The sequence below is a fragment of the Klebsiella sp. C239 genome (genome assembly GCF_048822715.1).
GTDB lineage: Bacteria > Pseudomonadota > Gammaproteobacteria > Enterobacterales > Enterobacteriaceae > Klebsiella > Klebsiella quasipneumoniae.
Genome location: NZ_JBMEZK010000001.1, coordinates 55696 through 169573, shown reverse-complemented (window position 1 = coordinate 169573; position 113878 = coordinate 55696). Strand labels below are relative to the sequence as shown.

The window sequence follows — 113878 nt, the reverse complement described above, 5'->3', positions numbered from 1 at the left end:
TGAAGCCCTACCAGGAGTCGCGCATCATCAATATGCTGCAGAAGCTGACCGCCGCCTGGCAGCAGCAGAATAACGCCGCTTCCGGGTTAACCAGCGTGGCGCCTCGGGAAAACGACACCATCAATCTGATAAAAGATGAGCGGATCATCGTCACCAGCATTCATGATATCTATTATGCCGAGGCGCACGAGAAGATGACCTTCGTCTACACTCGCCGGGAGTCATTCGTCATGCCGATGAACATTACCGAATTCTGCAGCAAACTGCCCACCGCACATTTCTTTCGCTGTCACCGCTCGTACTGTGTGAATCTCAGCAAAATTCGGGAAATTGAGCCGTGGTTTAACAATACCTATGTGCTACGCCTGCGCGACCTGGAGTTTCAGGTTCCGGTCAGTCGCAGTAAAGTGAAAGAGTTTCGCCAGCTGATGAATCTGTAGACGGCGGGGCTCCCCGCCTGGCCGGGCTACGACAGTAGCCCGGGAGGAATGCGCTTACAGCACTTGACCCAGCGTCTGACGCAGATGCGCGCCGGAGCCCAGCAGGCCTGGGTTGTCATGCACGATCAGGTAAACCGGGATATCCTGGACATAGGCTTTAAAACGACCTTTGTCCTCAAAACCGCCGCGGAAGCCGGAGGCTTTAAAGAACTCCAGGAAGCGCGGCACGATGCCGCCAGCGATATAGACGCCGCCAAACGTCCCCAGGGTCAGCGCCAGGTTTCCACCGAAGCGCCCCATAATGACGCAGAACAGCGACAGCGCCCGGCGACAGTCGGTGCAGCTATCCGCCAGCGCCCGCTCGGTGACCTCACGCGGCTGCAGGTTCTCCGGCAGTCGACCATCCGATTTGACTATCGCGCGATAAAGATTGACCAGACCAGGACCGGAGAGGACGCGTTCTGCGGAGACATGCCCCAGCTCAGCGCGCAGCTCTTCCAGAATAATCCCCTCTTCTTCGCTGTTCGGCGCAAAATCGACATGGCCGCCTTCGCCCGGCAGGCTGACCCAGCGCTTATCAACGTGTACCAGATGGGCTACGCCCAGCCCGGTTCCGGCGCCATAAACGGCGATCGGTTTGCCGGCTACCGGCGCGCTGCCGCCGAACTGAATCAGGTGCTCGGCTTTCAGCATCGGGATGGCCATTGAAACGGCGGTGAAATCGTTGATAATCTCCAGGTGCGCAAAGCCAAGGTTGCGCTTCATCTCGGCGATGGAGAAGGCCCAGGTATGGTTGGTCATCGCCACCCAGTCGCCGGTGATCGGGCAGGCGATAGCGATACAGCCTTCGCTGACCGTCACCTGATGCTCCTCGAGATAGACGCGCACCACCGCCTCCAGACTGGGGTAATCGAGCCCGGAATAGGTCTTTGCACGAGAGATCTCTCCGCTCGCCAGATCACACAGCGCCAGGCGGGCGTTGGTCCCCCCGACATCTCCTACTAAAGCAAATTTTGTCATTCCGTTACGGCTCCGCTAAAGTCAAAATAAATCTTTTGGCACACTGTAAATTCATGGCGGCTTAACAACAACGTCCAACTCGCGGACGCCCCTTGTTTAGCGACACAGGTCACATTTAGTTTGTAATCAATGCAAAGTAGCCTATTAACGAGGCCACGGGTATCAGACGCCGCCTTAACTTTATCGTTTCAGCACCATTTGCATCGACGGTCCCCGCCGACAAAGGCAAAGTAGTGCTCCTGAACTTTAACAAGGACATTGTCATGCTCCATCCTCGCGCCAGAACAATGCTGATCCTGTCGGTGCCGGCTATCCTGATTGGCATCGCCTCCAGTCTGATCCTGATCGGCGCGATGAAGATTGCCGCGTTGCTGCAGCGCATCCTGTGGAGCAATCTGCCTGTGCAGTTTGGAGTAAGCGCCGAGAACCCGCTGTGGATCATCGCCATTCTCACGGCGACGGGGATCGCGGTGGGCCTGGTCGTCCGTTACAGCCCGGGGCATGCCGGGCCGGACCCGGCGACCGAGTCGTTAATCGGCGCGCCCATTGCCACCGGCGCGCTGCCCGGGCTGCTGGCGGCGCTGATCCTTGGCCTCGCCGGCGGCGTCAGCCTCGGCCCGGAGCATCCGATTATGGTGGTGAATATTGCGCTGGCCGTCGCCGTCGGCTCCCGACTGTTCCCGCGGGTCAGCTCTCTTGACTGGACCATTCTCGCGGCCTCAGGCACCATCGGCGCCCTCTTCGGCACCCCGGTGGCCGCCGCGCTGATTTTTTCGCAAACCCTCAACAGCAGCAACGAGTCGCCGCTATGGGATCGTCTGTTTGCCCCGATGCTTGCCGCCGCCGCGGGCGCGCTGACGACCGGGCTGTTTTTCCACCCCCACTTCACGCTGCCGCTCCCACACTATAGCCAGATGCACTTCGTCGATATTGTCAGCGGGATGATCGTCGCCCTGATCGCTATCGCCGTCGGTATGGTCGCCGTCTGGTGTCTGCCGCGCCTGCACACGCTGATGCACCGCCTGAAAAACCCGATCCTGACGCTGGGCCTCGGCGGCTTGCTGTTAGGGATCCTCGGGACCATTGGCGGACATTTAACGTTGTTTAAGGGGCTGGATGAGATGCAGCAGCTGGCCTTCAGCCAGACGCTGACCGCCTCGGATTATCTGCTCATCGCGCTGGTTAAACTGGCTGCGCTGGTTCTCGCCTCGGCCTGCGGCTTTCGCGGCGGGCGGATTTTCCCCGCGGTCTTCGTCGGCGTGGCGCTGGGGCTGATGCTGCATGCCCACGTGGACGCCGTGCCGGCGGCGATCACCGTCTCCTGCGCGATCCTCGGCATGGTGCTGGTCGTCACCCGCGACGGCTGGCTGAGCCTGTTTATGGCCGCCGTGGTGGTGCCGGACACCACGCTGCTGCCGCTGCTGTGCATTGTGATGCTCCCGGCCTGGCTGCTGCTGGCCGGGAGGCCCTTGATGATTGCCAGACACCATACCGACTAAACGCGGCTGTTTCGTTCCTCCAGCGCCTGCGTCACCGCGCGCAGGAAATCGGGGATATCCATTTTCGGCAGCATCACTTCCACCAGGGTGAGCGTATCGGAGGTGATGCTCTCCGCCATCGCCTCCCGTAGCTCATCGGTGTGCGTAACCCGCCAGCAGCGCGAGGCAACGTCCGGGGCGAAGGCTTCCGGCAGGCGTCGCCAGTCCCACAGGGCAATGTCATTGTAGCGCTGCTCCGGGCCGTGAATCGCCCGTTCCACGGTATACCCTTCGTTATTCAGCAGCAGAATAAGCGGCTTTTGCTTATCGCGCAGCATAGAGCCCATCTCCTGAATCGTCAGCTGGGCGGCGCCATCGCCGACGATCAGCACCACCCGCCGCTCTGCCGCCGCGGTTTGCGCGCCATAGGCGGCCGGGAGGGTAAAACCAATCGAGCCCCACAGCGGCTGGACGATCAGCGACGCCTCTGACGGCAGCTTCAGCGCGGCAATGCCGAAGGCGGCCGTCCCCTGGTCGGCGAGAATAATATCGCCGGGACGCAGCGCCCCCTGCACCGTCGCCCAGAAATTTTTCTGCGTGAGTTCGCCGTCGGCCCCCTCCTCCACTTCCGGCGCCACGACCTGAGGCGCAGCCCACTCCGCCGCCAGCGGTGCGGAAAGGGTCATCAGCGCAGCCAGTGCCTGATCCATCGGCACGCCGCTGAACCAGTGATCGCCCACCCTGACCGCGAAGGGCTGGATCTCTATCGTCTTATCCCGCGCCAGATGCTGGGTGAATCCCGCGGTGATGGTGTCGGTGAAGCGCGTGCCGATGCAGATGATGGTGTCGGCGTTTTCGATGGCCTCCCGGGTCTGCGGCGCGCTGGCGATACCGCTGTAGGTGCCGACAAAACCTCTCTGCTGCTCATCGAACAGCCCCTTGCCCATTAGCATGGTGGCGTGGGCGACGGGGGTTTTCGCCACCCACTCCCGGAGCGTGTTTTGCAGGCCATAGCGTTGCGCGAGGAAGTCCGCCAGCAGGGAGATGCGTCGACTGCCCCGCAGCAGGCGGCTGGCATGCTCGCAGAATCCGGCGAGCTGGTTTTCATCCGCCGGAGCGGCCTCCACCAGCAAGCGCTGCGCTGGGGCAATCGCTGCCGCTCTGGCGACATCGGCCGGCAGCATCAGATAGCCAGGCCGATGATGCGTCAGCATATCGCGCAGAACACGGTCGATCTCATGGCAGGCGTTGCCGGCGGTCAGCAGCGCCTGGCTACAGGTGATCTGCTCGCTCATCCGCGCAAAATGGCGGAAATCGCCGTCGCCCAGGGTGTGATGCAGCAGTTCGCCGCGCTGCTGAGCGCCAGTGGAGGGCGCGCCGACGATATGTAAAACCGGAATATGCTCCGCATAGCTGCCCGCCACGCCGTTCAGGGCGCTCAGTTCGCCGACGCCGTAGGTTGTTAGTAACGCACCGGCTCCCTTAATGCGTGCATAACCGTCAGCAGCATAGGCCGCATTGAGCTCGTTGGCGCAGCCGACCCACCCCAACGCATTGTGCGCAATGACCCGGTCGAGAAACTGTAAGTTGTAATCTCCCGGCACGCCGAACAAGCGGTCAATACCGCAGTCGACGAGGCGATCCAGCAGATAATCCCCAATAGTGTAAGTCGGTTGCATATCCATTTTCCTCATTTTGGCGCAGGTGTAATTTGAGTATTGAATAAGCGATCCGCCTGTCCAGAAAGGGGGCGATAAAGGCGGTGTAAAGCAATAATTACGCCGAAAAAGCGATGTACTCCACGCAGAACATTGATTAGTGTAAACGTATACACACCCTGTTTTATCTGCGGAGGAAGAATGGTTTACCAGGCAAGTACCACGCGATATCAAACGATGGCCTATCGTCGCTGCGGCCGCAGCGGCCTTCAGCTGCCGGCAATTTCTCTCGGTCTGTGGCATAACTTTGGCGATGAAACGCGGGTGGAAACCAGCCGGCAGATGCTCCAGCACGCATTTGACCTCGGCATTACCCATTTCGACCTGGCCAACAACTATGGGCCGCCGCCGGGCTCGGCGGAGAGCAATTTTGGCCGCATCCTCAAAGAGGCGCTCCTGCCCTATCGCGATGAGTTGATCATCTCCACCAAGGCGGGCTACACCATGTGGGACGGCCCTTACGGCGACTGGGGTTCACGCAAATATCTGGTGGCCAGCCTTAACCAGAGCCTGCAGCGCATGGGGCTGGAATATGTCGATATTTTTTATCATCACCGCCCGGACCCGGAAACACCGCTGACGGAAACGATGCGCGCGCTTGATCACCTTGTCCGTCAGGGTAAAGCGCTGTACGTCGGCATCTCCAACTATCCGCTGGCCCAGGCGCGGGAGGCGGTGAAGATCCTTAACGATCTCGGCACCCCCTGCGTCATTCACCAGCCCCGCTACTCCATGTTTGAACGCGGCGTGGAAGAGGGGCTGCTGGATTTTTTGCAGACGGAAGGGGTGGGAAGTATAGCGTTTTCACCGCTGGCCGGCGGACAGCTCACCGACCGCTATCTCAACGGCATTCCGGCAGACTCACGTGCCGCCAGCAGCAGTCGTTTTCTGCAGCCGGAGCAGCTGACCAGCGCCAGATTAGAAAAAATTCGTCAGCTGAATACGCTGGCGGAAGCACGCGGGCAGAAGCTGTCGCAGATGGCGCTGGCCTGGGTGCTGCGTGAGGAGAAAGTCACCTCCGTGCTGATCGGCGCCAGCAAAACCGCCCAGCTGGATGACGCTGTCGGAATGCTGAAACATCGTCATTTCAGCGCCGAAGAGTGCGCCGCGATTGATGCCATCCTGGCGCTGTAAAGCAAATGTTACTTTAGCAAAAAGTGCTCTTTTCTATGCTTTCGGAGTTCGTCCGATGCGATAGGTCTTTACCGGCCCGTAATATCACGTTAACAGGCCGCTTAGGGCCCCGATCGTGAAGGAGAAGAGTATGTTCAGGTCACTGATTCTGGCAGCAGTACTGCTGGCCGCAGCGCCATTAGTCGCTAACGCTGGTGAAATCACCCTGTTGCCATCGATAAAATTACAAATTGGCGATCGTGACAATTACGGTAACTACTGGGACGGTGGCAGCTGGCGCGACCGTGATTACTGGCGTCGTCACTATGAATGGCGTGATAACCGTTGGCATCGTCATGACAACGGCTGGCACAAAGGCTGGTACAAAGGCAGAGATAAAGCCTGGGAGCGCGGCTATCGCGCGGGCTGGAGCGACCGCGACGATCGCCGCGGCGGCTGGGGACGTGGTCCCGGCGGGCGTGGTCACGGTCATGGACATGGCCATCACTAACAGACGAAAAGGGGAGCCCATCGGCTCCCCTTCGCTTTATTCCGCATCAGGAGGCCATTAATCCACCCCGAGCAGCGATCCCACAATTAACCAGCCGTTCAGGCTCACCACAATCGCGACTATCGCCCAGCCGATGCCTCTCACCCAGCGGGTATTCACCAGGTCTCCCATTAGCTTTGCATTGCTGGTAAATATCAGCAGCGGTACCAGGGCAAGCGCAATACCAAAGCTCAGCAACACCTGACTCATCACCAGGATGCGCGTTGGATCCAGCCCCAGCAGAATGACGACAAACGACGGCAGCATAGTGACCGCCCGGCGAAACCACAGCGGAATATGAAAGCGAATGAAGCCCTGCATGACCACCTGACCTGCGAGAGTCCCCACCACCGTCGATGATAAACCTGCAGCGACCAGGCTGAGGCCAAAGATGGTCGCCGCCGCATGGCTCAGCAGCGGCTCCAGCGTTCTGTAAGCCTGATCAAGATCGGCGACGCCGGTATGGCCATTGAAATGGAATGCCGCCGCGGCGGTCGCCATCATCGCCAGGTTGACGAACCCGGCAATGGTCATGGCGATCGCCACATCCCAGCGGGTCGCGTTATAGCGCTCTTTTCGCGTCCCGCCATGCAGGTGCTGGGTAAGCGAGGAGTGTAAGTAGATCACGTGCGGCATAATGGTGGCCCCCAGCACCCCGGCGGCTAAGAATACCGCCTCGCCGTTGGGCAGCGTAGGGATCGCCAGCCCTTTGGTCAGGGGAGCCAGCGCGGGCTGGGAAAAGATCAACTCAACGACATAGGCGACGGCAACAAACAGCAGCAAGCCGCCAATCACCTTCTCCAGCGGTTTTTGTCCGCGCCGCTGCAGCATCAGGATCAGGAAGGTCGCCACCCCGGTCAGCACCGCCCCTTGCAGAAGCGATACGCCCAGCACCAGCTTAAAGCCAATCGCAGCGCCGATAAATTCGGCCAGGTCGGTGGCCATGGCGATGATTTCCGCCTGCACCCAGTAAAACCACACTACCGGGCGCGGGTAATGGTCGCGGATCTGCTCGGCCAGGTTTTTACCGGTGGCAATGCCGAGTTTGGCAGAGAGCACCTGGATCAGCATTGCCATCAGGTTGGCCCATACCACCACCCACAGCAGCTGATAGCCAAAGCTGGCGCCAGCCTGAATATTCGTGGCGAAATTACCCGGATCGATATAGCCAATGGCAGCGACGAAAGCTGGCCCCATTAAGGCGAGCTTCACCTTGCGCGCGGCGCGACTACTGCTATTCTCAACGCGACTGCTAGTCATCTTCTGCCTCTGGAAATATAGCCTTTGCTATGTTTCATGCTATCAAAATGCGAATGATTATCAAGTTCATTTAGAATGGAGATAATGATTGCTGTGATAGGAGGGAACAATTGCTGGCCGGAAATGAAAAACGGGCGTCAGTAAACCCGATCGCGCCCGCTATTAAGAGTAGTACAAGAATGCAACTTTTAAAACCTTTACGTAACATAACAAAAGTGGATGTTTGATCACTATTTTTGCCATTGGTCACAGTTCCTTGCAATAGTGTGCAATTGATCTCGTTTTCTTTAAAGCCGTTGCATAGAATGTGCACGGAAATTTAACCTGCCTCATATTTGGAGCAACTATGGACCGCGTCTTGCATTTTGTCCTCGCGATCGTTGTGGTGGCTATACTGGCCCTGTTGGTCAGTCATGACCGTAAAAAGATCCGTATTCGTTATGTTGTTCAACTGCTTGTCATTGAAGTCCTGCTGGCCTGGTTCTTCCTGAACTCCGATATTGGTCTGGGTTTTGTGAAAGGCTTTTCCGAGATGTTTGAAAAACTTCTCGGCTTTGCCAACGAAGGGACAAACTTCGTGTTCGGCAGCATGAACGACAAAGGTCTGGCCTTCTTCTTCCTTAAGGTTCTGTGCCCTATCGTCTTCATTTCCGCGTTGATCGGTATTTTGCAGCATATTCGCATCCTGCCGATTGTTATTCGCGCCATCGGTACCGTGCTGTCGAAAATCAACGGCATGGGCAAGCTGGAGTCCTTCAACGCCGTCAGCTCGCTGATCCTCGGCCAGTCGGAAAACTTTATTGCCTATAAAGATATTCTCGGCAAAATGTCGCGCAACCGTATGTACACCATGGCGGCGACCGCGATGTCCACCGTATCGATGTCCATCGTCGGCGCATACATGACCATGCTGCAGCCGAAGTACGTCGTCGCGGCGCTGGTGCTCAACATGTTCAGCACCTTTATCGTTCTGTCGTTGATTAACCCGTACCGTGTGGAAGAGAGTGAAGAAAATCTGCAGATGTCGAATCTGCACGAAGGTCAAAGCTTCTTCGAGATGCTGGGCGAGTACATTCTGGCGGGCTTTAAAGTCGCGATTATCGTGGCGGCGATGCTGATCGGCTTCATCGCGCTGATCTCCGCGCTGAACGCCCTGTTCGCCACTGTGACCGGCTGGTTCGGCTACAGCATCTCCTTCCAGGGGATCCTTGGCTATATCTTCTACCCGGTCGCCTGGGTGATGGGCGTGCCGGCAAGCGAAGCGCTGCAGGTGGGCAGTATTATGGCTACCAAGCTGGTCTCCAATGAATTCGTCGCCATGATGGATCTGCAGAAAATCGCCTCGACGCTCTCCCCGCGCGCGGAAGGCATTATCTCCATCTTCCTGGTCTCCTTCGCCAACTTCTCGTCTATCGGCATCATCGCCGGGGCGATCAAAGGTCTGAACGAAGAACAGGGCAACGTGGTTTCTCGCTTCGGTCTGAAGCTGGTTTACGGCTCCACGCTGGTCAGCGTCCTGTCTGCTTCTATTGCGGCTCTGGTTCTGTAACAGGCGCCAGTCATCTGAGCCGGGCGATGCCCGGCTTTTTTTTACCCGTCATTCGCCCAGCGGCTGAGGCTTGCCCACCAGGTAGCCCTGCAGATAATTCACCCCCAGCTCCAGCAAGCGCGCTTTTTGCGGTTCGCTTTCGACATATTCCGCCACCACGCTCATCCGTTTCGCCCGCGCCATCTCGACAATCGATTTCACCATAATGGCGTCCAGCGGGTCAGTGAGGATGTCGCGGACGAAGCAGCCGTCAATCCTGATGATATCGGCCTGGAGATGCTTCAGTCGTTCATAGTTCGCATATCCGGTGCCAAAGTCATCAATGGCGATGGCGCAGCCAAACGCGCGCAGCGCTTCAAGATTTTGCCGGCTGATGTCGGCATTGGAAAAGGCCTGCTCTTCAGTGACTTCAATAGTGATAAGGTCTGGTGAGACCGCATAGCGTTGAAACAGCGCGATAATCTGCGCAGCGCTATCCTTTTGCATCAGGGTCGCAGGCAGCAGATTGACCGAGAATCGCTGGCCAGCGTGCTGATGAAGCACGCTGAACAAGGTCTCCAGCACCAGCATGTCGAAACGTTGGCTGAGGTTAAACTGCACAATCAACGGGATAAACTGATCGGGCATAATGACGCTATCGCCACAGCGCATCCGGGTGAGGATCTCATGATATCCCTCCCCTTCCCTGTTCTGAATCGGTTGCGCATAGAGCATGAGCGCCCGCTCTTTGAGCACCTGCTTGACGCGCATGAGGAGGCGCACCTGCTCGGTGGTTTGATCCACCACCAGCTCCTGCTCCTCATCCAGCGCCAGCACCCGACGTTCGCTGCCCGCCTGTTCGGAAAGCCAGCTTAGCTGACCCAGCATCTGGTGAAGTCCCTCGCGCTGACCGTCGTCGCGGCCCCAGGCCGCGCCAAACTCCAGATCCAGCGGCTGATTATGCCAGCTGAATTTTTTGTGGTTGAGAACCGCGACCATATGGTGCAAACGGGATGAGGGTTCCGGTCCGCCAAGCACGAGGATCAGTTCGCTGCCCGGCACCTGAAAAACTTTATCCGCCGCCCCCAGCAGCGGTTGCAGCGCCCGAATAATCTGCCGTTTACAGTCCACCCCCATCATCAGGCCATAATGCCTGCTGAGAAAGTCGAGATTATGAATACGCAGGCTGCAGATAACCTGCTGCGGACAGCTTTGTAAATGGCTCTCCAGCGCGCGCAGGTTAGGCAAGCCAGTCAGCGGATCTTCTTCCGCCTGACTACGCCAGCGGCGTTTATTGCGATCGCTGCGGGCATAGGTGTCTGCCATATAAAACAAACAGATAGTAAAGGAGATCAACACTGAGAGCACAAAGGATAATGAATACTCGCTTTGGACGCCCTGGAGAAAGTTTTTGTTATACACCACCAGTAAAAAAGCCGAGACCGACCATGAAATACGCAGCAGCGCATGACCAATCCGGCTAATCCCGATAAAGTAGACGATAAAAATCACCGGAACTAAATAACCGGCAATAAATTCAGACTGATACGGCGCACACAATAGCGTTAATATCACCGCCAGCGCAATAAACCAATATAGCGTAAAGGAACGATATTTTGCTGCCAGCCACGGTAAACATTCCTGCCGCCAGAATCGTCGAGCGTAGCGTGGATTGATAATCATCCGCATTGGATAATATAAAAAGGTGGTAAAAATTAATGCTGCGCTGATTAAACTTTGAATATCTATTACGGTGTAAATCAACGGCATACTACCAAAATAGCTAGTAATAGATAGGGGAAACGCAAAATATTGTCCGGCGAGGTACATGGTGATTTTCAGCAGCACCGGCGCGAAGAACCCGCCCCAGAAGATCCGCGCCCCCATATGTTTCGCCGTTGGACCACAGCGCCAGCGCTTACCCACCATCAGTCTTAGAATAGCGCAGGAGACGAACACCGCAAACAGCTGACAAAAGAGTAAGATAAACGCCTGCGGTAGCGTTAATTTAATTATCAGGCTATTGGTAATGGCAAATGCGAGAATTAATGGCGCAATCGCATAGCGACCAAAGATAAAAATAACAGAAAACATTACGCTGATTGGCAGCCAGGCAATATAAATAAGATTGCCATCAATAACCGTTTGCGGTGAAATAAAACGAGCCAGCGGAATAGCGACTAAACAGACGATAAAGGCCAACAGAGTTTTTTTGATATTAATGTTAATTTTATCAACCATTATTGTTAATTAAAACTCCGGCAACCTCATTACGTTTAATGGGGGAAATGTTATGTTGCTTATTTAGGGCAAGCAAGGTGAATTATCAGGAAAAAGTCTGAAATTACTTTCGATTTTAATAGCTGGAGATTAACTGACGTAACCAGAAAGTGCTTTACATGAAAATAGATAAAAAAAACCCCCGCCGAAGCGAGGGTTCTGAATTTTGGTGGAGCTAAGCGGGATCGAACCGCTGACCTCTTGCATGCCATGCAAGCGCTCTCCCAGCTGAGCTATAGCCCCACAGGACCTCTTTACGAACCAAATCCGCTGGGTGCAGAATTTGGTGGAGCTAAGCGGGATCGAACCGCTGACCTCTTGCATGCCATGCAAGCGCTCTCCCAGCTGAGCTATAGCCCCGTAACGTAAAGCGTGTCGTGTTGACGGGCGGCATAATATGAATTCCTCGCTCAGGTGTCAACGGCAAAATTATCCTTCTCGATTCAATCGCTGAAAAAGCAGGCAACCTGCTGAGATTGCGAGCCTTATCGCAGCCAGAAGTTAAACAGGTCACCTTTTCCAGTAAAAGGATGCTATAACATGGACAGCTAATTCCCATACATTTACTCAGGAAATAGTATGCTCAAGGAACGAATGACACCTGAAGAAATTGCCCATCTGACCGGCTACAGCCGGCAAACTATCAATAAGTGGGTGCGGAAAGAAGGCTGGCAGACCTCTCCGCGGCCTGGCGTCCAGGGCGGTAAGGCGCGCCTGGTCCATGTCAATGAGCAAGTCAGGGAGTTTATCCGCAGCGCCCAGCGCGTGGCGGAGACGCCCGGCACCTATTCTCCCCACGACAGCGATCTGGAATCGCTGCTGCTGACCCTCTGTAAAGAACTCACTCCCAGCGAGCAGAAGCAGCTTATGTCGCTGCTGTTACGCGAGGGGATCACCGGGTTACTGCTTCGGTTAGGGATCCGCGATCGGTAAACCATGATGAAACTAAAAGATAAAATGACGCCCGCAGAGCTTGCCGACTGCCTGGGGCTGGCGAGACAAACGATCAATCGCTGGGTTCGTGAGAAGAAATGGCGCACGGAAACGATACCCGGCGTCAAAGGAGGCCGAGCGCGGCTGGTGGTCATCGACCAACCGGTGCGCGAGTTTCTGACGAACATTCCCGCCAGACGCCATCTGTTTAGCGACAATCATCTCGCGGAATCGCCAGGCGCTTACCTGGTCAATGAAGCGGACGCGATCTGGCGGCAAATCACAGAAACCCTGCAACTGATGACTCCGGCAGAACAGCTGCAGCTCCGCGACCTGCTGGCCCGGGAAGGGATTAGCGGTTTTCTTGCCCGCCTCGGCATCGCCAGCCCGGCGTAACAGACAAAAAAAACGGCAGGGGTATCCTGCCGTTATATCATCTACGTCCCCGTCAGGACGCCTGGCCTTCGCGCTCAGCGATAAAAGCCAGCGCTTTATTGATACGCTCTACGCTACGGGACTTGCCGATTGCATGGACGGTAACGTCAAGCGCAGGAGACTGCCCTGCACCGGTAACGGCCACGCGCAGCGGCATACCGACTTTACCCATGCCCACTTCCAGCTCATCAGCGGTCGCCTGAATCGCGTGGTGGACGTTTTCCGCCGTCCAGTCGCTAATCGCCGCCAGCTTGTCGCGGACGACTTCCAGCGGCTGACGCGCTACCGGACGCAGATGTTTCTTCGCCGCGTCGGCGTCGAATTCAGCGAACTCTTCATAGAAGTAGCGGCAGCTCTGGGCAATCTCTTTCAGCGTTTTGCAACGCTCGCCCAGCAGCTTCACCAACTCGGCCAGCTGCGGACCGTTGCGGGTATCGATATTTTCCTGCTCAATATGCCACTGCAGATGCGTCGCCACATACTCCGCCGGCAGCGTATTGATGTAATGATGGTTCAGCCACAGCAGCTTGTCGGTGTTGAACGCACTCGCGGATTTGCTGACCGCCCCCAGAGAGAAGAACTCGATCATCTCTTCGCGGGTGAAGATCTCCTGATCGCCATGGGACCAGCCCAGACGCACCAGATAGTTCAGCAGCGCTTCCGGCAGGTAGCCATCGTCGCGATACTGCATCACGCTGACCGCCCCGTGGCGTTTGGAGAGTTTCTTGCCATCATCGCCGTTGATCATCGATACGTGCGCGTATACCGGCACCGGCGCATTCAGCGCTTTAAGGATGTTGATCTGGCGCGGCGTGTTGTTGATATGATCTTCACCACGGATCACGTGGGTGATCGCCATGTCCCAGTCATCCACTACGACGCAGAAATTGTAGGTCGGGGAACCATCGGTACGGCGAATGATCAGATCGTCCAGCTCCTGGTTGCTGAACTCGATAGGTCCGCGGATCTGATCGTCAAAAATAACCGACCCTTCCTGCGGGTTGGCGAAACGCACCACGCACGGCTCATCGTCGGCATGATGCTCGTGGCTATGGCGGCAGCGTCCATCGTAACGCGGCTTCTCACCGTTCGCCATTTGCTCTTCGCGCAACGCTTCCAGACGCTCTTTTGAGCAATAGCATTTATAAGCGGTACCGGCTTCCAGCATCTCATCGATCACGTTGTTATAACGATCGAAACGTTTAGTCTGGTAATAGGGACCTTCGTCCCATTGCAGATTCAGCCAGTTCATGCCATCCATGATGGCTTCAATTGCTTCCGGGGTGGAGCGTTCGAGATCGGTGTCTTCAATACGCAGTACAAACTCACCGCCGTGGTTACGGGCAAAAAGCCAGGAATAGAGAGCAGTACGCGCACCGCCAACGTGCAGATAGCCGGTTGGGCTTGGCGCGAAGCGAGTTTTGATTTTCATGAATTGGCCTTACGTTTAATAAAGATGCCGATAGCCGGCAATGTCCGGTGGAAATTATGGGTCAATATTCTAACACCGTGGGCTGATTCCTCAATGTTGTTCCCGTCGGAACGTCACGGTTTGCCGTTTTTGTTTATAAATCATGCTATGACGCCGCTTTTGCGATCGCTTTGTTTAATTTTACGACGAACGAACGAATTCTTTAGAAAAGGCGTTGACTCATTTTCAACTCTCCCTATAATGCGACTCCACACAGCGGGGGTGATTAGCTCAGCTGGGAGAGCACCTCCCTTACAAGGAGGGGGTCGGCGGTTCGATCCCGTCATCACCCACCACTACTTAACGTAGTCTCCGCCGTGTAGAACAGAAAATTGAGAAGTGGGTGATTAGCTCAGCTGGGAGAGCACCTCCCTTACAAGGAGGGGGTCGGCGGTTCGATCCCGTCATCACCCACCACTTTCTCGCCAGCTGGATTTTCTGTCAAAATATGAAGTACCGAAGTGGGTGATTAGCTCAGCTGGGAGAGCACCTCCCTTACAAGGAGGGGGTCGGCGGTTCGATCCCGTCATCACCCACCACTTCGGGTCGTTAGCTCAGTTGGTAGAGCAGTTGACTTTTAATCAATTGGTCGCAGGTTCGAATCCTGCACGACCCACCAATGTAAAAAGGCGCCCTAAAGGCGCCTTTTTGCTATCCGCGGAACTCAACGATTCGACAAAATTGTCGGGAACAATTTTGAACAACGCGGCGGCGTTGGCCCGCAGGGCGAGTCTCAGGATGAGACGAGTGTCTCTGCAGCAGGTTCGGGTCGAACGCAGTGAGACAACGGAGCCGCTTGCGGCGACGGCCCGAAGGGCGAGGCGAAGCCGAGTCATCCTGCACGACCCACCAATGTAAAAAGGCGCCCTAAAGGCGCCTTTTTGCTATGCGCGGAACGCACGCTCTGGCCACGAGCCTCCCCGTGGCGATAAACCGCTATCAACGCTGATACAGCGGATCTTCAACCCTGGCGGCGGTGAGATTCTCCCCTTCTTTTCGCACGATTTCCCATAACGCCTGGGCGGCGGTCGACAGCGAGCGATTTTTCCGGCATGCCAGCATCAGCTGCCGCTCCATTATCGGAGTGAGTCGCTTCACCGCCAGATGGCTTCCCTGCGGTAACGGCAGCGCCAGCGCCGGCAGTACGCTGATGCCAATTCCCGACTCCACCATCGGAAACAGCGTTGCCGGATGGCCAATCTCCTGCACAATGTTCGCCCGGACAGCCAGCCTGCTGAGAGCCGCATCAATCAGCGGACGGCTGCCGGAGGCATAGTCCTGCAGGATCAGTCTCTCATCCTGTAGCGCCTGCCATGGCACTTCAGTCAGGCTGGCAAAAGAATGATCCTCCCGGCAGAGCAGCAAAAAAGGTTCCGCCAGGACCACTTCACATTGCAGGTCCGCCGCCGGGCCAGGGTCAATCACAATGCCGAAATCCACTTCCCCCTGGCGAATACTCTCCAGCACCCACTGCTGGGGCCGGTCGTGCAGCACGAAATCGATATCAGGATAGCGACGATTGCTGTGGGCAATACACTGGGGAATAAGGTGGGCGGAAATCGTCTGACTGGCGGCAACCTTGACGGTGCCGCTCAGCTGCTGGCCTACCCGACCGGCATCGCGCAGCGTCACCGCCAGCTCATCGAGCAAACGCTCCAGCCTGCCTGCCAGCTGCTGACCCGCCTCGGTGAGGACCACCTCCCGGGTGGTACGGTCGAGGAGACGGACCCCGGTCTGATGCTCCAGCTCCTTGACGCTGTGGCTGACGGCCGACTGGCTTAAGCCAATCATCTCCCCCGCCCGGCTAAAGCTCCTGGCGCGGGCGACGGTAACAAATACTTTTAACTGACGCAGAGAGTAATTCATCTTTTTTATTCATGAATAGATGCAATAAATCAATTTTATTTCTCAAATCAAAAAAAGCACAATAACGCATCTCTTTTCAGGAGCGTTTATGAAACTTTTCCGCATTCTCGATCCGTTTACGGCAACCCTGGTCACCGTTGTCCTGTTGGCCTCATTCTTCCCGGCCCGGGGCGCTTTCGTCCCCTTCTTTGAACATCTGACCACCGCCGCCATCGCCCTGCTGTTCTTTATGCACGGCGCCAAACTCTCCCGGGAGGCAATTATCGCCGGCGGCAGCCACTGGCGTTTGCATCTGTGGGTGATGTGCAGCACCTTTATTCTCTTCCCGGTGCTGGGGGTTCTGTTTGCCTGGTGGGCGCCGGTGAAGGTCGATCCGATGCTCTACAGCGGCTTTATTTATTTGTGCATTCTGCCGGCCACCGTGCAATCCGCCATCGCCTTCACCTCGCTGGCCGGAGGCAACGTCGCGGCGGCGGTCTGCTCAGCCTCGGCCTCCAGCCTGTTGGGCATCTTTGTTTCACCGCTGCTGGTGGGTGCTCTGATGAACCTTCATGGCGCAGGCGGTAGCCTTGAGCAGGTCGGAAAGATCATGCTGCAGCTGCTGTTGCCTTTCGTGCTCGGCCATTTATCGCGGCCGTGGATCGGCAACTGGGTGGCGAAGCATAAGAAGTGGATTGGTAAGACCGACCAGACCTCGATTCTGCTAGTGGTTTACTCCGCCTTTAGCGAGGCGGTGGTGAACGGCATCTGGCATAAAGTAGGTCTGGGATCGCTGCTGTTTATCGTGGTGGTCAGCCTGGTGCTGCTGGCCATCGTCATCGCGGTCAATGTGTTCGTCGCCCGCCGCTGCGGCTTTAACAAAGCCGATGAAATTACCATCGTCTTCTGCGGTTCGAAAAAGAGCCTGGCCAACGGCATCCCGATGGCCAATATTCTCTTTCCGACCTCCATCCTCGGCATCATGGTGCTGCCGCTGATGATCTTCCATCAAATCCAGCTGATGGTCTGCGCGGTGCTGGCGCGGCGCTATAAACAGCAAACCGATGCGCATCTCGCTCAGGAAAAGGCCAACGCCGCCAAAGCTTAACGCGCTTTCTTCAGGGGCTGGACCAGATCGCTCAGCCCCTCGCTTTTAATCAGCAGGGTCAGCGCCATCAGCTCGCCGAGATGGCCGGCAGGGAATTGATCCTTGCGCGCAAACCACAATAAATACTCCTCCGGGACATCGATTAAACGACGCCCCTTGTATTTACCGAACGGCATCTCAGTATTGGCGATCTCGACCAGCTGCGCTTTATCCACGTTATTCTCCCAGCAGACGCATCATTTCGGCTTCGTCAATCACCTCGATGCCGAGCTCCTGCGCTTTCGCCAGCTTAGAACCCGCCGCTTCGCCAGCAATCACTAGATCGGTCTTCTTCGATACGCTGCCCGCCACCTTCGCCCCCAGCGCCACCAGACGCGCTTTGGCGTCATCCCGCGACAGCTGACTGAGGCTGCCGGTCAGGACGACGGTTTTGCCTGCAAACGGGCTGTCAATCTCTTCCGCCTTCACCACCACCGGCGCCGGCCAGTGGACCCCTTCCGCCAGCAGCTGCGCGATGACATCGCGGTTGCTCTCTTCGGCAAAGAAGTTGAAGGTATGGGTGGCGACCACAATGCCGACATCAGGGACCTTCTGCAGCTCCTCAATGGAAGCCTGCTCCAGGGCCTCGAGAGTGCCGAAATGCGCCGCCAGGCCCGCCGCCGTCGCTTCTCCTACCTCGCGAATGCCTAAGGCGTAGAGGAAACGCGCAAAGGTTGTCTCTTTGGCTTTCTCGAGAGCGTTGACCACGTTTTGCGCGGACTTCGGCCCCATCCGATCCAGCCCGGTCAGTTTCCCTGCGGTCAGTTGGAACAGATCCGCCGGGGTATGGACGTACTCTTTCTCCACCAGCTGGTCGATGATCTTGTCGCCCATGCCGTCAACGTCCAGCGCGCGACGGGAGACAAAGTGCTTGAGCGACTCTTTACGCTGCGCGCCGCAGATAAGGCCGCCGGTACAGCGGGCTACCGCCTCGCCTTCCACTCGCTCAACGTCGGACTGACAGACCGGGCAGTGGGTCGGGAATTCAACATCCCGGGCATCTGCCGGGCGTTCGGAAAGCACCACGTTGACCACCTGAGGGATCACGTCGCCTGCCCGGCGAATCACCACCTTGTCGCCGATTTTCAAGCCTAAGCGTTCGATCTCATCGGCATTATGCAACGTGGCATTACTCACCAGCACGCCGGCGACATGGACCGGCTCCAGGCGCGCCACCGGCGTAATCGCCCCGGTGCGGCCCACCTGGAACTCCACGTCCCGGACGAAAGTCATCTGCTCCTGGGCGGGGAACTTAAAGGCCACGGCCCAGCGCGGCGCGCGGGCCACGAAACCTAACTGCTCCTGCAGCGCCAGCGAATCGACTTTGATCACCACGCCATCAATGTCAAAGCCCAGATGGGGACGATCTTCCTCGACTTTACGATAGTAAGTGAGCACTTCCTCGGGGGTATGACATAGGGTGACGCGATCGCTCACCGGTAATCCCCATGCTTTAAACTGCTGTAAACGGGCCGAGTGGCTGGCCGGCAGCTCACCGCCCTCCAACACCCCAACGCCGTAGCAGAAGAAAGTAAGCGGTCGCTTCGCGGTGATGCGCGGGTCCAGCTGGCGCAACGAGCCCGCCGCCGCATTGCGCGGGTTAGCAAACACTTTTCCGCCGGTGCGTCGAGCTTCTTCATTGATTTTTTCGAACCCGGCCTGCGGGAGGAACACTTCCCCGCGCACTTCCAGACGTGCGGGAATATTATCGCCATGCAGCCTGAGCGGGATGGTGCGAATGGTTCGCACGTTAGAGGTAATATCCTCGCCGGTGGTGCCGTCGCCGCGGGTCGCCGCCTGCACCAGCACGCCGTTTTCGTAGAGAATGCTCACCGCGAGGCCGTCGAGCTTCAGCTCGCAGCAGTAGATGAGAGGGTCAGTGCTTTTCAGGCGATCCTGCACCCGCTTGTTGAAGGCCAGAAAGCTCTCTTCGTCAAACACGTTGTCCAGCGACAGCATCGGCACTTCATGGCGGATCTGGCTGAAGGCGGTCAGCGGCGCCGCCCCCACGCGCTGAGTCGGTGAATCCGGGGTAATCAGCTCCGGATGCTGGCTCTCCAGCTCGCGCAGCTCGCGCATCAGCCGGTCATACTCCGCATCGGGCACTTCCGGTGCGTCCATAACGTGGTACAGGTATTCATGATGGCGAAGCGTGGTTCGCAGTTCAGTCAGTTGTTGTTCGATCGGTTCCATATCACACCATCAATGATAAAAAACCCCCGACAGGCGGGGGTTGAGAAGGAGTTGAGATAACGCGGGACGTCAGGCGTTCGCGTCTTTCACTTCGCGAATACGATCCTGGTATTCACGCAGTTTTTGCGGCGTCATCATGCGACGCTGATCGTCAAGCACCACGCCGCCCACTTCATCGGCGATATACTGCGCAGACTGCAGCATCAGCTTGAAGTTCTGCAGTTCATCACCGTAGGAAGGGACCTGCATAAAGATAGTCACCCCAGGGGTCATCATATCCGCCATGCTGTCCGGATTGAAGGTCCCCGGCTTCACCATGTTGGCCAGACTGAACAGTACCGGGCCGCTGCCGTCCGGGCTCAGATGGCGGTGGAAAATATTCATTTCACCAAACTTGAACCCGGCCTGCTGGATGCTATTGATAAGCACCTCGCCGTTAAGCTGCGCGCCATGGTGCGCGGCAACGTTCATCACGATGACCGTCTCTTTACGCTCTTTCGGCTGGGGCGCTGCAGGCTGCTGCGGCTCTGTCGGCTGCGGTTCAGCAACCGCGGGCTGCGGCGCGGCAACAGGCTGGGGCGCAGGCTGCTGCGGAGCGGCCGGTTGCGGCTGGGCGACGGTCGGGGTCACCGGCTGCGGCGCGACAGGCTGTTGCACAGCAGGTTGCGGCTGGTGTTGCGGCTGCGCGGGCGGCTGCGCGGGTTGCGGCTGTTGCCAGCCAGGCTGCGGAGCTGCATGCGGCGCAGACGGTTGTCCCTGCGGTTGTGCCGGGGCCTGGCGCGGCGGCGCCTGACGAACCGGTTCCTCAGGACGCACAGGCTGCTGCATCTGGCGCTCGTAAGGCGGCTGGTACTGGTGCTGCGGCGCCTGACGAGGGGCTTCATGCTCCCCATGCGCGCCGTGCGGAGCGTGAGTCACCGGATGAACGCGGACTTCACCTACGCCTTCAACATTATCATCAAAGTCGTCGTTTTCCGACTCATCGTCGCGCGACTTCATACGTTTCAGTGGGCGATCGCGAAACATCGAAGAACGTTCTTTACGGCTGGTCCAGAAACCATGTACCAGTAAAGCGATTATGGCGATCGCGCCAACAATGATTAATATCAGACGCAAATCCTGCATCATTATATTCTCTGTTGTTCTAACACCTTGCCACCACGGCAAACATTTACTCACTAAGAGTATTTGCCGATTACCTCAAGTGCAAGTGCGTCGGTCGCTTTCACCACATAAAGATGAACTAAATCGTGCTTTTTGCTGTTTTTTCGAACATTTCCTAACTGGTTATTGTCTGACGACCCGATAAAATAAGCGAGCATTCACACTGGATGTTCAAAAAGGAGCAATGCCTGGCTATGGTTTCATCATCCGCACCGACCCCGCGTAGCGGCGTATACTACTTTTCGCAGGGCTGGAAACTCATCAGGTTGCCGGGCATACGTCGTTATGTCTTCCTGCCTTTACTGGTTAACGTGCTGTTGATGGGCGGTGCTTTCTGGTGGCTGTTTACCCGTCTCGACAGCTGGATCCCTTCGCTGATGAGCCATGTGCCTGACTGGCTGCAGTGGCTAAACTACCTGCTGTGGCCGGTGGTGGTGCTGTCGATCCTGCTGGTGTTTGGCTATTTCTTTTCTACTATTGCCAACTGGATTGCCGCCCCGTTCAGCGGCCTGCTGGCGGAACAGCTGGAAGCGCGTCTGACTGGCGCCACCCCGCCGGACGTCGGCATTTTTGGCATCATGAAGGATATTCCGCGCATCATGAAGCGTGAGTGGCAGAAGCTGGCCTGGTACCTGCCCCGCGCCATCGTGCTGTTGCTGCTCTACTTTATACCCGGCGTTGGCCAGACGGTGGCCCCGGTACTCTGGTTCCTGTTCAGCGCATGGATGCTGGCGATTCAATACTGCGATTACCCCTTCGATAACCACAAGGTCCCCTTCAGGACCATGCGCGAAGCGCTGCGCAGCCGCAAGGTGATGAATATGCAGTTTGGCGCGCTCACCAGCCTGTTCACCATGATCCCGGTGTTAAACCTGGTGATCCTCCCGGTGGCTATCTGCGGCGCCACCGCCATGTGGGTCGATTGCTATCGCGACAGACACGCCAGCTGGAAGTAACAGCAGCACCTCCCCTGGAGCGGCGAGAGCCGCTCCTTATATCTCACTTATTCCTTCTTGATCATCATTATTTCCCTTCCGCATATAGATATGCTAAATCCTTACTTCCGCATATTCTTTAAGCGGGTATGCTGATGCCGTACCCCCAAATTTCATACAGTTAAGGACGGGCCATGAGTAAGATTTTTGAAGACAACTCCCTGACTATCGGTCATACGCCGCTGGTACGACTGAACCGCATTGGTAACGGCCGTATCCTGGCAAAGGTAGAATCTCGTAACCCGAGCTTTAGCGTAAAATGCCGTATCGGCGCCAATATGATCTGGGATGCTGAAAAGCGCGGCGTGCTGAAACCGGGCGTGGAACTGGTCGAACCGACCAGCGGCAACACCGGTATCGCCCTCGCCTACGTGGCGGCGGCTCGCGGCTACAAGCTAACGCTAACCATGCCGGAAACCATGAGCATCGAGCGTCGTAAGCTTCTGAAAGCGCTGGGCGCCAACCTGGTGCTGACCGAAGGCGCCAAAGGCATGAAAGGCGCCATTCAGAAAGCGGAAGAGATTGTCGCCAGCAACCCGGAAAAATTCCTGTTGCTGCAGCAGTTCAGCAACCCGGCTAACCCGGAAATCCACGAAAAGACCACCGGCCCGGAAATCTGGGAAGACACCGACGGTCAGGTGGATGTCTTCATCTCCGGCGTAGGTACCGGCGGTACGCTGACCGGCGTCAGCCGCTACATTAAAAACACCAAGGGCAAAAAAGATCTGTTCACTGTCGCGGTTGAACCGACCGATTCGCCGGTTATCTCCCAGGCGCTGGCGGGTGAAGAGCTCAAGCCGGGCCCGCACAAAATTCAGGGCATCGGCGCCGGCTTCATTCCTGGTAACCTGGATCTGAAGCTGGTGGACAAAGTGATCGGCATTACCAATGATGAAGCGATCTCCACAGCACGCCGCCTGATGGAAGAAGAAGGCATCCTCGCGGGTATCTCTTCCGGGGCCGCCGTTGCCGCGGCGCTGAAGCTGCAGGAAGATGAAGCCTTTACCAATAAGAATATTGTGGTTATCCTGCCTTCCTCGGGTGAGCGTTATTTAAGCACCGCACTGTTTGCCGATCTCTTCACCGAGAAAGAACTGCAACAGTAGTGCCAGCTTGTAAATAATGTGTAAAAAAGCACCTTTTCAGGTGCTTTTTTGTGGCATACGTCAAAGTTTTACCCCTCCTGGCATTGATTCACCTCGTAGGGTCTGGTATTTAACCAGCACATTTATTTTGATGCGCGAAATTATTCAGAAGAGGATTTCCGCCAGCTGAATCGATTTTATGATTTGGTTCAAGTCTTCCTTTCGCGGCATAATGTTTAATGACGTGCTAGACGTCAATGGCCCGCAGGTCTTCGCAGCGCCAGGCGCTGCCGACGCCAAGGCCGGAAACGTAACGCCGGCGCTAACAATACAGGCTAAAGTCGAGTCGTTAGACTAGACTTTAGGTCCACAACACTAAACCTATAAGTTGGGGAAATATAATGTTCCAGCAAGAAGTTACCATTACCGCTCCGAACGGTCTGCACACCCGCCCTGCTGCTCAGTTTGTTAAAGAAGCTAAAGGCTTCACTTCTGAGATCACTGTAACCTCCAACGGCAAAAGCGCCAGCGCCAAAAGCCTGTTCAAACTGCAGACTCTGGGCCTGACCCAGGGCACCGTAGTAACCCTCTCCGCGGAAGGCGAAGATGAACAGAAAGCGGTTGAGCATCTGGTTAAACTGATGGCTGAACTCGAGTAAGTTCACGGGTTCTTTTTCATATCAGTCACAAGTAAGGTAGGGTTATGATTTCAGGCATTTTAGCATCCCCGGGTATCGCCTTCGGCAAAGCACTGCTGCTGAAGGAAGATGAAATTGTCATCGACCGGAAGAAAATTTCTGCCGATAAGGTTGATCAGGAAGTCGAACGTTTCCTGAGCGGCCGCGCCAAGGCCTCCGCCCAGCTGGAGGTCATCAAAACCAAAGCTGGTGAAACTTTCGGTGAAGAAAAAGAAGCCATCTTCGAAGGGCATATTATGCTGCTGGAAGATGAGGAGCTTGAGCAGGAAATCATAGCCCTGATTAAAGATAAGCATATGACTGCCGACGCGGCAGCCAATGAAGTTATCGACGGTCAGGCCACTGCCCTGGAAGAGCTGGACGATGAATACCTGAAAGAACGTGCGGCTGACGTACGTGATATCGGTAAGCGCCTGCTGCGCAACATCCTTGGTCTGGCCATCATCGATCTGAGCGCGATTCAGGATGAAGTCATTCTCGTCGCCGCCGATCTGACCCCGTCAGAAACCGCACAGCTGAACCTGAAAAAAGTGCTGGGTTTCATCACCGACGCGGGCGGCCGTACCTCCCACACCTCCATCATGGCGCGTTCCCTCGAACTGCCGGCCATCGTGGGCACCGGCAGCATCACGGCGCAGGTGAAAAACGGCGACTATCTGATTCTCGACGCGGTGAACAACCAGGTTCTGATCAACCCGTCTAACGAGCAAATTGAAGCACTGCGTAATCTGCAGGCTCAGGTTGCGGAAGAAAAAGCCGAACTGGCGAAACTGAAAGATCTGCCGGCGATTACTCTCGACGGCCATCAGGTTGAAGTGTGCGCCAACATCGGTACCGTTCGCGACGTCGAAGGTGCTGAGCGCAACGGCGCCGAAGGCGTAGGCCTGTATCGTACTGAATTCCTGTTCATGGATCGCGACGCGCTGCCAACCGAAGAAGAGCAGTTTGCGGCTTATAAAGCGGTGGCTGAAGCCTGTGGCTCTCAGGCCGTTATCGTGCGTACCATGGACATCGGCGGCGACAAAGAGCTGCCGTACATGAACTTCCCGAAAGAAGAGAACCCGTTCCTCGGCTGGCGTGCTGTGCGTATCGCGATGGATCGTAAAGAGATCCTCCGCGATCAGGTTCGCGCCATCCTGCGTGCCTCCGCTTTCGGTAAGCTGCGCATTATGTTCCCGATGATCATCTCTGTTGAAGAAGTGCGTGCGCTGAAGAAAGAGATCGAAATCTACAAACAGGAACTGCGTGACGAAGGTAAAGCATTTGACGAATCCATTGAGATCGGCGTGATGGTGGAAACACCGGCTGCGGCGACCATTGCTCGTCATCTGGCCAAAGAAGTTGATTTCTTTAGTATCGGCACCAATGATTTAACGCAATATACTCTGGCAGTTGACCGTGGTAATGATATGATTTCACATCTTTACCAGCCGATGTCACCGTCTGTACTGAATCTGATTAAGCAAGTTATTGATGCTTCTCACGCTGAAGGTAAATGGACTGGCATGTGCGGTGAGCTTGCGGGCGATGAACGTGCTACACTTCTGTTGCTGGGTATGGGGCTGGACGAATTCTCTATGAGCGCCATTTCCATCCCGCGCATCAAGAAGATTATTCGTAACACGAACTTCGAAGATGCGAAAGTATTAGCAGAGCAGGCTCTTGCTCAACCGACAACGGACGAGTTAATGACGCTGGTTAACAAGTTCATTGAAGAAAAAACAATCTGCTAATCCACGAGATGCGCGGCCCAAATTACTGCTTAGGAGAAGATCATGGGTTTGTTTGATAAATTGAAATCTCTGGTTTCTGATGACAAGAAAGACACCGGAACTATTGAGATTGTTGCTCCCCTCTCCGGTGAGATCGTCAACATTGAAGACGTGCCGGATGTGGTTTTTGCGGAAAAAATTGTGGGCGATGGAATTGCCATCAAACCGACCGGCAACAAAATGGTCGCGCCGGTAGACGGTACCATTGGTAAAATTTTCGAAACCAACCATGCGTTCTCTATTGAATCTGATAGCGGCATCGAGCTGTTCGTTCACTTCGGTATTGATACCGTTGAACTGAAAGGCGAAGGCTTCAAGCGTATCGCTGAAGAAGGCCAGCGCGTGAAAGTCGGCGACCCGGTTATCGAATTCGATCTGCCGCTGCTGGAAGAGAAAGCCAAGTCGACCCTGACTCCGGTGGTTATCTCCAATATGGACGAGATCAAAGAGCTGATCAAACTGTCCGGTAGCGTGACCGTGGGTGAAACCCCGGTAATCCGCATCAAGAAGTAATATCTGCTGCATAAAAATGGCGCCGAAAGGCGCCATTTTTTTATATCGCGTGGGTCACCGGCTGATAGCATTTTTCGCGGGATAAGATACGCAATCCTTCCGGAGTGCTCTCCAGAATTCGCCGCTCGCTGTCAGAGACCAGCAGTTCACACTGATATCCACCGGCCAGGCCGAACAGCGACCGCGCCACGCAGGCATCCTCCAGCGCCGCCTCCCCTGAAGTATCAAAATGACCAACAATGCGTCCCTGCTGACGGATTACTAATCGATAGCTTTTCATCTCTGTTTCTCCAGCGGAGGCAGGATCAGTTCGTCACATCCCTGCGCGGCAGTCCAGTTCATCACCTCCAGCACGCGCTGGGCGGCTGCCTCCGTCGCAGCACCCAGCGCCAGGCCGGAAAGCAACCCGCTCACCAGCTCGGCGCAGAACAGATCGCCGGTACCCTTTAAATCCGTCTCCACCCGCGGGTGAACCACCACCTCCACCGCATCGGCCGTCACCACCAGCACATTGATCGTCGAATCAGCCTCTCCCGGCGCGCTGGTGATCACCACCCATTTGAGGCTGTCCGACAGCAGGCTACGCGCCGCGGCGACCGCCTCCGGCTGATTGCGACAGCGCTGGCCGCTCAGCGTCTCCAGCTCAAACAGATTAGGGGTGATCCCTTGCGCTAGCGGCAGCAGGTGCTGACGATAGGCGTCCGGGATCTCGGCCTTGACGTAGATACCGCTGTCGACATCGCCAATCACCGGATCCACCAGAATACAGAGATCGGGATGGCGGTCGCGGACCCGCGTCAGCCACTGCGCCAGACGTTCAATTTGCACGGCGTTGCCCATATAACCGGTGGTCACCGCACGCAGTTCGCGCAACGCGTCGCGCTCCTCCAGCGCCTGCAGGTACCCGACAAACCACTCCTCCGGGATAATGCCGCCATAGAACGTCTCATAATGGGGCGTATTGCTGAACAGCACCGTCGGCACCGCCAGCACGCGCAGACCGTGCTGTTTAATCGCCGGTACCGCGATGCTGTTGCCGACGCTGCCGTAGACTACCTGCGACTGCACGGCGACGATATCGACTTCCGACGCCCGGCTTTTGTCGTGAAAGAGCACTGATTGTATGTCATCTTGCTGTCCCATCTTTTCTCCCCCCGCTGGACAGCGGGTCACGCTCTGATTATGATTCGTCCTATGCTAAATTTCATTTTGTCATAGGTCAATAATGTTTGCCGGAAAAACCGCCAGCGATATCTTCGATCATATCCGCCATCTGGTGCAGAGCGGTGGCTTGCAGCCCGGAGAGGTTCTGCCGCCGGTCCGCGAGCTCGCCAGCCAGCTTGCGGTGAATCGCAATACCGTCGCCGCCGCCTATAAACGGCTGGTCACCTCCGGGCTGGCCGTCAGCCAGGGACGGAACGGCACAGCTATCAAAGCACGGGATCCGCTGCCGGCGCTGGAAGGCGGTGACCCCACGACGCCGCTGAACGATCTTTCCAGCGGCAATCCGGACCCCGCCAGGCTGCCTGATTTACCACGCTATCTGGGCCAAATTGCCCGCACGCCCCGCCTGTATGGCGATGCCCCCATCGAGCCGCGGCTAGGAGAATGGGCTGAGGCATGGTTTGCCAGGGAGATAACCGTTCCCTTTGCCCTGAATCTCGCCAGCGGGGCGATTGACGCGCTGGAGCGTCTGCTGTGCGCCTTGCTGCTCCCCGGCGACGGCGTGGTGGTTGAAGATCCCTGTTTTCTCAGCAGCATCAATATGGTGCGTTACGCTGGCTTTACCCCCTGCCCGGTGGCGGTGGATGCCGAGGGGATGGCTCCAGACGGGCTGGAGGAGGCGTTACGCAACGGCGCGCGGGCGGTGATCTTGACCCCGCGCGCGCACAATCCTACCGGCTGTAGCCTGACGGAAACCCGGGCGCATGCCCTGCGGGAGGTGCTGGCCCGCTATCCGCAGGTGCTGGCGATCGTCGATGACCACTTTGCCCTGCTGTCGGCCACGCCCTGGTTTTCTCCTTTGCCAGCGAGCACCCAACGCTGGGCGGTGGTGCGTTCGATGTCAAAAACCCTCGGGCCAGACCTGCGGCTGGCTTTTATCGCCAGCGATGTCGACACCTCCTCCGCGCTGCGTCTGCGGCTTAACGCCGGCAGCCAGTGGGTCAGCCATCTGCTGCAGGATCTGACGCTGGCCTGTCTCACCGATAAGGCGTTTATCGCCTCGATGACGGAGACCCGCCGTCACTATCGGCAACAGAATGAGAAACTGGCGGCAGCGCTGGCCCGGCACGGCGACAGTCATGCTGCGCCTGGCGATGGCCTCAATTTCTGGCTGCCGCTGCCAACGGCGAGCCAACCCTACGCCTTACGCCTGGCCCGGGCCGGCTGGCTGGTCCGCGAGGGGGAGGTGTTTGGCATCCGTACGCCCTCCCACGGGCTTCGCCTGTCGCTGGGCCGCCTGAGCGACGCTGAGATTGCCCGCCTGGCGGCCGATATAGCCCAGGTGTTAAACGCCCCCTGACGCAGGCAGTGCGCCGAACGCATCGGGGAGGGATGGCAGCTGTCGACAAGTTACTGAAAAATTAAACGAAAACTGGCGTAGTCTTACCTGCATGACCGGAACGTCGAGACGGATACAACGCTCTCGGTGGCTGATAAATCGCTCACAATAAGGAGCACCAGAGATGCATCACATTGACCTGACGCTAAAAACAGTCATTGAGGCCTGCGACCGCGCTATCTCGCAGGAAGATTACGATACCCTGATGGGCTATTACGCGGAAGACGCCGCGCTGGTCGTCAAACCGGGCATGGTGGTCAGAGGGAAAGAGAATATCCGCAAAGCGTTTATCGCCATTGCCGACTATTTCCAGCACCGGCTGATCGTGACTCAGGGGAAAATGGAGGTCATCGAGGGCGGCGGCAATGCGCTGGTGATTATGGAGACCCGGCTGGATATCCCGACGGCACAGGGGATAACACAGGTTACGCGACGCGCAACCTATGTCTTTCAGAAGCAGGGCGAGCGCTGGCTGTGCACCGTCGATAACTCCTACGGCACCGACCTGCTCGATGATTAAATACCCGCCCCCTGGCTAAAGTGTTCCTCGCCGAACACGCCGGTGGAGAGGTAGCGATCGCCGCGATCGCAGACGATCGCCACCACCACCGCGCCTGGGTTTTCGCGAGCGATACGTAACGCCCCGGCTACCGCGCCGCCAGAGCTGACGCCGCAGAAAATGCCTTCCTGTACCGCCAGCTGACGCATGGTGTTCTCGGCATCCTGCTGATGAATATCCAGCACCGCATCCACCAGCGAAGCGTTAAAGATCCCCGGCATATACTCTGCCGGCCAGCGGCGTATCCCGGGAATACTGCTGCCCTCCTCCGGCTGCAGGCCGACAATGGTCACCGGTTTACTCTGTTCGCGCAGAAAACGTGACACGCCGGTAATGGTGCCGGTGGTCCCCATACTGGAGACAAAGTGGGTGATACGCCCCGCGGTCTGCTGCCAGATTTCCGGCCCGGTGGTAGTGTAGTGGGCGTAGGGGTTGTCCGGGTTGTTGAACTGATCGAGCAGTTTGCCCTCCCCGCGCTGAGCCATCTCCAGGGCCAGGTCGCGGGCCCCCTCCATCCCTTGCTCTTTGGTGACCAGGATCAGCTCGGCGCCATAGGCGCGCATCGCGGCCCGGCGCTCCTGGCTCATGTTGTCGGGCATCAGCAGCTTCATCCGGTAGCCTTTCAGCGCGGCGATCATCGCCAGCGCGATACCGGTGTTGCCGCTGGTCGCTTCAATTAGCACGTCGCCGGGCTGAATTTCGCCCCGCTTTTCCGCTTCAACGATCATCGACAGCGCAGCGCGATCTTTCACCGAACCGGCTGGATTATTGCCTTCAAGTTTGACCCAGATTTCGCTGCCATTGTCCGGCCCCAGACGCTGAAGCCTGACCAGAGGGGTATTGCCGATGGTGTGTTCGAGTGTATTCACGATTTTTACTCAATAAAAAAGCCGGGCGGCGCTTCGCTTACCCGGCCTACCAGACGCATGATAATTCCAGACCGGGTAAGCACAGCGTCACCCGGCAAAAGCACATGGATTTAAGCTATCAGGCCGACTGCGCCAGAGCAAGCTCGCCGCGCGGCTCGATACGCTCGGAACCGTTGTACAGGCGCGCGTTTTGCAGCCCGACGAACAGCCGTTCTCCGCGGGACGGCGCCTCATCGCCCGTTAACACTACGCTCAGCGGTTCGTCATACCACCCCAGAGGCTGGACGACTAATTGGGTGTAGTGGCCTTTCGGGCTGGCCTCCAGGACCTGCACCGGCAGCGGCGAATCCAGGCTGGTTCGGCGGCTGATGTCCACTTCCCACGGACGCAGGAACAGATCCACCGGCCCCTGGTAAGCCGGGGTATAGCCTAACGGCCAGCGGTGAGCGCCAACGTGGAACTGTCCGCCGCGGATAACCCCCTGCAGGCGATTCACTTCCCCCATGAACTCCAGCACGAAGCGGGTCGACGGCTCACGCCACACGCGTTCAGGCGCATCGGCCTGTTCGATGTTGCCCTGGCTCATCACCACCACCCGGTCGGCAACTTCCATCGCCTCTTCCTGATCGTGGGTGACGAACACGCTGGTAAATTTCAGCTCTTCATGCAGCTGACGCAGCCAGCGGCGCAGCTCTTTACGCACCTGCGCATCCAGCGCGCCGAAAGGTTCATCCAGCAGCAGAATTTGCGGCTCTACCGCCAGGGCGCGCGCCAGCGCCACGCGCTGTTTCTGACCACCGGACAGCTGCGCCGGATAGCGATCCGCCAGGTGAGCCAGTTGCACCATCTCCAGCAGTTTGGTCACTTTGGCTTTAATCGCCGCGGCGTTGGGTCGTTCGCGGCGCGGCAGCACGGTCAGGCCAAAGGCGATGTTATCGAACACCGTCATATGGCGGAACAGCGCATAGTGCTGGAAGACGAAGCCCACTTTACGGTCGCGGGCGTGCATCCGGCTGACGTCGGTACCGTGGAAGCGGATATGACCGCTGGTCTGATGCTCCAGCCCGGCGATAATCCGCAGCAGGGTCGTTTTCCCGGAGCCGGAAGGCCCCAGCAGCGCAACCATTTGTCCGGAAGGGATATCCAGCGAGATATCATTCAGCACCTGGGTGCGACCAAACGATTTCTTAATATTGGCAATCTCAATGCTCATGATTTCCCTCCTGTTGCGCGCGTTTTTCCTGATTGGCCAGACGCCATTGCAACATACTCTTTAAAAACAGGGTCAGAATAGCCATTAACGTCAGCAGGGCCGCGGCGGTAAACGAGCCGACGGTGTTGTAATCCTGCTCCAGTAATTCAATTTGCAGCGGCAGCGACAGGGTTTCTCCGCGGATCGAACCGGAGACCACCGACACCGCGCCGAATTCGCCGATGGCGCGGGCGTTGGTCAACACCACGCCGTACAGCAGCGCCCAGCGAATATTGGGCAGCGTCACCCGGCGGAACATCTGCCAGCCGGAAGCGCCCAGCAAGACCGCCGCCTCATCTTCATGACTGCCCTGACTCATCATCACCGGCACCAGCTCACGCACCACAAACGGACAGGTGACAAAGATCGTCGCCAGCACCATGCCCGGCCAGGCGAACATGATTTGCAGGTTATGCGCATCAAGCCAGCCGCCCAGCGGACCGTTAGAGCCGTAGAACAGCAGATAAACCAGACCGGCTACCACCGGCGAGACAGCGAACGGGATATCCAGCATCGTCAATAGCAGCTGGCGTCCCGGGAACGTAAAGCGCGTGACCAGCCAGGCCAGCAAGGTCCCGAACACCAGGTTCACCGGCACGGTAATCAAGGCAATCATCACCGTCAGCCAGATGGCGTGGAGCATGTCCGGATTGGCCAGGTTTTCCAGCACCGGCATTAACCCTTTGCTGAAGGCCTGGATAAAGATGTAAAGCATCGGCACCACGAGGATGAAGGCGGAGACCAGCATCCCGACGCCAATCAGAAACCATTTTCCCCAGTTGATGCGGGGCGCGTCGTAGCGTTTCAATTGAGTAACTTCCGCCATTAGTGACCTACCACGCGTCGACCAAAGCGACTCTGCAGGGTATTGATGGAAAACAGCAGCAGCAGTGAGGCGGCCAGGATCACCGAGGCGATGGCGCTCGCCGCCGGATAGTCAAACTCCTGCAGTCGAATAAAGATCATCAGCGACGTCACTTCCGTCTTCCACGCGATGTTGCCGGCGATAAAAATCACCGCGCCAAATTCGCCGAGGCTGCGGGTAAACGACAGGGCAATGCCCGCCAGCAGCGCTGGCGACAGCTCCGGCAGCACCACCTTGCGGAAGCTCTGCCAGCGCGTAGCGCCCAGCGTTTCCGCTGCTTCTTCATATTCCGGTCCCAGCTCTTCCAGCACCGGCTGCACGGTACGTACCACGAAGGGGATGCTGGTGAACGCCATCGCCACGGCGATACCGAGCCAGGTATAGGTCACTTTAATATCGAACTTCGCCAGCCATTCCCCGTAAATGCCGTTAACCGAAAACAGCGAAGCCAGGGTCAGGCCGGCCACCGCCGTCGGCAGCGCAAACGGCAGATCCATTAAGGCATCCAGCAGCGTGCGGCCCGGAAAACGATAGCGGGTAAGGATCCACGCCATCAGCAGGCCGAAGACGCCGTTAAAAATCGAGGCCACGAACGCCGACAGCAGGGTCACCTTATAGGCCGCCACCACCTGCGGGTTGGTGATCACATCCCAGTACTGCGCCCAGCTCATCTGCGCCAGCTGCATCACCAGCGCGCTGAGCGGTAATAACAGAATCAGACAGACAAACAGCAGGCTGGTGCCGAGGCTCAGGGTAAAGCCCGGCAGCACGCGCTTGGACGACACAGCAAACATTACTTACGCCCCGCCGCCAGCAGTTTGTCCAGTTCGCCGCCGCTGGCGAAGTGGGTTTTCATCACCTCAGGCCAGGAGCCAAACTTGTCCTCCACGCGGAACAGTTCGGTCTGCGGGAATTTATCCTTCAGCAAATCCATCACTTTCGGGTTGTTTACCCGATAGTAGTAGTCGGTAATGATGGTCTGCGCCTGCGGACTGTAGAGCCAGTTCAGGTAGGCCTTCGCCGCCTTTTCCGTGCCGTTGGCTTTGACGTTTTTATCCACCCAGGCCACCGGGAACTCCGCCAGAATGTTGGTTTTCGGGATCACCACTTCAAATCCCTGCGCCTCATACTGCTTGCGAATATTGTTCACTTCCGACTCGAAGCTGATCAGCACATCGCCCAGGCCGCGCTCGGCGAATGTGGTGGTCGCCCCGCGTCCGCCGGTGTCGAAGACTTCGACGTTCTTCAGGAACTGGGTCATAAACTGTTCGGTTTTGGCTTTATCGCCGCCGTCGGCTTTATCCGCCGCGCCCCAGGCCGCCAGGTAGGTATACCGCGCGTTGCCCGAGGTTTTCGGGTTCGGGAAGATCAGCTTAACGTCAGAGCGGACCAGGTCGTTCCAGTCATGAATGTTTTTCGGGTTGCCTTTGCGCACCAGGAAGCCCATCGTCGAATAGAACGGCGAGCTGTTGTTCGGCAGGCGGCTTTGCCAGTCGGCCGGGATCAGGTTGCCTTTGTCATGCAGGATCTGCACGTCCGTCACCTGGTTGTAGGTCACCACGTCCGCCTTCAGGCCCTGCAGGATCGCCAGCGCCTGCTTGGACGAGCCGGCGTGCGACTGCTTGATGGTCAGCTTGTCCCCGCCATTGTCCTTCGCCCACTGCTGCTCAAAAGGCGGGTTAAGGGCGGCAAACAGCTCGCGGGAGACATCATAGGAGCTGTTCAGCAGCTCCGTCGCCTGCGCCTGCGCCACCAGCAGCATGGAAGCCGCCAGCGCCAGATATCCTTTTTTCAGTGATTTAACGGCCATTGCGCACCCTTATCAAAAATGATCATTTACTGATGATCATCATATTTATAACGGGTACGAAAGGAGTAACGGTTTTATATACCGTTTGGCGATTTGGAAGTCGAAAAGGGAATAAGCACCTGGCAAAGCTTAGCTGAAAGCGGCTGGCAAATAAGGTGATGAAATCGGACGAGGAGCGAACAGCGTGGCACACTTTGTTAATGGAAAACAGCACAAATGACGCCCGGCAGTTGCGCCGCCACCTGACGCCGCAGGAGCGCCGCCTGTGGCACCAGCTGCGCGATCGCCGTTTTGCCAGCTACAAGTTTCACCGCCAGCATCCCGCTGGACCCTATATTCAAGATTTCGCCTGGTGATTGAGTTCGCCGACGGCCAGCATGACAGCCGGACTGAATACGATGCCCGGCGCACAACATGGCTTAAGCAGCAGGGCTGGACCGTTTTACGCTTCTGGAATAACAAGTATGACCGGAACGAAACCGGCGTGCTGCAGGTGATCCTGCGCACGCTCGAGGAACTCTCCCCCTCACCCCGGCCCTCTCCCTCACGGAGAGGGTTAGGGTGAGGGGAAAGCATTACAGCGCCTGAATACGCTCCAGGGACGGCGCGAAGTAATAGCCGCCGGTCACCGGTTTGGTGAAGCGCAGCATCGCGTCGCGTTTGCCGTCGGTATCGCCGAACATGCTCAGCAGCTGCTGCTCGATGTTGTACAGACGCGCGCAGTAGGCGCAAAAATAGAGGCCATGGGTACCGCTGGCGGTGCCATACGGCAGGCTCTGGCGGACGATTTTCAGCCCTTTGCCATCTTCTTTTAAGTCAACGCGGCTCAGGTGAGACGTGACCGGACGTGCGTCGCCATCGATCTCTTCGTTGGCATCCTTGGTGCGGCCAATCATCATCTCCTGATCCGGCACGCTCATGCGGTTCAGCTGTTTGAGATTATGCTCCCAGCGCTGGACGAATACGTAGCTGCCGCCCGCGTCCACGCCGTCTTTGATCACCGCCACTTCACGACGGGTTTCTTCCCCCGCCGGGTTTTCGGTGCCGTCGACGAAGCCGCTGAGGTCACGCTCTTCCACCCAGCGGAAGCCGTGGATCTCTTCTTTCACCTCGATAGCGTCGCCAAAGGCGGCCAGCGCGGCCTGCGCCACCGAGAAGTTCACTTCATGGCGGGCGGATAAAATATGAATCAGCAGGTCATACTGGGTGGATGGCGCCAGCCCTTTGCCGTAGACCGGAAAATCTTTTAACTCCTCCGCCCCTTCGCCGCCGCTCAGCTGACGCCAGACGGTATTGCCGAACGCCACCACCGCACCGAGTTTAGCGTCGGGGAATTTAGCCTGGAAGGTGGCCACGTTATCGACAAAATTTTTGCTCGCTTCGCGCAGGGCGTTAACGTCCCCTTTGATATTGGCTTCAATCCAAATCGCCGCGCGGCAATGTTCCGGCAAAATGCCGCTCTGAACCTGAGACATCGCTCCTCCTGAAATGATGCAACTACAACGCTGTCGCGTTGCTAACGCGCCATTGTAACCGTTTTTCAGGGCCGTCGTGTCTCTTCAGATCAATTTAGCGACGCCAGATAATTTTGCTGACCTTCCAGTTTTTCAGCGTATCGTCGGAGGGCATCAGCTCGTCCGGGCCGCTCCAGTGACCGGTGAAGGCGTAACTGATATGCTGGCTCCCCTCGGCCTGACACTCGACGACCGCGCCATTGTCATTGCTGCCTTTCTGGCAGTTGCCGAAGGCTTTGCTGTACAGGTCGCTGAACGGTGTGCCGATTTTCACGCCGCTGGCGGTTTTGATTTCGGCATCGCGCACGTCAATCCGGCTGATGGCGCCGTTGTCGCCATTGATGGTCAGCGCCACGCTGTTGTCTTTCAGCGCTTCAAAGTAGTGGACGATATTCCCCTTATCGGTCTTCATTCCGCTGCGCAAACGGTAGTCGCTCCCCAGCGCATCGCTAATGGCCTGTTCGTTGAGCGGCGTGGACGCCGTCAGTTTCCCCACCCCCTGCTCGGTCACCTCGGTGGAAGAACCAAACCAGTTCCACGGATAGGCCGCCGACCAGTTGACCGCGCTCATCGTTGAGCAGCCGGTCAGCGCCAGCGGAAGCGCGCAGAGCATTACACGTAGCGATTTCATATCACAATCCTTTCTGAGTCATTCAACGCATGTTGGAGTTCACGATCGGCAAAAAGTGCCATTAAAAGGTGGTCTGGCGAAAACAGGCGCCGAGGCGACGGCTGGTCGCCAGCCACCACAGGGCATAACCATCCGCCGCCAGCAGTCCGATGGTCAGCGAGGAGGGAGATTCGCCGCTCAGCCATAGCATCGGCTGCCACAGCAACAGCAGCACTTGCGATAACACCAGCAGCCAGCGCATCGCCCGCCACAGGCGCGGCAGGCGCTGACGATAGCCGCTAAGCAGAAAGGCCAGCACCGCCGGCACGCCGGGGAGTAGACCGAGCCAGAAGCGGTCGTGATCGGGATAGAACAGATTTAGAATCGCGTCGCCCTGCTGACGCGACGCGCCGGCCATCAAGAACAGCACCCAGGTGCGGGCCTGTAACAACAGCACGCACCAGAAAAGGAAAGGCAGACGCAGACGGCCATGGGCATCAAAATCGGCGGGGATAAACTCAGTATTCTTCATCTTCAATCAGGCGTTTGCCCAGGGTCAGGACATCGGCGTACTCATAGCCCAGCCGCTCGTACATCCCCTGCACCACGTCGTTGTCCTCGCGGACCATAATATTGATTTTCGGGCAGCCGCGAGCAATCAGCTTTTTCTCCAGACGGTTGAGCAGCGCGTTCGCGATCCCCCGACCGCGATATTCAGGATGGACGCCCAGATAGTAGGCCGACCCGCGATGGCCGTCATATCCGCCCATCACCGTACCGACGACTTCGCCGTTCACTTCCGCCACCAGAAACAGGCTGACATCGTGATTCAGCTTGCGCTCAATATCCATCTCCGGATCGTTCCAGGGACGCAGCAGATCGCAACGCTCCCACAGCGTCACAACCTCTTCGAAATCCTGCTGGCGAAAAACGCGAATCTCCATGGTATTCCCCACCATTGACGGTTAAAAACAGTGATTATGGCGCGAATATGACTGATAGCCAATATCAGGCGAAATCAGCGACAAAAAATGGCATAATATGACTTTGTCATGTATTGAAATGAAAAGTAAAACAATTCTTATTTTGAATGGTCGTAACGGCAAACGCGATACGATATAACATTGGACATCACTTGTTTACAATTCAGGCCGAATGAGCACTTTTAAACCCTTAAAAATACTTGCTTCGCGCCGTCAGGTGCTGAAAGCCGGGCTGGCTGCCATGACGCTGAGCGGCGTCACTGCACAGGTCAGCGCAAAAGAGCAGCCACTGAAAACATCAAATGGACACAGCAAACCCGCCGCCAAAAAGGCCGGCGCTCGCCGCATTGTGATGCTCGACCCGGGCCACGGCGGCATCGACACCGGGGCTATCGGCCATAATGGCTCGAAAGAGAAGCATGTGGTGCTGGCGATCGCTAAGAACGTGCGCAGCATCTTGCGCAGCAACGGCATTGACGCCCGCCTGACCCGCACCGGCGATACCTTTATCCCGCTGTATGACCGCGTGGAGATTGCCCATCAGCACGGCGCCGATCTGTTTATGTCGATCCACGCCGATGGCTTCACCAACCCGAGCGCTGCCGGCGCCTCGGTGTTCGCTCTGTCAAACCGCGGCGCCAGTAGCGCCATGGCGAAATACCTCTCCGATCGCGAAAACCGCGCCGACGAGGTCGCCGGTAAGAAAGCGACGGATAAAGACCATCTGCTGCAGCAGGTGCTGTTCGATCTGGTACAGACCGACACCATTAAAAACAGCCTGACGCTGGGCTCGCATATCCTGAAAAAGATCAAGCCGGTGCATAAGCTGCACAGCCGCAATACCGAACAGGCGGCGTTCGTGGTGCTGAAGTCGCCGTCTATACCGTCCGTGCTGGTGGAAACCTCGTTCATTACGAACCCGAACGAGGAAAAACTGCTCGGCACCACCGCCTTCCGGCAGAAAATCGCCACCGCGATTGCCAACGGCATTATCAGCTATTTCCACTGGTTCGATAACCAGAAAGCCCATTCGAAGAGACGTTAATGAAACCCGATGCCGCGCAGGTTAAAACTTTTCTGCTCCAGCTGCAGGACAGCCTCTGTCAGCAGCTAAGCGCCGTGGATGGCGCGCCGTTTATTGAAGACGCCTGGCAGCGGGAAGGCGGCGGCGGCGGACGCAGCCGGGTGCTGCGCGACGGCAATGTGTTCGAGCAGGCGGGGGTCAACTTTTCCCATGTCCATGGCGACGCCATGCCAGCCTCCGCCACCGCCCACCGCCCGGAGCTGGCCGGACGCAGCTTTGAAGCCATGGGCGTCTCGCTGGTGGTCCATCCGCTGAACCCCTATGTGCCCACCAGCCACGCCAACGTGCGGTTCTTTATTGCCGAAAAGCCTGGCGCCGAGCCGGTGTGGTGGTTCGGCGGCGGCTTTGATTTAACCCCTTACTACGGCTTTGAAGAGGATGCCGTCCACTGGCATCGTACCGCCAGCGATCTGTGTCTGCCGTTCGGCGAAGCCGTCTATCCGCGCTATAAAAAATGGTGCGATGAGTATTTCTATCTGAAGCACCGCCAGGAACAGCGCGGGATTGGCGGTCTGTTCTTTGACGACCTGAACACCCCGGATTTTGACCACTGCTTCGCCTTTATGCAGGCAGTGGGTAACGGTTACGCTGACGCCTATTTACCCATCGTCGAACGCCGAAAAGCCACGCCGTACGGCGAGCGTGAGCGCCATTTTCAGCTCTATCGCCGCGGCCGCTACGTCGAATTCAATCTGGTCTGGGACCGTGGCACCCTGTTCGGTCTGCAGACCGGCGGTAGGACGGAATCTATTCTGATGTCGATGCCGCCGCTGGTGCGCTGGGAATATGATTACCAGCCGGAGGCCGGCAGCCCTGAGGCGGCGCTGAACGAGTTTATTAAAGTGAAAGCCTGGATCTGAGCGACGCCAAATCAGACCAAAAAGCCCCGGAGTACCGGGGCTTTTTTATGACGTTTACAGCGGTTCGGTTTGCGCTTCGACAACCGCCAGCGCCACCATATTCACGATGCGACGCACAGAGGCGATCGGCGTCAGGATATGCACCGGCTTCGCTACCCCCATCAGCACCGGCCCGACGGTGACCCCTTCCGAACTGGAGACGCGCAGCAGGTTATAGCTGATCCGGGCGGCTTCCATATTCGGCATCACCAGAATATTGGCCGACCCCTTCAGCGGGCTGTCCGGCATGCGATCGTTGCGAATGCTTTCCACCAGCGCGGCGTCGCCATGCATTTCGCCATCGATCATCAGCTCCGGCGCGCGCGCCTTCACCAGCTCAAGGGTTCTGCGCATCTTGCTGGCGGACGGGCAGTCGGCAGAGCCAAAGTTGGAATGCGACAGCAACGCCACCCGCGGTTCGATACCAAAGCGACGCACGCTTTCCGCCGCCATCAGGGTGATCTCCGCCAGCTCTTCCGGCGATGGATCGTGATTGACATAGGTGTCGGCGATAAAGGTGTTGCCGCTCGGCAGCAGCAGCGCGTTCATCGCCCCGGCGGTGCTGACGCCGTCGCGATAGCCGAACAGCGGCTGCACCACGCGGTAGTGGTCGTGGTACTCGCCAATGGTGCCGCAGATCATCGCATCCGCTTCGCCACGGTGAACCATGATGGCGCCAATCACCGTGGTGTTGCTAATCACCGCCCGCTGCGCCTGCTCCTGGGTAATGCCGCGGCGTTTCATCAGCTGGTAGTACTCGCTCCAGTACTCTTTAAACCGCGGGTCGGATTCATTATTGACGATCTCGAAGTCAACGCCGGCCTTGATCTGCAGGCCCAGCTTCTGGATGCGCATTTCAATCACGCTCGGGCGCCCCACCAGAATCGGTTTGGCCAGCCCCAGCGACACCAGCTCCTGGGTGGCGTGCAGCACCCGGGTCTCCTCCCCTTCCGCCAGCACCACGCGCTTCGGCTCTTTGCGCGCTTGAGAGAAGATAGGCTTCATAAACAGGTTGGTCTTATAGACGAACTCGCTCAGCTTCTCGATATAGGCGTCAAAATCAGCGATCGGGCGCGTCGCCACGCCGGAGTCCATCGCCGCCTTCGCCACCGCGGGGGCGATCTTGACGATCAGCCGCGGATCGAACGGTTTCGGAATAATGTAGTCCGGGCCAAAGCTTAAATCCTGATCGCCGTAGGCGGAGGCCACCACTTCGCTCTGCTCGGCGTGGGCCAGCTCGGCAATGGCATGCACCGCCGCCAGCTTCATCTCTTCGTTGATCGCCGTCGCGCCGACGTCCAGCGCGCCGCGGAAGATGAACGGGAAGCAGAGGACGTTGTTGACCTGGTTAGGGTAGTCGGAGCGGCCGGTGCAGATGATGGCGTCATCGCGGACCTGCTTCGCCAGCGGCGGCAGAATTTCCGGCTCCGGGTTGGCCAGGGCGAGGATCAGCGGCGCGCGCGCCATCTTCTTCACCATCTCCGGGGTCAGCACTTTCGGACCAGAGCAGCCGAGGAAAATGTCCGCGCCGTCGATCACGTCATCGAGGGTGCGTTTGCCGTCGTCTTCCACCGCGTAGGCCGCTTTGGTTTCCGCCATGTTCGGCTCACGACCCTTGTAGATAACGCCTTTCGAATCGCAGACCACGATGTTGTGCTTTTGCATCCCCAGCGCCACCAGCAGGTTCATGCAGGCGATAGCCGCCGCCCCCGCGCCGGAGACCACCATCCGCACGTCGGACAGATTCTTCTCAACGACGCGCAGGCCGTTGAGGATCGCCGCGGTGCTGATGATCGCCGTGCCGTGCTGATCGTCATGGAACACCGGAATATTCATCCGCTCGCGTAGCTGCTGCTCGATGTAGAAACACTCCGGCGCTTTAATATCTTCGAGGTTGATGCCGCCGAAGGTCGGCTCGAGGGCGGCAACGACGTTAATGAATTTGTCCGGGTCCAGCTCATCGACTTCGATATCAAACACATCGATGCCGGCAAATTTCTTAAACAGGACGCCTTTGCCCTCCATTACCGGTTTGCCGGCCAGGGCGCCGATGTTGCCAAGCCCCAGCACCGCGGTGCCGTTGGAGACGACCGCCACCAGGTTGCCGCGGGCGGTATATTTGTAGGCCGCCAGCGGATCTTTTTCGATTTCCAGACAGGGGGCCGCGACGCCCGGCGAGTAGGCCAGCGCCAGATCGCGCTGGGTGGCGAGAGGTTTGGTCGGCGAGACCTGGATTTTTCCGGGAACCGGAAATTCGTGGAAGTCGAGGGCGCTCTGTTTTAACTGCTCATCCATTTTATATTCCTTTCTTTCACGTATCGTTCGTAGGGAAAAAGCGTGATGACCATCCTGTCGTTCACCTTTCAGTGGCAGACAGTATCCCTCCTGGCGGGGCGATAAACTTTGAACACCGCCAAACTCTGGCCATCGCTATGATCTGGTTGTTATCAATTTATAGCGGTTATGTTACCCGGATTCGCCGCCAATAATAGCCCCGTCTGCTATGCTTTTTGGTTATGTACCTCATCAATATTTATACCGCATACCGGCAAGCACTCATGTAACACCTTGTTCCAGGAGGACTTATCCATGAATCAGCTAGACAGTATTAAACAGTTCACCACCGTGGTCGCCGACAGCGGCGACATCGAATCCATCCGCCACTACCATCCGGAAGATGCCACCACCAACCCCTCCCTGCTGCTGAAGGCCGCCGGGCTGGCGTCCTATAGCGGACTCATCGACGACGCGATCGCCTGGGCCAAAAAGCAAGGAGGCAGCCGCGAAGCGCAGGTAACTCATGCCTGCGATAAGCTGGCGGTCAATTTTGGCGCGGAGATCCTCAAAAGCATTCCTGGCCGTGTCTCCACCGAGGTGGACGCCCGGCTCTCCTTCAACCGGGAGAAGAGTATCGAGAAGGCGCGCCATCTGGTGGCGCTGTATCAGGAGATGGGCATTGATAAGTCACGGATCCTGATCAAGCTGGCCTCCACCTGGGAGGGGATCCGCGCCGCCGAAACGCTGGAAAAAGAGGGGATCCACTGCAACCTGACGCTGCTGTTTTCCTTCGCCCAGGCCCGGGCCTGCGCCGAAGCCGGGGTCTATCTGATCTCCCCTTTCGTCGGGCGTATTTATGACTGGTATCAGGCGCGCAAACCGCTGGATCCTTACGTGGTTGAGGAAGATCCAGGGGTGAAATCCGTGCGCAATATCTATGACTACTTCAAACAGCATAAATACAACACCATCGTGATGGGCGCCAGCTTCCGCCGCACCGAGCAGATCCTCGCCCTGGTCGGCTGCGACCGCCTGACCATCGCCCCGCCTTTATTAAAAGAGCTGCAGGCCAGCGACGCCCCGGTGGTGCGCAAACTGATCCCTGCCAGCCAGATCCTGCCGCGCCCGGTGCCGCTCAGCGAGGCGGAGTTCCGCTGGGAACATAATCAGGATCCTATGGCGGTCGAAAAGCTGGCGGAGGGTATCCGCCTGTTCGCCGTCGATCAACGCAAACTGGAAGATCTGCTTGCCGCCAAACTGTCACTTTAGTCTCACGGAGAAAACTATGTCCCGAAGAGAGCTTGCCAACGCCATCCGCGCCCTGAGTATGGACGCGGTGCAGAAAGCCAATTCCGGCCACCCCGGTGCGCCAATGGGGATGGCAGATATTGCCGAAGTGCTGTGGAACGATTTTCTTAAGCACAATCCGCAGAACCCTGGCTGGGTGGACCGCGACCGCTTTATTCTGTCCAACGGCCACGCGTCGATGCTGCTCTACAGTCTGCTGCACCTGACCGGCTACGATCTGCCGCTGTCAGAGCTGAAGCAGTTCCGCCAGCTGCACTCCAAAACGCCGGGTCACCCGGAGCATGGCTATACCCCCGGGGTGGAGACCACCACCGGCCCGCTGGGCCAGGGGCTGGCGAACGCCGTCGGTATGGCCATTGCCGAACGCACCCTGGCGGCGCAGTTTAACCGCCCCGGTCATGAGATTATCGACCATCACACCTGGGTTTTCATGGGCGATGGCTGTCTGATGGAGGGGATCTCCCATGAGGCCTGTTCGCTGGCAGGCACGCTCGGACTGGGCAAGCTGATCGGTTTTTACGATCACAACGGCATCTCCATCGACGGCAAAACCGAAGGCTGGTTTTCCGACGATACAGCGGAACGCTTCCGCGCCTACCACTGGCATGTGATCGGCGATATCGACGGCCACGATCCGCAGGCCATCAAACAGGCCATTACGGAAGCGCAGGCGGTGAAAGATAAGCCGTCGCTGATCATCTGTCGGACCATCATCGGCTTCGGTTCGCCCAACAAAGCCGGCTCAGAGGAGTCGCACGGCGCGGCGCTGGGTGAAAAAGAGGTGGCCCTGGCCCGCCAGCAGCTGGGCTGGAAATATCTGCCCTTTGAGATCCCGAAAGAGATTTATCAGGGTTGGGATGCGCGGCCACGCGGCGAAAAAGCCGAGCACGCCTGGAACGAGAAATTCGCCGCCTACCAGCAGCAGTTCCCGGAACTGGCCGCTGAGCTGACCCGTCGCATGGCAGGCGCCCTGCCGGAGGATTTTGCCGCGACGGCGCGTGACTACGTGGCGAAGCTGCAGGCCGAGCCGGCGAAGATCGCCAGCCGTAAAGCCTCGCAGAATGCGCTGAACGCGTACGGCCCGCACCTCCCGGAGCTGCTGGGCGGTTCGGCGGATCTCGCGCCGAGTAACCTGACCATCTGGTCTGGCTCGACATCGATTAAAGAGGATGCCGCCGGCAACTATATCCACTACGGCGTGCGCGAATTCGGCATGACCGCGGTGGCCAACGGCATCGCCCTGCACGGGGGCTTCATTCCCTATACCTCGACCTTTCTGATGTTTGTGGAATACGCCCGCAACGCCGCGCGCATGGCGGCCCTGATGAAGGCCCGGCAGATCATGGTCTATACCCATGACTCCATTGGTCTTGGGGAAGACGGTCCGACCCACCAGGCGGTGGAACAGCTGGCCAGTCTGCGGCTGACGCCCAACTTCAGCACCTGGCGCCCTTGCGACCAGGTGGAGACCGCCGTCGCCTGGCAGGCGGCCATCGCGCGTCAGGGCGGACCGACGGCACTGATCTTGTCGCGACAAAACCTGGCGCAGATGCCGCGTACCCCGCAACAGGTTCAGGATATCGCCCGGGGCGGCTACGTGCTGAAGGATGCCGGCGGCAAACCCGACCTGATCCTCATCGCCACCGGCTCGGAAGTGGAAATCACCGTCCTGGCGGCGGAAAAACTGTTGGCCAACGGAGTGAATGTGCGGGTGGTTTCGCTCCCCTCCACCGACGTGTTTGACGCTCAGGACGAGTCCTGGCGCGAGTCGGTGCTGCCGTCGGACGTCAGCGCCCGGGTGGCCGTCGAGGCCGGGATAGCGGACTACTGGTATAAATATGTCGGCTTAAAAGGCAAGATCGTCGGCATGACCGGCTACGGTGAATCCGCCCCGGCGGAGCAGCTGTTCCCGTTCTTTGGCTTTACGGTCGACCATATCGTCGCCACCGCCGAACAGGTGCTTAACGGGTGATCCACAGCGTGGGCCAGGCATCTGGCCCCTGCCAGTTGTCGCACGTCGGCTGCTGTGCGTAACGGGAGAGGCTGAACCGCTGGCCGTCAAAACGCCAGCGGGTCTGGATCCCGCAATCGCCAGACGCGCGCCCCTTGTCCAGGGTCACCAGCTCATGACGACGGTCATCATAGCTGGCGTTAATCAGCTCAATCTCCCGCGGCGCCTCGCCGGGCGGCTGAAATGGCAGCGTCAGCCGCACCTGACGGGCGACATACGGGCGCTGGCGGGAGACCAGCCAGGCCAGCCAGACGGTGTTGTACGCCCCGGATTCACAGCTGGTCATCAGCAGCACTTTGTCATCCGTCAGCGCAGTGACGCGAATTTCGCGGCGGAACGGATCGAGGGAGCAGTTGCTGTTGCTCATCCGCTCATTGCCGTAATCCATCAGATCGTTGAGTTCATCACGTCCCAGCGGCGACTGCGCCGTGACCGCGCTCGCCACCGCGCGCAGCGCCGGCGCCGGCGGTACGCTGAGCGGCGGCTCCTCCCCTTTGCCGACCCAGGCCGTTTCGCTGCCCACCCGCTTTTGCCGGGCATCGATAAATAACAGGGCCGCTTTTAGCCCCTGCAGGGAGATGGTCTGCAGGCCGTTGGCCAGCGAGAGGGTTTTTCCCTCCTGGACCCGCTGAAGGAAGGCATCGATCGTCACGCTGTCGTCGGTTTTAATGAGTTTATCTTCAATGCGCCAGCGCTTGTCGGTCAGGGACAGCGGTTTACCATCCAGCAGCAGGCGCGGCGCTATCGGCGCGAGCGTCGCCACCGGATTGCCGGTGCCGCCCAGTTCGATACGCAGGCTGGCGTCAGTAGCGGCCCCGGCGCTGCGGCTGAGGGTCATCACCAGACCATAATGCAGCCCCACGTTGCGGGTGACGCAGAAATTTTGGTTATTACAGGTGACCTGCCAGTCGTTGAAGCGCTGCTGCGCCGGTGCCGACCATGCCTGTGAGCAAGGCAGCACCGCCAGAAAGAGGAAAAAAATGATGCGAAAAAGCATGAACCGCCCGACCCCAGATAAACCCGACCACGGCGCCTATCCTGGACAACGGCAGCCGCTGACTCAATCGGATTTGTCAGAGTTCCCCGACATCAGGCCGGAGGTTTGCAGATACTGCAGCAGAATGACCGCTTTCCCGTCGCGGATCTCCCCATCAGCGACCATCTGTAGCGCCTGGCTAAAGGGCAGCTCCAGCACCTCGATGGCTTCGTCATCCACCCCGCCGCCGCTGGTGGTTCGCTGGGCGTCGCTGTACTCGGCGATAAAGAAATGCACCACTTCGGTGACGCCGCCTGGCGACATAAACAGCTCAAACAGCTTTCGCACCTCGCCCACTTCATAGCCGGTCTCTTCCACCGCCTCTTTCCGAATGCAGGCCTCCGGCTCGTCGTTGTCCAGCAGCCCGGCGCAGGTTTCAATCAGCATGCCGTCATGATTACCATTGACCCAAGTGGCGACCCGGAACTGACGCACCAGGACCACCGTCTGCTTATGGCGGTTATACAGCAGCACGGTGGCGCCATTGCCGCGATCGTAGACCTCGCGTTTGTGGCGCACGACGCTGCCGTCCGCCCGCGTCAGCTCATAGGTCATGTTGCGTAGTACGAACCAGTTCTCAGAGAGGATTTTATCTTTAATGACGTGAATATTGAGTGACATACCGACCCCACAGCGTAAAAGGACGCCCTCATACTACGCTGCGGAGCCGGGTTTGTCGTCAGTGAAGCGGCGTCGTTTTCAGCCCCAGATAGTCAAGGATCCCCTGCGCCGCATGACGGCCTTCCGCCATCGCCGTTACCACCAGGTCGGCGCCGCGCACGGCATCGCCGCCGGCGAAGATCTTCTCCTGACTGGTCTGATAACGGTAACGGCTCTCCACTCCGGCTTTAATCCGCCCCTGGCTGTCCAGCGCCACCCCGGCCGCTTCCAGCCAGGGCATGCGGTGCGGGTGGAAGCCAAAGGCCATGATCACCGCCTCTGCCGGCTTAACAAACTCGCTGCCGGGGATCGGCGTCGGGCGGCGTCTTCCGCCGGCGTCCGGAGCGCCAAGCTCGGTGCGCAAAAAGCGAACCCCGTTCACCCGTCCGTTCTCGTCCAGCTCAAGCGTCACCGGCTGGACATTAAACTCAAAGAGCGCCCCCTCTTCGCGGGCGTTTTTGACCTCTTTTTTCGAGCCCGGCATGTTGGCTTCATCCCGCCGATAGGCGCAAGTCACCTGGCGGGCGCCATGGCGCAGCGCGGTGCGCACGCAGTCCATCGCCGTATCGCCGCCCCCCAGCACCACCACGTTCAGCCCGGCGGTGTTGACATAAGGCTCCTGCGCCGATTCCGCCAGCCCCATCACCTGTTTGGTGTTGGCGATAAGAAACGGCAGCGCATCGTAGACCCCGGGCGCCTCTTCATTCGGCAGGCCGGCCTTCATGGAGCGATAGGTTCCGGCGCCGACGAACACCGCGTCATACTCAGCCAGCAGCGTCGCCAGGGGGATATCTTTCCCCACCTCGCAGTTGAGCTCAAAGTGGACGCCCATCTCGCAGAAAATCGCCCGCCGCCGGGCCAACAGTGACTTATCCAGCTTGAACGCCGGAATGCCGAAGGTCAGCAGGCCGCCGATCTCCGGATGACGGTCAAAGACCACCGGCTGTACGCCGTGGCGCACCAGCACATCGGCGCAGGCCAGCCCGGCCGGTCCGGCGCCGATAATCGCCACCCGTTTGCCGCTCGGCTTAACCTGCGAGAGGTCCGGACGCCAGCCGCTGGCCAGCGCCTGGTCGGATATAAATCGCTCAATATTGCCGATGGTGACCGCGCCGCTTTCATCGCGCAGGGTGCAGGCGCCCTCACACAGCCGGTCCTGAGGGCAGACGCGGCCGGTGATCTCCGGCAGACAGTTGGTCTGATGGGACAGGGCGACCGCGGCGGCGATATCCCCTGCCTTCACCAGCTCGACCCACTGCGGAATGTGGTTATGCAGTGGACAGGTCCATTCACAGATGCTGTGTTCTCCACATTTCAGGCAGCGGGCGGCCTGCTGCCGGGCCTGCGTCGGGGTGAACGGCTGATAGATCTCCTCAAAGTGGCTCTTACGCGCCTCCGCCGCCAGCTTATCCGGCTCTCCGCGCGGCGGCGTCATCGCCATTTGCATGGCCTTCTCGCCAGCGTCGGGCTGCCTGGCGGGGGCCGCGCCGCGCTGCCACGGCTGCGCCTCCTGGCAGGCCGACCGCAGACGCCGCTGCCTGGCCAGCGTGGTCAATGTCTCATCGTCGGCGAGGCTCAGCGCCTGCGCCGGACAGTTTTCCACACAGGCCGGTCCCGCCTCGCGGCCCGCGCACAGATCGCATTTTTGCGCGCTGGCTTTCACCTGGCCTGCGGCCTGCGGCGTGACCACGACCTGCATCACCCCGAACGGGCAGGCCACCATGCAGGATTTACAGCCAATGCATTTCTCCTGACAGACCTGAACGCTGTCGCCAGTCTGGGCGATGGCGCCGTTGGGGCAGCTGCGGAGGCAGGGGGCGTCTTCGCAGTGGCGGCAGGTGATGGCGTTACGCTGCCCTTCTGCTTTAATCACGGTGATACGGGGCAAAAAGCGCTGCGGGGTCAGCGCATGTTGCTCCTCGTTATGCGCCATTACGCAGGCCACTTCGCAGGCCTGGCAACCGATACATTTTCGGCTATCGCTCAATATAAAGTGGTTCATGGCTTCCTTTTGTCTTATTGGTGAATAACCCCTTAATGCGCATGCCTATTTATTACCCGACAAGACGAGGCCGGAACAATGTTCATTTGCCCAGGATACCCTTTTTCTGGAAAGAATCCGTTTTGGATCAATTTTTTTGACTTAAATGAAATCAGGTTTCACACCGGCAAGGAATAATGCGTCCCCAGGTGCTGCGGGCGAAGCGGAGTGGCCGACCCGGCGGCAGGAAAGTTCGATGTTTCTTTACGATACGGCAAAAGCAACATGATAAATTACACTATCTCCTTAATTTCTCCACGATTGCCGGAGGCGCTGGGGCTAAAGTGGCACAGGCTGTGCAATAACAAGAACATGTGCATATGAGGTTTTTATTCTGATGGCGAATTTCTTTATCGATCGCCCCATTTTTGCGTGGGTGCTGGCAATCCTGTTATGCCTGACGGGCACCCTTGCCATTTTGTCGCTACCGGTTGAACAGTATCCCGATCTGGCCCCGCCGAATGTGCGGGTCACGGCCAACTATCCCGGCGCTTCCGCGCAAACCCTGGAGAATACCGTCACCCAGGTTATCGAACAGAATATGACCGGCCTCGATAACCTGATGTATATGTCATCCCAGAGCAGCGCCACCGGCCAGGCGACCATCACCCTCAGTTTTACCGCCGGTACCGACCCGGACGAAGCCGTGCAGCAGGTGCAAAACCAGCTGCAGTCGGCGATGCGTAAACTGCCGCAGGCGGTGCAAAACCAGGGGGTAACGGTGCGCAAGACTGGCGATACCAATATCCTGACCCTCGCCTTCGTCTCCACCGACGGCAGTATGGATAAACAGGATATCGCCGACTACGTCGCCAGTAACATTCAGGACCCGCTCAGCCGCGTCAACGGCGTAGGGGATATCGACGCCTACGGCTCGCAATACTCAATGCGCATCTGGCTCGATCCGGCAAAGCTCAATAGCTTCCAGCTGACCACCAAGGATGTTACCGACGCCATCAGTTCGCAGAACGCCCAGATTGCCGTCGGCCAGCTCGGCGGCACGCCTTCCGTCGATAAGCAGGCGCTGAACGCCACCATCAACTCGCAATCTCTGCTGCAAACCCCGGAGCAGTTTCGCAATATCACCCTGCGCGTCAATCAGGATGGTTCAGAGGTGACCCTCGGCGATGTCGCTACCGTGGAGATGGGGGCGGAGAAGTACGACTATCTTAGCCGCTATAACCGCCAGGCCGCCTCTGGCCTGGGAATTAAGCTCGCCTCCGGCGCCAACGAAATGGCCACCGCGGAGCGCGTGATCGCTCGCCTCAATGAGCTGTCGCAGTATTTCCCGCACGGGCTGGAATATAAAGTCGCCTACGAGACCACCTCCTTCGTGAAGGCTTCCATTACCGACGTGGTGAAAACCCTGCTGGAGGCGATCCTGCTGGTTTTCCTCGTGATGTATCTGTTCCTGCAGAACTTCCGCGCCACCCTGATCCCGACCATCGCCGTGCCGGTGGTGCTGATGGGCACCTTCGCGGTGCTTTATGCCTGTGGCTACAGCATCAACACCCTGACGATGTTCGCGATGGTGCTGGCTATCGGCCTGCTGGTGGATGACGCCATCGTGGTGGTGGAAAACGTTGAGCGCATCATGAGCGAGGAAGGCCTGTCGCCGCGGGAAGCCACCCGCAAATCGATGGGACAAATTCAGGGCGCGCTGGTGGGGATCGCGATGGTGCTGTCGGCGGTGTTTGTGCCGATGGCCTTCTTCGGCGGCACCACCGGCGCTATCTATCGCCAGTTCTCAATTACTATCGTCGCGGCGATGGTCCTCTCGGTGCTGGTGGCCATGATCCTCACCCCGGCCCTTTGCGCCACCCTGCTCAAACCGGTTAAGCCAGGTGAATCTCATGAGAGAAAAGGCTTCTTCGGCTGGTTCAACCGCACCTTTAACCGCAGCGCCAGCCGCTATGAAACCTTCGTCGGCAAAATTCTTCATCGCTCGCTGCGCTGGATGCTGATCTACGTCGTTCTGCTCGGCGGGATGGTGTTCCTGTTCCTGCATCTGCCCACCTCATTCCTGCCGCTGGAGGATCGGGGAATGTTCACCACCTCGGTACAGTTGCCGAGCGGCAGCACCCAACAGCAGACGCTGAAAGTGGTGCAGAAAGCGGAAGATTACTTCCTCAATAACGAGAGGCAAAATGTGGAGTCGGTGTTCGCTACCGTTGGCTCCGGCCCCGGCGGCAACGGGCAGAACGTAGCCCGTATGTTCGTGCGCCTCAAAGACTGGGACCAGCGCGATCCGCAAACCGGCTCCTCCTTTGCCATTATTGAACGCGCCACCAAAGCGTTTAATCAGATCAACGAAGCCCGGGTCATCGCCAGCAGCCCGCCGGCGATCAGCGGCCTCGGCAGTTCGGCAGGCTTCGATATGGAGCTGGAAGATCACGCCGGTAAGGGGCACGATGCGCTGATGGCGGCGCGCGATACGCTGCTTGAGCTGGCGGGTAAAAACCCGCTGTTGACCCGGGTCCGGCATAACGGGCTCGACGACAGCCCGCAGCTGCAGGTCGATATCGATCAGCGTAAAGCTCAGGCGCTGGGCGTCTCCATTGACGACATCAACGATACGCTGCAAACCGCGTGGGGGTCGAGCTACGTCAACGACTTTATGGATCGCGGGAGGGTGAAGAAAGTCTACGTCCAGGCGGCGGCGAAATATCGGATGCTGCCTGACGATATCAATCTCTGGTACGTCCGCAACAGCAGCGGCACGATGGTGCCGTTCTCGGCCTTCGCCACCTCACGCTGGGAGACCGGCTCCCCGCGTCTGGAGCGCTACAATGGCTATTCGGCGGTGGAGATCGTCGGTGAGGCGGCGCCGGGCATCAGTACCGGTACCGCGATGGACATGATGGAGAAACTGGCCGCGCAGCTGCCAACCGGCTTTGGCCTCGAATGGACCGCCATGTCCTATCAGGAACGCCTCTCCGGCGCTCAGGCGCCGGCCCTGTACGCGATTTCTCTGCTGGTGGTGTTCCTGTGCCTGGCGGCGCTGTACGAGAGCTGGTCGGTGCCGTTCTCGGTGATGCTGGTGGTCCCGCTCGGGGTGATTGGCGCCCTGCTGGCGACCTGGATGCGCGGCCTGGAGAATGACGTTTACTTCCAGGTGGGCCTGTTGACGGTGATCGGCCTGTCGGCGAAAAACGCCATTCTGATCGTCGAGTTCGCCAATGAGCTCAACGAGAAAGGCCAGGATCTGCTCAGCGCCACGCTGTCGGCCTGCCGTCAGCGCCTGCGCCCCATTCTGATGACCTCGCTGGCGTTTATCTTCGGCGTCCTGCCGATGGCCACCAGCACCGGAGCCGGCTCCGGCAGCCAGCATGCGGTCGGTACCGGGGTGATGGGCGGGATGATCTCCGCCACCGTGCTGGCCATCTTTTTCGTACCGCTGTTCTTTGTGCTGGTGCGCCGCCGCTTTCCGCTGAAGGAGCGTCCGCAATAAACCGTCGGGCGTCGGCGGCGAGCCGGAATAACAGAAAAGGCGACCTGATGGTCGCCTTCTTTATGTGTTCAGAACCATGACGCGCTTATTTACGTCGCGTTATTCCCCTGCTCACATTGCGGAAATTTATTTACGAAGCATGCCTTCAATAAAATCTTTCCAGTTCCCCAGTTCATGTTCAATCATAATAGCCTCTCTTATTATTATGGTCGATTCTATATAACTTCATTGCTGATGGGAAGTTGAGCTCCCCTATTGCTCTGATTGTCTTGTGGACCGCTGACAGAGATAAAACCTCTGGTTGCCGCCACTATGCCGTCTCGTTTGTAAAAATTATGTGACGCAGAGCACCATCAGGCAACATTTTCGTAATATTGTTAGTGCCCTCACATCATGCCCGCGACTGGGCGAATTTTAATCACCCGAAAACATGGCATAAGATACCCGGTAAAAAGTTATATTTATTCATCTGAATCACGTATTATTTCAATAAGGCTTATATATTCGGAAATATCTGAGTTAACCGCTTAATTGAATGTTAAAGGTTTATCTATGCTCACCATGTACGGAATTAAAAACTGCGATACCATTAAAAAAGCCCGCCGCTGGCTGGAAGCGCATCAGATTGACTATCGCTTCCATGACTACCGCGCCGATGGCCTCGACCGCGCGCAACTGGATACCTTTATTGCCGAACTGGGCTGGCAGGCGCTGCTGAACACCCGCGGCACCACCTGGCGCAAGCTGGACGAATCGCTGCGCAACAGCATCGATAATGCCGATGCCGCCGCCGCGTTGATGCTGGAAATGCCAGCGATTATCAAACGGCCATTGCTCTGCGCGCCCGGTCGTCCTATGCTGCTGGGTTTTAGTGAAGCAAGTTATCAGCAGTTTAACGAGGTATAGTCTATGTCTTGCCCGGTCATTGAGCTGGCTCAGCAGCTTATTCGCCGCCCTTCCCTTAGCCCCGATGATGCGGGATGCCAGGCGTTAATGATTGAACGCCTGCGTGCGATCGGCTTTACCGTTGAACCGATGGATTTCGGCGATACGCAGAACTTCTGGGCCTGGCGCGGCCACGGCGAGACGCTGGCCTTCGCCGGCCACACCGACGTGGTCCCGGCAGGCGACGCCGACCGCTGGATCAATCCGCCGTTCGAACCCACCATCCGCGACGGGATGCTGTTTGGCCGCGGGGCGGCGGATATGAAAGGCTCGCTGGCGGCGATGGTGGTTGCCGCTGAGCGTTTTGTCGCGCAGTACCCGAACCACCGGGGCCGGCTGGCGTTTTTGATTACCTCTGATGAAGAGGCCAGCGCCAAAAACGGCACCGTCAAAGTGGTGGAGACGCTGATGGCGCGTAACGAGCGTCTGGACTACTGTCTGGTCGGCGAACCCTCCAGTACCGAAGTGGTCGGCGATGTGGTGAAAAACGGCCGTCGCGGCTCGCTGACCTGCAATCTGACCATTCACGGCGTACAGGGCCATGTCGCCTATCCGCACCTTGCCGATAACCCCGTCCATCGCGCGGCGCCGATGCTGGCGGAGCTGGTCAATATCGAGTGGGATAAAGGCAATGAATACTTCCCGCCGACCAGCATGCAGATTGCCAACGTGCAGTCCGGCACCGGCAGCAACAACGTGATCCCTGGCGATATGTTCGTCCAGTTCAACTTCCGCTTCAGTACGGAACTGACGGATGAGATGATCAAAGCCCGGGTGGTCGCCCTGCTGGAAAAATACCAGCTGCGTTACAGCGTGGAGTGGTGGCTCTCCGGCCAGCCGTTCCTCACCGGACGGGGCAAGCTGGTGGATGCGGTCGTCAACGCGATTGAGCACTATAATGAGATCAAACCGCAGCTGTTAACCAACGGCGGCACCTCAGACGGACGGTTTATCGCGCGCATGGGGGCGCAGGTGGTAGAGCTGGGCCCGGTGAACGCCACGATTCACAAAATTAATGAATGTGTGAACGCCGCCGACCTGCAGCTGCTGGCGCGGATGTATCAACGCGTAATGGAACAGCTGGTCGCCTGACGTACTGACGTAAAGAGGAAGCGCGCATGGAATGGCTTATTAAACACTGGTGGATTCTGGTGCTGGTCTTTTTGGTGGGGGTAATTATCAACGTGATTAAAGATCTGAACCGCGTTGACCACAAAAAATTCCTCAACAACAAACCCGATCTGCCGCCGCACCGTGATTTTAACGATAAATGGGATGACGACGACGACTGGCCGAAGCACGACCAGTCGAAGAAACCGTAAGTTTGCCTTTATCGCGGTACCGCCCGCCTGTAACCCCGCCCGCCGGGGTTACAGCATTTCGATGATATCGTCCCCTTTCGGCGTACTGCCGCTCAGCGCCTCATCAAAATAGTGCTTCGGCACGGTATAGCGCAGTCGCTCAATCGCAAACTGCATGCTGCGATCGTCGATGGCATGCCCCAGATCGTCAACAATATCTAAAGTCACGTCGCCCCCCGCCTGCAACAACGCCTCCTGAGCCGACACCGCCCACGCCAGATCGATAACCCGATCGTCACCACCGTGGATCAGGTGAATAGTGGTGGCCGTCGTTGCAGTGACCGGCAGCGTCGCGTAGCGGCCATTAAAGGCGATCACCCGCGAAGCCAGATCCGGCGCTGCTTTGATGCTCTCCAGCGACATGATCGCCCCCTGAGAGAAGCCGATCAGCGCGGTGGCCAGCGGGCTGACGCCGCTCTTTTCCTGCCAGTAGCGCACAATGTCAATAAAGGTCGGCATAATGGCGTCGATACGCTGCTGACGATTCTCTTCCGTCACTCCCTGCACCGAAAACCACTGCCGGCCGTTGGGACCGCAAGGCTCCACCCCGCCAATGCTAACGATCAGCGCATCAGGAAACTGCGGCGCGAACCAGCTGCCAATTTGCCCCATGGAGACCGGGTTATCCCCCACGCCATGAAACAGCAGCAACAGCTGTTGCGCAGGCGTTGCAGGGCTTTGAACAATAAAATGATCGTGTTTCATGGCTGTCTCCTTTGTGTATGCGGGCAGTGTACGCCGCTCGCCAGATATGACCATGCCATTTAACTGAATGAGTTAGTTAAAAAAATTGCAGGTGCGCTACCTGCAGACGCAGCGCCTCAGCGCGCGCTGCATCGAGGAAGCGCAAAGCGTCAGCGGCCTCCTGACGCCATCTCGCCAGCAGCGCTTTACGCCCTGTTAGCTGCAGCGCGGCGCAGAGTTCGGCCTCTTCTTCCCCCTGCAGGCGCCCGCGCAGCGCCGGCAACGGCATGTCGACCTGCATCAGCAGACGATTGAGGCAACCCAGCGCCGCGGCCAGCGGGCGATGGGCGAAGGCAAAGCTGGCCGCTTCCAGCCAGTCCTCATCACTAAGCATAGCCCCTGAAACGGCCGGCAGCGGCGCGGGCGCGTCCCGCCACGGGCGCAGCCAGTATTCATCGCGTTGTAGCCGCTGCGCCTCCCGCTGCGCGAGCTGATGCCCCGCTGCACTCAGCGGGAACAGAGCCATCGCGGTATAGCATCCGCTGCTGGCCTCGCGATGAGTGCCCAGCCGCACGAGGATAAACCCGCAGCGTTGCCAGAAGCGCCACAGCTCAGGGGTATAGCCAAAGCTGACGGAGAGATAGTCATAACCTGCGGCATCGGCGGCGATATCCGCGATCATCTGCTGCCCCAGCCCTTCGCGCTGGCGGGCGGGGTGGACGGCGATCCGACTGACCCGCAGCCCGCGCAGCGTCGCCGCGAGGGGACTGCCGCCATGCGCCGCCAGCGACTGGGCGACCAGGTTCCCTCGCGGCCGGCGAAAACCCGCCCACACCGCCCGGCTGAGTTCAGGAGAAAGTCCCCCCTCGGCCACCAGCCACAGCGCGCCCGCCACCGCGCCGCCGGCGCGTGCGCAGCGGAAAGCCTGGCCCGGCGCGTCCATCATGCGCCGCAGATCGAGAGGAGAAGTGCGGTAATGCGCCCCGGACAACAGCTGGTACATCGCCTCCGGCAGCGCCGGCCGCGTTTGCCAGCTGGACTGATCGACCTCTTCCACGGCAACCTCCCCCGTCGGCGCATCGCGAAATGCCTCATCGCTGAAGATCAGCAGCTGACTGATGGCTGACTCCAGCGGGCAGCCCACTGCCCAGCGGATCGGCGCGCTCAGGCTGAACGACTGCAGATGGGGCAGGCTGGCGCAAAATTTCAGCAGGAACCCGCGCCCGGTGCCCTCATAACCCTGCACCGTCGTGGTGAGTAGCGTGCGGGGAAAACGGCTTACCAGCTGCCGGAGAAGCGGAGCCGGAATGGCCGCGGCCTCATCGACAATCAGCCAGGACGCCGTTTCTTTCGACGACAGCAGCGCATCAGGCGCCATAAAGCGAAACGCCTCGCCGGCAAAGCTCGCCAGCACATCGACGGCGCTGCGGGTCGGGGCGGTAACGATGGCCTCGCCCGCGAGCTGGCGCAGCAACATGCCCGCGAGGGCGGATTTGCCTCGCCCTCGTTCAGCCGTCACCGCCGCGATACCGGGCGGTAGACGCAACAATTGCGCAAGGATCACCGCCTGTTCGGCCAGCGGGTGACCCTCGGCGGGATGCCAGTCAGGGCGCGGGACGGCCAGCGGGAGCCGCGGTGAGTCCGACTGCCGCCAGAGCAGCACATCGGGGTCGGCGATAAACTGCCGACAGCAGCGGAGAACAAAGTGGGGAGTAGAGATCGGGTCGGGCGTATCGCTCCAGCGCAGGGAGTCCTCATCCACCCGGGACGGCCAGTCGGCGAAGGGGGGCGTCAGCAGCACCAGCCAGCTTCCCGCCCGCAGGGTACCGCTCAGGGCCGCCAGGGCGGCTACATCAAATCCGCGCCGGGCATCGAAAAAGGCGTGCATGACTTCCCGCCCCAGCAGCGTCTTCAGGGCGCCAGGCGCCACCCCGGGCGCGAAAACCGGCTCGGGGCCCACCCACAGGCCATCGCCAGCGAGCCTCTCCCGCAGCGCCTGCGCCTGCTGCAGCGTCCAGGCCTCGTCGCCGCTGAGTACCAGCAGGCGGCGAATACCCTCCCGCTCCATCTGCGCGGTGAGGTCAAGCAGCGCGTCCATCATCGGTGGCGATTACAGGGCGCTGCCGAAGGTGTTGCACTGCGCCGGGTCGCCGCTGTCGAAACCGCGTTTGAACCAGGTGTAGCGCTGTTTTGACGTGCCGTGGGTAAAGCTGTCCGGTACCACCCGACCCTGGCTCTGCTGCTGCAGACGGTCGTCGCCGATGGCCTCGGCGGCGTTCAGCGCCTCCTGCAGATCGCCGGTTTCCAGAATATCCTGCTGCTGCATATTATGGCCCCAGACGCCGGCGAAGCAGTCTGCCTGCAGCTCCATCTTAACCGACAGCCGGTTGGCTTCGGCCTCGGTGGCATGCTGCTGTTGCTGGCGGACCTTCGGCTCAATGCCCAGCAGTTTTTGTACGTGATGACCCACTTCATGGGCAATGACGTACCCCTGGGCAAAGTCGCCGTCGGCGCCCAGTTTATTTTTCATCTCATCGTAGAATGACAGGTCGATATAGACCGTGCTGTCGGCAGGACAGTAGAACGGCCCCATCACCGACTGGCCGGTACCGCAGCCGGTACGGGTCGCGCCGCGGTAGAGCACCAGCTTTGGCTGGGGGTACTGGCGGCCCATCTTTTCAAAGATCGGTCCCCAGGTATCTTCGGTGGTGGCTAGGATCACCGAAGTAAACTTCGCCGCTTCATCGTCTTTTGGACTGATTGAGCGCTGCGTGGAGGTCTGCTGCTGCGGCATCGGTTCGCCGGTCAGCATGCCGGTCAAATCCACGCCGTAATAGCCTGCCACCAGCACAATAATCAGCAGCACAATGCCGCCCTTCCCGCTCGGCAGCCGGAAGCCGCCGCCCCCGCCGCCAAACGGCGAGCCCGATTGACCGCGTCGATCTTCAACATTGTCGCTTTCGCGACGCCCTTGCCAGCGCATAAGCACCTCATTCCCTGTTATGTATCAATAGCAGAGATCGTAGGCGGTTCAGCGCAGGATTACCACAGGAAACAGCAAGAGACGCCAGAAGATGAGACCATCTTCTGGCGGCGGGCGAGTTAGTCGAGCTTAACGCCCAGGCGGTGAGCCACTTCTTCGTAGGCTTCGATCAGGCCGCCAAGGCTCTGGCGGAAGCGGTCTTTGTCCATTTTATCAAGGGTGTTTTTGTCCCACAGGCGGCTGCCGTCCGGCGAAAACTCATCGCCCAGCACCACTTCGCCTTTGAACAGACCAAACTCCAGCTTAAAGTCCACCAGAATCAGACCGGCGTCATCGAACAATTTTTTCAGCACGTCGTTGGCTTTGTAGGTCAGCTCGCGCATACGCGCCAGATTCTCTTTGCTCACCCAGCCGAAGGTTTCGCAGTAGGAGTCGTTGACCATCGGATCGTGCATGGCATCGTTTTTCAGGAACAGATCGAACAGCGGCGGATTCAGCTCGATACCTTCTTCAATGCCTAAACGTTTTACCAGCGAGCCTGCCGCACGGTTACGCACCACGCACTCCACCGGCACCATATCCAGTTTTTTCACCAGGCATTCGGTATCGGAGAGCAGCGCTTCCATCTGGGTAGGGATGCCCGCTTCTGCCAGTTTGCTCATAATGAAGTGGTTGAACTTGTTATTCACCATGCCTTTACGATCGAACTGCTCGATGCGCGCGCCATCACCTGCTGACGTATCGTTACGGAATTCCAGTACCAGCAGGTCCGGATTATCGGTGCTGTATACTGTCTTCGCCTTACCACGATACAACTCAGCTTGCTTTTTCATCTTTCACTACTCCAGTGATATTGAGCCTAAAAATACGTTTCCACCTATACACAAAATCATTCAAAGTGCATCGAGGCGGCAACTGAGCGAATCCCCAGGAGCTTACAAAAGTAAGTGACTGGGTTGAACGAAGGCGGCCAACAAAGAGGCAATTTGAAGGATGATGTGTATACGCACACGTTTGCGTCACTATATATTAAAAGGGCCGGATTGCTCCAGCCCTTTTGATTACTTGTTAAATGCGGCCTGGAATACGGCTACCAGAGCGTCATTTTGCGACTGCGTCAGGGTGTGGCCTTTCGGGTCGATGAACTGCAGGCTACTGCGGTTATCGAGGTCGCCGACCTGAAGTTTGTAGTCACCGGAGACCAGCTGCGGGTCGCGTGCGCCCAGCTCCTGCCAACTGCTGTCAGACAGCGGCTTGTAGGTCAGCGCCATGCTGCCCTGAGAGCGCGTGCTGTCGGTCACTTTCATCCCCACTTTCTCGAGGGCGCCCGGCAGACGCTGCCACACCATGTTAAACGGCGCGCGAACGACGAGCATTGGCAGGCCAGTATCGTCGGCAGCGCTCTGCACGTCGAAGGTGGCGCCCGCGCTGCGCTGAGCGGCGTTCTGGGCGCTGGTGGCGTTCATGTCCAGGCCTTCCGAAATGACGTTCAGCATGGCGGTGCTGTAGCGCTGCAGTGACGCCGGATCGGCAACCGGTTTACCCGCCTGCTCCAGATTCACCAGCTTGACCACAACCGCTTGCTGATAGCCCTGCGGTTTGACGGAGATTTGATAACGACCGCGATACTGCTGATCTTCATCAAGACGGTTCCACTCAACCCAGTCGGTGTTCAGCGTCTGGCTCGCATCATCGCGCTTGGCGATAACGTAGTTCTTCGACTGAAGAATGCTGGTAACCTGCGCCCACAGCGAACCGCTGCGGCCGTTTTCGACCATCAGCGTCGCGGTATCGCCGTTGAACTGGGTGCGGGCGCCGCTAACCAATGCCAGCGGCTGCGCCGGCGGGCGAATGTCCAGCGCCTTGCCGACCGCGCCGGTGCTGTTGGCCACCGGAATGTTGTAATCACCCACCTGAATCGGCAGGATCATCCCCGCCGGCGCGTGAAGTTCGCTCAACGGTGACGCCTGTAAATAGGCCTCATCACCGCTCACCTGACGCTTATAGCGCGAGTCGGAACTACAGGCCGCGAGGAGTAGAACCAGCGAAACACCCGCAACCTTCGCCAGGCGCGACTTCTGTACTGAGTAAGCCATCAAATCTCCCTAAACTTTACAGCAAACCGGCATGCTTCAGCGCGGCGGTAACGGCTTCACGACCCTGGTCGGTGATAGGCGTCATCGGCAAGCGCAGCGTATCGGTCGCCACAAGACCCAACGCCTTGCATCCCCATTTCACCGGGATAGGATTGGGTTCGACAAATAATTTTGTATGCAATGGCATCAGACGCTGGTTAATCGCCCGGGCTTCGGCAAATTGACCCGCCAGCGCCAGACGGCACATGTCGGCCATTTCGCGCGCCGCCACGTTGGCGGTAACGGAAATCACGCCCACGCCGCCGAGCTGCATAAAGTCCATACCGGTCGCATCGTCACCGCTCAGCAGAATAAAGTCGTCTGAAACCAGCTCTTTGATCTGGTGAACACGACTTAAGTTCCCTGTTGCTTCCTTAATACCGACAATATTTTTAATTTGCGCCAGACGGCCAACGGTTTCCGGCAGCATATCGCAACCGGTACGGGACGGCACATTATACAGAATTTGCGGCAGGTCAGTATGTTCGGCGATAGCTTTAAAGTGCTGGAACAGGCCTTCCTGGGTCGGACGGTTATAATAAGGAGTGACCGTCAGGCAGCCGACTACGCCGCTATCGTTAAAACGTTTGGTCAGGCTAATCGCCTCTGCGGTTGCATTGGCTCCCGTTCCCGCGATAACCGGGATACGCCCGTCAGCCAGTTCCAGCGTCATCATCACCACGTCGCCATGCTCTTCATGGCTCAGCGTTGCGGATTCACCGGTAGTCCCTACCGAAACGATCGCCGAGGTTCCGTTGGCGACATGGTAATCAATCAGTTTTTTCAGGCTTGTCCGGCAGACATTACCGTTTTCATCCATCGGCGTGACAAGCGCTACAATACTTCCCGTGAACATGGGCCATCCTCAGAGCAGAAGTGCGACAAGATTCTCAATGTTACGTTTGGAGCTGCAATAAAAGCAAGAGACCCGACGCCATCAGGGATGTTGTATGGCGGTTTTTTTTATGCTTTCCTAATGTTACCTCACCTTTTTAAAGGAAGAACAGGTTTGACAGCCTCATTACAACACTATCTGGTTATTACCGCCCTGGGGGCTGACCGTCCCGGCATCGTGAATACGATCACTCGCCACGTCAGCAGCTGCGGTTGTAATATCGAAGACAGCCGGCTGGCCATGCTCGGTGATGAGTTTACGTTTATCATGCTGCTTTCCGGTTCGTGGAATGCGATTAACCTGATCGAATCAACCCTGCCGCTGAAAGGCGCGGAGCTGGAGCTGTTGATCGTGATGAAACGCACCACCGCGCGCCCGCCGCAGGCCATGCCAAACACCGTCTGGGTCCAGGTTGAGGTGCCGGACTCACCGCATATCATCGAGCGCTTCACTGCCCTGTGCGATACATGGAATATGAATATCGCGGAACTGGTGTCCCGCACGCAGCCGGGAGACGGCGATTCCGCGCAGCTTTTTATCCAGATAACGGCTCACAGCCCTGCGACGCAAAATGCAGCAAATATCGAACAAGCGTTCAAAGCCCTATGTACAGAACTCAACGCACAAGGCAGTATTAACATCGTTAATTATTCACAGCATGATGAACAGGATGGAGTTTAACCCATGACCCCACTGAAAGCCGGTGATCTTGCACCGAAATTTAGCTTACCGGACCAGGACGGCGAGGAAGTAAATTTAACCGACTTCCAGGGACAGCGTGTCCTGGTTTATTTTTACCCGAAAGCCATGACCCCGGGCTGCACCGTCCAGGCGTGCGGCTTGCGCGATAATATGGACGACCTGAAAAAAGCCGGTGTGGAAGTGCTGGGCATCAGCACCGATAAACCGGAAAAGCTCTCCCGTTTCGCCGAAAAAGAGCTGCTGAACTTTACGCTGCTGTCTGATGAAAACCATCAGGTTTGCGAGCAGTTTGGCGTCTGGGGCGAAAAATCCTTTATGGGGAAAACCTACGACGGGATCCACCGTATCAGCTTCCTCGTTGATGCCGATGGCAAAATCGAACACGTCTTTGATGACTTCAAAACCAGCAATCACCACGACGTGGTGTTGAACTGGCTGAAAGAAAACGCCTGATGCAAAGCAAGACGCCGGGGGAGAAAACCTCGCCCGGCGTCTTTTTTTATCCTCAATGCCTTAGTCGTCGTCGACGACCAGACCATCCGGCCAGGCATGCACCACCGCTTTAATTAACGTGGCCAGCGGAATGGCGAAGAAGACGCCCCAGAATCCCCACAAACCGCCAAAGATCACCACCGACAGGATAATCACCAGCGGGTGCAGATTCACCGCTTCCGAGAACAGCACCGGTACCAGCAGGTTACCGTCCAGTCCCTGAATAATCAGATAGACCGCGAACAGACTCCAGAACTCGGTGCCAGCGCCAAACTGAAACAGCGCCACCCCTACCACCGGAATGGTCACCACAAACGCGCCGATATAGGGGATCAGCACCGAGAAGCCCACCAGCACCGCCAACAGCAGCGAGTAGTTGAGGCCGAAAAGGATAAAGCCTATCCAGGTGGCGACGCTGACGACAATCATCTCCAGCACCTTACCGCGAATGTAGTTGGTGATTTGCTGGTTCATCTCCTTCCATACCTGCCCGGCCAGACCGCGGTTTCGCGGCAGCACGCGGCGTACCGCGTTGAGCATCTGCTCTTTATCCTTCAGCAGGAAGAAGACCATCAGCGGCACCAGCACCAGATAGACCGCCAGCGTGAGCAGCCCCACCAGCGAGGCGAGAGAATACTTGACCACCGAGTCGCCCACCGTCAGCATCCGGGTGCGCATATTTTCCGCCATCGCATCGATGATGCCGGCATCCATCAACGCCGGATAGCGCCGCGGCAGCGTGGCGGCGAAATCAGAGAGCTTGTTAAGCATGCCCGGCATATCGCGGATAAGGTAGATCCCCTGCTGCCAGGCCACCGGCAGCACCACAAAGGCCAGCAAGAGCAGAATACCCACAAAGAGGATTAGCACCAGCGAGGTCGCCCAGGTGCGCGACAGGCCGATGCGCTCCAGGCGAACGGTCGGCCACTCCAGCAGATAGGCCAGCACGATAGCCACCAGTAACGGGGCCAGCAGGCCGCTGAAAAAGAACATGATGCCGAAACCGGCAAGCAAAATAACCAGCAGCGCTATCGCCTCAGGGTCGCTGAATCGACGGCGGTACCACTGCATTAACATCTCGAGCATAAAACCTTCCCTGAAGCGCAACGCGGCGACAAACGGGGGAATTGTATCGAAATGTCACAAAAAAGACTTCGCTTTTTGATGCGCAGCAGACAAACCCGTCTCCGCCGTGAAGAACCTATTTTCAATGCGTCTAACGCCAGCTAAACTCGCTGGGATGCGGCCAGGGAACATTGCGTCGCACAATCGGTCAAACTGGCACACCCACATTACAGGACAGAGGTTATGTTCAGGCAGTTGAAGAAAACGCTGGTGGCGACCGTGATCGCGTCGCTGACGCTGGGTTCGTTAGGCCCTGCTTTTGCTGACTCCGCAGATACCCTGCCGGACATGGGGACCTCCGCAGGAAGCACGTTGTCGATTGGTCAGGAAATGCAGATGGGGGATTACTACGTCCGCCAGCTGCGCGGCAGCGCGCCGCTGATCAACGACCCTCTGCTGGTGCAATATATCAACGGGCTGGGCATGCGTCTGGTCTCGCATGCGAATTCGGTGCGCACCCCGTTCCACTTCTATTTGATTAATAACGACCAAATTAACGCCTTCGCCTTCTTCGGCGGCAATGTGGTCCTCCACTCCGCCCTGTTCCGCTACTCCGATAACGAGAGCGAACTGGCCTCTGTCATGGCGCACGAAATTTCCCACGTTACGCAGCGGCATCTCGCCCGCGCAATGGAAGATCAGAAACGCAATGCGCCGCTGACCTGGGTCGGCGCGCTGGGTTCAATTCTGCTGGCGATGGCCAGCCCGCAGGCCGGGATGGCGGCGCTGACCGGGACGCTGGCTGGCACCCAACAGGGCATGATCAGCTTCACCCGTCAGAACGAAGAAGAGGCCGACCGGATCGGTATTCAGGTTCTGCAACGCTCGGGATTCGACCCGCAGGCCATGCCGATGTTTATGGGTAAACTGCTTGATGAGTCGCGCTACTCAACGCGGCCGCCGGAAATGCTGCTCACCCACCCCCTGCCGGAAAGCCGGCTTGCCGATGCCCGTAACCGCGCCAACCAGATGCGCCCGGTTGTCGTGCAGTCCTCAGCGGACTTCTATCTGGCGAAGGCGCGTACCCTCGGAATGTACACCAACGGCGACAATAAGCTAGGCACCGATCTGCTCAACGCCTGGGATAAAGGCAATATCCGCCAGCAGCATGCCGCGCAGTATGGCCGCGCCCTGCTGGCGATGGAAAGCAACAACTTTGACCAGGCGCGCAAAACGCTGCAGCCGCTGCTCAGCGCCGATCCGCAAAATCCCTGGTATCTCGATCTGGCCACCGATATCGACCTCGGACAGAAGAAAACCGGCGACGCCATCAACCGCCTTAAAAACGCTCGTGAACTGCGCACCAATCCGGTGCTGCAGTTGAACCTGGCCAACGCCCTCCTGCAGGGCGGACAGCCCGGGGAAGCGGCGACCATCCTGAATCGTTATACCTTTACCTATAAAGAGGATGGCAACGGCTGGGACCTGCTGGCGCAGGCGGAAGGCGCCCTGGGTAATCGCGACCAGGAGCTGGCGGCGCGGGCAGAAAGCATGGCGCTGGTCGGCCAGCTGGAACAGGCGATTTCCCTGCTCAGCAGCGCCAGCTCGCAAGTGAAACTCGGTAGTCTGCAGCAGGCCCGCTACGATGCCCGCATCGACCAGCTACGTGAGCTACAGGCCCGCTTCCGCCCCTACCAAAAAATGTAAGGAGACCCCATGACCGACGCGGTAAAAATTTACCATAACCCACGCTGCTCGAAGAGTCGCGAAACGCTGAGCCTGTTGAAGAGCCACGGCATCGATCCTGAGGTGGTGCTTTATCTTGAGACGCCACCGGATGCCGGGACGCTGCGTCAACTGCTGCAGCTGCTGGGTATGGAGAGCCCCCGCGAGCTCATGCGCCAGAAAGAGGATCTGTATAAATCGCTCAATCTTGCCGACCCGGCGCTCAGCGACGCCGCGCTGATACAGGCGATGGTCGACAACCCTAAGCTCATCGAACGCCCAATTGTCGTCAGCCGCGGCCAGGCGCGTATTGGCCGACCGCCGGAGCAGGTCCTTGAGATCGTGAGCTAAGCCACCCGCGCCGCGCTTACGCGGCGCTTTTTTTACGTAGCTGATTCCAGATCTTCCACGCCAATCCCTCCCGCCCGTTTTGCAGTGCTACTGTTCATCTAACGCTCAATCCACTGGACGGATGAACATGAAAAAACCAACCTCAACGCCTCACGATGCCGTATTTAAGACCTATCTCTCCCACCCTGATACCGCCCGCGATTTTCTGCGGCTGTACCTGCCCGAGACGCTGCTTAAAGTGTGCGATCTGCGTACGCTGCATCTCGAGTCCGGGCATTTTGTCGAAGACGATCTGCGTCTCTTTTACGCCGACATTCTGTATTCCCTGAAAACCACGGCGGGAGACGGCTATATTTATGCGCTTATCGAACACCAGAGCACGCCCGACCGGCATATGGCCTTTCGTCTGATGCGCTACGCCATCGCCGCCATGCAGCGCCACCTTGATGCCGGCCACGATCGGCTGCCGCTGGTGATCCCTGTTCTCTTCTACCACGGTCTGGTAAGCCCCTACCCGTTCTCACTGCGCTGGCTCGATGAATTCGTCGCTCCGGAGCTGGCCGGCCACCTTTATCACAGGGCGTTTCCGCTGGCGGACATTACCGTCATTCCGGATGACGACATTGCCACCCACCAGCGCATGGCGACGCTGGAGTTACTGCAAAAACATATTCGACAACGCGATCTGGCGCAGCTCCTCGACAAACTGAGCGAATTATTATTGACTGGTCTGGCGACGGAATCGCAGGTACAAGCCCTGATGCACTATCTGGTGCAGGCAGGCAACGCGCGAGAGCCGATCAAGTTCATTCGCGAGCTGGCGTTACGTACGCCGCAGCACAAGGAGACGTTGATGACAATTGCGGAATATCTGGAACAGCAGGGTCTGGAGCGGGGCCTGGCGCAGGGACTGGCGCAGGGCCGTCAGGAAGGCCGGAAAGAAGAGGCGCAGCGTATCGCCGCCGCTATGCTACACAGTGGCCTGGCGCGCGACCTGGTCGCCCGGTTGACCGGGCTGACGGAGGAGGAACTGACTCCGCAGGCGGACTAGAGTTTAAGGATCTCTTTCACGAAGGGGATCGTCAGCTTGCGCTGAGCGGTAATCGAGGCATGATCCAGCTGATCGAGGGTCATAAATAGCGAGCGCATCTCGCGATCCAGCCGCTTCAGCAGGAAGCGGCACACGTCCTCCGGCATCTCAAAGCCGCGCAGTCTGGCGCGCAGCTGCAGGGCCTGCAGTTTGTCTTCATCCGACAGCGGCTGCAGCTTATAGATCTGCCCCCAGTCAAGCCGCGAGGCAAGATCCGGCAGACCAAGATTCAGTTGCCGCGGCGGCCGGTCGCCGGTGATCAGCAGCCGGGTTTTACCTGATTCCAGGATCCGGTTGTAGAGATTAAAGATGGCCATTTCCCAGGGCTCATCCCCGGCGACGCACTCGATGTTATCGATGCAGACCAGGGCCAGCTGTTCCATCCCCTCCAGCACCTCCGGCACAAACCAGGTGCGTTTATCCAGCGGCACGTAGCCCACGGCATCCCCGCGCTGGGAAAGCTCGGCGCAGGCGGCGTGTAACAGGTGGCTGCGACCCGCCCCTTCACGTGACCAGATATAAATATACCCGCTGTGTTCCTGGCGCAGTACGTTCTGGAGGGCAGCAAGTAGGGAAGGATTATCACCCGGCCAGAAACTCGCGAAGGTTTCGTCGTCAGGAAGATACAGTGGCAAAGAGAGCTGTGCCGGTGCGTTCAGATGGACCTCAACATAGGCTTACAGAAAAACGCGAAGAGTTTATCACAGATTTAGGTCCGGAGAGAACCGGGCGGGATCGCCGCCCGGTCAGACGATCGTTATTTAACCTCTTCGCTATCCGCGGCGTCGAGAACCACCTCTTCCGGACGCAGGACGCTGATAAGCTTGAAAATCAGGCTGAGTGCGATACCGACGATGGTGGCCAGCGCCATCCCTTTCAGCTCAGCGGCACCGATGTGCACTTTGGCACCGCTGACGCCGATGATCAGGATCACGGAGGTGAGGATCAGATTCTGCGCTTTGCTGTAATCCACCTTCGATTCAATCAGTACGCGGATCCCCGAGGCGCCGATCACCCCGTACAGCAGCAGCGACACGCCGCCCATCACCGGCACCGGGATGATCTGGATCGCCGCCGCCAGTTTGCCGACGCAGGAGAGCAGAATCGCAATGATCGCCGCGCCGCCGATAACCCAGGTGCTGTAGACGCGGGTAATCGCCATCACGCCGATATTTTCCCCGTAGGTGGTGTTAGGCGTCGAGCCGAAAAAGCCGGAAATGATCGTCGACAGGCCATTGGCAAACATCGAACGATGCAGGCCCGGGTCGCGGATCAGATCGCGTTTGACGATATTGGCCGTCACCACCAGGTGACCGACGTGCTCGGCAATCACCACCAGCGCAGCGGGCAGAATGGTGAAGATGGCGAACCATTCAAAACGCGGCGTGTAGAAGGTTGGCAGCGCGAACCAGTGCGCTTCGGCGATCGGGGTGGTATCAACCACTCCCATCACAAACGACAGCGCATAGCCCACCAGAACGCCAATCAGGATCGGGATAATCGCCAGGAAGCCGCGGAACAGGACCGAACCAAACACCGTCACCGCCAGGGTTACCATCGAGATAATAATGGTTTTGCTGTCCGGTGACTGGCCGTCGGCTGGCAGCAGCCCGGCCATATTGGCCGCCACGCCTGCCAGCTCCAGACCGATAACCGCCACGATGGCCCCCATCGCCGCCGGGGGGAACATCACATCCAGCCAGCCGGTACCGGCTTTTTTGACAATAAAGGAGACGAGGCAGAACAGCACGCCGCACATAATGAAACCGCCCAGCGCCACTTCATAGCCCAGCGGCAGCAGGAGCAGCACCGGAGAGATAAAGGCGAAACTCGATCCCAGATACGCCGGGATTTTGCCTTTACAGATAAAGAGGTACAGCAGCGTACCAATACCGTTGAACAGCAGCACGGTGGCCGGGTTGATGTGGAACAGGATTGGCACCAGCACCGTTGCGCCGAACATGGCAAACAGGTGCTGCAAACTAAGCGGGATAGTCTGTAAAAGCGGCGGTCTTTCACTCACCCCGATAGCACGGCGCGTCATAGTGTTTTCCTCTGAGATGGTTAGTTATGTGTGTTTTATTCAAAAAAAAGCCGACTCTCAAAGTCGGCTTATTTATCATTATTCGATTATTTCGTACCAAAGATCTTGTCGCCGGCATCGCCGAGACCGGGAATGATGTACCCGTGCTCGTTCAGTCCCTTATCGACAGAGGCGGTATACAGCTCAACGTCCGGGTGCGCTTTCTCCAGCGCGGCAATCCCTTCCGGCGCCGCCACCAGCACCAGCACCTTGATGCTGGTGCAGCCGGCGTTTTTCAGCAGATCGATAGTGGCGATCATCGACCCACCGGTGGCCAGCATCGGGTCAACCACCAGCGCCATCCGCTCATCGATGTTGGACACCAGCTTCTGGAAGTAAGGTACCGGCTCAAGGGTTTCTTCATTGCGATAAATACCCACCACGCTGATACGCGCGCTTGGCACGTGCTCAAGCACCCCTTCCATCATGCCGAGGCCTGCACGCAGGATAGGCACGACGGTAATTTTCTTGCCCTTGATCTGCTCAACTTCCACCGGGCCGTTCCAGCCTTCGATGGTCACTTTCTCGGTTGCCAGATCGGCGGTGGCTTCATAAGTCAGTAAGCTGCCCACTTCTGAGGCGAGTTCACGGAAGCGTTTGGTGCTGATGTCGTGCTCGCGCATCAGGCCCAGCTTGTGTTTGACGAGTGGGTGTTTGACTTCCACAATCTTCATTCTCTTTCTCCTCTGAGGGGCAGCCACAAAAAAAATCGCGGGATTATACCGCTTTTTTCGGATTAGGCCATACCCATCTTGCTTGACGTATATCAAGCAAAGTGATTTAGAGACAAAAAAACCGGAGACGAGGCTCCGGTTTTAGCGCGGGGTTCTGCCGGGCGGCGCTAACGCTTACCCGGACTGGAAACCACGCAGGCCCGATAAGCGCAGCGCCATCGGGAAATTATAGCTGCTCCCCGTTGCTGGCAATCACCTTCTTATACCAGTCGAACGACTTCTTCTTACTGCGGTCCAGCGTGCCGTTGCCTTCATTATCTTTATCCACGTAGATAAAGCCGTAGCGTTTTTTCATCTCCCCCGTGCCGGCGGAAACCAGATCGATACAGCCCCACGGGGTATAGCCCATCAGGTCAACACCATCTTCGACCACCGCCTTTTTCATCTCCGCGATATGGGCGGAGAGATAATCGATACGGTACTGGTCATCCACGCTGCCGTCCGCTTCACGAACATCGATCGCGCCAAAACCGTTTTCGACAATAAACAGCGGTAGCTGATAGTGATCCCAGAACCAGTTCAGCGAATAGCGCATGCCGACCGGATCTATCTGCCAGCCCCAGTCCGACTTTTTCACGTACGGGTTGGAGACCAGGCTGGTGGTTTCATCATAATCGAGCAATGGGTTGTCTTCGGTGGCTTTGGTGGCGAAGGACATATAGTAGCTAAAGCCGATGTAGTCGACACAGCCTTCGGTTAACGCCTGACGATCGGCTTCGGTCATGTCCAGGCTAAAGCCGCGGCGGGCAAAATAGTTGAGCAGATGCTGCGGATAGCGGCCGCGCACGTGGACGTCGGTGAACCAGTACCGGCGGTGCATGGCGTTCATCGCCATCATCATATCGTCCGGCGCGCAGGTCAGCGGATAGATGGGACACATGGCGATCATGCAGCCTATCTGCAGAGCAGGGTTGATCTCGCGCGCCGCTTTCACCGCCAGGGCGCTGGCCACCAGCTCATAATGTGCGGCCTGGTACATCACCGGTTCCCGATCTTCACCCGGCACATACTTCAGACCGGAGTTGGTGAAGGGGGCAAAGTCCTCATGGTAGTTGGCCTGGTTGTTGATCTCGTTGAAGGTCATCCAGTACTTCACTTTATGCTGGTAGCGGGTGAAGACGACCCTGGCGAAGCGCACGAAAAAGTCGATCAGCTTGCGGTTACGCCAGCCGCCGTACTCGGTGACCAGGTGATAGGGCATTTCAAAATGCGACAGCGTAATGACCGGTTCAATACCGTGTTTCAGACATTCGTCGAACAGATCGTCATAAAACTGCAGGCCAGCCTCGTTCGGCTCCTGTTCATCGCCCTGCGGGAAAATACGCGTCCAGGCAATCGAGGTGCGGAAACATTTAAAGCCCATTTCGGCAAACAGCGCCAGGTCCTGCGGGTAGCGATGATAAAAATCGATCGCCTCATGGTTCGGGTAGTTTTTCCCCGCTACCACGCCATCGGTGATTTCCCGCGGCACCCCGTGGGCGCCGGCGGTCATGACATCCGCCACGCTGACCCCCTTGCCCCCCTCCTGCCAGCCGCCCTCTAACTGATGCGCCGCCACCGCGCCGCCCCACAGAAAACCTTCTTTAAATCCGGACATAATCTCTCCCTAAGGTCGATCGTCGCCAGGCGAACGATAGTGCTGATTGAAATGGTAAACCGCGCCAATCAGGCCGGCATCATTGCCGTGACTGACGGTATCGAGATAGTCGGCAATGCCGAACCAGGCCAGATGCTGGCGCAGCAGCGTCAGAAATCCTGGGCGTTCCACAATGCCGCCGCCGATAAAAATAGTCTGCGGATCGAAGATATTGACGAGGTTATAAAGGCCATGGCCCAGGCCATTGAAGAACTCGGCGACCAGACGCTGGCAAACCGGGTCGCCGGCGTCGTAGCGGTCAAAAATCATTTCGCCAGTGACGCTATCCAGCGGCGCGCCAATATGTTCCGCATAGCGATGGCGAAGCACCCGCAGGGTGCAGTTTTCATTCATCGAGTAGCGACGGGGATCGCGTCCGCCAGGACGATCGGTAAGCATATAGCCGAACTCACCGGCGCGAAAACGCGCCCCGTGGATCAACTGATGTTGGCAAAAAATCGCTCCACCGATGCCAGTGCCGATAGTGAGCACCAGAAAATTGGCCATTTCCGCCGCTTTGCCCTGCCAGCGCTCAGCCAGCAGCACACAGTTGGCGTCGTTTTCCACCGAGACCGGCAGCCCGGTTCGCGTCTCGAGCCACGATTTCATGGCGAAGTTGTCAAATCGACGGATAGCGCCGCCCATGGTGATAAAGCCGCTGTGCGGATCGACATAGCCCGGCGCGCTGATGGCTATACCTTCGCACGACGGGTGGGCCGCCAGCCACGACAGGATGGTCTGTAAGATATGATCGCCATCGCTGTCATTGATTGACTGCTTCGCGGTTTCCAGCAGCCTGCCGTCGCGGGTCATGACGCCCATCTTTAGCGCAGTGCCGCCGATATCAAATGCCGCAATCTTCATTCATCCCTCCCCTGTCGAGCATAATGCACCGGTGATCCACACGGCGGCCAACCACAGAAACCGGTTTCATTCGTATGATGAGGATTCCCTGGCACTGAGGCAAGCACAAGGCTGTACCCGGTTTCATTTTCGTGAGCAGTATCAAATTTGACCATCCGCCAACGGTTTTACGCCGACTGTAAAGCAGGCTCGCAAACGTTTGCTTTCCCTGTTAGAATTGCGCCGATTTTTCTTGCTTACCGCAAACGCGTGGAGACTTCGCAGTGACCGACAAAACCTCTCTCAGCTATAAAGATGCCGGCGTGGATATTGATGCAGGCAACGCTCTCGTCGACCGTATTAAGGGCGTGGTGAAGAAAACCCGTCGCCCGGAAGTGATGGGTGGACTGGGCGGATTCGGCGCGCTGTGCGCACTGCCGCAGAAATACCGCGAGCCGGTACTGGTCTCCGGCACCGACGGCGTCGGTACCAAGCTGCGTCTGGCAATGGATCTGAAGCGTCACGACACCATCGGCATCGACCTTGTCGCCATGTGCGTGAACGACCTGGTGGTTCAGGGCGCTGAGCCGCTGTTTTTCCTTGATTATTACGCCACCGGTAAACTGGACGTCGATACCGCAGCCAGCGTCATCAACGGCATCGCCGAAGGCTGCCTGCAGTCCGGTTGCGCGCTGGTGGGCGGTGAGACCGCAGAGATGCCGGGGATGTACCACGGCGAAGATTACGACGTGGCGGGTTTTTGCGTCGGGGTGGTGGAAAAATCAGAAATCATCGACGGCAGCAAAGTCGCTGACGGCGACGTGCTGGTGGCGCTGGCCTCCAGTGGCCCGCACTCTAACGGCTATTCGCTGGTGCGTAAGATTATTGAAGTTAGCGGCGTTGACCCGCAGACCACCGACCTTGACGGCAAACCGCTGGCCGACCATCTGCTGGCGCCGACCCGCATCTATGTGAAATCGGTTCTCGACCTGATTGCCAGCGTTGACGTCCACGCCATCGCCCATCTGACCGGCGGCGGCTTCTGGGAAAATATTCCGCGCGTGCTGCCGGACAACACCCAGGCGGTGATTGATGAGTCTTCCTGGCAGTGGCCGTCCGTCTTCAACTGGCTGCAAACCGCCGGTAACGTCAGCCAGCATGAGATGTACCGTACCTTTAACTGCGGCGTGGGGATGGTTATCGCCCTGCCGGCTGCAGAAGCAGACAAGGCCATTGCCCTGCTGAACGAGAAAGGTGAAAACGCGTGGAAAATCGGGTATATCAAAGCCTCCGATTCCGAACAGCGTGTGGTCATTGCATGAAAAACATTGTGGTGCTGATTTCCGGTAGCGGCAGTAATTTGCAGGCGATCATCGACGCCTGCGGCCGGAAACAGATCAACGGCACCCTGCGTGCGGTATTCAGTAACAAGGCCGATGCGTTCGGCCTTGAGCGCGCGCGCGCGGCCGGGATCCCGGCCCACGCGCTGGCGCAAAGTCAGTTTGCCGACCGGGAAGCGTTCGATCGTCAGCTGATGCATGAAATTGACGCCTACGCCCCGGATCTGGTGGTGCTGGCGGGCTATATGCGTATCCTTAGCCCCGCCTTCGTCAGCCACTATCAGGGACGTCTGCTGAACATCCACCCTTCGTTACTGCCGAAGTATCCTGGCCTGCATACCCATCGCCAGGTGCTGGAAAACGGTGACGAGGAGCATGGGACCTCGGTGCACTTCGTCACCGACGAGCTGGACGGCGGTCCGGTTATCCTGCAGGCCAAAGTGCCGGTCTTTGCTGGCGACAGCGAGGAAGAGGTCACGGCGCGGGTTCAGACCCAGGAACATGCCATTTATCCGCTGGTGATAAGCTGGTTCGTTGAGGGACGTCTGCGCATGGAGGGCAACCACGCCTGGCTGGATGAACGACAGCTTCCCCCCCAGGGCTATGCCGCTGAAGAATGAACAACAGCCCCGCCTTTCGCCATCGCGGGGCTTTTTTTTAATTAAAATTGTTTATTAATCAAACATCTCACAGAAATAATTCTTCTTACTGTCATATAGTTGTGACACAGTAAATCGCTATGCAGAAAAATTCGTCATAATAGTCTACGTCCTGTGAGTAAAACGGAGTGTGAGCGGTAATGGGCCAGGAAAAGCTATACATCGAAAAAGAACTCAGCTGGTTGTCTTTTAACGAGCGCGTGCTGCAGGAAGCGGCGGACAAGAGTAACCCGCTGATTGAGCGCATGCGCTTCTTAGGGATCTACTCCAACAACCTTGATGAGTTTTACAAAGTGCGCTTCGCTGAGCTTAAGCGCCGGATTATTATCAGTGAAGAACAAGGCAGTACCGCCCATTCTCGCCACCTGTTAGGCAAAATCCAGGCCCGCGTGCTGAAGGCCGATCAGGAATTCGATAGTCTGTATAACGAACTGCTGCTGGAGATGGCGCGCAACCAGATCTTCCTGATCAATGAGCGCCAGCTGTCCGTCAATCAGCAGGCCTGGCTGCGCAACTACTTTAAACAGTATTTGCGCCAGCATATCTCGCCGATCCTGATTAACCGCGAAACGGACCTCGTGCAGTTTCTGAAAGATGATTACACCTATCTGGCGGTGGAGATTATCCGCGGGGAAAACATCAACTATGCCCTGCTGGAAATTCCGTCGGATAAGGTCCCGCGCTTCGTAAACCTGCCGCCGGAAGCGCCTCGTCGCCGTAAGCCAATGATCCTGCTGGATAACATTCTGCGATATTGCCTGGACGACATCTTTAAAGGCTTCTTTGATTACGATGCGCTGAACGCCTACTCGATGAAAATGACCCGTGACGCCGAGTACGATCTGGTGCATGAGATGGAGTCGAGCCTGATGGAGCTGATGTCCTCCAGCCTGAAACAGCGCCTGACCGCCGAGCCGGTTCGCTTCGTCTACCAGCGCGATATGCCGGACGCGATGGTCGAAATGCTGCGCGATAAGCTCTCCATCTCCAACTATGACTCAATGCTGCCGGGCGGCCGCTATCACAACTTTAAAGACTTTATCGGCTTCCCGAACGTGGGTAAGGCCAATCTGGTCAATAAACCTATGCCGCGCCTGCGTCATCTGTGGTTTGATAAATTCCGCAACGGCTTCGACGCCATTCGCGAACGCGATGTGCTGCTCTACTACCCCTATCATACTTTTGAGCATGTGCTGGAGCTGCTTCGCCAGGCCTCGTTCGACCCCAGCGTACTGGCGATCAAAATCAACATCTACCGCGTGGCCAAGGATTCGCGCATCATCGACGCGATGATCCACGCCGCCCACAACGGTAAAAAAGTCACCGTGGTGGTGGAGCTGCAGGCGCGTTTTGACGAAGAGGCCAACATTCACTGGGCGAAGCGCCTGACGGAAGCGGGCGTTCACGTGATCTTCTCCGCGCCGGGCCTGAAGATCCACGCCAAGCTGTTCCTTATCTCGCGTAAAGAAGGCGATGAGGTGGTGCGCTACGCCCACATCGGCACCGGTAACTTCAACGAGAAGACCGCGCGGATCTATACCGACTATTCGCTGTTAACCGCCGATGCGCGCATTACCAATGAAGTCCGCCGGGTGTTTAACTTTATTGAAAACCCCTACCGCCCGGTCAGCTTCGATTACCTGCTGGTGTCGCCGCAGAACTCGCGTCGTCTGCTGTATGAGATGATCGACCGCGAGATCGCTAATGCGCAGAACGGGCAGCCGTCCGGTATTACCCTGAAGCTGAACAACCTGGTAGACAAAGGGCTGGTGGACAGACTGTATGCCGCCTCCAGCTCCGGCGTGCCGGTCAACCTGTTGATCCGCGGCATGTGCTCGCTGATCCCCGGTCTGGAAGGCATCAGCGAAAATATTCGCGTCATCAGCATTGTGGACCGTTTCCTCGAGCACGACCGGGTCTACTGTTTTGAAAACGGTGGCGATAAGCAGGTCTGGCTCTCCTCTGCCGACTGGATGACGCGTAATATCGATTATCGTATCGAAGTTGCCGCCCCGCTGCTCGACCCGCGCCTGAAACAGCGGGTGCTGGATATTTTTGATATCCTGTTCAACGATACGGTAAAAGCGCGCTATCTTGATAAAGAACTGAGTAATCGCTATGTGCCGCGCGGCAATCGCCGTAAAGTGCGCGCTCAGATGGCGATTTACGATTATCTCAAATCACTCGAACAACCCGACTAACCTATGCCAATAAACGAAAAAACCCCTCGACCGCAGGAATTCGCTGCGGTTGACCTTGGTTCGAACAGTTTTCATATGGTGATCGCCCGTGTCGTCGACGGCGCCATGCAGATCATCGGACGCCTGAAACAGCGCGTACATCTGGCCGATGGCCTCGATGAAAACTCGGTGTTGAGCGAAGAAGCCATGACCCGCGGGCTGAACTGCCTGTCGCTGTTTGCCGAACGCCTGCAGGGATTTTCTCCCTCCAGCGTCTGCATCGTCGGGACGCATACGCTGCGTCAGGCGACCAATGCGGCGGAGTTTCTTAAACGCGCGGAAAAAGTGATCCCCTACCCGATCGAGATCATCTCTGGTAATGAAGAAGCGCGCCTGATATTTATGGGCGTGGAGCACACGCAGCCGGAGCGCGGCCGTAAGCTGGTGATTGATATCGGCGGCGGTTCGACCGAGCTGGTCATCGGTGAAGATTTTGAGCCCCGCCTGGTGGAAAGCCGTCGCATGGGGTGCGTGAGTTTCTCCCAGGCCTACTTCCCGGGCGGGACGATCAATAAGGAAAATTTCCAGCGCGCTCGCCTGGCGGCGGTGCAAAAGCTGGAAACCCTGGCCTGGCAGTTCCGTATTCAGGGCTGGACCGTGGCGCTGGGCGCCTCCGGCACCATTAAAGCCGCCCAGGAAGTGCTGGTGGCTATGGGCGAGAAGGACGGGTTTATTACGCCGGAACGCCTCGAAATGCTGGTCAGTGAGCTGCTGAAACATAAAAACTTCGACGCGCTCAGCCTGCCCGGCCTCTCGGAAGACCGTAAAGCGGTCTTTGCCCCGGGGCTGGCGATCCTGTGCGGCGTGTTTGACGCGTTAGCCATTAAAGAGCTTCGTCTGTCTGATGGCGCGCTGCGTGAAGGCGTGCTGTACGAAATGGAAGGCCGTTTCCGCCACCAGGATATTCGTAGCCGCACGGCGCAGAGTCTGGCGAATCAGTACAACATCGATCGCGAACAGGCGCGCCGGGTGCTGGAAACCACCACCCTTATGCTGGAGCAGTGGCAGGAGCAGAATCCGAAGCTGGCCAATCCACACCTCGCGGCGCTGTTGAAGTGGGCGGTGATGCTCCATGAGGTGGGCCTGAATATTAACCACAGCGGTATGCACCGCCACTCGGCCTACATTCTGCAGAACAGCGACCTGCCGGGCTTCAACCAGGAGCAGCAGATGCTGATGGCCACGCTGGTGCGCTATCATCGCAAAGCGATAAAACTCGACGACCTGCCGCGCTTTACGCTATTCAGGAAAAAGCAGTTTCTGCCGCTGATCCAGCTGCTGCGCCTCGGCGTGCTGCTGAATAACCAGCGTCAGGCCACCACCACGCCGCCGACGCTACGGCTGCAGACGGAAGCTCACCACTGGACGCTGACCTTCCCGCACAACTGGTTTAGCCAGAATGCGCTGGTGCTGCTGGATCTGGAAAAAGAGCAGCAGTACTGGGAAGGTGTGCCGGAGTGGCTGCTGAAGATTGCGGAAGAAGAGCCAGACGCCTGATCGCCTCTGTGGATAGCATACGAGCCGGGCCATCGCGCCCGGCTTTTTACCGCTTCAGGCGCTCATCCCCTCCGCCAGCTGCGCCAGAGGTACCGGAACGCCAATATCATAGCCCTGCATATAATCTATCCCCAGCGCGATGACCGCCTGGCGTATCTCCGGCGACTCGACATATTCGGCCACCACTTGCATGTTCTTCATCCGCGCCAGACGACAGATAGAGTCCACCACCTGGTAATCAAGACTGCTGGCGAGCAGATTGCGAATAAAGCTGCCGTCGATTTTAAGAATATCGACGTTCATCGTTTTTAACCGCGCATAGCTGGCGTAGCCGGTACCAAAATCATCGATCGCCACCCGGCAGCCCAGCGCCCGCAGACGCTCTAATGTCTGGCAAACCAGCTCGGGGTTGCTGAGCGCATAGTTTTCGGTCAGCTCGAAGATAATCTGCCATGGCTCAATGTTATAGGCCTGCAGCAGGTTTTCCACCTTCTCGGGAAACTGACTGCGGCTCAGCGAGACCGGAGAGAGGTTGATCGCCAGCCGCAGACCGGGCAGCGCCCGCCGGTTGGCATCCATAAAGGCCAGGGTGTGCTCAATGACCCACTGATCCACGCGCGTGGACAACCCAAACTCGTGCGCCACCGGCAGGAACTCGTTTGGCCCCGTCAGTTCCCCCGACTCCCCTTTCATCCTCAACAACACTTCATGGTAGTTGTCGCCGCGAATGCCCTGGATAGGTTGCGCCATCAGGACAAAATGGTCTTGCTCCAGCGCCTTGAGGATGCGGTTCATCATCACCACTTTGTCTTTCAGATCCTGCTGGACATGCCCGGCGCCGCGGCGCTGCAAATTCTCCGGATGGCCGCTGGCCAGCGACATGTCGGCAATCGTGTTCAGCTCGCCAAGCAGTAAATACAGATGCTTCACCGGCGAGCGGACGTTGCAATAGCTCATGCCGATCCGCGGCTGCAGGGGGACCCCGTCCCAGTGAAAACGGAACTGTCGCAGGGAGCGCTCAATTAAGTGAATGCGCGCCTGGTGCCCTTCGCTGTTGAGACGAAACACTAAATCGTGACCGGCAAGATGATATACCGCTTCGTTCGGCTGCAGCAGCGCACGCAGGTGATTCGCCAGCATTTGCTTATATTGAATGCGCAACAGCACCCCATAGTGGCGGCCCAGCAGCTCAAGCTCAGGAATACGCAAAAAACAGAGCGTCGACCAGCTCGCGCCGTTCAGCGCCCGGCTCAGCGCCCGCAGATTCGGCATATGTACCACCGGGTCGAGGAAGGCCATCTGTCGGACGCGGGCGTAGATCAGCCGCTGCTGTGTCGCCAGCATCGCCGTATAGGCGACAATAAACGAGAACACCAGATAGCTTGACGAGGTGATCGCCAGCTGAGTGTTATAACTTGGATAAATGGGTAAATAACGGTAATGAAAATGGATCACGGCGATCAGTACCGGCGTCCAGATCAGCGAGATAAAGCGATAGCCAAAACGCATCGCCCCCCACAGCATCACCGGCATCAGTAAGGATAATGTATAATTTGTACTAAATATAGTGCTGCTATCATTAAGCGGCATCAATAATAGCCCCAGCAGCAGGATTAATATCGCCACCCAGCTGATGATTTCAATTTTTTTTATTTTTGGATCAATTTGTAAGCGAACCTGAGAAATAAATCCGCGCAAATAAAAAGGGTTACGAATTACCCGCAGCAGTAAATAACATAAGGGCACGCCGGTCAGGCACCCTACCATCAGCGCCTGAAAGGTGATTAACGACCGTAAACTAAACGGCGAGATGCCGGTCATCTCCGTTGTGCGCGGATGCAGCCCCAGAAACTCGGCGATCTGCGACAGAATCAGAAAAATGACCGAAGGGAGCAGCATTTGCCAGAACAAACGATGCGGCATCAGTCTGACGTTACCATGCGATACCTGCTGCCGTTGGGGAACAAAGATGCGGTATCCGCCCCAGCAGAGTACGCAGGGGATCAGAAAATGGAACAGTACGCCAAAGGCCTGTTCCGGCGTCATGCCCCGGGCCAGCGTAAGCAGCAGGCCAACGATAATACCGGGGATCGCCGCCCAGCCGAAAAACATCATCAGGCTGAGCACCAGCGCCAGGGGAAGATAATAAAGATAAACCATGTGACCATTCAGCACGGTATATGTATTCATCCCTCTGGCAAGGGGTAATAACAGCACAGGCAGGAGAAGCGGTAAGGCCCACCATTTGTCGCGATATTGTTGATAGTATTTTAATAAATTCATAGGTGCTCTACAGAGAGCCTCTGCTCCTGCGAGGCATATTCAGGCAGGCATCCAACCACCCCATGCTGACCGCATAAGTAATTACGATACGGTAACGTCCGCTGATTTTAGTGGCCAAGAGAATGAGGCTGTTGATATAAATCAACAAATGCTGACACCAACATTAATAAAACTTATTTTTTCACCTTTCCCTGGCTAATAAAGTGAGCATGTAAATACGCCGATTATCTTATATAACATTAATTAATGTTTTCACTGCCGCACTTTTACATCTGCATCAATTGACCCCACCTCGTTCCTGTGCCTTAATACCCCCATCGCCCATCTTCGGGTATACTTCAAGGAACCTTTTGTGAGTCAGGCACCCAGTATGCGTAAACGACATCGATTTAACCGTCGCATGACCCGTATCGTACTGCTTATCAGCTTTCTCTTCTTCTTTGGACGCTTTGTCTACTCCTCCATTGGCGCCTGGTACCATCACCAGGATAAAAAAGCGTCGCAGGAGTCAACGCTCACCGTCGAGCCTACCGCCCGCGAGTAACCCGTTGAGCCCGATGCCGGGTACGCCCCCAACCGCTGTCAGAGACGCCCGTTTTCGAGACTCTATCCCTGACGAGGCATATGTTGCCGCTGGCGATTTATAAGCGCACGGCCTGTAGCAGACGCAGCATTTCCGCCATTCCTTTGGTAATCACTTTATCCTGACGCATGACAACCGCCAGCTGACGGTACAGCGACGGGGCCAGAGAATGTACCGTTAAGCCACAGCGATCCTCCGCCTGCTCCACCGCCATGCGGGGCACAATACTGTAGCCCAGCCCGGCCCGCACCATGCGTTTGATCGCCTCGATGCTTCCCAGCTGCATCACCGGCGTGACCGCCAGGCCCGCCGAACGGAACCAGCGGTCAATCAGATCCCGCGTGCCGCTGCCCGCCTCGAAGGCAATGAGCGGCAGCGCCTGCAGCGCTTCAGGGGTGCACACCGCCGGGATCCCCGCCTCGTGGCTGGGATGAATGACCACGAACTCCTCGTCAACCACTGCGGTCACTGCCAGACTGCGCCCCTGCACGGGCAGGGTAACCAGTCCAAGATCGAGCCGGTTTTCCTCCACCGCCCGGACGATATCCAGCGTGTTGCCGGTGGTCACCCCCACCGTCAGCAGCGGGTGCTGCTGACGAAGATGCTGCAGCAGCGGCGGAAGAAGATGAATGCAGGCCGTCGCGCCGGTCCCCAGCGTCAACGAGCCATTAACTTCCTGGCTAAATGCGCTGACCGACTGCACCGCGCTATTCACCGCCCGATCGATCTGCTCGCTGTGGGCCAGCAGCGCCATACCCGCCGCCGTCGCCTTGATCCCACGCCCGGTGCGCTCCAGCAGCCGAGTCTGTAAAAATTGCTCCAGCTGACGCACCTGCAGGCTGACGGCAGGCTGGGAGATCCCCAGCGCGTCGGCGGCGGCGGAGAAGCTGCCGCGCTGTACGACCAGCCGGAAGGTCGCCAGGTTTCCCAGGTTCAGTGTTGTCATGCAAAGTTTCTCTTATACCGCGCATAAGGTGGCCGCTCTGCCAGAACAATAGCCTGCCGGGTATGCTCAGGACAACTGTCTTAACGGAATGAAAAACCATGGAAACACCGGCTATTCCCCGACGCCTCGCCTTCACGGCGGGCGCTCAGCAACTGATCAACTGGGGTATCTCTTTTTATATGCCCGGCACCTTTGCCGGGGCGATGTCGGCAGATACCGGCTGGTCATCCCCACAAATCTACTCAGGCCTGACGCTCGCCATGCTGGTGATGGCCACCCTCTCGCCGTTTGTCGCCCGGCTGCTGTCGCGTGCTGGCGGGCAACGCGTGGTGATGGCAGGCTCCCTGCTGCTCGCCGTCGGTTGTCTGCTTATGGCTGACGCACACTCGCTTGTCGCCTGGTACAGCGCCTGGCTGTTGACCGGCATCGGCATGCGTTTGTCGCTGTATGACGCGCTGTTTGCCGCGCTGGTTAATCTCTACGGCAAGCAGGCGCGACGGACGATCTCCCGCATAACCCTGACGGGTGGGCTGGCCTCGGTGGTGTTCTGGCCGCTGGGGGAGGCTCTGCTCGCGGCCATGAGCTGGCGGGAAGCACTGCTGATCTATGCCCTGTTCGGCTTGCTAAGCGCCGCGTTAACCCTGTCGCTACCCAATAAAACAGGCTTTATCGTCAATAAACCCGCCGCCCCTGCCGCGGTACGGGATCGGCGAAACGGCTGGCTGTACGCCGCGTTTATCGCGCTGATCACCTTTGTCTCTAATGGCACTTCCACCCATCTGCCGGAATTTATCATAAGCGTCGGTCTGCCGGTTGCCGTCGGCATGTTATGGGGCGTTGGACAGACTGGTGCACGGTTTCTGGAGGTGGTGGCCGGGGCGGGGCTCACCCCGCTTCGCCTGACGCTGCTTACCGCGCTGGCTATGCCGGTGTGCTTTATGCTCGGCCTGAGTAGCTCGCTTTTTCTCTGGTCAGCCGCCGGTTTTGTGCTGGGCTACGGGGCGATTAACGGGCTGGTGACCATCGTCAAAGCCACGCTGCCGCTGCAGTTGTTTGCCCCTGAAGCGTACGCCAGACGCACCGGGGTGCTGCTGATCCCGGCCCAGCTGATGGCGGCGGCCTCCCCGCTGGCCTATGCGTGGCTGAACCGGGCTTTAGGGACGATCGGGGCGATGTGGCTGTCGTGGGGGTTAACGCTGCTGATTGCCGTACTGGCGGTGGCTATCGTCAAGGGGCAGGCATCGCACCAGGCTGAGGGTATCCCTGCCCTTAGCGACTAGAGCACAAAGCCGCCGTCGATGGTCAGGCTTGTACCCGTCATGTAGCCGGACGATTCACCGGCAAGCCAGGCCGCCAGCGAGGCGATTTCGTCCGGTTCGCCCATACGCTGCAAGGGAATGCGCCCGACGATCTGCTCCGCCATTCCGGCAGTCATATCGGTGGCGATGGGCCCCGGCTGGATGTTGTTAATCGTGATGCGCCGTGGCGCCAGATCCAGCGCAAGGTTCTGCACCATTGAGGCGACAGCCGCTTTACTCATGGCATACACGCTACTGCCCACATGGCCGGTACGCACCGCGGTATTACTGCCGATGGAGATCACACGCCCCCCTTCCGCCATCGGCTTAACCGCCGCCTGAATGGCAAGGAAGACACCACGCACGTTGACGGCCAGGGTGGTATCCAGATCGTCCAGCGAATAGGCCTCAAGGGTACCGAGACGCAGCACGCCCGCATTTACCACCGCGACATCCAGCCTGCCGTAGTGCCGTAATGTCTTATCCACCGCGGCCTGGATAGCACTGGGGTCTGCGCTGTCGGCTTCAATGGCTATCGCCTGACCGCCCCGTTGCTCAATCGTTGAGACCAGAGCCTGCGCCCGATCCGGGCGTGATACCCAGGTGATGGCAACCCGATAGCCCTCGTGCGCCAGTCGCGCCGCAATGGCCGCCCCGATACCGCGCGCGCCGCCGAAAATCAACGCTACCTTTTCGTGATTCATGATGGTCATTCTCCTGTTTGCTGTAGCACCCACCCGGGTGCCTCTGCAGACACCATGCCAGCAGATACAGCCCTTCGCATGCGCAGAATGTATCGCACTGTATCCACGCCGCCCTGCTTACGCAGCCATACAAAAAAGCCGCCCACAGCAAACAGACCCGATACATAAAAATGGTTTTATGAGGCTGTCGCCATTGATGACCCGATGAGGAGATACCCCGATGATACGTCCACATTTACTCTTCACGCTGTTCGCGCTGACATCAGGCTGCGCCTGGGCTGCACCGCTTAGCGGACTCAGCGCCGCGGATGTTAACGGCCCCGCCGCCGTTGCACCGCCCGAACAGCCCCAGCCACCGGCAACACTGATTGTGGATCCGCCGCTGGCGGGCCCGCTGAGTAAAGGTGCGGTCTTTATTCAATACCGCGCCGAGAACATGCGTATTGAACCGGTGTTCGGGCCCGAGGCGCTGAAAGTGGCGCCGCGCATCGGCCATATCCACGTCATCGTGGATGACAACCCCTGGCACTGGGCCGACGCCAGCGGCGAGCCGGTTATTCTGGTGGGCCTGCCTGCCGGTCATCACAAGGTGACCCTTATTCTCGCCGATCCAACCCATAAACCTGTTGATCGCAAGACCGTCGAATTCATCGTACCGCCGCATGCTGCGGTTATGCACTGAACGCCACCAGTCACTTATTTTTGAGGATCTTAACCATGAAAGCATTACTGATTGCTGTTCTGACCTTCTCCGCCGCAATGGCGTCTTCCGCTTTCGCTGCCCGGGAAATTAACCAGCCTCAGGGGCTGCAAAAAATTGGCACCGTTTCCGACAGCAGCGGCGCAACGTCGCTGGCGGATCTGGAGGCGAAACTGCAGGCCAAAGCCGTTAAAGCGGGCGCCGGTGCGTTTCGCATTACCTCCGCCGGGGGGAACAACACCCTGTCGGGCACCGCAGATATTTACCGTTGAGGCGTCACCATGAAAAAACAGTCTCTTCATACCTTCGCGGTGGGCCTGCTGCTGGCCGCCGCCAGCGGTACCGCACTGGCGAGTAGCAATAAAACCGTGGTGCTGGTGCACGGCGCTTTTGCCGACGGCAGCAGCTGGAACCAGGTGATCGACAGACTGCAACGCCAGCATACCGAGGTCATTGCCGTTCAGCTGCCGCTCAACTCGCTGAAAGAGGATGTCGCCGCAACCCAGCGCGCCATCGCCCGGGCCCACGGGGATGTGGTGCTGGTAGGCCACTCCTGGGGCGGGACGGTGATCAGCGAGGCGGGTAACGCTGCGCGGGTCAAATCGCTGGTTTACGTGGCGGCGTTTGCCCCGGACTCGGGCCAGTCGACTGCGGATCTGGCGGGGAGCTACCCTGCCCCACCGGGCAGCGCAGGTATTGCTAAAACCGCAGAGGGTTTTCTCTGGTTACCTGAAAAATCGGTACGCCAGGACTTTGCGCCAGATATTAAGGCTGCTGAGCAAAACAGGCTGATCGCCACCCAGGGCCCGATCCGCGCGGAGGCCTTTACCGAAAAGGTCACGCATGCGGCCTGGCATGATAAGCCGAGCTGGTATGTGGTCAGCAAGAATGACCGGATGATCAATCCGGATCTGGAGCGTTCGATGGCGAAGGCGATTGATGCGAAAACCACTGAGGTGGCGGCAAGCCATGTGTCGATGGTGAGCCAACCGGAGGAGATTGCCCGGGTGATTGAGCAAGCGGTGAAATGAGACAGGCAATAAAAAGCCCGCAGGATGCGGGCTTAAATCAAAAACGATTAACGGGCGGGCGTTATTCCCACTCGATCGTTGCTGGCGGCTTACCGCTGATGTCATACACCACGCGGGAGATACCGTTCACTTCATTGATAATGCGGTTAGAGACGCGGCCGAGGAAATCATACGGCAGGTGCGCCCAGTGCGCGGTCATGAAGTCGATGGTTTCCACCGCACGCAGGGAAACCACCCAGTCGTATTTACGGCCATCGCCCATCACGCCGACGGAGCGAACCGGCAGGAACACGGTGAACGCCTGGCTCACTTTGTTGTACAGGTCAGCTTTGTGCAGCTCTTCGATGAAGATAGCGTCGGCGCGACGCAGCAGGTCACAGTACTCTTTCTTCACTTCGCCCAGCACGCGCACGCCGAGGCCCGGCCCCGGGAACGGATGACGGTAGAGCATATCGTACGGCAGACCCAGCTCCAGACCGATCTTACGCACTTCGTCTTTGAACAGCTCGCGCAGCGGCTCAACCAGCCCCATCTTCATCTCTTTCGGCAGGCCGCCCACGTTGTGGTGAGATTTGATGACGTGCGCTTTACCGGTAGCGGAAGCGGCAGATTCGATAACGTCAGGGTAGATGGTGCCCTGCGCCAGCCATTTGACGTCGTCCAGCTTCAGCGCTTCTTCGTCGAACACTTCCACGAAGACGCGGCCGATAATCTTACGTTTCGCTTCCGGATCGTTCTCGCCTTTCAGCGCGTCGAGGAAGCGCTGCTCGCCTTCAACGTGAACAATGTTCAGGCCAAAGTGGTCGCCGAACATGTCCATCACCTGCTGGGCTTCGTTCAGACGCAGGAGACCGTTATCCACGAATACGCAGGTCAGGTTTTTGCCGATGGCGCGGTGCAGCAGCATCGCGGTCACCGAAGAGTCCACGCCGCCGGAGAGGCCGAGGATCACTTTGTCATCGCCAACCTGCTGGCGGATACGCTCAACGGCGTCGTCGATGATTTTCGCCGGGGTCCACAGGGCTTCGCACTGGCAGATGTCGCGCACAAAGCGCTCCAGCATACGCATCCCCTGACGGGTATGGGTCACTTCCGGGTGGAACTGCACGCCGTAGAAGCGTTTTTCTTCGTTGGCCATAATGGCGAACGGGCAGTTGTCGGTGCTGGCGACGGTGACGAAGTCAGACGGGATGGCGGTGACTTTGTCGCCGTGGCTCATCCACACGTCCAGCAACGGTTTGCCGTCCGCGGTCAGAGAGTCTTCGATACCGCGCACCAGCGCGCTGTCGTTAACCACTTCAACCTGCGCGTAGCCAAACTCACGCTCGTTAGAGCCTTCTACATGGCCGCCCAACTGCATCGCCATGGTCTGCATACCGTAGCAGACGCCAAATACCGGCACGCCAGCTTCGAACACATACTGCGGCGCGCGCGGGCTGTTCTCTTCGGTGGTGCTTTCCGGGCCGCCGGAAAGAATGATGCCGCTTGGATTAAATTCGCGGATCTGTGCTTCCGTGACATCCCATGCCCACAGCTCACAGTAGACGCCCAGCTCACGCACGCGACGCGCCACCAGCTGAGTATACTGTGACCCGAAGTCGAGAATGAGAATGCGATGTTTATGAATGTTTTCCGTCATTGACGCTAATTCCGAGGCAAGTGAAACAGAGTAAATAAATCGCCCGACGCAAGGTCGGGCGAAGAAATCAGGAGCCCAGACGGTAGTTCGGGGACTCTTTGGTGATGGTCACGTCGTGAACGTGGCTTTCCTGAATGCCCGCACCGCTGATGCGTACGAATTCAGCTTTGGTACGCAGCAGGTCAATGGTACCACAGCCGGTCAGACCCATACAGGAGCGCAGGCCGCCCATCTGCTGGTGAATGATCTCTTTCAGGCGGCCTTTATAGGCCACGCGGCCTTCGATACCTTCCGGCACCAGTTTGTCAGCGGCGTTATCGCTCTGGAAGTAGCGGTCAGAGGAGCCTTTCGACATCGCGCCGAGGGAGCCCATCCCGCGATAGGATTTGTAAGAGCGGCCCTGGTAGAGTTCGATTTCGCCCGGGGATTCTTCGGTACCGGCCAGCATGGAACCGACCATCACTGCCGCCGCACCGGCCGCGATCGCTTTAGCGATGTCGCCGGAGAAACGGATACCGCCGTCGGCGATAACCGGAATACCGGTGCCTTCCAGCGCTTCCACCGCGTCGGAAACGGCGGTGATCTGCGGCACGCCTACGCCGGTCACGATACGGGTAGTACAGATGGAGCCCGGGCCGATGCCCACTTTCACCGCGCTGCAGCCGGCTTCCGCCAGCGCACGCGCGCCTGCGCCAGTGGCGACGTTGCCGCCGATGATCTGCAGGTCCGGGTATTTCGCGCGCGTTTCACGAATACGTTGCAGAACGCCTTCGGAGTGGCCATGAGAGGAGTCGATCAGCAGGACGTCAACGCCCGCAGCCACCAGCGCATCAACACGCTCTTCGTTGCCCGCGCCGGCGCCGACCGCAGCGCCTACGCGCAGACGGCCCTGCTCATCTTTACAGGCATTCGGTTTACGTTCCGCTTTCTGGAAGTCTTTTACGGTGATCATCCCGCGCAGGTGGAAGCTCTCATCCACAACCAGCGCCTTCTCAACGCGTTTTTCGTGCATCTTCGCAAAGACCACTTCACGGCTTTCGCCTTCACGAACGGTAACCAGACGCTCTTTCGGGGTCATGTAGACGCTGACCGGCTGGTTCAGATCGGTGACGAAACGCACGTCGCGGCCAGTGATGATGCCGACCAGCTCGTTCTCTTCGGTAACCACCGGGTAGCCGGCGAAGCCGTTACGCTCGGTCAGCTCTTTCACTTCACGCAGGGTGGTGGTCGGCAGAACGGTCTGCGGGTCGGTGACCACGCCGGACTCATGTTTCTTCACGCGGCGAACTTCTTCCGCCTGGCGCTCGATGGACATGTTTTTGTGAATAAAGCCGATGCCGCCTTCCTGTGCCAGGGCAATAGCCAGACGCGCTTCCGTTACGGTATCCATGGCTGCGGAGAGCATAGGAATATTCAGACGAATGGTTTTCGTCAGCTGAGTGCTGAGATCGGCTGTATTCGGCAGAACGGTAGAATGAGCGGGAACGAGGAGGACGTCGTCAAACGTCAGGGCTTCTTTAGCGATACGTAGCATGGGCAATATCTCGACCAGGGTGGATAAATATTGCCGTGGCATTATACAGAGCGTAACCGATTGCATCTACCCTTTTTTGCAAATAATACTTGCCATCCCCTCTGAGCGCGTTACTATCGACTGAATAACCTGCTGATTTAAAGTTTGATCTTGCTCACATGTTACCCTCTCAATCCCCCGCAATTTTTACCGTTAGCCGCCTCAATCAGACGGTGCGTCTGCTGCTTGAGCGCGAAATGGGCCAGGTCTGGATCAGCGGCGAGATCTCTAACTTCAGCCAGCCTTCTTCCGGCCACTGGTACTTCACCTTAAAAGACGATAACGCCCAGGTGCGCTGCGCGATGTTCCGCAACAGCAACCGCCGGGTCACGTTTCGCCCACAGCATGGGCAGCAGGTGCTGGTTCGCGCCAACATCACCCTGTATGAGCCGCGCGGCGACTACCAGATTATCGTCGAAAGCATGCAGCCCGCCGGCGAAGGGTTGCTGCAGCAGAAGTATGAGCAGCTGAAAGCGCAGTTAACCGCGGAAGGGCTGTTCGATCAAAAACATAAGCAGGCGCTCCCCTCCCCCGCCCGCTGCGTCGGGGTCATCACCTCGAAAACCGGCGCCGCGCTGCACGATATTCTTCATGTCCTCAGACGCCGCGACCCCGGGCTGCCGGTGATCGTCTACCCGACCGCGGTCCAGGGTGACGATGCCCCCGGGCAGATTGTGCGCGCCATCGCGCTGGCGAACGCGCGTCAGGAGTGTGACGTGCTGATTGTCGGACGCGGCGGTGGTTCGCTGGAGGATCTGTGGAGTTTTAACGATGAGCGGGTGGCGCGCGCTATCTTCGCCAGCCAGATCCCTATCGTCAGCGCCGTCGGCCATGAAACCGACGTCACTATCGCTGATTTTGTTGCCGACCTGCGAGCGCCGACCCCTTCTGCCGCCGCGGAGATCGTCAGCCGTAATCAGCAGGAGCTGCTGCGCCAGCTACAGGCCGGGCAGCAGCGGCTGGAGATGGCGATGGACTATTTCCTCGCCAGTCGCCAGCGCCGTTTTACCCAGTTGTTCCATCGTCTGCAGCAGCAGCACCCGCAGCTGCGGCTGGCCCGCCAGCAGACCGCACTGGAACGCCTGCGCCAGCGGATGCGCATCGCCGTGGAATCGCAGCTTAAACGCGCCGAGCAGCGGCAAAAGCGCACTGTTCAGCGCCTGAATCACTATAACCCGCAGCCGCGTATCCACCGGGCGCAATCGCGCGTCCAGCAGCTGGAATACCGGCTGGCGGAAACGATGCGTAGCCGCCTCAGCGAGCGGCGTGAACGGTTTGGGCACGCGGTGACCCATCTGGAGGCGGTGAGTCCCTTAGCCACCCTGGCGCGCGGCTATAGCGTCACTTCGGTGAGCGACGGCACGGTGTTGAAGCAGACAAAACAGGTCAAAACCGGCGATCTGCTCACCACCCGCCTGAAAGACGGCTGGGTCGAAAGTGAAGTGAGGCAGATTGCGCCGGTGAAAAAAACGCGGGCCAGAAAGCCATCGCCGCCTAAACCAGCGGAATAAACTCCACCCGTTTTTTCGAGATCAGGCCGTGCCCGTGCTGGCAAAAGTAATCCACCGCGCCGCACGCCTTCAGCACCTCCAGCGGCTGGTGGCATTCCGGGCAGCGCGCCTCAAGGGCAAATACCCTTTCGCACTGAGCGCAATGCGCGCTGCTGCCTTTGACATCTAACGGCGCGTGGCACAGAGGGCAATCAAGTTCCATAACCATTCCTTTCAACGTTTATCTGCACCTATTTTATCATGTTCCGGGTTTAATGAGGGCCGCGTAATTGCTGCTGCAACCTGAGCAGCCATTCCACTTCCTCAAGCCGACGCCGCGTCAGCCCGGCCACGCTTTCGGGCGCCCGGGTAAACACATTCTCCGCGCCAAGGATCTGCTCATCGAGACAGTGCGCATAGATCGCTCCGGGCCGGGTCCAGCGCTGGATCCGCTCGCCGTCCTGTAGCGTCGCCACCTCGCCATCAGGGGCGCGATCGAGGGCAAGCAGTCGCCCGTCCCGCAGCCCTATCCGCATTCCCTTTTGCCCGCCCGCGGGACCGGCATATTTGTTAAGCCAGATATTCAGCGGAATATCGCCCAGGCGTCCCTGCAGATGCGCCTCTCCCTCGGCAGTGACCGTATCCCCATGAGCAATATCTCGGCCGAGACGGTCTTTCGCCGCTCGAACGGCGAGGTCCAGCGTCACATCGCCACCGCAGCCGAGCAGCGTTTCCCGCAGCATCGCCAGGACATGGGTACCGATATCGAGGATCACGCCGTCAGGATGACGCAGCCGCCGGGTATCCAGCTCGCCGGTGGCAAAGTTAAGCGCGACCGGTTCTCCGGCAGCGTTAAAGCCGCTTGGCTCCTGCAAATAGCCTTCTATCCAGGCGATATCCTGCGCTGAAAGGTGCGGCGGCGGCAGGCCGCTGCCCTCCTCTTCCGCCTGCCACGGCGGAGCAAGAGCGTTCAGGGCTAACCCACGCGCCATCCAGTGGTCGAGGGCCAGCACCCGACCGGCCTCCCCCGCCGGCTCCAGCAGCGCCCGCAGCCGCGCGGCCTGCTCAAGGTTGGCCACTATCGGTTTCTCCACCACGATGCGGGGAATGGCGCTGGCTAACGCCCTCTCCAGCACGGGCAGGTGCTGGAGGGATGACGTGGTGATGAAGAGCGTATCCAGGGGTTTGGCCAGCAACGCCGACAGCGAACTGCAGCGCTGGATCCCCGGCAGCGCTCTGCTGCTGTCCAGGTCATAGCCCTGGCAGCTGTCAATACGGTATCCGAGGCGACGCAGCGCGGGTAAATAGGCGGTTTCCACCACCGCGCCGAGGCCGATAAATCCAATTTGCATGTTTAGTCCACCCCTGAGCCGATCTGTTCCCGGCGAAGTATCGCGGGATTATGGCGGATGGTTTTGACATTTACCGGCATGGCGGCCACAAAAAAACCCGCCGAAGCGGGTTTAATGATTATTTGCTTTTCTTGATGTGCTTGATCAGGCGCTTACGTTTCCGCATCTGGTTCGGCGTCAGGGTGTTGCGCTTGTTGGCGAACGGGTTTTCTCCTTCCTTGAACTGGATACGGATTGGCGTACCCATCACGTCCAGGGATTTACGGAAATAGTTCATCAGATAGCGCTTGTAGGAATCCGGCAGATCCTTCACCTGGTTACCGTGGATCACCACGATAGGCGGGTTGTAGCCCCCGGCGTGGGCATATTTCAGCTTCACGCGACGGCCGCGAACCAGCGGTGGCTGATGATCTTCCGCCGCCATGTTCATGATCCGGGTGAGCATCGCGGTGCTTACGCGGCGGGTTGCGCTATCGTAGGCTTCACGTACCGATTCAAACAGGTTGCCGACGCCGCTGCCGTGCAGGGCGGAGATGAAGTGCACCCGGGCAAAGTCGATAAAGCCCAGACGATAGTCGAGGGTCTCTTTCACCTGCTCCTTCACTTCCTGGCTCAGGCCGTCCCATTTGTTGACGACGATCACCAGGGAGCGGCCGCTGTTGAGGATAAAGCCCAGCAGCGACAGATCCTGATCGGAGATGCCTTCGCGGGCATCAATCACCAGCAGCACGACGTTGGCGTCTTCAATCGCCTGCAGCGTCTTGATGACCGAGAATTTCTCCACCACGTCAGTAATTTTGCCGCGCTTGCGCACCCCGGCGGTATCGATGAGCACGTATTCGCGCTCGTCACGCTGCATCGGGATGTAAATGCTGTCGCGGGTGGTGCCCGGCATATCGTAGACCACCACACGATCTTCGCCGAGGATGCGGTTGGTGAGCGTCGATTTACCGACGTTAGGACGTCCGACAATCGCCAGCTTGATCGGCAGATCCTGCGGATTGAAATCGTCTTCCGGCTCTTCTTCCGCTTCACCATTCTGCTCAGCTTCGAATTTTGCCCAGTATTCGGCGTCTTCATCCACTTCTTCCTGAGGATTAACCTCATCGACCCATGGCAGCAGGGCCTGCTCAAGCAGGCTGGTCACGCCGCGGCCGTGCGAAGCGGCAATAGGATAGATATCGCCCAGGCCGAGCGACCAGAAGTCCGCCATCGCCTGGTCGACGTCGATGCCGTCGGTTTTGTTAGCCACCAGGAAGGTGGGCTTTTCACGAGAGCGCAGGTGTTTAGCGATCGCGATGTCCGCCGGCATCAGGCCCGCGCGCGCATCGACCATAAACAGCACCACATCGGCCTCTTCGATTGCCAGCAGCGACTGCTCCGCCATCCGGGTTTCCACGCCCTCTTCCGTACCATCAATACCACCGGTATCGATACAGATGAATTCGCGGCCTTCGACTTCGGCCCGACCGTACTTACGGTCACGAGTCAGCCCCGGGAAATCCGCAACCAGCGCATCACGAGTGCGCGTCAGGCGGTTAAAGAGCGTGGATTTTCCAACGTTAGGGCGCCCGACAAGCGCGACCACAGGTATCATGTTAAATGCCTCATACAATCACTAAGCAACATCGTCATAACGACGTTTTTAAAAAAGTCAAAACGGCCCCTGTCTGCCAGGGGCCGTTTCTTAATCACTCACGACAGCGGTAATTAACGCGTAATCGCGTACAGCGTACCGTCTTTCGCCTGGATCAGCAGTCGACCATCGGCCACAACCGGGTCGGTCAGGAAACCGGAGCTGTCCACTTTCTGCTGCGCCACAAAATGGCCATCTTCCGGGTTCACCCAGTGCATATAGCCTTCGCTATCGCCGACCACCAGATTGCCATTATACAACACCGGCGCGGTCAGCAAACGGTGCAGCAGATCGCTTTGTGTCCACAGGGTCACGCCGCCATCAGTAGTCAGCGCCAGCAGGCGGTCATTCTGGTCAACCAGATAGATACGGTTGCCATCGACGATGAAATCATTCACCGAACCCAGCTCGCGCTTCCACATAATCTGGCCGCTGCGCAGATCCAGCGCGGTCAGGTTACCGTTGTAAGCCAGCGCATAGACAACGCCGTTGACGATAATCGGCGTGGTGTCGACATCGCTCAGACGGTCGATTTCCGTCGGCCCGGTGGCCGTGGAAATACGCTGCTGCCAAATCATCTGCCCCTGCTGCATCAATACCGCGCTGACGCGGCCATTGTCGCCGCCCACGATCGCCGCGCCGTAGGCGGTGGCCGGAGCGGATTCGCCGCGCAGGGAGAGCGCAGGCATATCCAGGTTAACCGTCCACTTCACGGCGCCATCGGTCTCATTCAGCGCCTGCAGCTGGCCGTTACTGGTGTGGACCAGCACCATGCCATCGCTCACCACCGGGCGCGACAGCGCTTCGCCGGCGACGCGGGTTTGCCAGGCAACGGTACCATCGCTGGTATTCAGCGCATACAGCTGCGCTTTCTCACTGCCGATATAAACATGGCCGCCCGAGACGGTCACACCGCCGGAAAGCAGCGCCGGGGTACGCGAGAACCAGCCATCTTTCTCCGCCAGATTCACCGACCACACCTCTTTGCCGTCGTCAGCGCTCAGCGCTTTGACTGTGCCTTTACGGTCAGCGGCATAAACCACGCCGTCGGCGAAGGCCGGATGAAGGTTAGAGTAAAATTCGCCGATACCATCGCCAACCGAGGTGCTCCAGGACGTGGACGGCGTAAACTGGTTTTCTACCGTCGGCAGCGGTGACATTTTCACCACATCTTCTTCGCTATTAAACAGCGAACACCCGCTCAGCAAGGTAACGGAAAGCAGCCCTGGCAAAAGTAATTTACGCAATTGCATCGAGTCCCTCTCAGATGGACAAATTATTCATTTTCATACGCATCATTTCGCTGAGCGCAGGAGAAGCATCGCTTTTCACGCCAGCTTCCCACGCCGCACGGGCCCCTTGCTTATCGCCTTTGCTCAACAGAATTTCGCCGCGCAAATCAGCCACAATCGCGGTCCAACCTTCGCCTTTAATGCTGTCGAGGGTTTTCAGCGCCGCATCAGCCTGCTTCATCTGCAGCTGAACGCGGGCAAGACGCATACTGATAACCGATTTCAGGTTATCATCAGACGCGGCCGCCAGCCCCTGCTGAAGCTGCTTTTCGGCGTTCGGCAGATCGTTCTGTTCAACAAAATGCTGTGCCAGCTCGAGAGAGGCGAAGGCGCCGTAGGTATTTTTATTGTCAGCCGCGAACTTCTCCGCCCCTGACAGCACGTCTGGCGTATTTGATTTCAGCGCGGAAGTCGCCTTTTCGTAAGCCAGCGACGCGTCTCTGGCGGTATCCTGCTGATGGGAGGTCCAGTAGCGCCAGCCAACCAGCGCGCCAATCCCTAAAATCACCCCGACCGCCAGCGCTTTGCCGTTTTCGGCAAAGAAGCGCTTCAGCGCATCGACCTGATCGTTCTCGTTGTTAAAAGTTTCCACGCAGTCCTTCTCCTGACTAATAATTCCCGGGAGATTAACCCAGAAGTGTGCGCAAATGCGCGGCAACGCTCTCCTGCGTTACGGTAGTTTGCTCACCTGAGCGTAAATCCTTCACTACCACGTTTCCGTCAGCGATCTCTGACTCACCCACCACCAGGGCGATACGTGCGCCCCATTTATCGGCACGGGCGAACTGCTTCTTAAAGTTGCCGCCGCCGTGGTTGGTCATCAGTTTCACGCCGGGCAGCGCATCGCGAACCTGCTCAGCCAGACGCATGGCGGCGGACTGAGTATCGGTCCCGGAGGCTACCAGGTATATATCGACAACAGGATCGGCTTTAAATTCCGGATTCACTGCCTGGACCAGTAAAACAAGACGTTCCAGACCCATGGCGAAGCCCACGCCCGGGGTGGCACGACCGCCAAGCTGCTCAACCAGACCGTCGTAACGGCCGCCGGCGCAGACGGTGCCCTGAGAACCGAGACTGGTGGTCACCCACTCAAACACGGTGCGGTTATAGTAGTCGAGGCCGCGCACCAGGCGCTGGTTGACGGTATAGCGGATCCCGGCATCGTCAAGCAACGCGCACAGGCCGGCAAAGTGGGCTTTCGACTCTTCGTCGAGATAATCGCCGAGCGCCGGCGCGTCGTTCAGCAGCGCCTGCACGTCCGGGTTTTTGGAGTCCAGCACCCGCAGCGGATTGGTATACATCCGGCGTTTGCTGTCTTCATCAAGCTTATCGGTAAACTGCTCGAGATAAGCCACCAGCGCGTCGCGGTAGTTGGCGCGGGCTTCCAGAGAACCGATGGAGTTCAGCTCAAGGCTAACATGATCGGAGATGCCCAGCTCACGCCACCAGCGCGCGGTCAGCATGATCAGCTCCGCATCGATGTCCGGCCCCTGCAGGCCAAAAACTTCGGCGCCGATCTGATGGAACTGGCGGTAACGGCCTTTCTGCGGACGCTCGTGGCGGAACATCGGCCCGACGTACCACAGGCGCTGTTCTTGATTGTACAGCAGACCATGTTCGATGCCGGCTCGTACGCAGCCCGCCGTCCCTTCCGGACGCAGCGTCAGGCTGTCGCCGTTGCGGTCCTCAAAGGTGTACATCTCTTTTTCAACCACGTCGGTCACTTCGCCGATCGCGCGTTTGAATAACGGGGTCTGCTCTACAATCGGCAAACGGATTTCGCTGTAACCGTAGCTACCGAGCACCTGCTTCAGTGAGCCTTCAATGCGCTGCCAGAGAGCGGTTTCGCCCGGCAGATAATCGTTCATGCCACGGATGGCTTGAATGTTCTTTGCCACGTTTATTCTCTTTATATATACAAAAATGAACCCCGGCGCCTCGCGCCCGCAGGTTCAATCATACACGGGAAGCGTATCGCTTCCCAACACGTTATTTTGCTTCAAGCTGTTGAACGTCAATCCGACGGGCTTCATCGAGCATCGAGGCTTTGGCGCGGATCCGCGCTTCCAGCTGGTCGATCATGTCGTTGTTGTCCAGGCGATCTTTACGCACGCCGTCTTCATACAGGCCGCTTTTCTTGTTGCCGCCGGTCACGCCGAGGGTGGAAACCAGCGCTTCGCCCGGGCCGTTCACCACGCAGCCGATGATCGAAACATCCATCGGAGTGATGATATCTTCCAGACGTTGCTCCAGAGCGTTCACCGTCCCGATAACGTCAAACTCCTGACGCGAACAGGTCGGGCAGGCGATGAAATTAATACCGCGGGAACGAATACGCAGCGATTTGAGGATATCGAAGCCGACCTTGATCTCCTCCACCGGATCCGCCGCCAGCGAGACGCGCAGCGTATCGCCGATCCCTTCGGACAACAGCAGCCCAAGACCGATCGCCGATTTCACCGCGCCGCTGCGCGCGCCGCCCGCTTCGGTGATCCCGAGGTGCAGCGGTTGATCGATCTGTTTCGCCAGCAGGCGATAAGACTCTACCGCCAGGAAGACGTCGGAGGCTTTAACGCTGACTTTAAACTGATCGAAATTGAGGCGATCGAGATGATCGACATGGCGCATGGCGGATTCGAGCAGCGCCTGCGGCGTCGGCTCGCCATATTTTTCCTGCAGATCTTTTTCCAGCGAGCCGGCGTTAACGCCGATGCGGATCGGGATATTTTTATCGCGCGCGCAATCTACGACCATGCGGATGCGCTCTTCGTTGCCGATGTTGCCCGGGTTGATACGCAGGCAGTCGACGCCGTATTCCGCGACTTTCAGCGCAATACGGTAGTCAAAGTGGATATCGGCGACCAGCGGGACGTTGACCTGCTGTTTGATTATTTTGAACGCCTCGGCGGCGTCCATCGTCGGAACAGAAACGCGGACAATATCCGCGCCCACGCGCTCTAACGCTTTGATTTGATTTACGGTTGCCGCCACATCAGTGGTGCGCGTATTAGTCATTGACTGAACGGCGATGGGAGCCCCATCGCCAATTGGCACATTACCAACGTAAATACGTTTAGATTTTCTACGTTGAATCGGAGCCTGGTTATGCATGAAAAATCTCCCGCGTTACCCGTCTGTTACTGCGCCGGTGATGATTCGGCATTAAGGGTCAGACGCGCAACCTGGTTAGTTCTGATAAAACGACTTAAATCGACAGGCTTGCCCAGATACTGGATCTCTACCGCAGCCGGGGCGCCAATTTTCAGCTTATACGGCGCCTGACCGCTCAGGTTCAGGTTGCCGCCTTTACGCTGCAGGCCGCTGAACAGTTTTTTGCCGGTGGCATCGCTCACTTCCAGCCAGCAATCGGCGGAAAAGTTCATCACCAGATCCTGCGCCGCCGCCGCCGGGTTCGTCACGTTCGCCTGATCGGTCGGCAATGGCGAGGCCGGTGTAGCCGGCGCCGTCGGCGCCGCGCCTGCGGTATCGACATTGGCCTGGGAAGGCGCGACAACGGCGTTATTGTCCGCCGGCGTCTGGGCCGGGGCGCTGGTGGTCGGGGCGCTGGCGGTATCGGTTGGCGCGCTGTTCGCAGCGCTATCGGCGGTCGGGGCTGCCGGGGCGCTGGTATCCAGCGGCACGCTCTGGCTGCTGGTGTCGCCGCTGTTCAGCTCAGCGGAAGACTGATCGGCCATGGTGGAGATCTCTTCCTGCTGCGCCTTATGGTCTTGCCACCACCAGGCGCCGCTCAGGCCGATAACCACAAACAGCACCAGCCAGGTGAAGCTCATCAGCCAGCCGTCGCGTTTTTTGCGACGTTTACCTAAAGAGAAGCTCTGCATTGGCGCGACTTTCGCCGCGCGGATGGGCGCTTGCTTGGCCATCATCGGCAGCAGCTCGTCTTCCGGGATATGTACGAGGCGAGCATAGGAACGGATGTACCCGCGCAGGAAGGTGGAAGCGAGGTCGGCAGGCGCCTTATCGTCTTCAATATCACGAACCGTGGACACCTTCAGGCATAAGCGTTCTGCCACCGCTTGCTGGCTAAGTCCGAGTTGTTCGCGGGCGTGACGCAGACGCGCGCCCGTGGTGTTTGCTTCTTGATGATCTTGAGTGGCTTCAGTATTCATTCGCTACAACTACTGGTACGTGAAATTTAAAGTTCAGCGCGGGAAAAAGCCGGCGCCGCGAGACATCTGTGGTACGTCAGCCTCACAGTATAGGACTGTCAGCCGCGCGATCACAGAGACGAATCAAAATTGAATGCTAAGCGGTTGTTGTGCCGCTACATACTGCCTCAAAGTCGACAAAAACGCACCGTAATTATTAACCGAATCAGCGTATTTCGCCTGGCTATTGGTCATAAATATGACCCGTGCCGCCTGCGCTGCACGGGCCATCATTTGTCAGACCGCTTTTACGTCAATCGCTTCGCCCTGCATCCGCTTACGCAGCGTGCGCTTGGTACGGTCGATGACGTCGCCCGCCAGCTGACCGCAGGCGGCATCGATATCGTCGCCGCGCGTTTTACGCACGATGGTCGTAAAGCCGTACTCCATCAGGACTTTGGAGAAACGGTCGATGCGGCTGTTGGAGCTGCGGCCATACGGCGCGCCCGGGAACGGGTTCCATGGGATCAGGTTGATCTTGCACGGCGTATCTTTCAGCAGCGCCGCCAGTTCGTGGGCGTGCTCGGTGCCGTCGTTGACATGATCCAGCATCACGTACTCGATGGTCACCCTGCCCTGGTTGGCGTTGGACTTCGAAATATAGCCGCGCACCGAGTTGAGGAAGGTCTCGATGTTGTACTTTTTGTTGATCGGGACGATTTCGTCACGAATGGTGTCGTTCGGCGCGTGCAGGGAGATGGCCAGCGCGACGTCGATCATATCGCCGAGTTTATCCAGCGCCGGCACCACGCCGGACGTCGACAGGGTGACGCGACGTTTGGAGAGGCCAAAGCCGAAATCGTCGAGCATGATTTCCATTGCCGGAACGACATTGTTGAGGTTCAGCAGCGGCTCGCCCATGCCCATCATCACCACGTTGGTGATCGGACGTACGCCGGTGGTCTTCACCGCGCCGACGATTTTCGCCGCGCGCCAGACCTGGCCGATAATTTCGGAAACCCGCAGGTTGCGGTTAAAGCCCTGCTGGGCGGTGGAGCAGAATTTACACTCCAGCGCGCAGCCTACCTGGGAGGAGACGCACAGGGTGGCGCGGTCTTCTTCCGGGATATAGACGGTCTCGACGCGCTGATCGCCAACGGCAATCGCCCATTTAATGGTCCCGTCGGTTGAGCGTTGCTCTTCAACCACTTCCGGGGCGCGGATCTCCGCCACTTCTTTCAGTTTACTGCGCAGGACTTTGTTGATGTCAGTCATCTCATCAAAGTTGTCGCAGCAGTAGTGATACATCCATTTCATCACCTGATCGGCGCGGAAAGGCTTCTCGCCCATGTTTTTGAAAAACTCGCGCATCTGCTGACGGTTTAAATCCAGCAGGTTGATTTTGGCATCTTTGTTCGGCACCGTCAGAGCGGCGGTATCAGGCGTGACAATTTGTTCAGACATAATGTTTTCCGGCCTCGTTATTACACGTTATGGCCCCAGGTGGGTTGAAAAAGAAACGCCCCGGAGAGCGACAGCTCGTCCAGGGGCGCTATATTCTACAAATTCTGGCGGATCATTGCCACGTTTGCACAAAGCAATGATAAAAAATCTGTTACTGCGTACATAATCCTCTATGGCTTTTCGATTGTCGCAAGGCGGCAAGCAAGTGAATCCCCGGGAGCATAGATAACTATGTGACCGGGGTGAACGCGCGTAGCCAACGCCGCGACGGTCGAAAAGACGACGAGGATTAGCGAGTGCGCGGGCAAACCTCGCCTTCAGCAAAGAAGAACGCGATTTCGCGTGCAGCGGATTCTACAGAGTCGGAACCGTGGGTGCCGTTCTCGGTGAAGCTGTCAGCGTAGTCAGCGCGCAGGGTACCCGCCAGGGCGTTTGCCGGGTTGGTGGCGCCCAGCAGGTCACGGTGACGCTGAACGGCGTTTTCGCCTTCCAGGACTGAAACCACGATCGGGCCGGAGGTCATGAACTCAACCAGACCGTCGAAGAACGGGCGACCTTCGTGCTCAGCATAGAAACCACGAGCCTGCTCTACGGTCAGGTGCAGCATTTTGGTGCCGACGATTTTGAACCCTGCAGCTTCAAAGCGGGAAAAGATGCTGCCAATAACGTTTTTTGCCACCGCGTTTGGTTTGATGATGGAAAAAGTACGTTCAATAGCCATGATTACCTCTAATTAAATGTTCTGTTGTTGCGCATACGATCGTATGGCCTGGCGCGCATTATAATGAGCATCCCCGCCCCTGCCTACGGCTGAAGGTAACATTTTGTTAAAATAAAATGAGTATTGAAAACACAAACCGCCAACAACAAATTTACCCTGGTTATTGCAGGGTAAAACGCGCGGCCGCCGTTTGTCCTGCCTCATCCATCACCACCAGCTGCCACTCGCCGGGCTTATCCAGAGTTAGCGTGGTTCTCGCGCCGGCGGCATCTATCGGCTGGCCGTTGATAAACCACCAGCGCCGCCCTTCACCACCGCTGGTTTGCAGGGGCAACATCACCCGCGCCTCCCCCGGCAGACGTTTAATCACCGCCCCCTCGCGGACCCCGGAGAGCACCAGCGGCGCGGCATCCTGAGTTTGCAACGGCGGGCATGCCTTCGATGCCGGCCCCAGACGCGCGGAGCGACGTTCCCCCGGCGGTAGCCAGGGATCCAGCGGCAGCGGCCAGACCTCCACCACACTTTCGCGCGCCCCGGGACAATCCGCCGCCACCCGTTCGCCGTGTTCATTGCGCCACACCGGGAAGCGGATCCCGCGCACGCCCTCCTGCCCCGGCAGCAGCAGGGTCGGCGGCTGGCTATCTTCCAGCAGCCAGCTGGCCAGGCGACGACGGCAGTTGCTGTCGCCCGCCGGCAGCGCCTGGCCGCCGGGCCAGCAGAGCGTCCCGCGGCTAACCGTTGCCGGTCGCGGATCGACCGGCAGGCCGCCACGGCTCATCGCCGGGCGGGCGAGCAGCAGATTATTGACCTGATTGAGCAACGGCACCGCGCTGGCGAAGCCAAACTGCCCCACCACCGGCGTACCGTCCGGACGCCCGGTCCAGATGCCAATCAGATAACGCGCATTGAGGCCCACCGCCCACGCATCGCGATACCCGTAGCTGGTGCCGGTCTTCCAGGCCAGCGGCACCGCTTGCGGGAGTGAGGCATCGGGAACCGGCTGCGCTTCGCCGGCCAGGATGCGCCGGACGATCCACGCCGCCCCCGGGGATATCAGCGCCCTTTCCACCAGCGGGTCTCCGGGCGTCATGCGCAGCCGCGCCGCCTTCCCGTGGCGGGCAAAGGCGCTGTACGCCGCGACGATATCTTCCAGCCTCGCCCCGGCGCCGCCGAGGATCAACGACAGATTCGGCTCGGCGCCGGCGGGCAGCATCAGGGGCAACCCGGCATTACGCAAATTCGCCGCGAAACGTTTGGGCCCGTAGGCTTCGAGCACCTGGACCGCCGGCAGATTCAGGGAGCGCACCAGCGCGTCGCTGGCGCTCACCGGGCCGTGAAAGCCGCTGTCAAAGTTACCGGGGCGATAATCGCTAAAGCGCCGCGGCACATCCTGCAATAACGACGCCGGATGGATCAGTCCTTCATCCATCGCCAGCGCATAAATAAAGGGTTTCAGCACCGACCCAGGCGAACGGACCGCCGACGCCATATCAATGTGGCCAAAGCGACTGTCGTCCGTAATATCCGCCGACCCCACCCAGCCGCGGACTTTCATATCCGTGTGGTCGACGACAACCATCGCCAGCGAACTGCGCGGCGGCAGGCGCGACTTCCAGTTCAGCGCCAGATCCTCGAGCTGCCGCTGCAGTCCGGCATCGAGGGTCGTCACCACTTTTTCCTCACGACTGGTCGCCAGCGTCCGGCGGGCGAAGAGCGGCGCCAGCTGCGGCATCTGCCGCGGAAACAGCCACACCGGCTCCTCCATCGCCTCCTTTACCGCCAGCCTCGGCCAGACGCCCTGGCTGACCATGCGCGCAAGGACTTTATCCCGCGCCGCCTGGGCCCGCTGCGGCCAGCGGTCCGGACGTAAACGGCTGGGCGCCTGGGGCAGCACCGCCAGCAGCGCCGCCTCGCCGTAGCTGAGCTGCGCGGGCGGCTTGCCGAGATAAGCCCAACTGGCCGCGCCGATCCCCTGCAGGGTGCCGCCAAAGGGCGCACGATTCAGATACAGGGTCAGGATTTCGCTCTTTGACAGATGCCACTCCAGCTGCAGCGCCCGCCACAGCTGGCGCAGCTTGCCGCCGAAAGTGCGGGGGTGGGGATCGAGCAGGCGCGCCACCTGCATGGTGAGGGTACTGCCGCCGGAAATGACCCGCCCGGAGGTGAGATCCTGCCAGGCGGCGCGCACTACAGCGAAGGGATTGACCCCCGGATGGCGCCAGAACCAGCGGTCCTCATACTGAATAAGCGCCTGCAGATAGCGCGGCGACACGTCGGCGAGAGTCACCGGATAACGCCAGACGCCCTGCGCGTCGGCAAACCGCCATAGGGGGGTCCCATCCTCCGCCACGACCACCCGGGCAGGCGTGACGTCATGCAGCGGCAGCGGCCACAGGCGATCGGCGGTCAGAACCGCCAGCCACAGCAGAAAAATAAACGCCGCCAGCCAGCGCCAGCGGCGTTTTACCCGATGCACTACGCGCATTTACGGCGTCACGGTGAGCGGACCGCTGGCGGTCCCGGTCGCCCGCCACTGCGGCACATACATCGATTCCACCTGCGGCTGCGGGACCTGGTAGGTGCCCGGCGTGACCGCCCGCGCCAGGTAGACCAGCGTCACCGGCTGACCTTCATTGACCGCGACAGCGGCGACGAAGCGGTCGTCGCGGAACTCGATATGCTGAATATCGGCCTGCTGCATCTGGTTAAGGAGGTTTTGCACCGCTTCGCCATTCTCCTGCAGGCTGGCGCTGCTGTTGGCCAGATTCTGGTTTTCCAGCTCGAGTCCCGCCGGCAGCAGGTCAACCACCAGCGCGTCAGGCACGTTGCGTCTGGCGGTCACCTCCAGCTTGACCAGCACCAGTTCGCCGCTGCGCAGCGACGACAGCGACTTCTGCCGCCCCTGGGTATTGAAAACGACGCGTTCAATCCCCAGGACGTTGCCGCCCGGCTGCGGCGCGCTTTGCGGATAGCCGCTGCTGTCCAGACGCAGCCACAGCGGTTGACTGCCGGTGTTGCTCACCTGCAACGTCGCCAGCCGATCGCCGTCGAGGTTACGGGTTTGCGCTTTATCGCCGGCCAGCGGCTCAGCCTGCAGCGAGGTTTGCGCCTGCCAGTTGCCCGGCAGGTCGGCAAGCGTACGTCCGGCGAGGAACAGGGCGTTGGTTTCCTGGGTCGACAGCCAGCGCTGGCCGTAGGCCTCTTCCGACAGCGTGCTCAACAGCGTGTTTTGCACCTCCGGCAGCAGCTTGTTCTCTTCCAGCAGCGCCAGCTTCAGCGCGTCATCGCGAAGCGAGCTGCCGTAATCGCCCAGCCAGCGATTCTCATCATGGCGCGGCGTGGCAACCGCCAGCTTCATGGCCTCATCGCCGCGCGGCGCATCGCCCATGGTTTTCAGCGCAATGCCGAGCTGCAGCAGCGGCAGGCCGGATCGCGCCTGGTCGTGACGGCTCCAGATTTCACGCAATGCGCCGAGCGGGGCTTTTTGCTGACGCGCCAGCACCAGTGCGGCATAGGCCTGAGCGGCAAAGCGGCTTGCCTGGGCGTCGTCGCTGTAGCGCACGGTCATCAGCCCCGGCTCCTGAAGATAGCGCAGCAGGCGTTCATTACCTTTATTAATGGCGTTGACCGGTACGCTATAGCCCTGCTCGCCCGCGCGAACAAGGAAATCCATGGCGTAAGCGGTCAGCCAGTACTCTTCCGGCCCCTCTTTATCCCATAGCGCAAAGCCGCCGTTTTCCAGTTGCATCTGCAGCAGACGCGAGATCCCGACATCGATTGCCGCGCGACGTTTTTCGTCGCTGTCCCCGCTGATGCCCAGCGCTTTTAGCTGCGCCGCGCTGGTATACAGGGAGGGGAACAGGCCGCTGGCGGTCTGCTCAAGGCAGCCGTAAGGATAGGCTTTCAGGTCGCGGATATAGCGCGCAAGATTCAACGGCGGCTTGCCGCTGAGCAGCAGCTGGCCCTGCAGCGTCTGCGGGGCGAAACCTGCCGATTGCGCCGCCGGCGCCTGCCAGCTTTCGCCGGGCTGCAGCACGGCGCCGCTGTTGACGGTCTGCGCCGGGAACGCCGGACGAACGCCGATTTTCCACTGCTTCTGCAGCGGGGCGAAGGTTTCCCCCGGCAGGCTCAGGCCGCTGATAGTGGCGCTCACCTGGCCATCGCCAAAGCCCGGCAGCGCGCTCACCGGCACAAACAGCGTGCTGCGCGCCCCCGGCGCCAGCTGCACCGACGTTAGTTGACCCTCGGTCAAGGTCACCAGTCCGCTGGCGGCAAGATGTACCTGCAGAGTTTGCGGTTTATCGGTCAGGTTGCTGAGATCCAGCGCCAGACGGGTGGTGTCGCCGCTGGCGAGGAAGCGCGGGGTATTCAGCTCGGCGATGACCGGGGCGGCCACCACCACTTTATCTTCGCTGCTGCCGAAGTCATCCGCCGTCCAGGCCTGAGCCATCACCCGCAGCTCGCCGTTAAAATCACCGATCGGCAGCGTCACCGTCCCTTCGCCCTGATCGTTCAGCACCACCGGCTGCGCCTGCTGGGCGATGATGGTCACATGGTTAACCGGCGGTTTACCGCCACGTTTTAACTCGTCGCCATCGCCGCCGAAGCGCAGACTGGCCACACGCCCCTGCCCTTCAATCACCTGGCCGTAAATATCATAAATATCCGCCCCATAACGTTTCTGGCCGAAGAAGGCGTTCCACGGATCCGGGGTGGCGTAATCGGTAATATTCAGCACCCCGCTATCGACAGCAGAGAGCAGAACGTTAACCTGCTTCGGCGCCTCTCCCTCTTTGACGCTGGCTTTCACTTTCACCGTCAGCGGCTGGTTGGGGCGCATTTTATCCGGGGCCTCCAGCGCCAGCGTCAGGCGACGGTTTTCATCGCCCAGCGGCAGATGCAGCAGGCCCACCGCGCGTTTCGGCGTCGCCGAGCGGGATTTATCGCCGGGGCGAACCACCAGCGTGCTGAGGTAGAGGTCGTGGCGATTCCAGGCGTTATCCACCGGGATCGACAGGTCCATCCCCTCGGCGGGTACGTCAATCTCCTGCCACCACAGCGGCCCTTCGCTGGATTCCACCATCGCGTAGCCTTTACCCGCCGCCGGGGCGGCGATGTGCAGCCTGATGGTGTCGCCCGGCTTATAGCTCGGTTTATCCAGCTTCATGGTGACCCGGTCCGGGCGCGCTGCGCCGGTGCCTTCGCTGTTATCCTGCCAGCTGTAGCCCGCCCAGAAGCGCACGCTGCTGACGACATCGTCCGGTCCTTTCACCTCCAGGCGATAGGAGCCCCACTCTACCGGAAAGCTCACTTTACCGATCTGGCCGGCCTGCAGATCCAGCGACTCCTCGCCCTCCTGCAGATCTTTTTGATCGAACTGCGACTGCCAGCCTTCGCTATCGGACCAGTTCCAGTAATAATCCCGGCGCTCGCGGATCAGCCGTACCTGCAGGCCGGAAACGGCTTTTTTCTCGCCTTTGGCGTCGGCATAGACGATATCGAACGCGGCGTTGCTGTTTTCATCCACCACCGGCTGCTTCACCGTGGTGTCGGTGCGGTAGTCGTAAACGTCCTTCAGGGTAAATTGCGGGCGGATCCCCGGCAGCGCCTCGGCAGGCCAGATCGGCTGCTTAACCGTACGGGTGACCGGACGCCCACCGGACTCCAGCAGGCTCGCCTGCAACACCACCTGCAGCGGCGAATGGCTATCCTGCCACTGGCTGGAGGTGGTCACTTCGCCATGGCCTTTTTCATCCAGCGTCAGCTGGACTTCATCAAGGCTGCGGGAGAGATTTTCTTCTGCGATATCGCCGAACTCAAAGCCCGGCAGCGCGGCGACGGCGTCGCGAAGCGGGCGCAGGAACAGTTTGCCCTGCAGCGTGTTGCCGCTGGCCGGCGCGCCGTAGAGATAAGCGCCGCTGACATCAAAGGCGACATCGGCATTCGGCGCGACAGGCGCCGTCTGCGGCGTCAGCTTCAGCGCCATGCGTTCCGGCATAAAGTCTTCGACGTGGAAATCCCACTCGCGGGGCTGGTTGTCGCCGGTGCTGGCGCGAATGTGCCACATGCCGGTGGCCGCGCCGCTGTCGAGCGGATAAGTAAACTGGTACAGGCCGTTAACCGGTTTGCTCATCACCGAGCGGATCACCTGGCCATCCGGCTGGACCACCTCCAGCTTCACCGGCTGTTCCGCCAGCGGCTTGCCATCGCTATCGCGCAGCAGCGCATTGAGGATCACCGTTTCGCCCGGACGATAGAGATCCCGTGGGCCAAACATAAAGAACTGTTTGCTGAAGCCTGGCGCGCCGGCAATGGAGAACTCCGCCAGATCCAGCGCCGGCAGTTTGAGGTCGAGCAGCGTGGTCTGTCCCTCTTTGCACGCCAGCAGCAGCGCGGCTTCTTTATCGGTTTGCAGGGTGACGTGGCCCTGGCTATCGCTTTTCGCCTGCGCCAGGGTCTGCCCTTTGGCGTTGAGCAGCTGGACATCGATACCAGACTGGGCGGCGCCGTTTTCCAGGCTCTGGGTAAAGACGTCCAGCCGGTTGTGGTAGCGATGCGCCGACACGCCGATGTCGCTAAGGGTAAACAGCGTCGCCGCGTTGCTGTAGCTATAATGACCCGCCGGGTTCATGACCGCCACGTAGACGCCAGGCTGCTGGAGCGGCTTGATGTCGCTCAGCGGCAGCAGCAGCTTTTCGCGGGTATTGCGCGCCGGATTGAGGTCAAAGCGGCCGCTGTATACCAGATCGGCCATCTTCAGCAGCTCGTCGGATTCCCAGTTGCTTAATGAATTGCGGTATTCCCACTGGCTGACGAAGGCCGAGAGCGATTCCGGCTTAATGCGGAAGAAGTTCACGTCGACGTTATCGACGTTCAGCGCCATCACCGGCAGCCCGGCGATCACGTTGCCCGGCAGCAGCGAGCCGCGGCTGGCAAATCCGACGCTTGGCGCGATATCGCGGGTAGTCAGGGTCTTCTCGAACGGTTTATCGAGCGTCGCCTTGTTCAGGGCGGTCAGCGTCGGGTCGACCGAGACAATCAGCTCGCGCTTTGGCTCAAGGTGACGCAGACGCAGCTCTTTCAGGTTTGGCGCCAGCTCCCACGCGCCATCTACCTTACCGCTCTTCTTATCCACCAGGTGCACGCTGCGGGAGAAATCCTGGTCCGGCTGCAGCGGTACGGAAAAGGTCAGCACCAGGGTCGCGGCGCCATCCAGCTGCACCTCCGAGGCGTCGAGCAGCGTCAGCGCTTTGCCCTGGCTTTTTTCCGCCAGCGCCGCCAGCTGGGCGCTGTCCGGTTTTGCCGCCGCGCCAGGGCCGCTATCGGCGGCCGGCGTCGGGGCCGTAGCCTGCGGTGTACCGCTGTCATCACACCCGGTTAATGAAAATGCGGTAAGGAGCGCCAGTGACAGCGCCGCTAAACGAAATGGTTTCATCCTTCTAACCCCTCGGCCGGTGGGCCTGATGCAAATTATCACTTTTTATTATGCGTTAAGGCGGCGCTTCTCAACAGTGATGACGCGGGTTTCTGCCGATTAATCAGAAAAGTGCCGTGACGTCGTCCCCACTCTGGCGTCCTTAACTTGTCAGCACCCGATAAAACGCCGACAATTCAGTCATGAATAGTAAAACGGAGGCACCTATGTCCACCTCGTTTTTTGTCGCCGCCGACTGGCTGGCGGAACATATTGATGACCCGGAGATCCAGATTATCGACGCCCGCATGGCGCCCGCCGGGCAGGAGGCCCTGCGCGATATGGCCGCGGAGTACCGCGCCGGCCACGTGCCGAACGCGCTGTTTTTCGATATCGAGGCGCTGTCCGATCACACCAGCCCGCTGCCGCATATGATGCCGCGCGCCGAGGCGTTTGCCGTGGCCATGCGCGAACTGGGCGTCTGCAGCGATAAGCACCTGGTCGTCTATGACGAAGGCAATCTGTTTTCCGCCCCGCGCGCCTGGTGGATGCTGCGCGCCTTTGGCGTGGAGAAAGTGTCGATTCTGGCCGGTGGGCTGGAGGGCTGGCGTCGCGACGAGCTGCCGCTGGAACAAGGGGTGCCGGAGGTGGCCGAAGGAGAATTCGACGTGCGGTTCGATCCTCAGCAAATTAAGCGCCTGACCGACGTGCTGCTGGTCAGCCATGAAGGATCAGCGCAGATTGTCGATGCGCGTCCGGCGGCCCGGTTTAACGGCCAGGCTGACGAACCGCGCCCCGGCCTGCGGCGCGGGCATATCCCCGGCGCGCTGAACGTCCCGTGGACGGAGCTGGTGATTAACGGCGAGCTGAAGACCGTCGACGAGCTGAACGACATCTTTTTGCGTCAGGCCGTCGATTTTGATCGGCCCATTATCGCCAGCTGTGGGTCCGGCGTGACGGCGGCGGTGGTCGTGCTGGCGCTCACCACGCTTGGCGTGAACGGCGTCTGCCTGTACGACGGCTCATGGAGCGAATGGGGGGCGCGCAGCGATCTGCCGATTGAACCGGCTCCTGCCGCTCAGTAAACGCCGCATGGCCGCGGACGTCCCGTCCCGCGGCCACTAAATAATTTCTGATTTTCTCCGCCTCATTCTCCTGCCAGTCGCTAAACCAGCTACTCTGTGCTGCCGCAGGGCTTGCGCCTGCCCTGTTGGCTTTACTGCCGCCCACTATATAAGGAAATTGAATGATGGCTTTTTCATTAGCGGATCTCATGGATGTCGTACACAAGCACAACCGCAATCCCACCCCGAAACCGATGCCCGTAGACGAAGTGGATCGCCTGCGCGTCCGGAAATACCGTGATCCGCAAAATAGCGAAACCGTGGCGCTTCCGGAGAGTCTGAAAGCGCTGCTGGCCTACGATTGCCAGCTGACAAGCCCCTACGGTCAACGGGTGCTGGAATCAGTTCTGAACGCCATTGATGAACATGGCGTACTGCTTTCCGACTCACTGGATGAAGAGGCTTATTATATGAATGGCCTTGATATGATCGGGCTGGATTTTGAAGAGCTAATGCCCGTCTGGAACGACGATCCGCGTCTTCCTGCCCTGATTCGCCTCTGCCATCCCGGGGATCAGCAGGTATTTATCTATGTCACCGAGCGTGATGAACAGGGTGAATATCCTGTCGTCCGCTTCGAGGGTAAAGAGAATGAGCTTTGGCTGGCAGAATCGTCGCTGATTGAATATTTGCAGGGGATTTTTACCGGTGGAAAGGAGAGCCACGACGAATGGCAGCATCAACAAGCCCTCAACGAGTCACGCGATGGCGCCTTGCTGGAGCTGGAATATATTCATGAGGATCTTTACGCCAGGCTCGAAGGTTGTCCTGACTAATTCACCATCTCCCACCGATAGCGCGATTAACGCGCGCCGTCGGGGCCAGCGCCAGGATTGAGCGTTTAATCTATAACCTGATGGCACCACAAGGAGTGAAAATGGCATTAGTCTCCAACCCACATTCTGCTTATTCCCCGCGCCTTCCCTGGCTGGGAGGCATAGCTGGCCTGCTGGTCGGCGGCGCAATCCTCTACTTTTGGCCGCAATGGAACCGGACATGGTTAAGCCTGGTTCCTGCGCCCGTTTCCGTTTATACCCGCTTTCTCGGCGTCACTTTGGAAGACGTCCCGCTGATCACCTATGGTCATCAGGCGCTGCTGGGTTTTCTGATGGTGCTGCTCGCGCCCGGTTACGGTAAATCGACGCTTGCCGCATGGATGATGCACAACCCGGCGTCAAGCCGCCGCTGGCCCGGCGAGGTACTCCGTGCCTGGGCGATGAAATTTGGCCTGCTGGTCATGGTATTTTGCAATCTGTTCTTTTTGTCCCGGGTCGGATCCGGGACCCTGGCGTTTTATATTTTTATTCTCCAGCACGTCAGCGTTGCCGCGGCGGTGGCATCAGGGGTGCTGCTGCTGCGTGACGCCCGACGTCTGGCCCGCACGTTCGACGCTCAGCTGGCGGATCTGCGCCTTCTGATGCTCCTCACCCTCGGGTTCCAGACGATTTTGCCGGCGCAGATCGCGCTGATGAGCGCCCGGGGCGTGAATACGCCGCTGGGCTGGTATATCGTCATTGCGCAGATGGTAGGGGTGTTACTGGCGTTTATGCTGGTCGCCGGGCTGGTAGCAGCGCTACGCTATCTGCTGGGAGAGGAAAGGTGCCGTGCCTGGCGCGGGGATATGGCGCTCTTCAACGGCGTCGTCACGCTGTGCGTGACGGGATTTCTGCTCTATAACATGGTGTCAGCCTATCCACGGATCGTTGCCGCCCTGCATTAACCTTTGCAATTCCGCTTTTGCATCGAACTGAAAGCATACCGAAACCGGGGGCAGCCGCCCCCGCTGTCAGATAATGCGGTTTTGTTTGAAATCGCGCAGGAAGCTGCCCCAGCGCTTTTCATAGAACGGCGTGATATGGGCAATCATAAAGTGGCTGATGCCCTTCTCGCCTTCCACCACCTGGCAAATATCGATCGGCTCATCGCCGGGCAGGGTATCGGTGGCCACGCTGCCGGTGGTCTGAATGATGGACTCGATATCCCCTTCCGCTTCAATGCCGATCAGCAGATTAGCGGGCGCGTCGGCGTGCTCTTTGATCGAGCACAGGAACGCCCGCTTGACGGTTTTCAGCGTTTTGAACAGCGTGGTCAGCGAATCCACCATCTGCGCCGGCGGCTCGGCGACTTCAGACAGCAGCAGCGCTTCCCCCCCTTCCAGCACCGTCTGGGTGCTGAGCGGGCTGCCCTCTTCCCCGAGCAGATGGCTGATTTCGCGCGGGGTAAACGCTTTACCGTTCGGCAGCTTCGGGTTGAGGAACAGCGATTCACCGAGAGTCATCGCCATCAGCGTGCGGGCCGGCATCATCACGAAAGCCTGTTCATCTTCCACCGCCTGCTGCAGGGCCTCAAGCGAAGTGAAGAACGGAATGACCGACGTGCCGTCATCTTTTTCCCAGTGCTGTAGATCCAGCGCGCTATCCTCGACAATCTGCTCGCCATCGGCTGCGCGGCCTGGTACCCAGACGGTGGCCTCAAGCAGCGCGCTGAAAAATGCCGGACGATGAGCGGGCTCGGTAGCCGCTTTTTCCAGCAGGGTTTCTAATTCGTTTTTGGTTTCGGACATAGTTTGGCTACTTCAAAAATCGCCCGGCGGCGCTACGTCCGCACGGGCCTGCGGATTTTCCAGGCCGGGTAAGCATAGCGCCACCCGGCAAGGCCATTACTCAGCCGTCAGCAGATTGGCGATAGTACGTACGCCAAGCCCCGTCGCGCCCGCCGACCACTGCTCAACGGCTGATTTGCGATAGGTTGCCGAACAGTCGATGTGCAGCCAGCCCTGGTGGTAGTTTTCCACGAAGTGGGACAGGAAGCCCGCCGCTGTGCTGGCGCCGGCCGGATAGGCGGCGCTGCCGGTATTGTTCAGTTCCGCGAAATTAGACGGCAGCTGATGACGGTGGAATTCGGCCAGCGGCAGACGCCAGAACGCTTCATTTTCCGCCTGGGCGCTCGCCAGCAGGCGATTCGCCAGCGCATCGTCAAAGCTGAACAGCGCGTGGTAGTCGTTGCCAAGCGCGGTTTTCGCCGCGCCGGTCAGGGTGGCGGCATCGATGATCAGCTCCGGCTTCTGCGCCGAAGCGTCAATCAGGCCATCCGCCAGCACCAGACGACCTTCGGCGTCGGTGTTCATGACTTCGACGGTTTTGCCGTTGCGATAATGAATAATATCGCCCAGTTTGAAAGCGTTACCGCTGATCAGGTTGTCGGCGCAGCACAGATAGAGCTTCACGCGCTTGTTCAGCCCGCGGGTAATAGCGAAGGCCAGGGCGCCGGTGATAGTCGCCGCGCCGCCCATATCGGATTTCATTGAATCCATAAAGGCGCTCTGTTTGATACTGTAGCCGCCGGAATCAAAGGTGATGCCTTTACCTACCAGACAGGCGTATACCGGGGCTTCTTTATCGCCGGTCGGGTTATAGTCCAGCGCTAGCAAAACCGGCGGACGCTCGGAGCCGCGGCCCACCGTGTGCAGGCCGAGATAGCCCTGCTCACGCAGATCTTCGCCTTTGGTGATACGATAGCTCATCTTCTCGCCCGCCACGCTGCACAGCAGGTCGACGGCGCGCTGCGCCAGCTGTTCCGGGCCCAGCTCTTCCGCCGGCGCATTGATGGTGTCGCGCACCCAGTCAATAATGGTCAGACGGTTATCCAGCTCGCTTTTCTGCGCATCGTCCAGCGTCGGCCATTCAACTTTACGGGTGCCTTTCGGGCCTTTATAACCCGCCCAGAACGCCCACGCGCGGTCGGTGTTCCAGCCTTCGCCGCTTAACGCGACATGCTTGATCCCCATGCCGTCAATTTTACGCGCCGCGCGCTGAATCAAGCCCAGGTCGTCTTTGCCGTTGAGATGCAGGGCGATGCCGTCATGATTAATGCTGTAAGACGCCTTTTCTCCCCAGCGCGCATCGGCTGGCTGAGTGGAAAGCGTAATCTTCATGGCTTCGGTCATTATCATTATCCTTCTTAGCAAACGGGCCACCGTATGGCAGCCCGTAACGTTCTCTCGCTCAATGATTCATCCGACTTTATACCGCCGCATAAATCATGATGCGAAAATTATTCGGCTTCGTCTAACCAGACTAACAGAATCGCCTCGAGAATTTTTTCATTGGATGCGTTCGGGTCATCATCAAACTCTTCCAGATCGCAAATCCACTGATGCATGTCGGTAAAGCGAACGGTTTTTGGGTCGAGGTCAGGGTAAGCGTCATACAGCGCTTCGCCGATTTCACGACTGTCGGTCCATTTCAGTGCCATATTAGTGCTCGCGTGCGTGGTTGATGGTGTAACGCGGGATCTCAACGACCAGATCTTCGTCGGTGACGCGCGCCTGGCAGCTCAGGCGGCTGTCAGGCTCCAGTCCCCAGGCTTTATCCAGCATATCGTCTTCATCTTCGGTACTTTCCGCCAGCGAGTCAAAGCCTTCACGCACGATGCAGTGGCAGGTGGTGCAGGCACAGGATTTTTCGCAGGCGTGTTCAATCTCGATGCCGCTACGCAGCGCCGCATCCAGAATAGTTTCACCGGTCTCAGCTTCCACAACGATGCCATCCGGACACAGGTCCTGGTGGGGCAGAAATACAATTTTTGGCATTTTAAACCTCGTCCACGGATTGGCCTTTCAGCGCGATACGGACCGACTGATCCATACGGCGGGCGGCGAATTCCTGGGTTTGTGTGTCGATATTTTTAATCGCTTCTTTAATGGCGTCGGCGTCGTCGCCTGCCGCGGCGGCGCGTACCTGCTCCGCAGCGGCATCGATAGCCTGACGCTCCGCGGCGCTTAACAGCGCGGCGTCGGCGGCCAGCGCGCTTGTCAGGCTCTCCAGGACGCGTGCGGCTTCCACTTTCTGTTCAGCCAGCATGCGCGCCTGAATATCCTGTTCGGCGTAGCTCATCGAATCTTTAATCATGGTGGCGATTTCGCCATCGGTCAGACCGTAAGACGGTTTCACCTGAATAGAGGCTTCCACGCCGGTCGACTTTTCCATCGCCGTGACGCTCAGCAGGCCATCGGCGTCCACCTGGAAGGTGACGCGAATATGCGCCCCGCCCGCCGGCAGCGCCGGGATACCGCGCAGCGCAAAGCGCGCCAGGGAGCGGCAATCCTGCACCAGCTCACGCTCGCCCTGCATCACATGAATGGACATCGCCGTTTGGCCATCTTTGAAGGTGGTGAACTCCTGGGCGCGGGCCACCGGAATGGTGGTATTACGCGGGATCACTTTCTCCACCAGGCCGCCCATGGTTTCCAGCCCTAACGACAGCGGGATAACGTCGAGCAGCAACAGTTCGCTGTCAGGCTTGTTGCCGACCAGAATATCGGCCTGGATCGCCGCGCCAATGGCGACGACTTTGTCAGGGTCGATGGAGGTCAGCGGGGTGCGACCGAAGAATTCGCCGACGCGCTCGCGCACCAGCGGCACGCGGGTGGAACCGCCGACCATCACCACTTCCAGCACCTCTTGCGCCTCAACGCCAGCGTCTTTCAGCGCCCGGCGGCAGGCCATTAACGTGCGTTTTACCAGCGGGGCGATCAGATCGTTAAACTGGCTGCGAGTGATATCGCCCTGCCAGCCGCCGACCTCAACGTGCGCCACCTCGGCATCGCTAAGGGCGATTTTCGCCG

General features: G+C 58.6%; 100 protein-coding genes, 6 tRNA genes, 1 other RNA gene and 2 pseudogenes (2 of these 109 running past the window's edge). 47 read left to right on the top strand and 62 right to left on the bottom strand.

Annotated elements, in window-relative coordinates; all coding sequences use genetic code 11:
* Positions 1-440: the 3' portion of a LytR/AlgR family response regulator transcription factor gene (locus ACOI6Z_RS00820; protein ID WP_023290580.1), read on the top strand. Its footprint begins 298 nt before the window's first position; the window shows 440 of its 738 coding nt (coding positions 299-738); its start codon lies off the left edge, out of view; its stop codon occupies positions 438-440.
* A 54-nt stretch (positions 441-494) separates the two neighbouring features.
* Here ACOI6Z_RS00820 and glk read toward each other — a convergent pair whose 3' ends face one another.
* Complete coding sequence (glk, locus tag ACOI6Z_RS00815; RefSeq protein ID WP_004202027.1) at positions 495-1460, bottom strand: glucokinase; 966 nt, start codon at positions 1458-1460, stop codon at positions 495-497.
* Between the two features lie 263 nt (positions 1461-1723).
* Between glk and ACOI6Z_RS00810 the strand changes: the two genes are divergently transcribed.
* A complete protein-coding gene (locus tag ACOI6Z_RS00810) occupies positions 1724-2959 on the top strand; it encodes an ion channel protein (RefSeq protein ID WP_049013229.1) in 1236 nt (411 codons plus the stop codon).
* On the opposite strand, the gene ACOI6Z_RS00805 is transcribed toward ACOI6Z_RS00810, so the two are convergent.
* A complete protein-coding gene (locus ACOI6Z_RS00805) occupies positions 2956-4617 on the bottom strand; it encodes an alpha-keto acid decarboxylase family protein (RefSeq protein ID WP_032453679.1) in 1662 nt (553 codons plus the stop codon). The two genes, ACOI6Z_RS00810 and ACOI6Z_RS00805, sit on opposite strands and share 4 nt — an antisense overlap.
* 180 nt (positions 4618-4797) lie before the next feature.
* Between ACOI6Z_RS00805 and mgrA the strand changes: the two genes are divergently transcribed.
* Positions 4798-5790: an L-glyceraldehyde 3-phosphate reductase gene (gene mgrA, locus ACOI6Z_RS00800; RefSeq protein ID WP_023290583.1), complete on the top strand. Its 993-nt coding sequence runs from the start codon at positions 4798-4800 to the stop codon at positions 5788-5790.
* A gap of 130 nt (positions 5791-5920) precedes the next feature.
* Positions 5921-6280 (top strand): DUF2502 domain-containing protein, encoded by a 360-nt coding sequence (locus tag ACOI6Z_RS00795; RefSeq protein WP_023290584.1) that lies wholly within the window; start codon positions 5921-5923, stop codon positions 6278-6280.
* A 57-nt stretch (positions 6281-6337) separates the two neighbouring features.
* On the opposite strand, the gene ACOI6Z_RS00790 is transcribed toward ACOI6Z_RS00795, so the two are convergent.
* A complete protein-coding gene (locus tag ACOI6Z_RS00790; RefSeq protein ID WP_004202021.1) occupies positions 6338-7579 on the bottom strand; it encodes an Nramp family divalent metal transporter in 1242 nt (413 codons plus the stop codon).
* Between the two features lie 346 nt (positions 7580-7925).
* On the opposite strand from ACOI6Z_RS00790, the gene nupC reads away from it, so the two are divergent.
* Positions 7926-9128, top strand: a complete 1203-nt coding sequence (nupC, locus tag ACOI6Z_RS00785) for a nucleoside permease NupC (protein WP_012540950.1) — start codon at positions 7926-7928, stop codon at positions 9126-9128.
* Between the two features lie 48 nt (positions 9129-9176).
* Here the strand turns inward: nupC and ACOI6Z_RS00780 are convergent, their stop codons facing one another.
* The 3 genes from ACOI6Z_RS00780 to ACOI6Z_RS00770 form a co-directional block, all read right to left on the bottom strand.
* Positions 9177-11348 carry an EAL domain-containing protein gene (locus tag ACOI6Z_RS00780; RefSeq protein WP_420686790.1) on the bottom strand — a complete coding sequence of 724 codons (2172 nt, stop codon included), beginning with the start codon at positions 11346-11348 and terminating at the stop codon, positions 9177-9179.
* Between the two features lie 206 nt (positions 11349-11554).
* Positions 11555-11630, bottom strand: a tRNA-Ala gene (locus tag ACOI6Z_RS00775).
* Positions 11631-11671: 41 nt separating this feature from the next.
* Positions 11672-11747, bottom strand: a tRNA-Ala gene (locus ACOI6Z_RS00770).
* Positions 11748-11966: 219 nt separating this feature from the next.
* Here ACOI6Z_RS00770 and ACOI6Z_RS00765 point away from each other — a divergent pair.
* On the top strand, positions 11967-12320 hold the full coding sequence (locus tag ACOI6Z_RS00765) for a YfeC-like transcriptional regulator (RefSeq protein WP_004202017.1): 354 nt from the start codon (positions 11967-11969) through the stop codon (positions 12318-12320).
* Positions 12321-12323: 3 nt separating this feature from the next.
* Positions 12324-12716, top strand: a complete 393-nt coding sequence (locus ACOI6Z_RS00760) for a MerR family transcriptional regulator (protein ID WP_023290586.1) — start codon at positions 12324-12326, stop codon at positions 12714-12716.
* Between the two features lie 52 nt (positions 12717-12768).
* Here ACOI6Z_RS00760 and gltX read toward each other — a convergent pair whose 3' ends face one another.
* Entirely contained in the window at positions 12769-14187 is a 1419-nt protein-coding gene (gene gltX, locus ACOI6Z_RS00755; RefSeq protein WP_004202014.1) for a glutamate--tRNA ligase, read from the bottom strand.
* A 259-nt stretch (positions 14188-14446) separates the two neighbouring features.
* On the opposite strand from gltX, the gene ACOI6Z_RS00750 reads away from it, so the two are divergent.
* The 5 genes from ACOI6Z_RS00750 to ACOI6Z_RS00730 all read left to right on the top strand — a co-directional run bounded on the left by ACOI6Z_RS00750 (position 14447) and on the right by ACOI6Z_RS00730 (position 15078).
* Positions 14447-14522: transfer RNA gene (locus tag ACOI6Z_RS00750), tRNA-Val, on the top strand.
* A 45-nt stretch (positions 14523-14567) separates the two neighbouring features.
* Positions 14568-14643: transfer RNA gene (locus ACOI6Z_RS00745), tRNA-Val, on the top strand.
* Positions 14644-14689: 46 nt separating this feature from the next.
* Positions 14690-14765 (top strand) — tRNA-Val (locus ACOI6Z_RS00740).
* 4 nt (positions 14766-14769) lie between these two features.
* Positions 14770-14845, top strand: a tRNA-Lys gene (locus tag ACOI6Z_RS00735).
* A 95-nt stretch (positions 14846-14940) separates the two neighbouring features.
* A non-coding RNA gene (locus tag ACOI6Z_RS00730) (RtT sRNA) lies at positions 14941-15078 on the top strand.
* A gap of 87 nt (positions 15079-15165) precedes the next feature.
* Here the strand turns inward: ACOI6Z_RS00730 and ACOI6Z_RS00725 are convergent.
* Positions 15166-16092: a LysR family transcriptional regulator gene (locus ACOI6Z_RS00725; RefSeq protein ID WP_065812249.1), complete on the bottom strand. Its 927-nt coding sequence runs from the start codon at positions 16090-16092 to the stop codon at positions 15166-15168.
* Between the two features lie 88 nt (positions 16093-16180).
* On the opposite strand from ACOI6Z_RS00725, the gene ACOI6Z_RS00720 reads away from it, so the two are divergent.
* Positions 16181-17179, top strand: a complete 999-nt coding sequence (locus tag ACOI6Z_RS00720; protein WP_065812248.1) for a bile acid:sodium symporter family protein — start codon at positions 16181-16183, stop codon at positions 17177-17179.
* Here ACOI6Z_RS00720 and ACOI6Z_RS00715 read toward each other — a convergent pair.
* From ACOI6Z_RS00715 to zipA, 3 genes are all read right to left on the bottom strand, one after another.
* Positions 17176-17394: a DUF3820 family protein gene (locus ACOI6Z_RS00715; RefSeq protein ID WP_004202007.1), complete on the bottom strand. Its 219-nt coding sequence runs from the start codon at positions 17392-17394 to the stop codon at positions 17176-17178. The two genes, ACOI6Z_RS00720 and ACOI6Z_RS00715, sit on opposite strands and share 4 nt — an antisense overlap.
* Position 17395: 1 nt before the next feature.
* Positions 17396-19411 carry an NAD-dependent DNA ligase LigA gene (gene ligA, locus ACOI6Z_RS00710; RefSeq protein ID WP_065812247.1) on the bottom strand — a complete coding sequence of 672 codons (2016 nt, stop codon included), beginning with the start codon at positions 19409-19411 and terminating at the stop codon, positions 17396-17398.
* Positions 19412-19480: 69 nt separating this feature from the next.
* Positions 19481-20539: a cell division protein ZipA gene (gene zipA, locus ACOI6Z_RS00705; protein ID WP_065812246.1), complete on the bottom strand. Its 1059-nt coding sequence runs from the start codon at positions 20537-20539 to the stop codon at positions 19481-19483.
* Between the two features lie 230 nt (positions 20540-20769).
* Here zipA and cysZ point away from each other — a divergent pair, with 230 nt between their 5' ends.
* The 5 genes from cysZ to crr all read left to right on the top strand — a co-directional run bounded on the left by cysZ (position 20770) and on the right by crr (position 25638).
* Positions 20770-21531, top strand: coding sequence for a sulfate transporter CysZ (cysZ, locus tag ACOI6Z_RS00700; RefSeq protein ID WP_065812245.1), 762 nt, complete (start codon positions 20770-20772; stop codon positions 21529-21531).
* Between the two features lie 173 nt (positions 21532-21704).
* Positions 21705-22676, top strand: coding sequence for a cysteine synthase A (gene cysK, locus ACOI6Z_RS00695; RefSeq protein ID WP_023290592.1), 972 nt, complete (start codon positions 21705-21707; stop codon positions 22674-22676).
* A gap of 380 nt (positions 22677-23056) precedes the next feature.
* The gene (gene ptsH, locus ACOI6Z_RS00690; protein WP_002913505.1) at positions 23057-23314 is read left to right on the top strand and encodes a phosphocarrier protein Hpr; all 258 of its coding nucleotides are present in this window, start codon (positions 23057-23059) and stop codon (positions 23312-23314) included.
* Between the two features lie 44 nt (positions 23315-23358).
* Positions 23359-25086 (top strand): phosphoenolpyruvate-protein phosphotransferase PtsI, encoded by a 1728-nt coding sequence (ptsI, locus tag ACOI6Z_RS00685; RefSeq protein WP_004201998.1) that lies wholly within the window; start codon positions 23359-23361, stop codon positions 25084-25086.
* Positions 25087-25128: 42 nt separating this feature from the next.
* Complete coding sequence (gene crr, locus ACOI6Z_RS00680; protein WP_000522253.1) at positions 25129-25638, top strand: PTS glucose transporter subunit IIA; 510 nt, start codon at positions 25129-25131, stop codon at positions 25636-25638.
* 40 nt (positions 25639-25678) lie between these two features.
* Here crr and ACOI6Z_RS00675 read toward each other — a convergent pair whose 3' ends face one another.
* Both ACOI6Z_RS00675 and pdxK read right to left on the bottom strand, forming a co-directional pair.
* Positions 25679-25918 carry a hypothetical protein gene (locus tag ACOI6Z_RS00675; protein ID WP_044524307.1) on the bottom strand — a complete coding sequence of 80 codons (240 nt, stop codon included), beginning with the start codon at positions 25916-25918 and terminating at the stop codon, positions 25679-25681.
* Positions 25915-26781, bottom strand: a complete 867-nt coding sequence (gene pdxK, locus ACOI6Z_RS00670) for a pyridoxine/pyridoxal/pyridoxamine kinase (RefSeq protein WP_023290594.1) — start codon at positions 26779-26781, stop codon at positions 25915-25917. Before pdxK ends, ACOI6Z_RS00675 begins: the two co-directional genes overlap by 4 nt.
* An 82-nt stretch (positions 26782-26863) precedes the next feature.
* Between pdxK and ptsJ the strand changes: the two genes are divergently transcribed.
* Together ptsJ and ACOI6Z_RS00660 are read left to right on the top strand one after the other, a co-directional pair.
* Positions 26864-28162 carry a transcriptional regulator PtsJ gene (ptsJ, locus tag ACOI6Z_RS00665; protein WP_065812244.1) on the top strand — a complete coding sequence of 433 codons (1299 nt, stop codon included), beginning with the start codon at positions 26864-26866 and terminating at the stop codon, positions 28160-28162.
* A 163-nt stretch (positions 28163-28325) separates the two neighbouring features.
* Positions 28326-28721 (top strand): YybH family protein, encoded by a 396-nt coding sequence (locus tag ACOI6Z_RS00660; protein ID WP_023290596.1) that lies wholly within the window; start codon positions 28326-28328, stop codon positions 28719-28721.
* On the opposite strand, the gene cysM is transcribed toward ACOI6Z_RS00660, so the two are convergent.
* From cysM to cysP, 5 genes are all read right to left on the bottom strand, one after another.
* The gene (gene cysM / locus ACOI6Z_RS00655; RefSeq protein ID WP_044524311.1) at positions 28718-29629 is read right to left on the bottom strand and encodes a cysteine synthase CysM; all 912 of its coding nucleotides are present in this window, start codon (positions 29627-29629) and stop codon (positions 28718-28720) included. The genes ACOI6Z_RS00660 and cysM overlap by 4 nt on opposite strands.
* 118 nt (positions 29630-29747) lie before the next feature.
* Positions 29748-30842 carry a sulfate/thiosulfate ABC transporter ATP-binding protein CysA gene (cysA, locus tag ACOI6Z_RS00650; protein WP_044524313.1) on the bottom strand — a complete coding sequence of 365 codons (1095 nt, stop codon included), beginning with the start codon at positions 30840-30842 and terminating at the stop codon, positions 29748-29750.
* On the bottom strand, positions 30832-31707 hold the full coding sequence (gene cysW, locus ACOI6Z_RS00645) for a sulfate/thiosulfate ABC transporter permease CysW (RefSeq protein ID WP_004201990.1): 876 nt from the start codon (positions 31705-31707) through the stop codon (positions 30832-30834). Before cysW ends, cysA begins: the two co-directional genes overlap by 11 nt.
* Positions 31707-32540 carry a sulfate/thiosulfate ABC transporter permease CysT gene (gene cysT / locus ACOI6Z_RS00640; protein ID WP_002913626.1) on the bottom strand — a complete coding sequence of 278 codons (834 nt, stop codon included), beginning with the start codon at positions 32538-32540 and terminating at the stop codon, positions 31707-31709. Before cysT ends, cysW begins: the two co-directional genes overlap by 1 nt.
* Positions 32540-33556: a thiosulfate/sulfate ABC transporter substrate-binding protein CysP gene (cysP, locus tag ACOI6Z_RS00635; RefSeq protein WP_065812243.1), complete on the bottom strand. Its 1017-nt coding sequence runs from the start codon at positions 33554-33556 to the stop codon at positions 32540-32542. Before cysP ends, cysT begins: the two co-directional genes overlap by 1 nt.
* A 200-nt stretch (positions 33557-33756) precedes the next feature.
* Here cysP and ACOI6Z_RS00630 point away from each other — a divergent pair.
* Positions 33757-34121: pseudogene (locus tag ACOI6Z_RS00630) on the top strand (DUF559 domain-containing protein).
* A 10-nt stretch (positions 34122-34131) separates the two neighbouring features.
* Here ACOI6Z_RS00630 and ACOI6Z_RS00625 read toward each other — a convergent pair.
* The 4 genes from ACOI6Z_RS00625 to ACOI6Z_RS00610 all read right to left on the bottom strand — a co-directional run bounded on the left by ACOI6Z_RS00625 (position 34132) and on the right by ACOI6Z_RS00610 (position 36624).
* On the bottom strand, positions 34132-35031 hold the full coding sequence (locus ACOI6Z_RS00625; protein ID WP_023290600.1) for a Dyp-type peroxidase: 900 nt from the start codon (positions 35029-35031) through the stop codon (positions 34132-34134).
* A gap of 94 nt (positions 35032-35125) precedes the next feature.
* Positions 35126-35701, bottom strand: coding sequence for an RpoE-regulated lipoprotein (locus ACOI6Z_RS00620; protein WP_023290601.1), 576 nt, complete (start codon positions 35699-35701; stop codon positions 35126-35128).
* A 61-nt stretch (positions 35702-35762) separates the two neighbouring features.
* Positions 35763-36212: a DUF2919 domain-containing protein gene (locus tag ACOI6Z_RS00615; protein WP_032453690.1), complete on the bottom strand. Its 450-nt coding sequence runs from the start codon at positions 36210-36212 to the stop codon at positions 35763-35765.
* Positions 36199-36624, bottom strand: coding sequence for a GNAT family acetyltransferase (locus tag ACOI6Z_RS00610; RefSeq protein ID WP_002913637.1), 426 nt, complete (start codon positions 36622-36624; stop codon positions 36199-36201). Before ACOI6Z_RS00610 ends, ACOI6Z_RS00615 begins: the two co-directional genes overlap by 14 nt.
* A gap of 211 nt (positions 36625-36835) precedes the next feature.
* Between ACOI6Z_RS00610 and amiA the strand changes: the two genes are divergently transcribed.
* Entirely contained in the window at positions 36836-37708 is an 873-nt protein-coding gene (amiA, locus tag ACOI6Z_RS00605; RefSeq protein WP_004201984.1) for an N-acetylmuramoyl-L-alanine amidase AmiA, read from the top strand.
* Complete coding sequence (gene hemF / locus ACOI6Z_RS00600) at positions 37708-38607, top strand: oxygen-dependent coproporphyrinogen oxidase (RefSeq protein ID WP_065812242.1); 900 nt, start codon at positions 37708-37710, stop codon at positions 38605-38607. The genes amiA and hemF overlap by 1 nt, the downstream gene beginning before the upstream one ends.
* 54 nt (positions 38608-38661) lie before the next feature.
* Here the strand turns inward: hemF and maeB are convergent, their stop codons facing one another.
* The gene (maeB, locus tag ACOI6Z_RS00595) at positions 38662-40941 is read right to left on the bottom strand and encodes an NADP-dependent oxaloacetate-decarboxylating malate dehydrogenase (protein ID WP_064157297.1); all 2280 of its coding nucleotides are present in this window, start codon (positions 40939-40941) and stop codon (positions 38662-38664) included.
* 294 nt (positions 40942-41235) lie between these two features.
* Here maeB and tal point away from each other — a divergent pair, with 294 nt between their 5' ends.
* Complete coding sequence (tal, locus tag ACOI6Z_RS00590; RefSeq protein WP_023290605.1) at positions 41236-42192, top strand: transaldolase; 957 nt, start codon at positions 41236-41238, stop codon at positions 42190-42192.
* 16 nt (positions 42193-42208) lie between these two features.
* Positions 42209-44203, top strand: a complete 1995-nt coding sequence (tkt, locus tag ACOI6Z_RS00585; protein WP_420686787.1) for a transketolase — start codon at positions 42209-42211, stop codon at positions 44201-44203.
* On the opposite strand, the gene ACOI6Z_RS00580 is transcribed toward tkt, so the two are convergent.
* From ACOI6Z_RS00580 to aegA, 3 genes are all read right to left on the bottom strand, one after another.
* Positions 44193-45239, bottom strand: coding sequence for a DUF1176 domain-containing protein (locus ACOI6Z_RS00580; protein ID WP_023290607.1), 1047 nt, complete (start codon positions 45237-45239; stop codon positions 44193-44195). The genes tkt and ACOI6Z_RS00580 overlap by 11 nt on opposite strands.
* Positions 45240-45302: 63 nt before the next feature.
* Complete coding sequence (gene nudK, locus ACOI6Z_RS00575; RefSeq protein WP_002913754.1) at positions 45303-45899, bottom strand: GDP-mannose pyrophosphatase NudK; 597 nt, start codon at positions 45897-45899, stop codon at positions 45303-45305.
* A 58-nt stretch (positions 45900-45957) separates the two neighbouring features.
* Entirely contained in the window at positions 45958-47940 is a 1983-nt protein-coding gene (gene aegA / locus ACOI6Z_RS00570) for a formate-dependent uric acid utilization protein AegA (protein ID WP_065812240.1), read from the bottom strand.
* Positions 47941-48316: 376 nt separating this feature from the next.
* Here aegA and acrD point away from each other — a divergent pair, with 376 nt between their 5' ends.
* Positions 48317-51430 (top strand): multidrug efflux RND transporter permease AcrD, encoded by a 3114-nt coding sequence (gene acrD / locus ACOI6Z_RS00565; protein WP_023290609.1) that lies wholly within the window; start codon positions 48317-48319, stop codon positions 51428-51430.
* 126 nt (positions 51431-51556) lie between these two features.
* Here acrD and ypfM read toward each other — a convergent pair whose 3' ends face one another.
* On the bottom strand, positions 51557-51616 hold the full coding sequence (ypfM, locus tag ACOI6Z_RS00560) for a protein YpfM (RefSeq protein ID WP_100181659.1): 60 nt from the start codon (positions 51614-51616) through the stop codon (positions 51557-51559).
* 366 nt (positions 51617-51982) lie between these two features.
* On the opposite strand from ypfM, the gene ACOI6Z_RS00555 reads away from it, so the two are divergent.
* From ACOI6Z_RS00555 to ACOI6Z_RS00545, 3 genes are read left to right on the top strand one after another with little or no spacing between them, the layout of a single operon-like run.
* Entirely contained in the window at positions 51983-52336 is a 354-nt protein-coding gene (locus tag ACOI6Z_RS00555; protein WP_023290610.1) for an ArsC family reductase, read from the top strand.
* 3 nt (positions 52337-52339) lie between these two features.
* Complete coding sequence (dapE, locus tag ACOI6Z_RS00550; protein WP_048336289.1) at positions 52340-53467, top strand: succinyl-diaminopimelate desuccinylase; 1128 nt, start codon at positions 52340-52342, stop codon at positions 53465-53467.
* Between the two features lie 26 nt (positions 53468-53493).
* Positions 53494-53697 carry a YpfN family protein gene (locus tag ACOI6Z_RS00545; RefSeq protein WP_002913768.1) on the top strand — a complete coding sequence of 68 codons (204 nt, stop codon included), beginning with the start codon at positions 53494-53496 and terminating at the stop codon, positions 53695-53697.
* Between the two features lie 48 nt (positions 53698-53745).
* Here ACOI6Z_RS00545 and ypfH read toward each other — a convergent pair whose 3' ends face one another.
* From ypfH to dapA, 6 genes are all read right to left on the bottom strand, one after another.
* On the bottom strand, positions 53746-54441 hold the full coding sequence (gene ypfH / locus ACOI6Z_RS00540) for an esterase (protein WP_023290612.1): 696 nt from the start codon (positions 54439-54441) through the stop codon (positions 53746-53748).
* Between the two features lie 76 nt (positions 54442-54517).
* Complete coding sequence (locus ACOI6Z_RS00535; protein WP_065812239.1) at positions 54518-56521, bottom strand: tRNA(Met) cytidine acetyltransferase TmcA; 2004 nt, start codon at positions 56519-56521, stop codon at positions 54518-54520.
* Between the two features lie 9 nt (positions 56522-56530).
* Positions 56531-57403, bottom strand: a complete 873-nt coding sequence (locus ACOI6Z_RS00530; protein WP_023290614.1) for a neutral zinc metallopeptidase — start codon at positions 57401-57403, stop codon at positions 56531-56533.
* Between the two features lie 119 nt (positions 57404-57522).
* Complete coding sequence (gene purC / locus ACOI6Z_RS00525) at positions 57523-58236, bottom strand: phosphoribosylaminoimidazolesuccinocarboxamide synthase (protein WP_002913801.1); 714 nt, start codon at positions 58234-58236, stop codon at positions 57523-57525.
* Between the two features lie 228 nt (positions 58237-58464).
* Complete coding sequence (gene bamC / locus ACOI6Z_RS00520) at positions 58465-59499, bottom strand: outer membrane protein assembly factor BamC (RefSeq protein ID WP_023290615.1); 1035 nt, start codon at positions 59497-59499, stop codon at positions 58465-58467.
* A 16-nt stretch (positions 59500-59515) separates the two neighbouring features.
* Positions 59516-60394, bottom strand: a complete 879-nt coding sequence (gene dapA, locus ACOI6Z_RS00515; protein ID WP_023290616.1) for a 4-hydroxy-tetrahydrodipicolinate synthase — start codon at positions 60392-60394, stop codon at positions 59516-59518.
* 153 nt (positions 60395-60547) lie between these two features.
* Here dapA and ACOI6Z_RS00510 point away from each other — a divergent pair, with 153 nt between their 5' ends.
* Both ACOI6Z_RS00510 and bcp read left to right on the top strand, forming a co-directional pair.
* Complete coding sequence (locus tag ACOI6Z_RS00510; RefSeq protein WP_002913804.1) at positions 60548-61114, top strand: glycine cleavage system transcriptional repressor; 567 nt, start codon at positions 60548-60550, stop codon at positions 61112-61114.
* 3 nt (positions 61115-61117) lie between these two features.
* A complete protein-coding gene (bcp, locus tag ACOI6Z_RS00505; RefSeq protein WP_004201935.1) occupies positions 61118-61588 on the top strand; it encodes a thioredoxin-dependent thiol peroxidase in 471 nt (156 codons plus the stop codon).
* 60 nt (positions 61589-61648) lie between these two features.
* Here bcp and ACOI6Z_RS00500 read toward each other — a convergent pair whose 3' ends face one another.
* Both ACOI6Z_RS00500 and ACOI6Z_RS00495 read right to left on the bottom strand, forming a co-directional pair.
* Positions 61649-62713 carry an AI-2E family transporter gene (locus ACOI6Z_RS00500; RefSeq protein WP_004201933.1) on the bottom strand — a complete coding sequence of 355 codons (1065 nt, stop codon included), beginning with the start codon at positions 62711-62713 and terminating at the stop codon, positions 61649-61651.
* Positions 62714-62767: 54 nt separating this feature from the next.
* Positions 62768-62884, bottom strand: a complete 117-nt coding sequence (locus ACOI6Z_RS00495) for a hypothetical protein (protein WP_032429201.1) — start codon at positions 62882-62884, stop codon at positions 62768-62770.
* A gap of 51 nt (positions 62885-62935) precedes the next feature.
* Between ACOI6Z_RS00495 and bepA the strand changes: the two genes are divergently transcribed.
* The 3 genes from bepA (at position 62936) to ACOI6Z_RS00480 (ending at position 65819) form a co-directional block, all read left to right on the top strand.
* Complete coding sequence (gene bepA / locus ACOI6Z_RS00490; RefSeq protein WP_004201932.1) at positions 62936-64399, top strand: beta-barrel assembly-enhancing protease; 1464 nt, start codon at positions 62936-62938, stop codon at positions 64397-64399.
* A 9-nt stretch (positions 64400-64408) separates the two neighbouring features.
* Positions 64409-64768, top strand: coding sequence for an arsenate reductase (glutaredoxin) (gene arsC / locus ACOI6Z_RS00485; RefSeq protein WP_048297992.1), 360 nt, complete (start codon positions 64409-64411; stop codon positions 64766-64768).
* A 127-nt stretch (positions 64769-64895) separates the two neighbouring features.
* A complete protein-coding gene (locus ACOI6Z_RS00480; RefSeq protein WP_072422354.1) occupies positions 64896-65819 on the top strand; it encodes an Rpn family recombination-promoting nuclease/putative transposase in 924 nt (307 codons plus the stop codon).
* On the opposite strand, the gene ACOI6Z_RS00475 is transcribed toward ACOI6Z_RS00480, so the two are convergent.
* The 5 genes from ACOI6Z_RS00475 to bglK form a co-directional block, all read right to left on the bottom strand.
* Complete coding sequence (locus ACOI6Z_RS00475) at positions 65816-66517, bottom strand: DnaA inactivator Hda (RefSeq protein ID WP_020947395.1); 702 nt, start codon at positions 66515-66517, stop codon at positions 65816-65818. The two genes, ACOI6Z_RS00480 and ACOI6Z_RS00475, sit on opposite strands and share 4 nt — an antisense overlap.
* A gap of 98 nt (positions 66518-66615) precedes the next feature.
* Positions 66616-67902, bottom strand: coding sequence for a uracil permease (gene uraA, locus ACOI6Z_RS00470; protein WP_065812237.1), 1287 nt, complete (start codon positions 67900-67902; stop codon positions 66616-66618).
* A gap of 86 nt (positions 67903-67988) precedes the next feature.
* Complete coding sequence (upp, locus tag ACOI6Z_RS00465; protein WP_004201927.1) at positions 67989-68615, bottom strand: uracil phosphoribosyltransferase; 627 nt, start codon at positions 68613-68615, stop codon at positions 67989-67991.
* Between the two features lie 226 nt (positions 68616-68841).
* Positions 68842-70272 (bottom strand): 6-phospho-beta-glucosidase, encoded by a 1431-nt coding sequence (locus ACOI6Z_RS00460; RefSeq protein ID WP_064157302.1) that lies wholly within the window; start codon positions 70270-70272, stop codon positions 68842-68844.
* A 9-nt stretch (positions 70273-70281) separates the two neighbouring features.
* Positions 70282-71175 carry a beta-glucoside kinase BglK gene (bglK, locus tag ACOI6Z_RS00455; RefSeq protein WP_023290623.1) on the bottom strand — a complete coding sequence of 298 codons (894 nt, stop codon included), beginning with the start codon at positions 71173-71175 and terminating at the stop codon, positions 70282-70284.
* Between the two features lie 263 nt (positions 71176-71438).
* On the opposite strand from bglK, the gene purM reads away from it, so the two are divergent.
* The 4 genes from purM to ppx all read left to right on the top strand — a co-directional run bounded on the left by purM (position 71439) and on the right by ppx (position 76890).
* A complete protein-coding gene (purM, locus tag ACOI6Z_RS00450) occupies positions 71439-72476 on the top strand; it encodes a phosphoribosylformylglycinamidine cyclo-ligase (protein WP_004201922.1) in 1038 nt (345 codons plus the stop codon).
* Positions 72473-73114 carry a phosphoribosylglycinamide formyltransferase gene (gene purN, locus ACOI6Z_RS00445; RefSeq protein WP_023290625.1) on the top strand — a complete coding sequence of 214 codons (642 nt, stop codon included), beginning with the start codon at positions 72473-72475 and terminating at the stop codon, positions 73112-73114. The genes purM and purN overlap by 4 nt, the downstream gene beginning before the upstream one ends.
* A 179-nt stretch (positions 73115-73293) precedes the next feature.
* Positions 73294-75354, top strand: coding sequence for a polyphosphate kinase 1 (ppk1, locus tag ACOI6Z_RS00440; protein ID WP_002913838.1), 2061 nt, complete (start codon positions 73294-73296; stop codon positions 75352-75354).
* A 3-nt stretch (positions 75355-75357) separates the two neighbouring features.
* Positions 75358-76890 carry an exopolyphosphatase gene (gene ppx, locus ACOI6Z_RS00435; RefSeq protein WP_004201914.1) on the top strand — a complete coding sequence of 511 codons (1533 nt, stop codon included), beginning with the start codon at positions 75358-75360 and terminating at the stop codon, positions 76888-76890.
* Positions 76891-76944: 54 nt separating this feature from the next.
* Here the strand turns inward: ppx and ACOI6Z_RS00430 are convergent, their stop codons facing one another.
* On the bottom strand, positions 76945-79173 hold the full coding sequence (locus ACOI6Z_RS00430; RefSeq protein WP_065812236.1) for an EAL domain-containing protein: 2229 nt from the start codon (positions 79171-79173) through the stop codon (positions 76945-76947).
* Positions 79174-79543: 370 nt separating this feature from the next.
* On the opposite strand from ACOI6Z_RS00430, the gene ACOI6Z_RS00425 reads away from it, so the two are divergent.
* Positions 79544-79717, top strand: coding sequence for a YfgG family protein (locus tag ACOI6Z_RS00425; RefSeq protein WP_025711502.1), 174 nt, complete (start codon positions 79544-79546; stop codon positions 79715-79717).
* A 97-nt stretch (positions 79718-79814) separates the two neighbouring features.
* Here ACOI6Z_RS00425 and ACOI6Z_RS00420 read toward each other — a convergent pair.
* Positions 79815-80727, bottom strand: a pseudogene (locus ACOI6Z_RS00420) (LysR family transcriptional regulator).
* A 73-nt stretch (positions 80728-80800) separates the two neighbouring features.
* On the opposite strand from ACOI6Z_RS00420, the gene ACOI6Z_RS00415 reads away from it, so the two are divergent.
* Positions 80801-81982: an MFS transporter gene (locus ACOI6Z_RS00415; RefSeq protein WP_044524332.1), complete on the top strand. Its 1182-nt coding sequence runs from the start codon at positions 80801-80803 to the stop codon at positions 81980-81982.
* Here ACOI6Z_RS00415 and ACOI6Z_RS00410 read toward each other — a convergent pair.
* On the bottom strand, positions 81979-82704 hold the full coding sequence (locus tag ACOI6Z_RS00410; RefSeq protein WP_420686783.1) for an SDR family oxidoreductase: 726 nt from the start codon (positions 82702-82704) through the stop codon (positions 81979-81981). The two genes, ACOI6Z_RS00415 and ACOI6Z_RS00410, sit on opposite strands and share 4 nt — an antisense overlap.
* Before the next feature lie 220 nt (positions 82705-82924).
* Here ACOI6Z_RS00410 and ACOI6Z_RS00405 point away from each other — a divergent pair, with 220 nt between their 5' ends.
* The 3 genes from ACOI6Z_RS00405 to ACOI6Z_RS00395 are packed head-to-tail and all read left to right on the top strand — an operon-like array spanning position 82925 to position 84435.
* Entirely contained in the window at positions 82925-83386 is a 462-nt protein-coding gene (locus tag ACOI6Z_RS00405; RefSeq protein WP_032453709.1) for a DUF6130 family protein, read from the top strand.
* A 35-nt stretch (positions 83387-83421) separates the two neighbouring features.
* Positions 83422-83676, top strand: coding sequence for a YdgH/BhsA/McbA-like domain containing protein (locus tag ACOI6Z_RS00400; protein ID WP_044524334.1), 255 nt, complete (start codon positions 83422-83424; stop codon positions 83674-83676).
* A gap of 9 nt (positions 83677-83685) precedes the next feature.
* Positions 83686-84435, top strand: a complete 750-nt coding sequence (locus tag ACOI6Z_RS00395) for an alpha/beta fold hydrolase (protein WP_032453711.1) — start codon at positions 83686-83688, stop codon at positions 84433-84435.
* A 61-nt stretch (positions 84436-84496) separates the two neighbouring features.
* Here the strand turns inward: ACOI6Z_RS00395 and guaA are convergent, their stop codons facing one another.
* Together guaA and guaB are read right to left on the bottom strand one after the other, a co-directional pair.
* Complete coding sequence (guaA, locus tag ACOI6Z_RS00390) at positions 84497-86074, bottom strand: glutamine-hydrolyzing GMP synthase (protein ID WP_008803811.1); 1578 nt, start codon at positions 86072-86074, stop codon at positions 84497-84499.
* A 67-nt stretch (positions 86075-86141) separates the two neighbouring features.
* Positions 86142-87608, bottom strand: coding sequence for an IMP dehydrogenase (guaB, locus tag ACOI6Z_RS00385; protein ID WP_004151980.1), 1467 nt, complete (start codon positions 87606-87608; stop codon positions 86142-86144).
* A 158-nt stretch (positions 87609-87766) separates the two neighbouring features.
* Between guaB and xseA the strand changes: the two genes are divergently transcribed.
* A complete protein-coding gene (gene xseA / locus ACOI6Z_RS00380; protein ID WP_023290630.1) occupies positions 87767-89158 on the top strand; it encodes an exodeoxyribonuclease VII large subunit in 1392 nt (463 codons plus the stop codon).
* Here the strand turns inward: xseA and ACOI6Z_RS00375 are convergent.
* The 12 genes from ACOI6Z_RS00375 to ACOI6Z_RS00320 form a co-directional block, all read right to left on the bottom strand.
* On the bottom strand, positions 89142-89360 hold the full coding sequence (locus ACOI6Z_RS00375; protein ID WP_004201901.1) for a zinc ribbon domain-containing protein: 219 nt from the start codon (positions 89358-89360) through the stop codon (positions 89142-89144). The two genes, xseA and ACOI6Z_RS00375, sit on opposite strands and share 17 nt — an antisense overlap.
* 49 nt (positions 89361-89409) lie before the next feature.
* Complete coding sequence (locus ACOI6Z_RS00370) at positions 89410-90489, bottom strand: Gfo/Idh/MocA family oxidoreductase (protein WP_325082928.1); 1080 nt, start codon at positions 90487-90489, stop codon at positions 89410-89412.
* 118 nt (positions 90490-90607) lie between these two features.
* Positions 90608-92086 (bottom strand): ribosome biogenesis GTPase Der, encoded by a 1479-nt coding sequence (gene der / locus ACOI6Z_RS00365; RefSeq protein ID WP_004144309.1) that lies wholly within the window; start codon positions 92084-92086, stop codon positions 90608-90610.
* 113 nt (positions 92087-92199) lie between these two features.
* Positions 92200-93378 (bottom strand): outer membrane protein assembly factor BamB, encoded by a 1179-nt coding sequence (gene bamB / locus ACOI6Z_RS00360; RefSeq protein ID WP_023290632.1) that lies wholly within the window; start codon positions 93376-93378, stop codon positions 92200-92202.
* 10 nt (positions 93379-93388) lie between these two features.
* Complete coding sequence (locus ACOI6Z_RS00355) at positions 93389-94009, bottom strand: YfgM family protein (protein ID WP_023290633.1); 621 nt, start codon at positions 94007-94009, stop codon at positions 93389-93391.
* A 34-nt stretch (positions 94010-94043) separates the two neighbouring features.
* Entirely contained in the window at positions 94044-95318 is a 1275-nt protein-coding gene (gene hisS / locus ACOI6Z_RS00350) for a histidine--tRNA ligase (RefSeq protein ID WP_012540880.1), read from the bottom strand.
* Positions 95319-95409: 91 nt separating this feature from the next.
* On the bottom strand, positions 95410-96531 hold the full coding sequence (gene ispG / locus ACOI6Z_RS00345; protein ID WP_048336296.1) for a flavodoxin-dependent (E)-4-hydroxy-3-methylbut-2-enyl-diphosphate synthase: 1122 nt from the start codon (positions 96529-96531) through the stop codon (positions 95410-95412).
* Between the two features lie 26 nt (positions 96532-96557).
* Complete coding sequence (rodZ, locus tag ACOI6Z_RS00340) at positions 96558-97550, bottom strand: cytoskeleton protein RodZ (protein ID WP_023290635.1); 993 nt, start codon at positions 97548-97550, stop codon at positions 96558-96560.
* A gap of 276 nt (positions 97551-97826) precedes the next feature.
* Positions 97827-98993, bottom strand: coding sequence for a bifunctional tRNA (adenosine(37)-C2)-methyltransferase TrmG/ribosomal RNA large subunit methyltransferase RlmN (locus tag ACOI6Z_RS00335; RefSeq protein WP_420686779.1), 1167 nt, complete (start codon positions 98991-98993; stop codon positions 97827-97829).
* A gap of 289 nt (positions 98994-99282) precedes the next feature.
* Positions 99283-99714 carry a nucleoside-diphosphate kinase gene (ndk, locus tag ACOI6Z_RS00330; RefSeq protein ID WP_004144312.1) on the bottom strand — a complete coding sequence of 144 codons (432 nt, stop codon included), beginning with the start codon at positions 99712-99714 and terminating at the stop codon, positions 99283-99285.
* Positions 99715-99874: 160 nt separating this feature from the next.
* The gene (pbpC, locus tag ACOI6Z_RS00325) at positions 99875-102199 is read right to left on the bottom strand and encodes a peptidoglycan glycosyltransferase PbpC (protein ID WP_420686778.1); all 2325 of its coding nucleotides are present in this window, start codon (positions 102197-102199) and stop codon (positions 99875-99877) included.
* Positions 102200-107149 (bottom strand): alpha-2-macroglobulin family protein, encoded by a 4950-nt coding sequence (locus tag ACOI6Z_RS00320; RefSeq protein WP_420686777.1) that lies wholly within the window; start codon positions 107147-107149, stop codon positions 102200-102202. It lies immediately after the preceding gene.
* A 206-nt stretch (positions 107150-107355) separates the two neighbouring features.
* Between ACOI6Z_RS00320 and sseA the strand changes: the two genes are divergently transcribed.
* From sseA to ACOI6Z_RS00305, 3 genes are all read left to right on the top strand, one after another.
* Positions 107356-108213 (top strand): 3-mercaptopyruvate sulfurtransferase, encoded by an 858-nt coding sequence (gene sseA / locus ACOI6Z_RS00315; RefSeq protein WP_218801935.1) that lies wholly within the window; start codon positions 107356-107358, stop codon positions 108211-108213.
* Between the two features lie 164 nt (positions 108214-108377).
* Positions 108378-109028: a DUF5066 family protein gene (locus ACOI6Z_RS00310; RefSeq protein WP_023290639.1), complete on the top strand. Its 651-nt coding sequence runs from the start codon at positions 108378-108380 to the stop codon at positions 109026-109028.
* Between the two features lie 101 nt (positions 109029-109129).
* Complete coding sequence (locus tag ACOI6Z_RS00305) at positions 109130-109972, top strand: hypothetical protein (protein WP_044524347.1); 843 nt, start codon at positions 109130-109132, stop codon at positions 109970-109972.
* Between the two features lie 66 nt (positions 109973-110038).
* Here the strand turns inward: ACOI6Z_RS00305 and sseB are convergent, their stop codons facing one another.
* From sseB to hscA, 5 genes are all read right to left on the bottom strand, one after another.
* Entirely contained in the window at positions 110039-110815 is a 777-nt protein-coding gene (gene sseB, locus ACOI6Z_RS00300) for an enhanced serine sensitivity protein SseB (RefSeq protein ID WP_023290641.1), read from the bottom strand.
* A 96-nt stretch (positions 110816-110911) separates the two neighbouring features.
* Complete coding sequence (pepB, locus tag ACOI6Z_RS00295) at positions 110912-112198, bottom strand: aminopeptidase PepB (RefSeq protein ID WP_023290642.1); 1287 nt, start codon at positions 112196-112198, stop codon at positions 110912-110914.
* 107 nt (positions 112199-112305) lie between these two features.
* A complete protein-coding gene (gene iscX / locus ACOI6Z_RS00290; protein ID WP_002913954.1) occupies positions 112306-112506 on the bottom strand; it encodes a Fe-S cluster assembly protein IscX in 201 nt (66 codons plus the stop codon).
* Between the two features lies 1 nt (position 112507).
* Positions 112508-112843, bottom strand: coding sequence for an ISC system 2Fe-2S type ferredoxin (gene fdx, locus ACOI6Z_RS00285; protein ID WP_004201872.1), 336 nt, complete (start codon positions 112841-112843; stop codon positions 112508-112510).
* 1 nt (position 112844) lies between these two features.
* Positions 112845-113878, bottom strand: the 3' portion of a protein-coding gene (gene hscA / locus ACOI6Z_RS00280; RefSeq protein WP_064155251.1) for a Fe-S protein assembly chaperone HscA. The gene runs 817 nt beyond the window's last position; the window shows 1034 of its 1851 coding nt (coding positions 818-1851); its start codon lies beyond the right edge, outside the window; it ends in the stop codon at positions 112845-112847.

What these genes read in the sequence shown, in the direction of transcription:
- guaB (WP_004151980.1), bottom strand. Translation starts at nt 87,608, where the DNA reads ATGCTACGTATCGCTAAAGAAGCCCTGACGTTTGACGACGTCCTCCTC.
- cysT (WP_002913626.1), bottom strand. Translation starts at nt 32,540, where the DNA reads ATGTTTGCTGTGTCGTCCAAGCGCGTGCTGCCGGGCTTTACCCTGAGC.
- ACOI6Z_RS00760 (WP_023290586.1), top strand. Translation starts at nt 12,324, where the DNA reads ATGATGAAACTAAAAGATAAAATGACGCCCGCAGAGCTTGCCGACTGC.
- xseA (WP_023290630.1), top strand. Translation starts at nt 87,767, where the DNA reads ATGTTACCCTCTCAATCCCCCGCAATTTTTACCGTTAGCCGCCTCAAT.
- ACOI6Z_RS00795 (WP_023290584.1), top strand. Translation starts at nt 5,921, where the DNA reads ATGTTCAGGTCACTGATTCTGGCAGCAGTACTGCTGGCCGCAGCGCCA.
- cysK (WP_023290592.1), top strand. Translation starts at nt 21,705, where the DNA reads ATGAGTAAGATTTTTGAAGACAACTCCCTGACTATCGGTCATACGCCG.
- cysW (WP_004201990.1), bottom strand. Translation starts at nt 31,707, where the DNA reads ATGGCGGAAGTTACTCAATTGAAACGCTACGACGCGCCCCGCATCAAC.
- ispG (WP_048336296.1), bottom strand. Translation starts at nt 96,531, where the DNA reads ATGCATAACCAGGCTCCGATTCAACGTAGAAAATCTAAACGTATTTAC.
- tkt (WP_420686787.1), top strand. Translation starts at nt 42,209, where the DNA reads ATGTCCCGAAGAGAGCTTGCCAACGCCATCCGCGCCCTGAGTATGGAC.
- bamC (WP_023290615.1), bottom strand. Translation starts at nt 59,499, where the DNA reads ATGGCTTACTCAGTACAGAAGTCGCGCCTGGCGAAGGTTGCGGGTGTT.
- ACOI6Z_RS00310 (WP_023290639.1), top strand. Translation starts at nt 108,378, where the DNA reads ATGGCTTTTTCATTAGCGGATCTCATGGATGTCGTACACAAGCACAAC.
- purN (WP_023290625.1), top strand. Translation starts at nt 72,473, where the DNA reads ATGAAAAACATTGTGGTGCTGATTTCCGGTAGCGGCAGTAATTTGCAG.
- dapE (WP_048336289.1), top strand. Translation starts at nt 52,340, where the DNA reads ATGTCTTGCCCGGTCATTGAGCTGGCTCAGCAGCTTATTCGCCGCCCT.
- ndk (WP_004144312.1), bottom strand. Translation starts at nt 99,714, where the DNA reads ATGGCTATTGAACGTACTTTTTCCATCATCAAACCAAACGCGGTGGCA.
- ACOI6Z_RS00765 (WP_004202017.1), top strand. Translation starts at nt 11,967, where the DNA reads ATGCTCAAGGAACGAATGACACCTGAAGAAATTGCCCATCTGACCGGC.
- der (WP_004144309.1), bottom strand. Translation starts at nt 92,086, where the DNA reads ATGATACCTGTGGTCGCGCTTGTCGGGCGCCCTAACGTTGGAAAATCC.
- ACOI6Z_RS00780 (WP_420686790.1), bottom strand. Translation starts at nt 11,348, where the DNA reads ATGGTTGATAAAATTAACATTAATATCAAAAAAACTCTGTTGGCCTTT.
- cysZ (WP_065812245.1), top strand. Translation starts at nt 20,770, where the DNA reads ATGGTTTCATCATCCGCACCGACCCCGCGTAGCGGCGTATACTACTTT.
- ppk1 (WP_002913838.1), top strand. Translation starts at nt 73,294, where the DNA reads ATGGGCCAGGAAAAGCTATACATCGAAAAAGAACTCAGCTGGTTGTCT.
- ACOI6Z_RS00335 (WP_420686779.1), bottom strand. Translation starts at nt 98,993, where the DNA reads ATGTCTGAACAAATTGTCACGCCTGATACCGCCGCTCTGACGGTGCCG.
- ACOI6Z_RS00425 (WP_025711502.1), top strand. Translation starts at nt 79,544, where the DNA reads ATGCGTAAACGACATCGATTTAACCGTCGCATGACCCGTATCGTACTG.
- ACOI6Z_RS00620 (WP_023290601.1), bottom strand. Translation starts at nt 35,701, where the DNA reads ATGAAATCGCTACGTGTAATGCTCTGCGCGCTTCCGCTGGCGCTGACC.
- ptsI (WP_004201998.1), top strand. Translation starts at nt 23,359, where the DNA reads ATGATTTCAGGCATTTTAGCATCCCCGGGTATCGCCTTCGGCAAAGCA.
- acrD (WP_023290609.1), top strand. Translation starts at nt 48,317, where the DNA reads ATGGCGAATTTCTTTATCGATCGCCCCATTTTTGCGTGGGTGCTGGCA.
- zipA (WP_065812246.1), bottom strand. Translation starts at nt 20,539, where the DNA reads ATGATGCAGGATTTGCGTCTGATATTAATCATTGTTGGCGCGATCGCC.
- uraA (WP_065812237.1), bottom strand. Translation starts at nt 67,902, where the DNA reads ATGACGCGCCGTGCTATCGGGGTGAGTGAAAGACCGCCGCTTTTACAG.
- ptsJ (WP_065812244.1), top strand. Translation starts at nt 26,864, where the DNA reads ATGTTTGCCGGAAAAACCGCCAGCGATATCTTCGATCATATCCGCCAT.
- pdxK (WP_023290594.1), bottom strand. Translation starts at nt 26,781, where the DNA reads ATGGGACAGCAAGATGACATACAATCAGTGCTCTTTCACGACAAAAGC.
- purC (WP_002913801.1), bottom strand. Translation starts at nt 58,236, where the DNA reads ATGAAAAAGCAAGCTGAGTTGTATCGTGGTAAGGCGAAGACAGTATAC.
- ACOI6Z_RS00480 (WP_072422354.1), top strand. Translation starts at nt 64,896, where the DNA reads ATGAAAAAACCAACCTCAACGCCTCACGATGCCGTATTTAAGACCTAT.
- gltX (WP_004202014.1), bottom strand. Translation starts at nt 14,187, where the DNA reads ATGAAAATCAAAACTCGCTTCGCGCCAAGCCCAACCGGCTATCTGCAC.
- ACOI6Z_RS00610 (WP_002913637.1), bottom strand. Translation starts at nt 36,624, where the DNA reads ATGGAGATTCGCGTTTTTCGCCAGCAGGATTTCGAAGAGGTTGTGACG.
- ACOI6Z_RS00405 (WP_032453709.1), top strand. Translation starts at nt 82,925, where the DNA reads ATGATACGTCCACATTTACTCTTCACGCTGTTCGCGCTGACATCAGGC.
- ACOI6Z_RS00555 (WP_023290610.1), top strand. Translation starts at nt 51,983, where the DNA reads ATGCTCACCATGTACGGAATTAAAAACTGCGATACCATTAAAAAAGCC.
- ACOI6Z_RS00615 (WP_032453690.1), bottom strand. Translation starts at nt 36,212, where the DNA reads ATGAAGAATACTGAGTTTATCCCCGCCGATTTTGATGCCCATGGCCGT.
- glk (WP_004202027.1), bottom strand. Translation starts at nt 1,460, where the DNA reads ATGACAAAATTTGCTTTAGTAGGAGATGTCGGGGGGACCAACGCCCGC.
- ACOI6Z_RS00625 (WP_023290600.1), bottom strand. Translation starts at nt 35,031, where the DNA reads ATGTCTCAGGTTCAGAGCGGCATTTTGCCGGAACATTGCCGCGCGGCG.
- nudK (WP_002913754.1), bottom strand. Translation starts at nt 45,899, where the DNA reads ATGTCACTCAATATTCACGTCATTAAAGATAAAATCCTCTCTGAGAAC.
- ACOI6Z_RS00495 (WP_032429201.1), bottom strand. Translation starts at nt 62,884, where the DNA reads ATGTTCCCTGGCCGCATCCCAGCGAGTTTAGCTGGCGTTAGACGCATT.
- ACOI6Z_RS00460 (WP_064157302.1), bottom strand. Translation starts at nt 70,272, where the DNA reads ATGTCCGGATTTAAAGAAGGTTTTCTGTGGGGCGGCGCGGTGGCGGCG.
- bcp (WP_004201935.1), top strand. Translation starts at nt 61,118, where the DNA reads ATGACCCCACTGAAAGCCGGTGATCTTGCACCGAAATTTAGCTTACCG.
- ptsH (WP_002913505.1), top strand. Translation starts at nt 23,057, where the DNA reads ATGTTCCAGCAAGAAGTTACCATTACCGCTCCGAACGGTCTGCACACC.
- ACOI6Z_RS00410 (WP_420686783.1), bottom strand. Translation starts at nt 82,704, where the DNA reads ATGAATCACGAAAAGGTAGCGTTGATTTTCGGCGGCGCGCGCGGTATC.
- ACOI6Z_RS00675 (WP_044524307.1), bottom strand. Translation starts at nt 25,918, where the DNA reads ATGAAAAGCTATCGATTAGTAATCCGTCAGCAGGGACGCATTGTTGGT.
- cysP (WP_065812243.1), bottom strand. Translation starts at nt 33,556, where the DNA reads ATGGCCGTTAAATCACTGAAAAAAGGATATCTGGCGCTGGCGGCTTCC.
- bamB (WP_023290632.1), bottom strand. Translation starts at nt 93,378, where the DNA reads ATGCAATTGCGTAAATTACTTTTGCCAGGGCTGCTTTCCGTTACCTTG.
- ACOI6Z_RS00500 (WP_004201933.1), bottom strand. Translation starts at nt 62,713, where the DNA reads ATGCTCGAGATGTTAATGCAGTGGTACCGCCGTCGATTCAGCGACCCT.
- dapA (WP_023290616.1), bottom strand. Translation starts at nt 60,394, where the DNA reads ATGTTCACGGGAAGTATTGTAGCGCTTGTCACGCCGATGGATGAAAAC.
- guaA (WP_008803811.1), bottom strand. Translation starts at nt 86,074, where the DNA reads ATGACGGAAAACATTCATAAACATCGCATTCTCATTCTCGACTTCGGG.
- ACOI6Z_RS00415 (WP_044524332.1), top strand. Translation starts at nt 80,801, where the DNA reads ATGGAAACACCGGCTATTCCCCGACGCCTCGCCTTCACGGCGGGCGCT.
- ACOI6Z_RS00660 (WP_023290596.1), top strand. Translation starts at nt 28,326, where the DNA reads ATGCATCACATTGACCTGACGCTAAAAACAGTCATTGAGGCCTGCGAC.
- nupC (WP_012540950.1), top strand. Translation starts at nt 7,926, where the DNA reads ATGGACCGCGTCTTGCATTTTGTCCTCGCGATCGTTGTGGTGGCTATA.
- maeB (WP_064157297.1), bottom strand. Translation starts at nt 40,941, where the DNA reads ATGGATGAGCAGTTAAAACAGAGCGCCCTCGACTTCCACGAATTTCCG.
- ACOI6Z_RS00400 (WP_044524334.1), top strand. Translation starts at nt 83,422, where the DNA reads ATGAAAGCATTACTGATTGCTGTTCTGACCTTCTCCGCCGCAATGGCG.
- hemF (WP_065812242.1), top strand. Translation starts at nt 37,708, where the DNA reads ATGAAACCCGATGCCGCGCAGGTTAAAACTTTTCTGCTCCAGCTGCAG.
- ACOI6Z_RS00580 (WP_023290607.1), bottom strand. Translation starts at nt 45,239, where the DNA reads ATGCTTTTTCGCATCATTTTTTTCCTCTTTCTGGCGGTGCTGCCTTGC.
- ACOI6Z_RS00720 (WP_065812248.1), top strand. Translation starts at nt 16,181, where the DNA reads ATGAAACTTTTCCGCATTCTCGATCCGTTTACGGCAACCCTGGTCACC.
- bglK (WP_023290623.1), bottom strand. Translation starts at nt 71,175, where the DNA reads ATGAAGATTGCGGCATTTGATATCGGCGGCACTGCGCTAAAGATGGGC.
- ACOI6Z_RS00545 (WP_002913768.1), top strand. Translation starts at nt 53,494, where the DNA reads ATGGAATGGCTTATTAAACACTGGTGGATTCTGGTGCTGGTCTTTTTG.
- upp (WP_004201927.1), bottom strand. Translation starts at nt 68,615, where the DNA reads ATGAAGATTGTGGAAGTCAAACACCCACTCGTCAAACACAAGCTGGGC.
- aegA (WP_065812240.1), bottom strand. Translation starts at nt 47,940, where the DNA reads ATGAACCACTTTATATTGAGCGATAGCCGAAAATGTATCGGTTGCCAG.
- ACOI6Z_RS00535 (WP_065812239.1), bottom strand. Translation starts at nt 56,521, where the DNA reads ATGATGGACGCGCTGCTTGACCTCACCGCGCAGATGGAGCGGGAGGGT.
- bepA (WP_004201932.1), top strand. Translation starts at nt 62,936, where the DNA reads ATGTTCAGGCAGTTGAAGAAAACGCTGGTGGCGACCGTGATCGCGTCG.
- pbpC (WP_420686778.1), bottom strand. Translation starts at nt 102,199, where the DNA reads ATGCGCGTAGTGCATCGGGTAAAACGCCGCTGGCGCTGGCTGGCGGCG.
- crr (WP_000522253.1), top strand. Translation starts at nt 25,129, where the DNA reads ATGGGTTTGTTTGATAAATTGAAATCTCTGGTTTCTGATGACAAGAAA.
- iscX (WP_002913954.1), bottom strand. Translation starts at nt 112,506, where the DNA reads ATGGCACTGAAATGGACCGACAGTCGTGAAATCGGCGAAGCGCTGTAT.
- fdx (WP_004201872.1), bottom strand. Translation starts at nt 112,843, where the DNA reads ATGCCAAAAATTGTATTTCTGCCCCACCAGGACCTGTGTCCGGATGGC.
- ACOI6Z_RS00430 (WP_065812236.1), bottom strand. Translation starts at nt 79,173, where the DNA reads ATGAATTTATTAAAATACTATCAACAATATCGCGACAAATGGTGGGCC.
- sseB (WP_023290641.1), bottom strand. Translation starts at nt 110,815, where the DNA reads ATGTCCGAAACCAAAAACGAATTAGAAACCCTGCTGGAAAAAGCGGCT.
- ypfH (WP_023290612.1), bottom strand. Translation starts at nt 54,441, where the DNA reads ATGAAACACGATCATTTTATTGTTCAAAGCCCTGCAACGCCTGCGCAA.
- amiA (WP_004201984.1), top strand. Translation starts at nt 36,836, where the DNA reads ATGAGCACTTTTAAACCCTTAAAAATACTTGCTTCGCGCCGTCAGGTG.
- rodZ (WP_023290635.1), bottom strand. Translation starts at nt 97,550, where the DNA reads ATGAATACTGAAGCCACTCAAGATCATCAAGAAGCAAACACCACGGGC.
- arsC (WP_048297992.1), top strand. Translation starts at nt 64,409, where the DNA reads ATGACCGACGCGGTAAAAATTTACCATAACCCACGCTGCTCGAAGAGT.
- ACOI6Z_RS00320 (WP_420686777.1), bottom strand. Translation starts at nt 107,149, where the DNA reads ATGAAACCATTTCGTTTAGCGGCGCTGTCACTGGCGCTCCTTACCGCA.
- ligA (WP_065812247.1), bottom strand. Translation starts at nt 19,411, where the DNA reads ATGGAACCGATCGAACAACAACTGACTGAACTGCGAACCACGCTTCGC.
- ACOI6Z_RS00805 (WP_032453679.1), bottom strand. Translation starts at nt 4,617, where the DNA reads ATGCAACCGACTTACACTATTGGGGATTATCTGCTGGATCGCCTCGTC.
- ACOI6Z_RS00810 (WP_049013229.1), top strand. Translation starts at nt 1,724, where the DNA reads ATGCTCCATCCTCGCGCCAGAACAATGCTGATCCTGTCGGTGCCGGCT.
- ppx (WP_004201914.1), top strand. Translation starts at nt 75,358, where the DNA reads ATGCCAATAAACGAAAAAACCCCTCGACCGCAGGAATTCGCTGCGGTT.
- cysA (WP_044524313.1), bottom strand. Translation starts at nt 30,842, where the DNA reads ATGAGCATTGAGATTGCCAATATTAAGAAATCGTTTGGTCGCACCCAG.
- sseA (WP_218801935.1), top strand. Translation starts at nt 107,356, where the DNA reads ATGTCCACCTCGTTTTTTGTCGCCGCCGACTGGCTGGCGGAACATATT.
- ACOI6Z_RS00395 (WP_032453711.1), top strand. Translation starts at nt 83,686, where the DNA reads ATGAAAAAACAGTCTCTTCATACCTTCGCGGTGGGCCTGCTGCTGGCC.
- mgrA (WP_023290583.1), top strand. Translation starts at nt 4,798, where the DNA reads ATGGTTTACCAGGCAAGTACCACGCGATATCAAACGATGGCCTATCGT.
- ACOI6Z_RS00375 (WP_004201901.1), bottom strand. Translation starts at nt 89,360, where the DNA reads ATGGAACTTGATTGCCCTCTGTGCCACGCGCCGTTAGATGTCAAAGGC.
- ACOI6Z_RS00530 (WP_023290614.1), bottom strand. Translation starts at nt 57,403, where the DNA reads ATGCGCTGGCAAGGGCGTCGCGAAAGCGACAATGTTGAAGATCGACGC.
- ACOI6Z_RS00725 (WP_065812249.1), bottom strand. Translation starts at nt 16,092, where the DNA reads ATGAATTACTCTCTGCGTCAGTTAAAAGTATTTGTTACCGTCGCCCGC.
- ACOI6Z_RS00305 (WP_044524347.1), top strand. Translation starts at nt 109,130, where the DNA reads ATGGCATTAGTCTCCAACCCACATTCTGCTTATTCCCCGCGCCTTCCC.
- ACOI6Z_RS00370 (WP_325082928.1), bottom strand. Translation starts at nt 90,489, where the DNA reads ATGCAAATTGGATTTATCGGCCTCGGCGCGGTGGTGGAAACCGCCTAT.
- ACOI6Z_RS00790 (WP_004202021.1), bottom strand. Translation starts at nt 7,579, where the DNA reads ATGACTAGCAGTCGCGTTGAGAATAGCAGTAGTCGCGCCGCGCGCAAG.
- tal (WP_023290605.1), top strand. Translation starts at nt 41,236, where the DNA reads ATGAATCAGCTAGACAGTATTAAACAGTTCACCACCGTGGTCGCCGAC.
- pepB (WP_023290642.1), bottom strand. Translation starts at nt 112,198, where the DNA reads ATGACCGAAGCCATGAAGATTACGCTTTCCACTCAGCCAGCCGATGCG.